The organism is Kineosporia sp. NBRC 101731 (assembly GCF_030269305.1).
GTDB lineage: Bacteria > Actinomycetota > Actinomycetes > Actinomycetales > Kineosporiaceae > Kineosporia.
Genome location: NZ_BSTC01000006.1, coordinates 57672 through 173014, shown reverse-complemented (window position 1 = coordinate 173014; position 115343 = coordinate 57672). Strand labels below are relative to the sequence as shown.

Here is a 115343-nt window from a genome sequence, read left to right as displayed (position 1 = left end):
ACCTGGTGACCCGCCCCATCTTCGAGGCGCTCTTCGCGGAATACAGTTTCACCGACACGAACCCTGTGGCGCAGACCATGGAGACGATGCTCACCGTTCTTGACGAACACAACCTAGAGAGCGAAAACGAAACTCTGGAGGCATTTTACGGTGCGGTTCGCCGCCGCGTCACCGGTGTGGACAACGCCGAGGGCAAGCAGCGGATCCTGATCGAACTGTACGACAAGTTCTTCTCTGTCGCCTTCAAAAAGACCGTCGACAAGCTCGGGATCGTCTACACGCCCATCGAGATCGTAGATTTCATCCTGCGCTCCACCGACGACGTGCTGCGACACGAGTTCGGGCAGGGACTTACTGATGAAGACGTCCACGTCCTGGACGGTTTCACGGGTACTGGCACGTTCGTGGTGCGGCTGCTGACCTCGGGCCTGATTCGACCCGAGGATCTGGCCCGCAAGTACGCCAACGAACTGCACGCGAACGAGATCTTGTTGCTGGCTTACTACATTGCCGCCGTCAACATCGAGGCGACCTTTCAGGACCTCACGAACACTGCCGAGTCCTTCCCGGGGCTCATCCTCACCGACACCTTCCAGTCGTGGGAACCGGACGATCGACCGGACCTCAACGTCTTTCCGGAGAACAATCAGCGCCTCGAAAGACTCAAGGCCCTGCCGATCACCGCAATTGTCGGTAACCCGCCCTACTCGTCAGGCCAGGACTCGGCCAACGACGACAATGCCAACGAGAAGTATCCGGCGCTGGACGGGGAGATTCGCCGAACCTACGCCGACCGTTCGACCGCGACCAACAAAAACTCGCTCTATGACTCGTACATCCGGGCCCTCAAGTGGGCCAGCCTGCGCATTCAGGACCGCGGTGTGATTGCCTACGTCAGCAACGGCGGATGGCTGGATTCGAATACGGCCGATGGAATGAGACTCACTCTGGCCGAGGAGTTCTCGAAGATCTACGTCTACAACCTCCGCGGCAACCAGCGGACCGCTGGCGAGCAGTCCCGGCGGGAGGGTGGAAAGGTTTTCGGCGGTGGCAGTCGCGCTACCGTCGCGGTCACGCTCTTAGTCAAGAACCCGAAGCACTCGGGCCCGGCGGAAGTTCACTATGCTGAGGTCGCGGACTACCTGACGACCGAACAGAAGCTGGCGCTGGTCGCAAAGGCCCCGAATGTTCGCAACCTCGAATCAACCAAGATTATCCCGAACGACCACGGGGACTGGCTGAACCAACGGCGTGACGACTTCGAAACGTTCATCCCAATCGCCGAGGTCTTCACTACCTACTCGGGTGGGTTGAAGACCAACCGGGACGCTTGGTGCTACTCCTTCAGCGAGAAAGCGCTGCAGGAGAACATGGTTCGCTTGATCGAGACCTACCAGACGGATCTTGAGCAGGGACGTACCTCGAGCACTGCGACCCGCAACGACTCGTTGATCAGCTGGAACCGGAGCCTCCTCGCCGATCTGGATCGTGGACGGGCTCGAACTTTTGACGAGGATCGCATGACGACGAGCATCTACCGTCCGTTCATGCGACAGCATGCCTACTTCAGTCGAGAACTGAACGACATGGTGTACCGACTGCCTTCGCTGTATCCTGTCCCGGCGATTGAAAATTTCGGCATCTATCAGGTGGGCGCGGGTTCAGCGGTGCCCTTCTCGGTGATCAGCCTGGACTCTCTCCCGGACCTTCACGTAACGGGCGCGGGCAGCGGCGGCCAGTTCTTTGCCCGCTGGCGCTACGAGCCAGTCGACCCGGATGGCATGCTGGGCCTCGATGTGGAAGGCGACGTGATCGACGACTTCCGCAGAATCGACAACATCACTGACCTGGCCCTCCGCAGGTTCTCCGCGGCCTACAAGGGCGAAAACATCTCGAAGGACGAGATTTTTGCCTACGTGTACGGTCTGCTGCACTCACAGGAGTATCGGGCTACCTATGCCGCCGATCTGAAGCGCGTCCTGCCCCATATCCCAATCATGGCAACAGTCGACGACTTTCGTGCCTTCGCTGAAGCTGGCTCAGCGTTGATGAACCTGCACATGACCTACGAATCAGCGCCTCGCTATCCGCTCGGTGGACTGGATGTTCTCGCGTCGGCCGACGACTACGACTTCTTCTCGGTCAGCGACAAGAAGATGAGGTTCGGCGGAACTGCTAAGGCCAGAGACCGCAGCATCATTCGCTACAACGACCGAATCACCTTGACCGGCATTCCTGAGGATGCCCATAGGTACATGCTTGGGAGCCGATCGGCGATCGAATGGATCATCGATCGTTACTACGTCAAGACTGACAAGGCGTCGGGCATCGTCAACGACCCCAACGATTGGTCCAAGCAGGTCGGCGATCCGCGCTACATCGTGGACCTGATCGCCCGTATCGTCACGGTCTCGGTGGAGACGATGAAGATCGTCGACAACCTACCCTCGCTCGAAATTCACAGTCCGACGGCTGAATAGCATGCCTGGGCGGCCTGCACGGTGGGGGAGCAGGCCGCCCAGGCGCTCTACAGGCGAACCCGCCAGAACCTGAGGATCTCATTCGATGCGCTGCGTTTGCTGACGTCAGCGTCAAACTCGGCCATCGCTGGCTGGGGCCTGACTCAGATTTCTTCTTGAGCACGCCGGCCTTCGATCGGGTGGCCATGGTTCTCCACCTATCTCATAGCCGGCAGTTGCACCTCGTCCTTCGGGAACGCGGACACACCTCCAGAACCACTCGGCTTCGCACAGCCGTTCTCGGTCGCCGCCCTCCCCCAGGCCTTCGCACTCCTCGCAGTCGCTCTCGCGCTCATCGCGGTGTTCGCGACACCCGACAGGCTCGGTCCACGTCCGCTCTCCCTCAGCCCAGAGGTAGCCCGGCGGCCGTCTGTCGGAGTGGAGCGTCAGCGGCTCCCGCGCAATCGCTGCCTTCTTGCGAGAATGCCGAAGTTCCAGGCCATCAACCTGTTCGAAACCTTCAGGAGAGCTTGGTCGGCGTATCGACGCAGACCGCTGAGCGGTATCCGAGTGTCCGGCTGAAGGATTACTCGCTTTCCGAGGTCGTCCGCCACCGGGCTGGCCATGATCAGAAGTGCGCCAGCCCGGAGTACGAGTGCCGCGTACTCCGGCACCGGATCGATCACGGCTCCGTGGGCGACGTCGTTACGCATGTTCACGCCGATCGGACCGAGAAGAAGCCATCTTAGGAACCATGCCCAGTCTTCATCGAAGGCAAGGCGCTCAAGTTCGGTCAATAGCCCGTACAAGCCGGGGAACTCGCCCTGCCCTTGGTCCTTTTGGACCCGATAGATGCCTTCGTCCAGCTCGATGAGCAGCCGCCGAGCGGCCGCCTCGATCTTCGGCATCACGACGGCGACTGCACTCTCGTTATCCCCGGACCAGAAATGGATCATCCCTTTGGCCAGGCTCCGGGCAAGTCGCGGATCGCCTGCACCGAGCCTGACGATAACGCTTGTCAGTTCTTCGATCGTGGGCGTGCCGTACTTGGCCGCCATTCGGCGTAGACCCTCAACCCACAGCCGAGAGTGGTTCTCAGCGAGCGTGCGCCCCATAAAAGCCATTTCGTGGCGGTCCTTCTCGGACTCCTCGGTAAGCGTCGCGCGAGGAAGACCACCTTCACCCAGGATCGTGGTGCTGAACAACCTCCGAAATGCGCTCTCTTGGGCCGTCTGGGCCGCGTAGTCACGCAAGCCGGCCACGGGCCCACTCGGAGGAGCCTCCTGAGTTATGAAGTATTCAAGCCCGGGTCGCCAATCGGCTCCGCGTGTGAACGAACTGAGGTAGGCCTCGACATCCAGGCGGGGAACTTCAGCGGTCGTGCTGACAGTTTGAAGGCCGAGTTCCTCGGCCGGAATGGCTTGCATCCTCGCAGTAATGGTCCTGGCTTCAGCGGTGAGCCCTCGCTCGGTGGCGATCCGAGCTGCCGCCTCAAGGCGGTGTAGGAGCACAGCCGGGCTTGTTGAGGCATCGGCGTCCCTCACCAAGCCGGCTACCTCATCGTGCGCGACAGCCGCGAGATCGGCAGGCGTACCCGCACTACCGAGAAGCTTACGGCGCATCGTGGCCACCCAGAGAACCAGGTCATCCCTTGAGTATCGGGATGCAAGATTCTCAAGGAGTTGGCGAGAGTACGCACGTAGAGGGGGGATACGAGACTTGTCCTTTGGCTTCTCGAGAAGTACTTCGATCAGTGGGTGGAAGACACCCGGGATCGTCGTCCCCTTCCCATCCCGGAGACCCTCCACACGGATCTGGATGGTATCCAGCGCCTTTCCCTCGAGCTCACGATCGCCAATCAGACGGCTGAGCGTCCATGCGCGCACGAGGTAGGTCGTCGTCTCGAGGCTGTCCTCCTCGTTCCCCACCGCCTGGAGGTACGCGTGGACGGCCCGTCGGGCGTAGTCTCCCACGCGCCCGTACTTGCGTAAGAAGAGCAAGTCACTCAGTCGGGCCACGGCGGCCGGCCGTGTGACCACGTCAACCAGTCGAGCCCACAGTTCGACCTCGCCGGGATCGACGTTCTTGATCTCGGGCAGTCCGCTATCGCCTTGGTTCTCCAGATCGGCTCGCACTTTGCCCAGCCGATCAAGCTGCAGCGGACGTGCGGCAATTCGAATCAGTGCATGAGCGCAGGCCTCGGTCGGAGGATCGGTCAGGTTCTTCAAGGCGCTTTGGACGGCCGACTCACCGAAGTAGTCGTAGACGAGTACTGCGAACGCCGCGTCCAGAACCTGGACGCCGTGTAGGACATCATGCTTGTCGAACGTGAAGTCGGTCATCGTGCCACTGCTGGCGACATCCGGGCTTGACGTTGATCCCGTGGCCTCTCCCGTCCGAGTCGCTTCCTGTTCTCCAGGCAAGGCCAGGGGGCGCGCCTTGGGATCCGAGGCGTCTGCTCTGCTCACCGTTCAATAATGTCAGTTCGGGTTAAAGACTTTCGCCTGATTTTGGCAGGCCAGGGCGGCAGCAGACGACGAGCGAGGAGCACGCCCCACCAGTGCCGCTGACGCAGGAGCTCGTCCAAGACAAGCACCTGGTCGCGGTCGGCCGCGCCTCCTGCTATTCCTGCACCCTGGTGCGCGGTCAACAGTCATTGATCGGGTGTGGGCCGGATCCTTCGAGCAAAGCCGTGAACGGGCGACGCCCCTCAACTTGAGTGACGTTGCTGAATCGCGGCAGACCGCCACCTCGGCTCCGAGCGACCGGCCCTGGGCAGCACGATGATGCCCCACCTTCTTGATGTGGCGAAGGACACAATTCCTTGGGGTTCGCCCAAGTGCGGTTGGGTCCGGCATCGTCTGCCCCCAATTTGCCCCCAATAGGCAAGAGGCTTGGCTCCCATTTCTGGGAACCGAGCCTCTGACCTGCATCTTTCGAGTGGGCGATACTGGGTTCGAACCAGTGACCCCTGCCGTGTGAAGGCAGTGCTCTACCACTGAGCTAATCGCCCGTACTCGTTCCGATCCGCCGCGAGCGGCTGACCGAACGAGAGAACTGTACCGAACCTTCCCCCGAACATCCCAATCGACTCCCCGCCGGGCCGGCCCGCCGAGGCGAACGGGCCGGCGTTCGCCGGCAGTCGGCAGCCAGTCGGCAGTCAGTCGGCCGCCAGTGGGCAGTCAGTGGGCAGTCAGCGGGTCAGACGAGCCCGGTCCACGCGGGCACCCAATCCCCGGGAATCCATCCGGGAAGACCGATGATCAGAAATGCGACCCAGAAGAAGGCGGCAACGAGCAAAGCCGTCCCCAAACCGACCAATGCACGGATATAGATCGGTTGGGTCATCAGCCACGCAGTCCAGGCAGATACCTGTTTCCGGGCGAATTGCTCCAATCGGGCAGCCCAGGTGAATTCGGTCGCCAGAACGGCTAAACCGACGAAGACGATCAACCAGCCCGGGCCGGGCAGAGGCACCAGGACGAGCCCGCCGACAACAATTGCCCCTCCGACGAGGCCCACCACGATCCGGTACACACGGTTAGTGGAGGACCGGCTCCTGACGGACTCCCGCCAGGCCCTCAAACGTCGCACCCAGACCCGCGGATCGAGATCCGCCTCGTCATCTTCTTGCTGGTCATGTCGGACTTCATCGGCTTCCCGGGCCGGCTTCAGCGGTCCGTCACCAGATCGGTTCACGAGTCCTGTTCCCCTGACGTAGAACGCAGCGTTGATTGCAGAGGGTGAGCAAAGCACCCGGTGGTATCAAGATCAACGAACACTAATTGAGATCACCACTCGGTTGGCGGGTTTCAGTTGGGGCCCGGCAGGGAAAGATGCCGTCGTAAGCCACCTGTGTGCCCCCCGAAACGGTGACGCGTAACCAAAGGTTCCGCGAATCATGAAGGGGCGAAGATGAGGGAGATCGATGCAGCCGCAAGTAGACGTTGAGGCGTCCGTTCAGCTGCGTCTTGTGGTCGCAGACGCCGATGCCGTGCCCCTGCCGGTGAGCCTGCGCTACGGCGCGTCCGACCCGTACGCAGTGCGGGCCGTGTTCTCCGGTGACGGCATGGAGGTCGAATGGGTCTTCGCCCGCGACCTGCTCCGCACCGGTCTCACCACGCCGATCGGCGACGGTGACGTTCATGTCTGGCCCTCCTGGGGTACCGGGCGTGAACTGGTCATGATCAGCCTGACCTCACCCGACGGTCAGGCCGTCCTGGAGGCCAGCGCGGACGATGTCCGCACCTTCCTCGACCGCACGGCAGCTGTTGTGCCGGACGGCGAGGAGAGCCTCTACCTGGATCTCGACGCCGCCGTCGCCCGGCTGCTGACCTGATCCACCCTCGGTACCTCCCCGCTCCACCTTCGCTCCAGCTGCTTCATCGGGCTCCACCCCCATGAACGTTGAACCGCGTTGGCCTGATCCGCACCCCGGCCGGCGATCCGGTGACCTCTCCCCCGTTGAGGTCGCCGGATCGCTCCGCGGGTTCGGTCCCGTCGGTCGGATGTCCGGTTTGCGTCCGAAAATGGTGGACGCAGAACACCTCCGATGTTGTGCACCGGCTTCCTGAGCACCTCGACGCCGGTCTGTTCACGGCCCGGACGCATCCGGTTGGACTTCGGGGATGCGTTTCGGCTAACTTACTCATGCACCGAACGGAACGGGACGGCCCGAAAGGCCAGAACGAACCGCCCGGGGCATGCGGACGTAGCTCAGTTGGTAGAGCATCACCTTGCCAAGGTGAGGGTCGCGAGTTCGAATCTCGTCGTCCGCTCGGAGGTTCACCAAGCCTCGCACGGTGGAGTGGCCGAGAGGCGAGGCAACGGACTGCAAATCCGTGTACACGGGTTCAAATCCCGTCTCCACCTCAAGCGCCTCGAAATCGCGCGCGAGGGCGATTAGCTCAGTGGGAGAGCGCTTCCTTGACACGGAAGAGGTCACTGGTTCAATCCCAGTATCGCCCACCATGTAATGCCAGGTCGGACTTCGGTCCGGACCTGGCATTCTGGTTTTGTGGGCCCCTGACCACGCGGCCGTCCTGACCACTCGACTGCACTGACCACCCGGTGCAGTGGCCACGCCTTCAGCGTGACGGTGCCGCACTCGCACCGCACCCTTCAATCTTTCGTGATCAGGCAATCGCTCAAGCCTCCGACCGGGGATGCGCTCTCACTCCCCCGGCGTTCCAGAACTCTCCCCCGAAGGACACCGCGGGCTGGGGACACTTTTCCTGATCACGAACAGGACGCCGGCCCTACCCGACCGGCGGACACACGGTCGCTCCCCCTGCCCGACCGGTGCGCGTGGCCCATGACCTCCTCGTCCGCGTCCCGGACGGCCGCGCCGGCGGACTGCTCGAACACCTATCGATCCACCGACAGCCCCGGAGACACCCGCGGCCCCGGCCACCCGGCCCGACGGCGCCCGGGGGGACACGACCCCACCGGTGGGCCCAGGCCGGCCGGGAACGAAGGGGAGCCGGCGGTGTGGGGCCGAACGGAGCCGGCCACGTCAGCGGGACCACCGACCGCACCACCATCAACCGGATCTTGACCTCGGTCCCGTAGGCCGGTGCGCTCCCACGGACGGCCGGGAACCCGCACATCCCCGATAAGCCCCTCTGCGCCCCACCTCCGGGCGTTCGGAGCACCCCTCGAAGTCTGCTAAGTTTATGGGGCACCGAACGGAGCGGGACGGCCCAACAGGCCGGAACGAACCGCCCGGGGCATGCGGACGTAGCTCAGTTGGTAGAGCATCACCTTGCCAAGGTGAGGGTCGCGAGTTCGAATCTCGTCGTCCGCTCGGAAAGTTCAGCAAACCTCACGGTGGAGTGGCCGAGAGGCGAGGCAACGGACTGCAAATCCGTGTACACGGGTTCAAATCCCGTCTCCACCTCCAGCACTTCTTGTACGTGCCTGAGGGCGATTAGCTCAGTGGGAGAGCGCTTCCTTGACACGGAAGAGGTCACTGGTTCAATCCCAGTATCGCCCACCATTTTTCATCAGAACGACCTCCTCCAGATCAGAAGCTCCCAGCTGATCTGGCTTTTTTGTTTTGCCCAGCCGAACAACCGCGTCCCCACTGCGCTTTCGAATCCGGCAGATCACCACCTGATCATTCACCCCGGGTCACCGATGCCCGATGGTCGCCGGGATCTGCCTTTTCGCGGCAAACCGGCCGGTCCTAGACTTATGGGGTGAGCGACGAGGTCCTGACCTGGCTGCCGCGGCAGGCCGAAGACGTCCGGCTGGGTCTGCGCGAGCGCAAGAAGCGCCAGATGCGCGCCCAGTTGTCCTCCGCCGCCACCCGCCTCTTCCTGGAACGGGGGTTCGACGAGGTCCGGGTGACCGAGATCGCCACCGCGTGCGGAGTTTCCGAGAAGACGGTGTTCAACTACTTCCCCAGCAAGGAAGCCCTGCTGCTCGAGCGGTTCGAGAGCACCCGCACCGCCCTGCGAACAGCGCTCGCCGACCCCGAGAACCCTCCGCTGGAATCGGCTCTGAGCGTGCTCGCCGCCGAACTGCAGGCCCTCACCGACTGGCTGGCCCAGCAGCCCGACCCACGCAGCGCGGTCGAGACCGTGCACCGGTTCCACGAACTCATCCGCAGTACCGCCGGTCTACGGGCCTACGAACTGGAGCGTGTCGAGCAACTCACCACCCTCACCACCGCGATCCTGGCGGACCGGGCCGGCCACTCCCCCGGGTCCCCGGAGGACGAGATCTGCGCAGTGGCCCTGACCGGCCTGTGGCGGGTGCACGCGACCAGCCGCACCCGCTGGCTGGCCGCGGGCGCGTCCCCGGGGCAGATCCAGCAGGGCGTCAGCGACGATGTGGCTCGGGCCGCCGCTGCGGTCCGGCCTGTTCTGGAACCGTTCACCTCTGATCGGTGAGGCTTCCGGGGGCAGACGACGGCCCGCCCCCGGAAGCAGAGGTCAGGAACCGATGTTCGCCTGCGGCCCGGCGTACTTCTTGACCAGTGAGGGCACGTCGGCCGCCGCGTCGAGGGTGTACTTGTAGTAGTCGGACGGCTTGAAGGTGGTGCCGACCGTCTGCTGCTTGCCCGTGCAGCTCACGCAGACGCTGCCGCTCTGGCTCACGGACGCGGTCGTGTCACCGGCGAAGTACGGGTCTTTCACCTTCTCGAAGTAGCTGTTCTCCACCACCATCTTCGTGGCGCCGCGGGCGTTGTTGCCGTACGAGGTCACGTTCTGCAGGTAGTTGTTGTAGAGGTGGGCCCGGGCCACGTTGTCGACGCTGGGGTTGCGCTGGTTCGAGGTGAAGATCCAGTTGTGGTGGATCGTGATCTTCGCCGTCGCGTTGTCGGTCCAGCCGATGCCGAACGTCTTGTTGTGGTCACCCATCGTGTTCCACGACACGGTCAGGTTGGTCGTGTCCTTACGGCTGTCGATCATGCCGTCGTTGATCTTCGTGAACGTGTTGTGGTCGATCCAGATGTGGTCGGCGGTGTCCATCTGGATGCCGTCGTAGTCGAACTCCTTGTCGTCCGGGTCGTCCGAGGTCATCTCGGTCTCACCGATCGTCAGGTTCCGCACGATCACGTTGTGGACGCCGGCCTTCAGGATGATGCCGCCATTGAGGATCTTCCCCGAGGTACCCACTCCCAGAAGGGTCTTGTTCGAGGTGACCGGGATCTCGTAGCCGTAGGTCGGGACCTTGATCGAGGCCGCGATCTTCACCACGTAGGGCGAGGTCGAGGTGCTGTACTTCACCAGGTCGTCGTACGTCTTCACGGTCACCGTGGTGCCCGCGGCGCCACCGGTGGTGCCGCCGTCGGTCGAGGCGAAGCCGTCAGCGGTGTTCGACCAGGTCTTCGCAGCAGAGGACGAGGTGGTCGCCGCCGCCGTCGTGGTGGACGTCGCGGTGGTGGTCACCGGGTTCCAGCTGTCCGATCCGGCCAGGTACTTCGCCGGCGTGTACTCGGCCGCCTGTGTGGCCGTCAGCTGCGGGCGGTTGCTGTTGGTCGTGGCCCCCGCTCCGGTGTTCCTGTACTCGAAGAAACGCGCGTTCTCCCAGGTGTTCCCGGACATGTCCGTCCACGGCTCGGCGGTCTTGACCGCGGCCGACAGGGTGGACTCCCGCACGACGACCTGGCCGTCGGCACCCCAAGGGCGCCCGAACTGCGTGGTGTTGTTCGTGGCCCCGGTGATGCTGGTCCGGTAGAGCAGGAAGCCGTACTTGTTCGCGGCGTCCGTCTTGGCCGCCGTCAGCGGGCCACCGGTGGAACGCTTCTCGTAGATGCTCGTGGAGTCGAACACGGCTGTGCCACCGCCGAAGATGAAGTCGACGGTGCCCTCGACGTACCCGCCCTTGAAGTAGGTGCGGCCCGAGTTGATCAGCAGGGTGTCCTGGTCACCGAGCACCCGCACGTTCGTGAACACGGCCCGGTCGGCATTCACGTTGAGCGCGACGGCCTGCTGCCCGCTGGTGCTGCTGCTCTCGTCGAAGTCGTTGGAGAACGTCAGGTTCGAGGCGGCGAAATCGGCGCCGTTGACGAACACCGTCGAGCTGCCGCTGGTGCCGTACGCACCGGCCGAGTGGTTGTTGACGATCAGCACGTCCTTGGCGGCCGAGCCGGTGCCCGTCAGGGTGATGTACGGCTTGGTCTTGGGCACCGTGACGATCTCGCGGTAGGTACCGGGCTTGATCGTGATGGTGACGCGGCTCTTGTTGCCCTCGCCCACCGCGTCGATCGCGGCCTGCACGGTCTTGTAGGTGCCGGTCCCGTCGGCGGCGACAGTGTTCTTGGCAGAGGACGAGGTGGTCGTCGTGGGTGCCGGGGTCGCCCCGGAACCGGAACCGGTGGTGGCGAGCGTCCACTGCATGCGGTTGTTCGTCGTGCAGGTGTCCTGCACGATCGCCGCGGCGGAGCTGGTGGAGCCGTCCTTCACGCTGACGCACAGCCCGGAGTTGACGTTCACCAGCTGGTGCCCGCTACCGCTGGTCTTCAGGGTCCACAGCTGGTTCGCCTGACCGGCCGAGCAGCCCCACTGCTGCAGCCGGGTACCGGCGGTCTTCGCGCCGCTGGGCACATCGACGCACTGGCTGCTGTTGGCGTTCTGGAGCCAGTACTGGCTCGAGCCCCGGTCGACGAGCTTGAACTGCTGCCAGGTGTCGCCGGTGCATCCCCACTGCTGCAGCTGGGCGCCGGCCGCCTTGGAGGCGCTCGGCACGTCGACGCACAGCGAACTCTTCGCGTTCACCAGCTCGTACGTGGTGCCGGCCACCGGGTTGGCGGCGTTGGACGGGAGCATCTGGCTGCCGATGATCACGGCGACCGCGGCCACGACCAGGCCACCGGTCAGGGCGGTATGGCGTTTCCTCAACAGGCGTAGCGGGTTGCGCGACGTTGCGGGCATGACAGGGATTTCCTCTCAGCGATGTGACGGGCTGACCGTTGTGACCGCCCCGGGCGGGCCGGCCTCAGGGGTAGTCGCCCGGGCGGAGGGCAGATAACACAAAGCGCGGTGAATACTTTGCGCGATCATCTCGTTACGGCCGTGTTTGCAGCCTTTACGAGTGCTGTGCCAGGATCAGCCGCCCCGAGGGGGCCCGGTGAAAGGCACACGATGACGAGCACAGGCTCCGGCGCCGGCACCGCCACCACCGATCTGGTGCTGCTGGCCCAGGCCGGCGACCGGGCGGCGCTCGACGAGCTCGTCACCACCCACCTGCCGCTGATCTACAACGTGGTCGGCCGGGCGCTGAACGGCGACAGTGATGTCGACGACCTGGTGCAGGACACCATGATGGGCATCATCCGGGGCCTGCCCGAGCTGCGGGAGCCCGGACGGTTCCGGTCCTGGGCCGTGACCATCGCCTACCGGCGTATGCAGGAGCACTACCGGCAGCGGTACCGGACGAGCTACCGCACCGTGTTCCGGCGGGTCGAGACCGACATCCCCGATCCGCAGGCCGACTTCGCCGAGCGCACCGTCTCCGAGCTGGCTCTGCAGGGCCAGCGCCGCGAGCTCGCCCAGGCCGCGCGCTGGCTGGAGACGGCCGACCGGCACCTGTTCTCGCTCTGGTGGCAGGAAGGTGCGGGTGAGCTGACCCGCGCCGAGCTGGCCCGGGCGATCGACGCCACACCCCAGCACACCGCTGTCCGGCTGCAACGGATGCGGCAGCGCCTCGACGGCACCCGGGGTCTGCTGCGGGCACTGAACGCCCGCCCGCGCTGTGCGGATCTCGATGACCTGGTGAAGACCTGGGACGGGCGCGCCGATTCCCGCTGGCGCAAGCGGCTGACCCGGCACACCCGCGACTGTGCGCAGTGCCGGCCGTACGCGCGCGATCTGGTGTCCGGCGAGTCGCTGCTGCAGGGAATCGGCCTGGTCGCCGTGCCGGCCCTGCTGCTGACGAAGCTCCCGGGCGCGGCGGCCGTGAACGTGGTTGCGGTGGGAAAGGTCTCGGCGCTGTTCAACAGTGTCGCGGGCAAGAGCGCGGCGGCGGTGGGTGCGGCGGTGATCACGCTGGGCGGGGTGACCTATCCGCTCTGGACCGGGCCCTCGTCACCCGCGCCGGTCGCGCCCGGCCTCTCCTCCCCCGCACCGAGCGCCACCGCACCGGCAACCGCTGTGCCGACAACGTCCATCATTCAAAGCCCGACCCCGACCCCGACGAGCACCCGCACCTACGCCGGGGTGAGCACCGCCGATCTGTATGTCGCGCCGAACGGTGACGACGCCGCGCGGGGTTCGCTGGCGCAGCCGTTCGCCACCCTGGAGAAGGCCGTGTCGGTGGTGCGACCGGGCCAGACGATCGCGCTGCGCCGGGGTGTCTACCGTTCGTCGCAGACGCTGCACATCGACACCTCCGGCACGTCGGAACGCCGGATCGTGCTCAGCGGGTACCGCGACGAACGACCGGTGCTCGATCTGTCAGGGCTGCCCCAGGACCAGTGGGGCATCGTGCAGACCGGGGACTTCTGGACGGTCCAGGGCCTGGAGATCACGAACGCCCCCAGTCACGCCTACATGTGCGAGTCCTGCCACGACAATGTCTTCCGGCGTCTGGACAGTCACGGCAACGGGGCGTCCGGGCTGATGTTGCGGGGCGCGGGCACATCCGGCAACAGCATCGTGAACAGCGATCTCCACGACAACCACGACGGTCTGGGGATCATGTACGGCGCTGGGACGGGCAACCGGATCTCGGGCGTGCGCACCTACCGCAACCAGGTGGAGGGCATCGATCTGGGCGGGTTCACCGGCCCGGTGTCGGTGCGGGGCACCTGGTCGTTCGGCAACGGCAACGGGTTCACGCTGGGCGGTGGAGGTACCGTCGTCGACGTCGCGCACGTGCTCACCGACAATGCGGCCTGGGACAACCGCGGGCTCGGGTTCAATGAGGAGGGCAACACCGGGGCGCTCGAACTCACGCGGAACACCGCCTACCGCAACGGGGTCGCGGGGTTCTGGCTGCCGGGATCCCCGGCCGTGCTGACCCGGAACCTGGCCGCGAAGAACCCGGACGACGCGTTCTCCGCAAGCGCCCGGCAGGTGGACAACGACTGGACGGCTACTGGTTTCGCGTCCCTGGACCCGGCGGGTGCGGAGGCGGGCCGCCGCCGTGACGGTTCGCTGCCCCGCACCCGTTTCCTGGTTCCCTCCGTCGCGCGGGGCGCCCGGATGAACTACTGAATATTTTCGGAAAGCACCCACTGAAGGGCGTCTTCCAGGATGTCGACGCCCCGGTGCAGGTCGTCCTCGGCGATCGTCAGCGGTGGCGCGATCCGAAAGATCCCGCCCATGCCCGGTAGCTGCACGATGTTCATGTGCAGCCCCCGATCCAGGCAGGCGGTGGTCACGGCCGCGCCGAGCCGGTCGGCGGGGGCCTTGCTCTGCCGGTCGGTGACCAGCTCGATGCCCTGCAGCAGGCCCCGGCCGCGCACGTCGCCGATCACTCCGTATTTCTCGCGGAGCGCGGAAAGTCTCTCACCCAGCGCGTTCCCGAGCGTTGCGGCCCGTTCCACCAGACCGTCGCGCTCGATCACGTCGATCACCGTCAGCGCCACCGTGGCAGCCAGCGGGTCGGAGACGTGAGTGGTGAAGAAGAGGAACCCCTTGTCGTGGCAGACCTCTTCGATCTGGGTGGAGGTCATCACCACGGCCACCGGCAGGCCCGCTCCCAGGGTCTTCGACAGGGTGAGAAGGTCGGGCACGACGGCGTCTCGCTGAAAGGCGTACATGGTGCCGGTCCGGCCCAGGCCGGTCTGTGCCTCGTCGAGGATCAGCAGCATCCCGCGCGCCCGGCAGTGCTGCTTCAGGCGGGCCAGGTAGCCGGGCGGCAGTTCGATGATGCCGCCCGAGGAGAGGATCGGCTCGACCAGGCAGGCCGCCAGACTGCCGGCCGACTGCTGGTCGATCAGCTGGAAACCGTAGTCCAGCTCGGCTTCCCAGTCGTACGAACCGTCGGGGTGACGGAATGGCGAGCGGTAGGCGTTCGGCGTCGGCAGCACCAGGTTGCCCGGCACCGGCGGCCCGTACCCGTGGCGCCCGGCCGAGAAGGTGGCCGACGCCGCGCCCGAGGTCATGCCGTGCCACGAGCGGTCGAAGGAGACGATCTCGTACCGGCCCGTGAACAGCTTGGCCATCTTGATCGCGGCCTCGTTCGACTCCGCGCCGGTGGTCAGCAGCAGCATGCGGTCCAGATCGGTGGGCAGGGATCCGGCCAGGCGGGCGCCGAGCTCGACCACCGGCCGGCTCAGCATGCCCGAGTAGAGGTGGGTGAGCGTGCCGGCGGCCTCGCGGATCGCCGCCACCACGTCCGGATGGGCATGACCGAGCACGGCACTCATCTGCCCGGAGGTGAAGTCGAGAATCGCCCGGCCCTGCGCGTCGTACACGCACGACCCGGCGGCGGACTCGATGATTCGCGGGGTGAAACTGCCGCCGTAGCGGATGAGGTGGTTCTCGGCCAGCTTCCAGAACTGATCGTCGTCCATGCGGATACATGGAATCAGAGGGGGGCGTGTTCGCCCAGGGCCTGACGCATCTGGGCGCGGCACCGGGCGTAGGTCCCGAGGAGGTCGACGGGACGGCCGGCCTCCACCGAGTCGGCCCAGGTGTCCAGGGCGATGCGGACCGAGACCGCGGCGACCTCGGTGAGGACCCGGGCGCGGATCCCGTCGGGTTCACCCGTCAGCCGGGTCAGGCGCGCGATCAGGTCGTGCTGCCGTTCCTCGTCGAGGCTGGCCGCGGACATCCGCAGGGTGGGCTCGGTGCGCATGAGCCGGCGGACCCGCAGGAGCTGACGACCGGGTTCGCTGTCCCCGTCCTCGAAGGCCTTCAGTACCTCACCCCAGAGGGCCTCTAGCTGTGGCAGCAGGGGCTCCTCCCCCCGCATGGTGGAAAGCATCCCGTCGACCCGGTCCTCCAGGTCACGGTGCGGTACGAGCGCCGCCCGCTCCTTGGTGGCGAAGTACCGGAAGAAGGTGCGTGGTGAGACCCCGGCCAGACGCGCGATCTCGTCGACCGTCGTGTGATCGATGCCCTGCTTCTCGAAGAGCGTGAGCGCGACCTCACCGATCTCCCGCTCGGTCTGGGCTCGCCGCCGATCGCGGAGTGGTGCCTGATCCCCGTTGTGCACAGAACCACTGTAGAGGAATGCATTCACTTGGTGCCGCGTTGGCAGTCGCTGCCATACTGGCTGACAGTTGCACGGGGGACCGCAGCACGAATCGAAAGGCATCGGACGTGAGCACCGAGTCAACGATCGACACCACGGGCCCCGGCGAGGTGAGCGACGGTCCCGGCGTCCGCACCGGCCCCCTCATCGCGCTCCTGGTCTGCGCGGCCTTCGTCGTGATCCTGAACGAGACGATCATGGGTGTCGCCCTGCCCGACCTGATGATCGAGTTCTCCGTCCCGGCCACCACCGCCCAGTGGCTCACGACGGCCTTCCTGCTGACCATGGCCATCGTCATCCCGATCAGCGGCTGGCTACTGACCCGGCTGCCGTTGCGCACCGTCTTCGTCATCGCCATGGGCAGTTTCGCTGTGGGGACGCTCCTGGCGGGTCTCGCCCCGGTGTTCGGTGTGCTGGTGGTGGCCCGGGTGGTGCAGGCCGTCGGCACCGCCCTGATGATGCCCCTGCTGATGACGACCATCCTCAACGTGGTGCCCGCCGAGCGCCGCGGCCGGATGATGGGCATCGTCTCCATCGTCATCTCGGTGGCCCCGGCCATCGGCCCGACCATCTCCGGCGTGGTGCTCGACCAGCTGAGCTGGCGCTGGATGTTCTGGCTGGTGCTCCCGATCGCACTCATCGCCCTGGTCGCCGGCGCGATCAAGGTGCGGAACGTGACCGAGCCGACCCAGGCACCGCTCGACGTGATCTCGGTGGTGCTGTCCGCCTTCGCCTTCGGCGGCCTCATCTACGGTCTGAGCAGTATCGGCGAGTCGGCCACCGGCCACACCCCGGTACCGCCCTGGATACCGCTCGTCGTGGGCACTCTCGCGCTCGCGACGTTCATCTGGCGCCAGCTCGGCCTGGGGTCGCGAGCGCTGCTCGACCTGCGGGCCTTCTCCACCCCGACCTTCTCGGTGGCCGTGCTGCTCGTCGCCGTCAGCATGATGGCGCTGTTCGGCACGCTCATCCTGCTGCCGATCTACCTGCAGACCGCGCTGGGCCTCTCCACCCTGGCCACCGGCCTGATGCTGCTGCCCGGAGGTCTGGTCATGGGTCTGCTCGCACCGGTCGTGGGTGGACTGTTCGACCGGCTGGGCCCGCGGCCGCTGGTCGCCCCCGGTGCCTTCGCGACCTGCCTGGCCCTGTGGGGCATGACCACGTTCGGCACCGGCACCGGACAGGGCACCGTGATCGCCGCCCACGTGCTGCTCAGCGCCGGGCTGGCCTTCATGTTCACGCCGCTGCTGACCAGCGCCCTGGGATCGCTGCCGCACGAGCTCTACTCGCACGGCAGCGCGATCGTCGGCACCGTGCAGCAGGTGGCCGGGGCCGCCGGCACGGCCCTGTTCGTCACGGTGATGACCCGCACCTCCGCCGCCTCGGCGAAGGACGGCGCCGAGGAGATGACCAGCGTGGCCGACGGCGTGCACGCGGCGCTGATGTGGGGCGGCATCATCTCCGCCACCGCCGTGGTGCTGGCATTGTTCGTGCGCCGGCCCCGTCCGGTGGTGGTGCCGGAAGCGCTCTGATCCCTTCCGACGCGCCCGTACCACCCGCGGATGGTGGACGGGCGCGTCGGCGTTTTGCACACTTGCGCGCATGACGCGTTCAGGACCGGCCCAGGGTTTCTCGCTGTGCAACCCGGACAACGACCGGCCGTCCGACCTACCGCGGCTGTTGCGGCGACTGGCCGACCGCCTCGACGACCTCGACCTGGACCCGGTGGAGATCCTCGACATGACCGTGCACCAGGAGACCACCGGTGACGGCCCGCGCTGGTGGGCGACCGTCTACTTCTCCACCGAGGGCCCCGACTCCGTCGACCTCACCTCCGCCGATCTCACCGAAACGGCCGACCTCTTCAGCAGCGCCGAGCTGCGCGAGCACACCGACCGGGCCGACCAAGCCGACCAGGCCGACCCCATAGCCCGGGCCGGCCGGCCGGTGCGGGCCGCCCAGCCCGTGACCGACCGGATCAGCTGACCCATGCCTCCCACCAACCCCGTGTTCACACCCCACCCCCCGACCACACCTGACCCCCCGACCACACCCGGTCCCCTGGCTACGACCGACGGCTTGGCCACGACCGACGACCTGCGCGCCGCGATCAACCGCATCCGGCTCGTCGATCATCATGTGCACAGCGTGGTGGGCGAGAACCTCACCGAGGATGAGCTCGAGGTCGCCCTCACCGAGGCCTATCTGCCCCCGGCCCGCCCCGCCACGGTGTTCGACTCGCAGCTGGGTTTCGCCGTGCGCAACTGGTGCGCCCCGCTGCTCGACCTGCCCGCGTTCGCCTCCCCCGCCGCCTACGTCGCCCGCCGTACCGAGCTCGGCCCGGACGAGGTGAACCGGCGTTTCCTGACCGCCGCCGGGGCGAGCGACCTGCTGGTCGACATCGGATACACCGGCGATCGCCTGATTCCCGACGCCGAGCTGGCCCGGCTGAGTGATACCCGCGTACGGACGTTGTTGCGCCTGGAGTCGGTCGCTGAACGCTGGGTCTCCTCGGACCTGGAAGGGCTGGCCTCGCTGGACGCCCTTCTGCGGGAATCAGCCTCGTCCGCCGTGGGATTCAAGAGTGTGGCGGCCTACCGGGGCGGACTGCGACTTCCCGCCGAACCGCCGGCCGCGCAGGATGTCGAGACCGCCCTGCGAGACTGGCGGGACATCGTCCGCACGCAGGACACCCCACCCCGCCTGACCGACCGGACGATTCAGCGGCACCTCATCTGGTGGGCCCTGCGCGACGGCCGGCCCCTGCAGTTCCACACCGGTTTCGGCGATCCCGACCTGCTGCTGCGCGACAGCGATCCGCTGGCGTTGCAAGACCTTCTGGTGCGGGCGGCCGACCTCGGTGGCCCGGTCGTGCTGCTGCACACCTATCCGTTCGTGCGGCAGGCCGGCTATCTCGCGGCCGTGCTCCCTCACGTCTACTTCGATGTCGGGCTGACCTCGAACCACATCGGCACCTCGGCCGTCACCGCCGTGCGGGAGGCCTTGGAACTGGCCCCCTTCGGCAAGCTCCTCTACTCCAGCGACGGCATCGGTCTACCAGAACTGACCTTCCTCGGGGCCCGGCAGTGGCGCACGGCCACGACCGCCGTACTGACCGAGAACATGCGCGAGCACGGCTGGCCGGCCGGGGAATGCCTGCGCGTCGCCGAGCTCATCGGGCACGGCAACGCCCGGGCGATCTACGGACTGGACTGACGACCGGACCCTGAACTCCCTCAAACTACCTGACGTGCCGCCCACCTAGAATGATGACGTCGTTCTGGGGGTTGAGACGAATGCCCTGCTGGCAGAGGCCGGGTACGGGGTGAGCAGGTGCGTCCCAGACGATCCGCCCTGCCCGGGATGCCCTGCAAGGCTAAGAACTGATCTTGCCCGGAGGAACCGGCCGTGCGGCGGTTGGGCGGAACCTTTCGATGCCCCGTGAGAAGCGGTCCCAGCCGAACGCCCCGGCCCGCCGACGCTCAGCTCAGGACCGGGACGTTCGGCGGATCTGCTCTCAGGCCGCCGCCCGGGCCTCCCACAGGCTCGTGAACGCCTCGGCCTCGGAGCGCACATAGGCGTTCAGCATGCGCACGTCACGTGTGCGGCTGAGGGCGAAACCCGTGGTACCCGAACGCACGTCGATAATGCGGGGGGTGGCGTCACAGCCGATCGCACGCAGGGCATCGCCCATGATGACCAAGGCGCCGTCGGCCGTGGACTGAGTCAGGCGATTGGCCTTGAGGTGCAGGAACCAGGCCTCCAGCAAACCGTTACGACGTTCGACCAGGAGGTGCGGTGACACGGTGACCCGTAGGTCGCCGTGCCGCCAGGCGCCGGTCGGGGCCACGAAGACGTTCACCGGGCCCACCCGGCGGCGCACCTTGAGCATGCCCTCCTGGATCTCGGCGTAGTGCGTGGCCTGCCCCCGGCACCGCCGGTCGGTCTCGGAGCGGTCCTGCGCGCGGGTGACGGCGACGTCAAGCTCGTAGCGCAGCCGGTCACGCCGCAGGCCGGTGGCGATCGCCGTGACGATCGGGTCGTAGTAGCGCCACGGATGGCGCGTCGGGTCTTCGTACATGGCCCGCAGTTGCGCGGGCACACGCCCGCGCTGGGCCCCCGGTGTACTGATGAACGCAATGATTGACGGAAGCGACGTCTTGATCTCGGACATCCCCAGGCCCCTGTCTCCCAGTCCTTCAAACTACGTCCATCTTACCGCAAAATCGAACATTTGTTCGAAGAATTTCCCCCCAAAGCCGCCGGAAACGTCATCAGTCGGGCCCCTGACCTGCATAATTCACAGCCAGTTCCACCACGGACACCTTGAGTCGCAGCTACCCTCGAACAGCCGATCGTTTACCTGGCCGAACTGCCGAAGGTGACACCAGAGAGTCATCTCGCAGCCGGACCCTGTTCTGGATCGGCTGGTGTTTCCGCACCACGGAACCGCAACCGCGCTCCACCAGCCCCGACCGCGACGGCCGGAAGGAAGAGGAATACGTGTCCAACATCGACACCATTCTGAAGGAAGCCATGCAGATCGACGGGGCCATCGGCGTCGCTCTCGTGGACCACACCAGCGGCATGACACTCGGTCAGGCCGGGGGCAACACCCTGAACCTCGAAGTGGCGGCGGCCGGTAACACCGAAGTCGTGCGGGCCAAGCTGCGCACCATGGACGCCCTGCGCCTGCGCGAGAACATCGAGGACATCCTGATCACGCTGGACACCCAGTACCACCTGATCCGCCTGATCACCGACAAGTCCGGCGCCGGCCTGTTCCTCTACCTGGCCCTGGACAAGCAGCGCTCGAACCTGGCGATGGCCCGGCACAAGCTGGCCAACCTCGAGCGCACCATCGAGATCTGAGCTCCCCCCGACATCTGAGCTCCCCACGACACAGCGAACCGGCCGGGGTGTACCCCGGCCGGTTCGCTGTGGGTGCCGCGTCGATCAGATCTTGCGCAACAGCGGCACGACGTCCTGGGTGAACTGGGTGAGGAAGCGCTCCTGGTCGTGGCCGGGGGCGTGGAACACCAGGTGGGTGAACCCGGCGTCGGTGTAGTTCTTCACCGCGGCCACCACCTCGTTCGGGTCGGAGGCCACGATCCAGCGCTTGGCCACCTGCTCGATCGGTAGTTCGTCAGCCAGGCGGGCCATCTCGACCGGGTCGTGCACCGACGCCTTCTGATCCGCAGAGAGCGACAGCGGCGCCCAGAACCGGGTGTTCTCCAGGGCCTGGGCCGGGTCCTCGTCGAAGCTCAGCTTGATCTCGATGGTCTTGTCGATGGCCTCGAAAGGCCGCTGCGACGCCTCCAGCCCCTCCTTCAGGGCCGGCAGCAAGGTCTCCTCGTAGAGACCCATGCCCTTGCCCGAGGTGCAGATGTACCCGTCGCCCGCGCGCCCGGCGTACTTGGTCACACCCGGCCCGCCGCCGGCGATGTAGATCGGCACCGGCTGCTCGGGCCGGTCGTACACGGTGGCGTCGTGCAGGCGGTAGTACTCGCCCTCGAACGTCACGCGTTCTTCCGACCACAACTGCTTGATCAGGCGCACCGCCTCGCGCAGGCGGGCGAAGCGCTCGCGGGTCTCCGGGAAGTTCACCCCTACGGCCGTCTCGTTCAGGGCCTCACCGGTACCGATGCCCAGGATCGCCCGGCCCGGGGCCAGACAGCCCAGGGTGGCGAACGCCTGGGCGATCACGGCCGGGTTGTAGCGCAGGGTGGGCGTGAGCACACTCGTGCCCAGCTGGACCCGCTGCGTCCGGGCCGCCACCCAGGGCAGCCACACCAGGGCCGAGGGAGCATGCCCGTCGACGTGCCGCCACGGCTGGAAGTGGTCGGAGATCCACACCGAGTCCAGGCCCTGGTCCTCGGCCTGCACGGCGAAGTCCGCCAGCTGACCGGGAGCGAACTGCTCTGCCGATGCCTTGTAACCGAGCTTCACGCGTGACCTCACTCTTTCTGTTCAAAGAATCTTCTTCGTCAACCTAGATCGCGCCCCGGGCGCCTTCAACCCGTCGGGCCTGATGCCGATGCCACATCTCGTACGGCAATTCAGTCTGGGGGAACCTGGGGGATCCTGAGGGATCCGCACGATCGGTGACGTGGCGCCGGCGCCGGCCGGTGCGTCCGGGCAACTCGAGCACAGGTCACCGCCCGGGCAGCTCAGGGCCACCCCGGGCCACCCAGACCACCGGGCCACCGGGCCACCGGGCCACCGGGCCTATCCAGCCCATCGAGGACGTCCCGCACCGCGTGTAGACCCTCAAGGTCGATACCGGCGGATCGATCGGTGCCATCAGCAAGGAGGCCGGGACGATCTCGCGCATCATCCAGTGCGGTGGCCACCGACGTTCGCCGACAGTCCTTCATTCGTGGTCATGCAATCCCGCAGCCCCGAGGGAGGCCGGGAGATGCCCCCACTTCGCCGGGGAAGGTTTGCATGATCACGAACGGGAAGGTGCCCAACCTTCGTGGTCACCGCACTGGTCCCGCACCACGATCGCCCTCGCGATCGAGCAGAGTGCCACCATCGCGGGATGAACCGCAGCGTCACCGAGGCCGGCACCGATGAGGTGTCGCGCAATATCCGCGCGGCGGCAATATCGGCGGGTTGACCGAGGCCATGGCCGATCAGGCCGCGGCCAATCAGCCCGCCAACAGTCAGCCCGCCAACAGTCAGCCCGCGATCAGGCCGACCCGGCCCGGATGTGCGCCCACCTCAGCGGATCAGGACCGGGTTTCCGGCGGTGATCCGTGAGGTGCGAACTCAGTCCTTGCGCCGCCACCAGGCGTCTTCGGGCTCCGTCACCGGCACCCGGGAACTACGCGTGCCCTTGGTCAGGCGCGGCTCGCCCGGGGCGAAGATCAGCTGCGAGATCTGCTGGTAGTGCAGGTCGGAGTCGGGAATGTAGTTGATGGTGCTCAGCGCCTGGTCCTGACCGGCGGACTCCATCACGAACTTGCCGTAGCCGAAGACCTGACCCGTCACCGTGCGGTCGTACCGCATGTCGGTGACCTTGCCCATCGGCATGATGTCGACCTTGCGGGTGACGATGCCGTGCACCAGCATCAGCCGCTTGTCGGTCGCCACGACCAGCTCGTACCACCACTCCCAGGCCACCAGGATCAGGCGGGAGAGCAGCAGCAGCCAGCCCACCGTCAGGATGGTCGACACCGGCTCACCGACCAGACCACCCACCACGGCCAGCAGCAGCAGACCGAGCATCGTCGTCAGGAACGGCTCGGCGAGCACCACCCAGTGCCGGCGCAGGAGGAAGACGATCTCCTCGCTCGGAACCAGATAGCGATCCAGTTCCTTGGGCACCCCCGGCCCGTACCTCTCAGAAAACCCAGCCATGTAGCGGACCATAAGTCGTTTTGACGGCTTACACACCCCTTGTTGCCATGCGGGTACATTCTGCTTCCCGCCCGGAGGGCAAGAAGGAGGGACGCGGGTGGGCACCGAACCCTGCGGCCCGCCTATAGTCGCCTGGTTGCTGGTTCGTCGTGCCCGCCAGGTACGCCGTCGTAAGAGGGAACCCGGTGCGATTCCGGGACTGCCCCGCAGCGGTGAGCGGGAACGACCGCCGTCATGAGCACTGGGCGCGAGAGCGTCCGGGAAGCGACGGCCAGTAGGTACGCCGGAAGGCGTGTGCCCGCGAGTCCGAAGACCTGCCAGTGACGCCGTGGGCCGTCGGCCCGCGGGTGACCGGTGGGCCTCGTGGGCGGGCTTCGGCGGACCTCCACCCCGATCAGGGGTGTCGCTCCGTGCTGCCTGGAGAGCCATCGGTCGTGACCGAGCTCGCGAGGAGAGAGCACGTGACCCGTACGAGATTCCCGGGCGGCCCCCTGCCCGCCACCGTCCTCGGCCATCCCCGGATCGGCCGCAACCGCGCGATGAAGAAGGCGATCGAGGCCTACTGGCGCGGTGAGCTGAGCGGCTACAACCTCGAGCGCACCGTGGTGGCGCAGCGCCGGGAGGTCTTCGAGACCCTGCAGGCCGCCGGCCTGACCGACGTCCCCTGCAACGACTTCTCGCTCTACGACCAGGTGCTCGACACCATCTGCCTGGTCGGGGCGGTGCCGGAGCGGCACCGGGCGGTGACCGACGGCCTGGAGCGCTACTTCGCGATGGCCCGGGGCACGGCCGGCGTGGCCCCGCTGGAGATGACGAAGTGGTTCGACACGAACTACCACTACCTGGTGCCGGAACTGCGCCCCGACACCACCTTCACGCTCGACCTGAGCAAGCCGCGCCGCGAGTACCAGCAGGCCCGCACGCTGGGCCTGGACGCCCGGCCGGTACTCGTGGGACCGGTGACCTTTCTGCGGCTGGCCAAGCCGGCACCCGGTGTGGACCCGGACTTCGACCCGATGTCGTTGCTCGAGGAGCTGCTGCCCGTCTACGAACAGGCCCTCACCGAGCTCGCGGCCGAGGGGGTCTCGTGGGTGCAACTGGACGAGCCGGTGCTGGCGCAGGACCAGCCGCCGACGGTGCTCGACGCCCTCGCCACCGCGATCGACCGGCTCGGCACCCTCGAGAACCGGCCGAAGCTGCTGCTGGCTACCTATTTCGGGGTGGTGCGAGAGGCGATGCCGCTGCTGCGGGACGCCCCGGTCGAGGGGATCGCACTGGATCTCACCGGCCCGGGGGCCGCGAACGTCGGGGAACTCGACGCCGTGGGTGGCCTGCCCGGCAAGCGCCTGGTGGCCGGGGTGGTGGACGGCCGCAACGTCTGGGCCGCCGACCTGCGTCGGCAGCTCGGGCTGCTGACCACGCTGTCCGGCCTGGCCGACGAGATCGTGGTCTCGTCGTCCTGCTCCCTCCTGCACGTCCCCCTCGACGTGAGCCTCGAGACCGATCTGGCGCCCGACGTCCGCAGCTGGTTCGCCTTCGCCCGCCAGAAGCTCGACGAAGTGGTGCTGCTGGCCCGCGGCATCACGGCCGGCCCGGCGACGATCGCGGACGAGCTGGACCGCAACCAGCAGGTTCTCGAGAACCGCCGGGCCTCGGCGATGACGAACGACCCCCGGGTGCGCGAGCGCGCCGCGCAGGTGTCGGCCGCCGACGCGCAACGGGCCCACCCTTACCCGGAACGGGCTGCCCGGCAGGCGGAACGGCTGAACCTGCCGGATCTGCCCACCACCACGATCGGCTCGTTCCCGCAGACCCGGGCGCTGCGCCGGGCCCGGGCCAACTGGCGTCGCGGCGAACTGTCCCGCCCGGACTACGAGCAGCGGATGCGCGCCGAGGTCGAGCACGTCATCCGCCTGCAGGAGACGCTGGGTCTGGACGTGCTGGTGCACGGTGAGCCCGAGCGCAACGACATGGTGCAGTACTTCGCCGAGCAGCTGGCGGGTTTCGTGTCCACCCGGCACGGGTGGGTGCAGTCGTACGGGACCCGCTACGTGCGTCCGCCGGTGATCGTGGGTGACGTCTCGCGCCCGGAACCGATGACGGTGGCCTGGACCTCGTACGCCCAGTCGCTCACCGACCGGCCGGTGAAGGGCATGCTGACCGGGCCGGTGACGATGTTGCGCTGGTCGTTCGTGCGCGACGACCTGCCCCCGGCGCAGACCGCCCGGCAGGTGGCCCTGGCCCTGCGCGACGAGGTCGCCGATCTGGAGGCCGCCGGCACCGCCGTGATCCAGGTGGACGAGCCGGCCCTGCGGGAAGGACTGCCCTTGCGGGCGTCCGAGCGGGACGACTACCTGCGCTGGGCCACGGAGGCGTTCCGGCTGGCGACGGGCGGGGTGCGCGACGACACCCAGGTGCACACCCACATGTGCTACGCCGAGTTCGGCGAGATCCTCGCGGCCGTGATGGATCTCGACACCGACGTGATCAGCGTGGAAGCCGCCCGGTCGCACATGTCGATCGCCGCGGACCTGTCCGGCGCCGGCTACCCCTCGGGGGTCGGGCCGGGGGTGTACGACATCCACTCGCCGCGGGTGCCCGGCCGTGAGGAGATCACCGGGTTGCTGCTCCGGGCGCTGGATCACGTGCCGGCCGGCCGCCTGTGGGTGAACCCGGACTGCGGCCTCAAGACCCGCGACGAGACGGAGGTGAAGGCATCGCTGGCCCATCTGGTGGCAGCGGCGAAGAGCCTGCGGTGAAACCGGTTCGGGTGAGAGCGGTCAGCTGAGAGCCGTCACCAGCAGCATGGTCCCGCCGGTCGCCGCGATGATCAGGGTGATCCATCGCACCACGGCCGGCGGGACCCGGTGCACGAACGGCAGGGACGCAGCTGTACCCACCCCCAGACCCACTGCCGACCAGGCCATCTCGCCCAGGTCGGCGGTACCGGGCAGGCCCAGGGCGATCAGGGTGAGCAGGTTGAGAGGCAGGGAGTAGGCCTGGAGGGTGGCGCTGGTCTGTGCGGGAGGCCAGCGCCGCGCCGCCGCGAACAGCGCCACCGGCGGCCCCGCCGCCCCCGCGAGCACGTTGAGTGACCCGCTGAGACCACCGGCGACGACCGGGCCGGAGCGGCCATCGAAGAAGGGCAGGCGCCGCCCCGCCGCGGTCACGGCGGTGGCGGCCAGGATCGCCAGGCCCGCCACGACATTGAGCGCCGGGCCGCTGAGCTGTCCCTTCACCGCGATCATCAGCGGGATCGCGAGCGCGGCCGGAATCAGCAGGAGAAGGGCGTCTTTCGGCCGGACCTGACCCGGCATCCGGAGCAACACGGCGAGGTTCAGCACCACCGACAGGATCAGCACGGTGCGCACCCCCGGATCATGACCGAGCGTCACGATCACCAACGGCGACACGACGAGGGCGAAGCCGACGCCGGAGAGCACCTGGCAGACCGAACCGGCCGCGACGACGAGCGCGACCACCAGCCCGGTGCCGGAGATGGACAGCATCGCAACAGCATTCCGCATCCGCTCCGAGGAAGGGGATCCGGGGTTGAGGTGGACCGGATTTCCCGATTCCGGCCACAGCGCGTTCACCGCCGGGCCATGCTTCGGACATGTCACGGAAGACTGGATTTCGACCACTGGGGATCGCCGGCCTCACCGCCGCGCTGGCGATCGGCACGGCCGCGGCGGCTCCCGCCGCCTTCGCCGCCCCCATCACCTGCGGCGAGGAAGACCGGGCGTTCTCCTGGGGAGACGTCGACGGCGACGGCTCCTCGGACGTCCTGATCGGCGTGCCGAACGTCGGCGAGGGTTCGGGAGCCGTTGACGTGCGCGGCACGAGCACGCCCTGGCAGCGCCTCACCTCGAGCGCCCTCGGCGGCGACCAGGACGACAACGACCAGGTGGGAACGGCCATCGCGGTCGGCGACCTGGACGATGACGGTTGTGCCGACCTGGTGGTCGGTGCTCCGGGAGAGGGTGGCGGCACGCCCCACCGCTACAGCGGCCAGGTCCACATCGTCTTCGGCAGCCCGAAGGGCATCGACACGTCGACGGCGTTCGTCATCCCGACCACGGCCGCGGGGTTCGACCGGTTCGGGGCCGCGCTCGCGCTGCAGCAGGCCCGGGGCAACGACCACGACCTGTACGTGGGAGCGCCCGAGGCCACGGTCGGCGGGAAGAAGAGTGCCGGTGAGGTCTACCGGTACACGATCACGCCCGGCGGCAGCGGCGGGCGGGTCACGGTGACCGCTCGCGAGGTGCGCAGCCAGAACTCGGCCGGGGTTCCCGGCGCGGCGGAGGCCGGGGACCGGTTCGGCTCGGTGCTCTCCTCGGTCGACAACGGGCTCGGGGCACTCGTCGGCGTTCCCGAGGAGAACGTCGGCACGGCGAAGGACTCCGGTTCGGTGTGGCACCTGCGGGTGAACGCCGCCGGGAACCCGATCTCGTCGTACAGCTGGTCGCAGAACTCACCCGGTGTCGCGGGAACCGCCACCGCCGGAGACCGTTTCGGCGCATCGGTATCGTCCCGGGGCAACGTGGCGGCGATCGGGGTGCCGGGCGAGGACGTGGCTGGGCGCAACAACGCCGGGGCGGTGCAGACCCTGGTGCAGAAGGCGGACGTGTTCACCCCGCAGCGGTTCGTCACCCAGAACACCGCCGGTGTGCCGGGTGGCGCCGAGGCCGGTGACCAGTTCGGCGCCGAGGTCGTGGCGGGCGCCGCCCTGATCTGCCAGGAGGAGACCGACCTGGCGATCGGTTCGCCCGGTGAGGACGTCGGCAGCCGGAAGGACGCCGGCTCGATCACCCTGGTCAACGAGACCCGGCTCGGCGCCTGCGCATCGAAGGTGGTGCGGCAGGGTTCCGGCCTGGCCGGGGCCGCCGAGACCGGTGACCAGGTCGGCTCGGTGCTGGGCATCACCCGGGGGATGGACGGCCTCGACGAGGACTACTCCGACCGGCTGCTGGTCGGAGTGCCCTACGAGGACATCGGGGCGGTGCCGGACGCCGGCCTCGTGCAGCCGTTGAAGGGCGGCATCCGGGTGAACGGCCAGCTGGTCGCCGCCCTCAAGTACCCGACGGGTTACCTGAACGGCAACTTCTACGGCTGGTCGCTGAGCACCTCGTCCGACTGATCCGGCCGAGGTACCCAGCGCCGCAGGGCGGGTTGCCGGTCAGGCCCCTTCGGACCAGGCCGGCAGCTCGCCCTTCTTCACGCGTTTCTCGAGACCGTCCAGCACCCGGCTGAGTTCGGCCCCGGAGAGCCGGTCGACGTAGAGCAGGCCGTTCAGGTGGTCGGTCTCGTGCTGCAGGCAACGTGCGAGTACCCCGTCGCCCCGCACCCGCAGCGGCTTGCCGTCGATGTCCTGCCCCTCGACCTCGGCCACCCCCGGGCGGGCCAGCGGCGCGTACTCGCTGGGCACCGACAGGCAACCCTCCTCGTCCTCGACCGGCGGGGTCAGGGACATGCCGGGCACGGGCACCAGCACCGGGTTGACGACGGCCCCGATCTGGAGGTCGTCGTTCCCGTCCGGGCAGTGGTAGACGAACACCCGGGTACCGGCGCCGATCTGGTTCGCGGCCAGCCCGACGCCGTTCGCGGCCTCCATGCTGACGAACATGTCGGCCACCAGCTGGCGCAGCTCGTCACCGAACTCGGTGACCTGCTCGCAGGGCCGGTGCAGCACCGGGTTACCCCGCATGGTCACCTTGTGCACCGTGCCCCGGGGCAGGCCGGCGCGTTTCATCCAGGCCGCGACGGCCGGGTCCAGCTCAACGTTCTCGCTCACCCGGGCATTGTGCCAGCCGGACCGAGCAACCCGGGCAGTTCATCCATGCTGGTGAAGATGTGGGCGGCACCGGCACCGAGCAGGTGCTCGGGACGGCTGTGCGCCGGGCTGTCCGGAGGGCAGTAACCGTAGACCGTCGCTCCGGCCGCGACCCCGGCGGTGGTGCCGCTGATGGTGTCCTCGATCACGGCGGTGCGGGCCGGGTCGACGCCCAGAGCCGTGGCGGCAGCCAGGTAGACGTCGGGCGCGGGCTTGCTGCGGGGCATCTCCTCGCCGCTGAACACCTTTCCGGCGAAGACGTCGAGCAGGCCGACCCGCTTCAGCTGCATCTCGACCTTGGCCCGGTCGGCCCCGCTGGCGCAGGCGACCCGGCCCCCGAACGCGGCCGACAGGGCCCGGGCGGCGGCCCCGGCCCCCGGGATCTCCTCCAGGCTCTCGGCCAGGGACACGTCACGACGACGGCGGAACTCGCCGAGCCACTCCAGGCCGACCTTCACGCCGGTGTGCTGCTCGATGACCCCGAACTCGTCCTTCAGCGAACGCCCGACGAACCGCTCGAAGCACTCGGTCGCGCCGATCGGCCAGCCGAGTTCGTTCAGCATCAGCCGCAGCACGCCGTTGGTGATCTGCTCGGAGTCGACGAGCACACCGTCACAGTCGAAGAGAACGGCCTGGTGAAGAAGGTTCTGTTGCACGGAAGGAGACGCTAACAGCGGCCACCCCATTCCTCGTTCTTGATCATGCGCCCCCAGCCTTCGGCCGGGAGGTACCCCCACGTCCCGGGAGACCTCTGCCTGATCACGAACATCGGGAGGACAGCCGTAGGATTCCCGCATGATGCCGACGTCGGACCCGGGCTACGGCCCCGATCGCCCCACCGGACTGGGTTTTTCGCTGCACCACGTGCAGCTGGCCATCCCGGTGGGCTCGGAGGACACCGCCCGGGCCTTCTGGGTGGACGTCCTCGGGATGCGGGAGATCTCCAAGCCACCGGAACTAGCCGCGCGGGGCGGTCTCTGGGTGCGGGCCGACGCCCTGGAGATTCATCTCGGCGCCGAGAAGGACTTCACCCCGGCCCACCGCGCCCATCCGGGAATCCTGGTCGACGATCTCGACGCGCTCGCGGCGACACTGGGGGCCAAGGGCATCAAGGTGCGATGGGACGATGCTTTCCCCGGTCACCGGCGCTTCTACACGGCCGACCCGTTCGGCAACCGTCTGGAGTTTCTCAGTCCCGACGGTTCGTCGCCGAGCTGGTGACGCGACCACGCGCCGAGCGGTCGGGCGCCGCGGCCGGGTCCGTGAAAGGCTGCCCTGATGACCGTCGACGAGATCATCGCCTTCGTCCAGTCGCTCGGGGACGTGCACGTGCAGCGTCCGGCCCCGGGGGACGGATCCCCGCAGATCGCCTGGGGTGACGTCTTCGTCTACTACTCACCCGAGGGTGACCTGCCCCGGGCCCAGCCGTTCGTCACCGTGGTGACGAAGGACTATCCCGACGAGCCGCCCGCCGGCCTGAACGCCGCGGGCGCCTTCCGGGTGAACATCGCGGCGGGCGTGGACGAGTTCCGCACCCGCCTCGGCCGCGACCCGAAAGGCCCGGCGCTCGAGAATGAACCGGCACCGGGCACGCCGGCCACCATCACGGCCCATCCCACCTACGCGTTCCTGGGCTGGCTGGCCGTGGTGAACCCGGACGACGGGGACGACGTGCGGGCGCTGATCACCACGGCCCACGGCCTGGCCAGACACCGCTTCGACCGCCGCTCCGCCGTGTGAGCAGCCCTCCAGCGCCGACACCCACGTGCACGGTGCCGGTCTCGGCCGGGGTCCGGTCGAGACCGGGCCACATCTCTCCCTCGGCCGTCCGTGAGAAAGTTGAAGGGCCCGAAGGAGACCAAAGACGATCATGACCTCTCAAACCGCCCGCACCCGGTACCCGAAGGGCGCCGCCCGGCGCGAGGCGATCCTGGTGATCGCCCTGCAGTGCTTCGCCGATCTGGGCTATCACGGCACGTCCATGCGTGAGGTCGCCCGCCGGGCCGACCTCAGCCAGGCCGGGCTCCTGCACTACTTCCCCAGCAAGGAAGACCTGTTCCTGGCGGTGCTGCGTGAACGGCAGCAGATCGATACCCGCGACTACCGTGGCGAGCAGGACGCGGTCGGTTCACTCGTTCAGGCGGTCCGGCGCAACGCGACCATTCCCGGCCTGGTGCGGCTCTACATGCACCTGCTCGACGTCGCCGCCGACAGCGACCCCACCCGTGACTATTTCGAGAAGCGCTACGACCTGGCCCGCTCGCTGATCGGCTCGCACATCCGCGATGCCCAGCGCGAGGGCACGGTGCGTGCCGACCTCGACCCGGTCGTGGCGGCGCAGAGCCTGATCGCGGTGGCCGACGGCATGCAGGTGCAGTGGCTGCTCGACGGCACCCAGGAGATGTCGCAGCCGATCGAGCTGATCTGGCGTCTCATGCAGAACCAGAACTGAGGACGCGGCTGGTCACCTGGTGCCCTGACCGGGTGTCCGGGACGACCACCTCCACGACGATGGAGGACGCCGGTGGCCACCGGCGTCCTCCATCAGGGTTTCTCGATCAGTTGATCGTCGAGGTGTCGATCACGAAGCGGTAGCGCACGTCGGAGGCGAGCACGCGGTCGTAAGCCTCGTTGATCTTCTCGGCCGCAATCACCTCGATCTCCGAGCCGATGTGGTGCTCGGCGCAGAAGTCGAGCATCTCCTGGGTCTCGCGGATGCCACCGATACTTGAGCCGGCCCACGAGCGACGGCCGCCGATGAGCGCGAAAGCATTGACCGGCAGCGGGTCTTCGGGGGCACCGACGTTGACCATGGTGCCGTCGACCTTGAGCAGCCGCAGGTGCGCGCTGATGTCGATCGACGCGCTGACCGTGTTGATGATCAGGTCGAACGAACCGGCGAGCTTCTCGAACGTGGCCGGGTCGCTGGTCGCGTAGTAGTGGTCGGCCCCCAGTTTGAGGCCGTCCTCCTGCTTCTTCAGCGACTGCGACAGCACGGTCACCTCGGCGCCCATGGCGTGCGCCAGCTTGACGCCCATGTGCCCGAGTCCGCCCAGGCCGATCACGGCGACCTTCTTGCCGGGACCCGCGTTCCAGTGCCGCAGCGGCGAGTAGGTGGTGATGCCCGCACACAGCAGCGGTGCGGCCACGTCGAGCTCGATGCCCTCGGGAATGCCCAGCACGAACGACTCGGTGACGACGATCTCCCGCGAGTAACCGCCCTGGGTCACGTTTCCGTCGGCGTCGATGCTGTTGTACGTGCCGGTGTTGCCCTTCAGGCAGTACTGCTCGTCACCGGCGACACAGCTCTCGCACTCGCCGCACGAGTCGACCATGCAGCCGACGCCGACCCGGTCGCCGACGGCGTACTTGGTCACCTCGGAACCGACTTCTGCGACGATCCCGGCGATTTCGTGACCGACCACCACGGGGTAGTTCGACGGACCCCATTCACTGCGCGCGGTGTGGATGTCGGAGTGGCAGATGCCGGCGAACTTGATGTCGATCCGGACATCTTTCGGGCCGACGTCGCGACGCTCGACGGTGAAGGGGGCCAGTGGTTGCGTCGCGGAGGTCGCGGCCCAGGCGGGAACCGAGAAAGTCATGTTCTCCCCAACTCTACGGATTGTTGCTGGTCAGGCGTACCGGGAGAGCCTAACCGGAGTCTCGTCCACTTTCTTCCCGAGGTGTCCGCCCCGGCTCAGACGCCCGCCAGCACCTCGACCTCCAGCTCGACGCCGGGCAGGAACAACGCACTGACCCCGACCGTGGTGCTGGCGGGCGGGATCAGGCCCGCGAAAAAAGCGGTGCGGGCCGCGCCGTACTCGCGCAGGCGGCCCAGGTCGAGTATGAAGGTGCGCAGGTGCACCACGTTCTCCAGGGTCGCGCCGTGCGCCGCGAGCAGGTCGCGAATCTGCTCGAGAATGACTGTGGTCTGAGCACTCACGTCACCGGGAGCGATCACGCCACCATCGGCGTCGACGGCCACCTGACCGGAGAGCACGAGCAGGGCGCTGCCCGGAGGAACGCGGGAGACGTTCGAGAACCCGTTCGTGGTCGGCTCCGCCGCGCACGACCACGACCTGCTCCGCGCCGCGCTGCCCGCCGGGTTCCGTCCGCGCGTCGACATTGTCGCGGCCGAGTGGACCGGCAAATGGGGCTGTGTGGCAGCCGGTCTCGGCGTGGCACTGGTGCCCTCCCTGGCGGTGCGGGGCACTCCCGCCGACATCGCCCTGCTGCGCCTGCACGCCGACGACGCCTCGGTGCGGCAGGTGTTCGCCGCCACCCCGGCCGGGCGTTCTATCCCGCCGGCGGCCGAGGAGTTCGTGAAGGATGGGGAAAACGTGGCCCGAACGCTCCGGCACCGCCGCTGACCGCCCTTCCTCGTCCGCGCCCCCCTTCCTCGTCCGTGATCATGCAAGGTGGGGGGTTACCGCTTGACCGCCGGCCGAGGATGGGGACTACGTCCCGTTCACCACGGGTGCCGGAGATCGGTGATGCCGGGTGGGCGCTCGCAGGGGGTGGAGATCGGGAGGGTTCTGCCTTCCTGGGCCGCGTGCAGCAGGGTCTCCATCACGTCGAGCACGTGCAGGGCCAGGTTTCCGGACACCCGGTGCCGCCCGCCGTCGGCCAGGGCCTGGGCCAGGTCGGCGATGCCGATGCCGCGCCCGCCCTCGACGTATCCGGCCGTGGGCGGAACCGGCTGCCACTGCTGGTCCTGCGCGGTGAAGATCTCCACGTCGCCGTCGAAGTGGTTGGGGTCGGGCACGGAGAGACTGCCGTTCGACCCGTAGACCTCGATGCGGGGCAGCCGTGCGGCCCAGACGTCGAAGCTGATCATCAGGGTGGAGACGGCCCCGGACTCGTGCACGAGTATCCCGGTGACGTGGGTGTCCACCTCGACGCCGAAAGACGTTCCGGCTCGTGGGCCGCTGCCGATCACCCGACTGGACGTGGGTCGGGCGCCGACCCCGGTCACCGTCGCCACCGGTCCGAGCAGGTGCACCAGCGAGGTCAGGTAGTACGGGCCCATGTCGAGCAGGGGCCCGCCGCCCGGGCGGTAGAGGAACTCCGGGTCGGGGTGCCAGCGCTCGTGGCCGGGCGTCGTCATGAAGGCCGTCGCGGCGACCGGGGTGCCGATGCGACCGGCGTCGAGCAGCGATCGGGCCGTCTGGATGCCCGTGCCCAGCACGGTGTCCGGGGCACAGCCGACCCGCAGCCCCTGATCGGCCGCGACCTGCAGCACCTGACGGCCCTCGTCGACCGTCAGGGCCAGAGGCTTCTCGCCGTACACGTGCTTGCCCGCGGCCAGGGCGGCGAGCGCGATCTCACCGTGCACGGCGGGGATGGTCAGGTTCAGCACCAGGTCCACGTCGTCGGCCGCGAGCAGCTGCCCGGCGGTCTCGGTGCGCGCACCCGGGTGGGCGGCGGCGAGGGCCTGGGCCCGTTCGGGGTTCAGGTCGGCGATCGACGTGATCGGCAGGTGCGGCAGCCGGGCGAGGGTGCGGGAGTACTGACCGCTGATGGCACCCGCCCCGATCACGCCGATCCGCAGGTCGTTCAGCGGCTCGCCCACAGCATGCCCCTCTCGACCAGGGTGCGGACCGACGGGACCCGGAGCGTGTCGACGTCGTGGCCGGGGGTCGCGACGAACACCCGCCCGCTCCCCCACTGCCGGGTCCAGACTGCCGGGCTGGTGACCGGACGCGTCCATTCGTTCCAGGGTTGCGCGGCCAGTGTCGTGGTCGCCAGCACGTCGTTGAACTCGTCGGAGAGCACCCAGTACTGCTCGGTGACCAGGTCGAACGAGGGGACGCCGGCGGTCACCGGATGGTCGTCCCGCACCACGTCGACGCGGTAGGGGATGAAGTTGTCGCTCGCGTCACCCACCCGCTCGTCGGGGTGACGGCCCGGGTGACAGGCGAACTGACCGCCGATCAGCTGCAGGTAGTCCGCGCTGTCACGGTAGCTGTCGGCGATGCCGCCGTGCCACCCGGCCAGTCCGCATCCCGCCGCGACGGCCGCTCTCAGGCCTGCCACCTCGTCCCTCTCGATCGACGACATGGTGACGCACTGCACCACCAGGTCGATCGTGCCCATCAGGCCGGCGTCGGCGTAGACCGCGGGTTTCTCCGCGATCGTGACGTCGTAACCGGAGGATTCGAGAAAGGGGATGAAGAGTTCGGTCGCCGCGACGGGCTGATGCCCTTCCCAGCCACCCCGGACGATCAGTGCACGCTTCGTCGCATTCACGCGACGAATTGTGACATTTGCCGGTGTCGCTGGGAAGATGCTTACGGAGTGACCCGGTGCACCTTGTGCTGCGCCGCCTGGGCCCGGGGCCGCAGCACCAGCAGGTCGACGTTCACGTGCCGGGGCCGGGTGACGGCCCAGACCACGGTCTCGGCCACGTCGTCGGCACTCAGCGGGTCGGGTACTCCGGCATACACCGCGTCGGCCCGGGCCTGGTCGCCCCCGAAACGGTTGAGCGAGAACTCTTCCGTGGCAACCATCCCCGGCGCGATCTCGATGACCCGCACCGGCTCACCGCACAGTTCGAGCCGCAGCGTGCCGGCCAGCGCGTGCTCACCGTGCTTGGCCGCGGTGTAACCGCCGCCGCCCTCGTACACGCCGGAGGCCGCTGTCGAGGTGAGCACGACGATCACCGCGTCGTCCGTGTGGCGGAACTTCGGCGCCAGCGCCTGGGTCAGCTGCAGCGGGCCGATCACGTTGACCTCGTACATCTTCCGCCAGTCGGACGGGTCGGCGCTCAGGACCGGGTCGATCCCGATCGCACCACCGGCATTGTTCACGAGCACGTCGCACTGCTCGACGGTCTGCGCGAACTCCCGCACCGCGTCGGCGTCGGTGACGTCGAGACGGTGGTAGCGGGCCTGCCCACCGGCGGCGGCGATCTCGTCGCACACGGCCTTGAGCCGATCCTCCCGGCGAGCCAGCAAAATCACCTCGAACCCGGCGCGGGCCAGACCGCGCGCGGTGGCCGCACCGATTCCGCTACTGGCACCACTGATCACGGCTACTCGCGACATGCTGTTCCACTCTCTCGCATCGGGGTGTCAAAGTACCTTGGACAAGAACGATCTGGTCCGGGGTTGCTGCGGGTTCCTGATCACATCGGCCGGTGTGCCCGTCTCGATGACCGAGCCGCCGTCCATGAACACCACGGTGTCACACACCTCCCGGGCGAAACCGATCTCGTGGGTCACCACCACCATGGTCATCCCGTCGGCGGCCAGCCCTCGCATCACGTCGAGCACATCTCCGACCAGTTCCGGGTCCAGTGCCGACGTCGGCTCGTCGAACAGCATGAGCTTCGGGTCCATCGCCAGGGCCCGGGCAATCGCCACCCGCTGTTGCTGACCGCCGGACAGCTGCGACGGGTAGTAATCGGCCCGGTCGGCCAGGCCCACCCGCTCGAGCAGCTCCTCCGCGCGCTCACGGGCCTGGGCCGGCTTGCGGCGCAGCACCCGCACCGGCGCCTCCATCACGTTCTCCAGAGCGCTCAGGTGCGGGAACAGGTTGAAGCGCTGGAACACCATACCGATACCGCGCCGCTGCACGGCGATCTCGTCCTCCTTGAGCTCGTACAGCTTACCTCCGTGCTCGCGGTAGCCGAGCAGCTCGCCGTCCACCCGGACGATGCCCGAGTCCACCCTCTCCAGGTGGTTCAGGCAACGCAGCAGGGTGGACTTGCCCGAGCCGGACGGCCCGAGCACGCTCATCACCTCCCCGGGCGCCACGGTCAGGTCGATCCCCCGCAGCACCTCGGTGCCGCCGTAGGACTTGTGCACCTCACGCACTTCGACCATCGGGGTGGCACTCATCGCGTCACCTCCTGCATTCTCCGGCCGGGCAACAGGTTCCGCACCAGACGACCCCACCCCGGGCCCTGCGGGGAGCCGGCGTGGCCGCGGGTGTAGCGGCGTTCCAGCACCGTCTGGCCGGCGGTCGCGATCGTGACCAGGGCCAGATACCAGATGCTGGCGACGATCAGCATCTCCATCCGGGTGAAGTCGACCGCGCCGATCGCCTGGGCCTTGGTCAACAGGTCGCCGGCCCCGATCACGGCCACCAGGGACGTGGTCTTCAGCAAGGTGACGAGCTCGTTCCCGGTCGGCGGGATGATCACACGCATGGCCTGCGGCAGCACGATCCGCCGCAGTGCCAGGCTCCGCTTCATCCCCAGTGCCTGAGCCGCCTCGGTCTGGCCCTGGTCAACGGCCTGGATGCCGCCGCGCACGATCTCAGCCATGTACGCGGACTCGTTCAGCGCCAGGGCCAGCAGAGCCGCCCCGAAGGGGGTGATGACCGAGTTGGTGTCCACGCTCAACGCGCCGAACCCGAGCCGGGGGAAGAACAGGGCCAGGTTGAACCAGACCAGGATCTGGACCAGTACCGGAGTCCCGCGGAACAGCCAGATGTACCCCCCGGAGAGCACTCTCAGCACCCGGTTCGACGAGAGCCGGGCCACGGCCAGGCCCACGCCACCGACCACGCCCAGCACCATCGCGGCGATGGTCAGCCAGACCGTCACGCCCAGCCCGCCCAGGATGGCCGAGGCGGTCAGCCGTTCGCCGACGGCATCCCACTGGATGAACTGGTTGCGGCCGATCGCCACCGCCAGCCATGCCAGGAGCGCCACCACGACCACCGCCGCCACCACCTGCCCCGGGTGCCGGACGGGCACGACCGGCAGGCCCTGCGCCCGATCGGTCACTCGGTGCCCCCGTTCACCGTGACCTCGGTGATCGCGCCCGAAGCCAGGTCCGACTTCTTCAGGATCTGGGCGTAGGTGCCGTCGTCCACCAGCGACTGGAAGGCCTCGGCGAAAGCGGCCTCCAGCTCGTCGTCGTCCTTGTTCAGCATGACACCCAGCGGGTTCGGGCGGATCGGCTCGGCGTTGGCGACCTCGAAGGCGTTGCCGCCACCGACCTGCTCGGCGTTGTACCGGGCCACCGGCTCCTGCGCGACATCCGCCACGTATCGCCCCGACTGCACCCCGGTCAGCGCGTCCGTGTCGCTCTGCAGCGACGTCACCTTGATCGGGTCGTCGGCGCACTCCGCGCCGTTGACCTCTTTCAGCAGCGCCTCCTGGGCCGAGGACACCAGCACGGCAACCGGCTGGCCGCACAGGTCGGCCAGCCCACTGATGTTCTCAGGGTTGCCCTTGCGCACCACGATCGCCTGACCGGCCTGGTAGTAGTCGACGAAGTCGAACTTGGCCCGCCGTTCCTCGGTGTCCGACATCGCCGCCATGACCACCCGGTAACGCTTGCTCTCCAGCCCCGGCTGCAGTCCGTCGAACGCGGTGTTCGTGAGCTCGTAGTCGATACCCATCCGCGCGGTCACCGCGTCGAGAAGGTCGATGTCGAGACCGATCACGGTGCTGCCGTCCTCGGCGAGATACTCGTAGGGCGGGTACAGGGCTTCGGTCGCCACCGTGATCGACTTCGACTTCTGAACATCTTCCGGAAGTTTCGCGAAGATGTCGGCATTGCTGCTCACCTCGGGCGCGGAGGTGGCTGCGGTGGCGGTGTCCCCACCGTCCGAGCCGCTGCCACAGGCAGCGAGCAGCGCGATGCAGGTGGCGGGGACCGCGAGGCCGGACAGGATGCGCCGACGGCTACCGAACGGGTTCATGAGGGGGACCTTTCGTATCAGAACGGGGGGTCTCGGATCAGCGCCGGTCCGAGACGGTGACGGGACAGTGACAGGATGATGAGGGACGATGACGGCGTCCGGAGAGGTCCGTCAGTCGGAGACCGGTCGCGGCGTCATGGCACAGATCAGCTCGTAGGCCACCGAGGCGGCCGCCATACCGGTGATCTCGGCATGGTCGTAGGCCGGCGCCACCTCGACGATGTCGGCACCGACCACGTTCACCCCGGCCAGCGAGCGCAGAACGGCGAGCAGTTCGCGACTGGTCAGGCCCCCCGGCTCGGGAGTTCCGGTACCCGGTGCGAAAGCCGGGTCGAGAACGTCGATATCGACGGACACATAGACCGGGCGGTCGCCCAGGCGCGCCTTCACCCGCTCGGCGATACCGCGCCAGCCCAGGTCTTCGGTCTCCTCGGCACCGATGATCTGGAAGCCGAGCACCTGGTCCTCGTACCGGTCCCGATCGCTGTAGACCGGTCCCCGGATACCGACGTGCACACAGCCGGTGCTGTCGATCACGCCTTCCTCGGCGGCCCGGCGGAACGGGGTGCCGTGGGTGTAGGGCTCGTCGAAATAGGTGTCCCAGGTGTCCAGATGCGCATCGAAATGCAGTACCGCGACCGGCCCGTGACGCTCCGCTGCGGCCCGCAGCAGGGGCAGGGCGATAGTGTGATCACCGCCGATCGTCACCAGCCGGGACCCCCCGGAGGTCAGGTCGAGAGCGCGAGAGGTGATGGCCGCCAGTGCACCGGACGTGTCGAAGGGGTTGACCGCCAGGTCACCGGCGTCAACGACCTGCATCACGTCGAAGGGGGCGATCTGCTGTACCGGGTTGTAGGGCCGCAGCAGCCGGGACGACTGCCGCACGTGGGCCGGCCCGAACCGCGCTCCGGGCCGGTAGGTCACCCCGCCGTCGAAGGGCACTCCGAGGACGGCGAGGTCGAAGTTCGTCACCTCGTCCAGACGCGGCAGCCGGGCGAAGGTACTCCAACCCGAGTAGCGGGGAACGACACTCGCGTCAATCGGACCGACTGGATGATTCATGTGCTCACGCTTTCGCCTGGCATCAGAGGGATTACGGACGCGTGTCGCTCGTGTTACATTTACGGTCATCGACTGTGATGCGTGTCGCGATCCTGACCCCACGTCGTAGTTCACTGTGATGCGTTGGTTTTCGGCCCTGCCCGGATGCGGTGGGTCGAGTGTGCCCGCCCCGGACCCTGCCACCTAGAGCCGATCAGTACAGTTCCCTCCAGACCTGCGGTGCGATCCGCACAATGACTCCTGAAGAAGAGGCGGAGTGCTCACCGTCCGGCAACTCGTCGACGAACCCTCCCTACGGCTGTCCGTGGTCGGGGGCCGGGCCGGGCTCGACCGCCCGGTGCGGGCCGCCCACGTGTCCGAGCTCCTGGAACCGGGGCCCTGGCTGCACGGCGGCGACATCTTGATGACCCTCGGCCTCCTGCAGCCCGAAGACCTTGATAATGCAAGGCTTTACGCTCGCCACTGCTTGGACCACGGAGTAGCTGCGGTGATCGTGGGACTGGGGCCGGCCATGCCCTTCCAGACGGCGCCCCTCCCGCTGGTGCAGGCCGGCGACCTGGAGGGCCTGCCGGTCATCGAGGTGCCGGACGGTGTGCCGTTCATCGCGATCACCGAGTGGATCCTGACCTGGCTGGCCGCCCAGGAGCGCCGCTTGCTGCGCCAGGTGGCCACTGCCGGTCGCAATCTCACCGGGACCGCGGTCACGCCCACGCCCCTGCCCGACCTGTTGCACTCCTGGTACGCCGCGACCGGTGAGTCTGCCGTGGTGTTCGACCTGGCCGGTAGCGTGCTGGCCCGGGCGGGCACCGAGGCCCCGGCCCTGGAAGCACTTGGGCCACAGATGACCGAGCACCTGACCAACGACCATCCGCCACAGCTGGGCGACGGACCGGTCCGAACACCGGGTCCGCATCACGCCGGGGCGCTGCCGTACCTTCTCGGCACCCGGCAGATCCACGGGGTACTGCTGATCGGCACCGCCTCACCCCCCATAGGCACCCCCTCACTGCCCAGGGGCGACACCTCACCGGCGCGCGGCTCCTCCTGGGCCTCGGCCGGGAACGGAAAGTCCCCGGCCGACGAGTCCCGCCGGACGCTGCTGCTTCCGGTACTCACAGCGCTGCTCTCCCTGCATCTGGAGCATCAGTTCGTGGCCGATCGACCCGTGCGGGTCCAGCGAGCTCACGTCGTGGCCCAGATGCTGCGTCCGGGGCTGGGCGCTGAGCAGGCGCAGCGCCTCGCCCAGCGGGTCGGTCTGGAGACGGACACCGCGCGGGTGGTCGTGGTCCGCCCCCGCCCCGGTGAGGATCTCGATGTCCTCGGTGTACGCCTCACCGCCACCCTGCCGGGTTCGGTGGCCCGTCCGGGGTCGGCCGGGGTCGAACTGGTCGTCCCGGAGCCGGTGACCCCGGCGCCGTCCAGGCCGTCAAGGTCGTCCGAGCCACCCGGGCCACCCGAACCGCCCGGGCCTCCCCTCAGCTCGGCGCATCACGACCGCGGTACCGGGCTGACCGCGGCCCTGGCCCGTGCGGTCGGCGACCGGCCCACCGGTATCGGTGCGCTGGTCCCGCTGACCGAGCTGGCGTCCTCCGCCCGGCAGGCCCACGCCCTGGTGGAGGTCAGCCGGCAGACGGGGGCACCCGCCCAGCTCGGGCACAACCGTGCTTCGGCACTGCTCCTGCAACTCAGCACTCTGGAGACGCTCACCGCGGTCAGTCGCGCCGTGCTGGCCCCGATCGACGCCCTTCCCGAGGCCGAGCGCCTCGACCTGCTCGACACTCTGCAGGCCTGGCTCTCCGTGAACGGTGTCTGGGAGACCGCCGCCGGGAGACTCGGCATCCACCGCAACACCGTGCGCAACCGGATCGCGAAAATCGCCACCCTGACCGGACGGTCGCTGGACGACGGGGACGGGCGCTACGAACTCTGGCTGGCCCTGCGCGCCCGTGACGCTCTGCTCCGCCGGCGCGGCTGACCCTCGGCGCGGCTGACCCTCGACGCGGCTGGGGCTCGGCGCAACCCATCGGGCCGAGGACCGGTCAGATATGGGTCGGCGCGAACATACGCAGGTGTTGCCTCAGCACCACCACGCGCGGCCCCGGCGCCTCCCAGTCCCGGGCGATCGCCGCCTCCACCCCCGCCGGATCGACCAGTTCCGCCGCCACGCCGAAGGCCTCTGCCAGCCGGACGAAGTCGGGCCGCCCCAGTTCTGTCCCCACGGCTCGGCCGAAGGTGTCGGTCATGTACTCGCGCAGGATGCCGTAGCCGCCGTCGTCCACCACCAGCCAGGTCACCGGAAGGTCGTGCTGACGGGCGACCGCCAGTTCCGCGAGGGAGTACATGGCCCCACCGTCGCCGGAGACCGCGAGGGTGCGCCGACCCGATGCTGCTGCCGCCCCCAGGGCCGCGGCGAAGGCCCAGCCGATGCCGCCGGAGCCCTGCGCGGAATGGAACCCACCCGAACGTGGGTCCCAGCACGACCAGGCCCAGTAGCCGGCGACGGTCATGTCCCAGAAGGTCTCCGCGTCATCCGGCACTCCCGCGCGCACGTCCCGCAACAGGCCCTGCTCCGCTTCCAGATCCTGCCCGGCGATGCGCTTCTGGATCCCGGCACGAAGCTCCTGGACCACGCTCTCGGCCCGTCCGTCGGCCGGCCGGGGGTGCAGGTCCGCCACCAGGGCACGCACGGTCTCCCCCGCGTCGGCCGGCAGGGCCAGGATCTCGCCGAACCGGGCCCGGGTGGAATCCAGGACGATGGGATCGGCGTTCACCGAGATGATCCGGCCCTGGGGGCGGAACGTGAAGTAGTTGGACGTGATCTCGCCGAGGGCCGAGCCGAGTACCAGCAACACATCGGCGGTTTCGAGGAGTTCCGTGGTGAGACGGTCTTCCAGCCAGCTCCCGGCGGCCAGAGGATGATCGGCCCGCAGGACCCCCTTGCCCGAGGCCGTGGTGACGACCGGGGCCCGCAGCATCTCGGCCAGCGCCGGAAGGTCACCGCGGACGGCGGACCGCGCCAGCCCTCCACCGGCGAGAATGACCGGCCGTTCGGCCTGGCGGAGCCAGGAGCAGGCCTGCTCGAGCAGGAGGAGGTCCGGGGGAAGCCCGGTGGCTCCGGCCTGAACGCTCGCCACGACCTCGGTCACGGGCTCGAGCAGCACGTCCTGCGGGATCTCGACCCACACCGGCCCGGCGGGCGCGGTGAGCGCCTGGGTCCAGGCTGCGGCCACCATCGAGGGGATGTCCTGCGCCCGCATGACCCGGCGCGCCGACTTCGTCACCTGGCCCGCCGCGGCGAGCTGCTCGTCCAGCTGGTGCAGGTGACCGCTGCGAGGGTGCTCCAGACCGGAACGGGGAACCTGGCTGCAGACGACGAGCACGGGGACACCGGTGGCCCGGGCCTCCTGAAGACCGGCGAGCGCGGTGAGAGCACCGGGACCGGTGGACAGGAACAACACCGCCGGGAGCCCGCCGGCCCGGGCGAAGCCGTCCGCCGCGAACGCGGCATTGTTCTCGACCCGGTTGCCCACATAGCGCAGCGAACTGCGGCCGAGTGCGTCGAACAGCCCCAGGGCGTGCTGCCCCGGAATACCGAAAACAGTCGTCGCGCCCAGCTCGGTCAGGGTGCGCACCACCAGATCGCCGCCATGCAGTGTTACCGGTGTCAACGGTGTCAGCAGTGTCATGGTGATGACGCTCCCAGCAGACGCCCGACGGTGTCGAGCAGCATCTCCTTCTCGGCGTCGGGGTCGAACTGCGCCGATGCGCAGATCCGGCCGACGTACCCGTCCAGCAGCAGGGCCAGCCAGACGGCCAGGCGCTCCGGCGGCTGGTCCTGCCGTACCTCGCCCCGCTCGGCCGTCGCCCGGATCCAGGGCAAGAGCCCGCGCTGAACCACCGCCTCCTCGCGCGCCAGCGCATCGGCGACCTCCTCGTCCCCCATGACCGCACCGACCGCACGCGTGAATCCCGCCACCCGGGGATCATTCAGCGCGGCGGCCTGGTAGGCGACGTAGTCGACGATCACCTGGAGCGGGTCGGCCCGGTCGCGCTGCCGGTCGAACCACTCGCTGGTCTCGGTGGCGCCCAGGTCGAGCACGGCCAGCAGCACGGCCTGTTTGGTGGGAAAATAGTGGAAGAACGTGCCCGAGCCGATGCCCGCCGTCCGGCAGATAGCCGTGATGGTGGCCCGGTCGAAGCCGTCGTGCGCGAACCGGGTGAGGGCGGCGTCGATGATCTGCAGGCGCCGGGCCTGGTGCCTGGCGGGATCGATGGTGCGCGCCATGGCTCTCCCTGGATTCGCGTGCCGACCTGTCCGGCGTCACCTATATTAATGGAGCAGCTACTCCAACATTGTCTCCGACCACGGATGAGCGCGGACATGTCGAAGGAACCCGAACGCTGGCACCTGACCCACGCCGGTCACGATCACACGGTCGAGATCTCCCTCAAGGCCACGACCTGGATGCTGCGCTGGACGGCCGACGGCTCCGAGGTGGCCCAGAAGAAGACCTCCGACAACACGGTGGTGCTGGACGGCAAGGAGCACGGTGCGATCCGGCTCAAGCTGCCCTCGATGACGGGCCCGGCCCGGCAGGTCACGCTGTACCCGGCGGCGCAGCCGAGCGGGCGGGCGGGCCACAAGGCCCGGAAGGCGGCCGCCGACCCCGCCGACGCACCGGCCGGGGCCGCCGGTCAGGCCCGTCTCGGCATCGGCGGCACCGATTTCGTGCCGGAAGAGGGCACCCGGGCCGCGCAGCGTGAGGCCTGGATCCGGGAGCACCCGCACCAGTACGCCGCGCGCCGCACCGTCGTCGCGGTCGCCAAGGTGGGGGTGCCGCTGGGCATCTTCTGGCTGCTGCACCGGATCACCTGGCGGCCGGACGTCGACCTGCCGGACATCGACCCTCCGAACATCCCCTGGCCGCAGATCCACCTGCCCCGCATCCCCTGGCCCGACCTCCCCTGGCCCCCGGTGAACCTGCCTGACCTGCCCGACCTGCCTGACCTCCCGGGATGGACGCAGTACGTCTGGCCGGTACTGCTGGCCTTCTTCCTGGCCCAGGCCGAACTACGCCGCCGCCGGCAGCAGGACGCCAGACGCCGGGCCGCCTCCCCGGCCCTGGACGGCGCGGAGTCGAAACCGGCCAACGAGAAGCAGCCGATCGCCTCGAAACCCGGTGAGTCCCGGCCGGACGAGAACCAGGCCGAGCAGCCGACCCCGGACGACGCCAAGATCCTGCAGGCCTGCAAGGTCACCCCGGTCGTGCCCGCCGCAGGGAAGAAGCCGAGCTGATACCGAGGTGATCAGGACTCGACCGGCCCGGTTTCATCTATTTGTCACACCTGACCGGCTTGTCCGGGGCAGGCTACTTCCGTGAACCCGACGCCGTCCGACCCGCAGCCCCCGCTGCGCACGGCCGAGAGCGACCGCGCGGGCGAACTCGCCCAGCCCCTGCGACGTGAGGGTTCGCCCGCCGGGCCCGCCCGGCCGACGAAACCGGTCAGACCGGCCGGGCCGCCCGCATCCTCCGCGCCCTCCGCACCCCAGGCCGTCCGGGCCGTCCGGGCCGTCGATGCACCAACCGCAGCCCCACACACCGTCGAAAGCTCCCCGGCCCCCCGCTCCGTCACAGTCCCCCGCGCCGCCGCCGCGCTTCGTGCCGTCAGGGCTTTCGGCGCCGTCCGAGCCACCCCCACGGCCCGGGCCCTCCGCACCGTCCGGGCCCTCGGTACCGGCCGAACCCTCGGTACCGGCCGAACCCTCGGTACCGGCCGAACCCTCCGTACCGGCCGAACCCTCCGTACCGGCCGAACCCTCCGTACCGGCCGGCTCGGCGAAAAACTCACTCCCACAACCGTTCGCCTAACCGTTGCTGCCCTTGCCGCGGCACTCGTGCTGGGTGCCACGTTCGCCGCCGGAAACTGGATCGCCCCGTCCGCACCGACAGCAACCCCTGATGGTGGACGTGCGCCCGTCCCCTCCCCGAGTGGTCCCGTCGAGGCCGGCCCGGCGATCATCTGCGCCGACGGCACGATCAGTCACGCCGCACCGCACCAGGGGGCGTGTTCCTGGCACGGCGGTGGGGCCGGTGCGGTCGTGTCGATCGAGGGCGACACCGTGCCCTGGACGACCGTGGACGCGTCGGTTCCCGATGTCCTGACCACACCCCGGGCACGATCCCGGGACGCGGCCGCCCGGCGGGTGATCAACGTGTACTACCGGGCCCTGTCACGCGGGAACTACCGCACCGCCTTCCGGCAGCTCAGCGCCGGCCAGCGGAAACGCCTGGGCCCGGGGCGGACCTGGTCGCGGAAGCTGACGGGCACCCGGTACCGCCACCTCGACGTGCTCTACCTGGACGACACCGCCACCGGCTACACCGTCACCCTGTCCTACGACCGGACCACCCGGAACGGCACCTGCACCTCCACGGTGCTGCAACGGACCATCACGACCGAACGAGGCCACCAGCGACTGGCCGACCCCACCGTCCTGGCCCAGTCCCCCTGCGCCTGATCCCCAAGACACCCCAAGACACCCCAAGACACCCCAAGCCCTCCACGATCCCTGAGATCCCCCAAGATCCCCTCCGTGATCAGGCAAAGTGTCCCCGGACCGCCGAGTCTGTCCGGGGACACTTTGCCTGATCACGAACGAAGTGGAGGGGGCAGGGGCGGGGGGCGGGGCCGCTGGACGCCTCGCTTCTTGACAGATTCACCGGCCCGAAGCAGGGTTTCCGCATCGGGGTACGGCCGTACCTCTCGGTGCCCTCACCACGGACGACGACGTCGACGGAGGATCTGCGTGCCCCTCGAGACCGAGGAAACGATTTTCACCTGGGGGGCCTCGCCGCTGAAGTTCGGGGCCGGGGCCCTCGACGAGATCGGTTTCGAGGTGAGCCAGTACGACGTCTCGCGCGTACTGATCATCACCGACACCACGATCAACGCCACCGGCATCCCGCAGCGCATCCAGGACCAGCTCGCGAAACACCACATCGGCTCGGAGGTCTTCGACGGCGTGCACGTCGAGCCGACCGACGAGAGCCTCGACCAGGCAATCGGTTACGCCCGCGAGCAGGGTCCCTGGGACGGGTTCATCGCGGTCGGGGGTGGCTCGGCCATCGACACGGCCAAGGCGGTCAACCTGATCACCACCGACGGTGGCGAGCTGATGGACTACCTGAACCGGCCGATCGGGCGCGCGAAAGCACCCAGCCATCAGCTGAAACCACTGATCGCCGTGCCCACGACGGCGGGCACCGGGTCGGAGAGTACGGCGATGTGCGTGCTCGACGTGCTCTCGATGCGGGTGAAGACCGGTATCAGTCACTGGCGGCTGCGGCCCACCCTGGCCGTGATCGACCCGCTGCTGACCATGACGCTGCCGCCGGAGGTCACCGCGTCGGCCGGCATGGACATCGTCTGCCACGCCCTGGAGTCGTACACCGCCCGCTGGTACACCACGTTCGACCGGAAACAGCCCGAGCAGCGGGTCACCTACTGCGGCGCGAACCCGGTCTCGGACCTGTGGTGCGAGAAGTCGCTGAGCCTGATGGCCGGGTCGTTCCGCCGGGCCGTGCACGACGGCGGCAACGACCTGGCGGCCCGCAGCGAGATGATGCTGGCCGCCACCTTCGCCGGGATGGGCTTCGGCAATTCCGGGGTGCACGTTCCGCACGCCAACGCCTATCCGATCGCGGGGATGGTGAAGGACTTCCGGCCGGGCGGGTACCCGCAGGACGAACCCATGGTGCCGCACGGCATGGCGGTCTCGCTGACCGCTCCGCAGTCGTTCCGGTTCACCTTCGACAGCGCACCGCAACGGCATCTTCAGGCAGCACAGTGGCTCTCACCCTCGTCCGGAGAACACCGGGACCCGTGCGAGCAGCTGCCGGGCGTGCTGGTCGACCTGATGCGCGACATCGGCATCCCGAACGGCATCCGTGCCGTCGGGTACTCCGAGGACGACATCGCCGGCCTGGTGCCGGGCACGATGAAACAGCAGCGGCTGCTCACCACCTGCCCGCGCACGCCGGACGAGGACGACATCGCCGCGATCTTCGCCGGATCACTCGAGAACTGGTGACGGGACCCGGACGCCCGAGGCAACAACGACGTCCTCAAGCAGTCAGGAACTCCGAGACCACCGCACCCCACGCCGCGACGTCGGCGGGACGGGACGCGGGCGTGTACAAGGTGGCGCCGGGCAGCAGGGACTCCAGCGCGGTGGCCGTGCTGAGCGGATGCCCGGGATCGTCGGGGAAGGTCAGGATCAGCGCCGGGTGTGGCAGCCCGGCGAGCTTCTCGGGCTCGGGCAGATCGGTCAGCGCCGCAGAGCGCCGTCGACGTCGACCGTGCTGTGGTTGGTGTCCGTCACTGTTCATCCTTTCAGATGCAGAGCTTTCGTGGCCGCCAGCGTACCGAGCAGCCTCAGGGCCTGGGCATCGGCCGAACCCGGTTCGGCGTGATAGATCACCAGATCCTGCCCCGGCGCGGCCCGCACCTCGAAGGTCTGCCCCGTGAGGGTGAGAAGACCCGCTTCAGGATGGTCGAAATGCTTACGCTCCAGGGTTTTCCCGCGCGCATCGTGCTCGCGCCAGAGCCGGGCGAAACGCTCGTCGCACAGATACCGGGCGAGCACCTCACGCACCCGCGGGTCGTCGGGCGCCTGCCCGTGGGCCACCCGGAACCCGGCCACGCAGTTGCGGGCCACGTCGTCCCAGTCGGAGTACAGCGAACCGGCGGAACCGAACACGACGCCCAGCAGGTTGCGTTCGCCCGGCCAGTCGCAGAACAGCGCGTCGGCCAGGGCGTTGGACGCGATCACGTCGTAGGCCCGGTTGTAGACGAGCGCCGGGTTGTCGGGCCAGGCATCCATGAGCTGAGCCAGGCTGGGGTGCACCCGGTCGGCCGGCCCCGGTGATCGCGCCCCGGACGACATCCCGGCGAGCCGGAACAGGTGTTCCCGGGCGTCGTCACCCAGCCGCAGGGCCGCCGCCAGAGCCGCGAGCACCTGGGCGGACGGATGCCGTTCGCGGCCCTGTTCGAGCCGCACGTAGTAGTCCACGCTGACCCCCGACAGCGCCGCGACCTCCTCCCGTCGCAGACCGGGCACCCGGCGCAGGCCGTCGGTGGGCAGGTTCACCGCGGACGGGGTGATGCGGGCGCGGGCACCGGTCAGGTAGTCGCCGAGGTCGGAGCGGGCCATACGGTCGATCGTAGGCAGGCTCGCGCCGACGTGCCTGGCCGTGGCACTCCCAGGCACGGCCCGATGGAGGAAAGACCCACAGAACTGATAGCAACACTCGGAGAAACATGAAGCACGACCCGCACGAACGCAGCCGCGGTGCGACCGAGGTCACTAGCGGTATTGTTAGCGTTCGTCAGACTCCCGGCATCCGATCACGTCCGCGAAGAAGGAGACGAACCGGTGGGAATCAGCCACATCACGCTCATCTCGATCCCGGTGACCGACCAGGACAAGGCGCTCTCGTTCTACGAGAGCCTGGGATTCAGCGTCACGAACGACCACATCATGACCGAGGAGGAGATGCCGCCGGAGCCGGACCTGCGCTGGCTGCAGCTCGGCACCACCACGGGTGACACCACGGTCGTGCTGGCCAACTGGACCGTCGGAGGGCTCGAACCCGGGGTGATGCACATGTCGGTAGCGGCCGACGACGTGAAGGCGCTGCACAAGTCGCTCGCCCTGAAGAATTTTGACCCTTCGCCGATCTTCGACGCGCCGTTCGGCTCGTTCTTCAACGTGAACGACCCGGACGGCAACGGCGTCATGGTGGTCGAGGAGAAGAAGTAGTCCACCGACCGGCGCCCGGGTGCTCACACGGAGCACCCGGGCGCGATCACGGGGCCCAGCGACCGGCCCGCATCACGGCCCACGGATCGGACCCGTCGGCCCGGGCCCGGGACCCAGCCGCGGCCCAGCCGTAGATGCCCTTCGCCATGAACGACGAGGCATCGGCCTCCATCGCGCCGAAGACCTCGGCCCGGGCCCGGTGCACCTGCGGGTCATCGTCAGCCGCCAGGGCCGCCAGTTCCACGAGATGAGCCGCCAATCGGTGATTCCCGCTGTTCAACAGGGCCAATGCGCGTTCCGCCAGTTGGCCGGGCCCACCGGCCAGTTCACTGATCTCGGTGGCGAGTTCGGCACGGGGCGCGGGGCGCAGCGCGGCGGGGTCCCCCTCGTACCAGCCGCCGTAGGCTCGCCAGAGGTTGTGCAGGATGAACTCGGGATCGTCGTAGGTCGGCCGCAAATACGGCCGGGCGAGCAGTTCTTTCACGGTCGGCGTGAGAATGCTCTTCGAGTGCAGGATCTCGTCGAGCGTGGCCCCGGCGTTCATCAGGTCGACGGTGGCGTCGTGCAGATGGGTGAGCACCGTGGCGGCATCGGTCAGGGTGCGGGCCACCTTCGCCGCCCCTCGCACGGGTACCCCGTGACCGGGCAGCAGCAGCTCGGCCCCCAGGCCGGCCATCCACTCCAGCGTCGCGGCCCACTCCGCCACGTGCCGCTGCGCCTTCTGCGGGTTGCCGGCATTCGGCGCGTTCCATGCGTAGAAGTCCCCGCAGAGAAGCACTTTCAGGTCGGGGATCCAGGCGGTCGTGGCATCGTCGGTCTCCCCCCGGGCGTGCCGAAGATGTACCCGCAGACCCCCGTGATCGAGCTGCAGCTCGTCGGTGTAGGTGCGGTCGGGATACCGGTACACCTCCGGCCAGGTGAGGCCCGGCGCACGGAACTGCCGCTGGTTCACCAGGGCGTTGTAACCGGGGGTGAGCCGGTACCGGTCGAACCGGCGGGCAATGTCTACATGGCCGACCACCGTCACCGGACGATCCGGATCAGCGTCGATCACCGTTGCCCCGCAGACATGATCGATGTGACCGTGGGAGTACACCAGCGTCGACACCGGCCGGGCGGTCAGGGCCCGGAGCGCGGCGAGGAACCTCTGCGCGTTCGTGCGGTCACCCGCGTCGAACAGCAGTAGGGCGTCACCCACATCGATCACGTAGACATTGCCGGTGGCCGGCCACATCCAGACGCCGTCGGCGACCCGGTGCAAGCCCTCCCGGTTCAGTTGCCCGGAGTAGTAGGGCCGCAGGTCGGCGTCCCCCGCCCACACCCGATCGGCGTAGGTGAGCAGGTCGTCGGCCATCAGCGGGTCAGGTCGGCGCCCGGCGCGTCAGGAGCCTCCCGGATCGTGCGGCCCGAGCCACCCGGGCTCAGCCCACGAGCCGCCCGGCCGATCATCCGCCGCATTCCCTTCATCACGAAACCACCGCTGCGGCGCTGGAAATCCCACTGATCATTGGCGTGCGGAAAGGTTCGGACGGGAATCCCGATACCGAGGAACTTACACAAGGTGGGCCACCCTTCTTCGACTCTGTACACGAGAAGACGCTCCGCCGGGACAGCCTCGCGCACGGCCGCCAGATGCTTCTCGAAGACCTCGACGGCATAGTCCTCGTCGTGGATCGGGCCGTCGGCGAAATGCCGGCGGAAAATGCCGTCGTAGGTCTCGTTGAACGACCGCAGCCGCCGGTCGGCGAACCGCAGCGGCACCCGGATCAGCCGCACCAGCAGCCGGCTGGGGAGGTCACGGCGGTAGACCAGGAAGATGGTGCGCATGCTGGAGCGGTGCCAGCGCCGAGGGTCACGGACCGTGAGAATCACCTTGGCGTCGGGGTAGTACTCGACGAGCTCGGCCCAGAAGGCCGCTCCCGGCCAGTCCACCGTGGAACGGTATCCCTCGAAGACCCTGTCCCAGTCGCGATCGCCGGCCAGGGCCGCCTCCCAGTGCGCCAGCCGGTCGGGGTCCTGGAAGATCTCCCGGGTGTGGTAGGTGGGGCCGAGGCCGAGAATCTCCAGGGCCTGCTTCAGCGTGGTGGTGCCGGTACGGCCGAAACCCACACCGATGACGTCCATGTCATGCCCTCCCGTCCGGGTCCGGCGTTCTCAGGTGCGGGCCGTGGCCCGTCGGAAGAGCGCTGTCGCCAGCGGCACGAAGACAACGAGCAGTCCGGCCGACCAGAGCAAGGACGCGGTGGCGTCGCCACCCGGGTCGGCTCCCGCGAACAGGTCACGGGCGGTGTTGATCGTGAGGGTGACCGGGCTGTTGTCGCTGAACGGGCGCAACCAGCCCGGCATCGACTCGGACGGTACGAACGCCGAACTGACGAAGCCGAACAGGAAAACCCAGGGCATGGCGGTGGTCTGGGCACCTTCGGCGCTGCTCGCGGTGACGCCGACGACCGCCAGCACCCAGCACACGGCGAAGCCGAAGAACACGAGAACCCCGATACCACCCAGCACCTGGAGGAAACTGCCGTGCAACCGGTAGCCGAAGGCATAGGCCACCGCGCCGGTCACGATCACCGCGACGAAGTTGCGCAGGGCTTCGGCCACGGTGCGGCCGAGCAGCACCGCCGAGGTGTGCATCGGCAGACTACGGAACCGGTCCATCATGCCGTTGCGCATGTCTTCGGCAATGCCCACGCACATGCCGGCGATGCCGCCGAACACCACGATCTGCCCGAACACCCCCGGCAGCACGAACTGCTTGTAGTCGTTGCCGGGCACCGAGATCGCGCCGCCGAAGACGTAGGTGAAGAGGATGAAGAACATCATCGGCTGCAGTACCGCCGCCATCAGCTGATCGGGCCGCCGCACGGTGTGCTTGATCGTGCGCAGCGTCAGCAGGGCCGCATCGCTGAGGAACCAGAGCACGCCACCGGCGGCGGCCCCGGACGGGACCGGTGGACCGGTGGTGATCTCCTCGGGCCGGGTGGTCGACGTCATGGCTGGGCCTCCTCCGGCTCGTCGATCGGGTGGGCGCTCGACCCGGACCGGTCCGGCGGTGGTGCGCCGGGTTTGATGCGCCGGCCGGTCAGAGTGAGAAAGACGTCGTCGAGGGTGGGGCGCCGCACCGAGTGCGTCACCAGGGCGATGCCCGCCGCGTGCAGGGCCCGCAGGTGCTCGTTGACGGAGGTCACGTCACCCACCAGCGGCACCGTGATCTGGGCCAGGATGCGATCGGTCACCGGTTCGTCCACTCCGTCGTGCCGCACCACCGCGACCGCCCGGTCGAGGTCGGCGGGATCGGCCAGGAGGAACTCCACCCGGTCACCACCAATCCGGGTCTTCAGCTGGTCGGGCGTGCCCTGGGCCACCGTGCGCCCGTGATCCAGCACCGTCACCGAGTCGGCCAGATGATCGGCCTCGTCGAGGTACTGCGTGGTCAGCAGGATGGTCGCGCCTCCCCGGGCCAGCCCCTGGATCTCGTCCCACAGGCCGAGGCGGGCCTCCAGGTCGAGCCCGGTGGTCGGTTCGTCGAGGAAGAGCACCCGGGGCCGGATCAGGATGCTCGCGGCCAGGTCGAGACGGCGCCGCATCCCGCCGGAGTAGGTGCGTACCTGCTGACCCGCCACCTCGGACAGCCCGAAACGCTCGATCACCTCACCGGCCCGGCGCCGGGCCTCGGCCCGGCGGATCCGATACAACCGGGCCACCAGCTCGAGGTTCTCCCGCCCGGTGAGGATGGGATCGACCGCGGCGAACTGGCCGGTGAGCCCGATCAGATGGCGCACCCGCGACGGGTCGCGGGCCACATCGACGCCGCAGATCTCGACGGTGCCGGCGTCCGGTTTCAGGAGAGTGCTGAGAACCCGGACGGTGGTGGTCTTCCCGGCCCCGTTAGGACCGAGCAGACCCACCACACTGCCCTCGGCCGCCGAGAGCGACAGGCCGTCCAGCACGTCGGAGCGGCCCAGGCGTTTTCTCAGGCCAGAGACGGAGATCACATCAGCCATGGAACGACCCTAACCTCAATTGGTTCATGTTTCTACAGCGATCTGCGCATCAGTCCGCGAGACGAACGGGGATCGCAGCGAAATCACGTAGCGGGATGGAACGGCGGCGCACCGGCGGTCCCGCCAGAACCAGGCTCGGGAACAGGTGATGCAGACGAGGTAGCAACACCCCCATCTCCACCATGGAAAGCCCGGCTCCGAGGCAGTAATGGATACCCGCGCCGAAACTGAGCGGCCGGGCCGAGGCCACCGTCGGACGGCCCGGGTCAAACGTGTCACCGTTCTCGAACACCTCCCCGTCCCGGTTGGCCGAACCGATGAGCAACCGCACCTGGGCTCCGGCCGGCACTGTTCCCCCGCTCAGCTCCACGTCCTGGGCCGCGAACCGGATACCGGGGGCCACGTGGACCGACGGCTCGTACCGCAGGGTCTCCGTGACGAAACTCGCCGTACTCTGCTCGTTCTCCAACCAGCGGGACCGGGACGGGTCGGCCAGGAGCAGCAGCACGGCGTTGTCGATCGCCGTCGCCGTGGTCTCGAAACCGGCCGACCAGAGTGTGAAGAGCAGGTTGCGCAGTTCCTTGTCGTCCACCCGGCCCGATTCCTCGTCCCGCGCCGCCACCAGCATGGACACCAGGTCGTCGCGGGGGTCGGACCGGCGCCGGGCGATCAGGCCGTCCAGATACTCCCCCAGAGCGCGGAACGCCTCGTCGGCCCGCTGCACCGCCTCGGGCGTGGCCGCCGGGTCGACCACATTCATCATCTCCGGCACCCCTTGGGCCAGCCGCCTCCGGTCGGCCTCCGGAATACCGATCAGGTCCGAGATCATGTGCATGGGGATCGGCATGGAGATCGACTCGTGCAGGTCCACGGTCTCCCCCGAGCGCAGCCGTTCGGCGACGTCGGCCAGCACCTGTTCCGTGCGGTGCTCCAGCCCGTGACGCAGGCCGGCCAGGCGACGGGCGGTGAACCCGTTCCCGATCAGCCCGCGCAACCGGGTGTGCTTCGGCGGGTTGCTCCCCACCAGAGCGGTCACCAGCACCTCGAACGCCTCGTGCTCGACCGCCTGGGGGAACATCTGGTCCATCATCTCCGGGTCTACCCCCGGGAAGAGGTCGGCCCGCTTCAGCACGCGGTCCACGTCCTCGTGGCGACTGATCAGGTAGGCGCCGAACTGGCTTGCGTAGAGCGGGGACTCGTGCCGGAGCCGGGCATAGATCGGGTAGGGGTCGTCCCGTCCCTCCGGCATCAGGAGCTGCATCAGGACGTCGGGCTCGGCCTCGGTTCCGGGATGTGTCCGGGACGTGGTCATCAGTGCCTCCTCAGGCCCAGCCGTGCGGGTGCCCGGGGGTGGGCAGGGGGCCGCACATGTTCTGCGCCCGCACCATGGAGTCGCGCAGGAACGCCGCCACGATCCTCCGTTCGGAGAGCTGGATGTCCGCCGGCAGGTTGTCCCAGTTCTCCAGGAAGACCTGGAACAGCGCGCGGTCCAGTCCGGCGGGCTCGATGTAGAGCTTTCCGCTCAGCTCGGTGGTCCACGACGGGCGCTTCAGCCGGAACTCCAGCCAGGGCAGGTAGGAGGGGAAGGCCTGGTTGGGTTCGACGTGCCGGTCGACGTGCATCTCGACGATGCCGCTGGCGTCGCCCATCACCAGGGTCAGCCGATCTCCCGGGGTGAACGACCCGAACCGGCGCTGGAGCCAGTACCGCAGGGCCTCCGGCCGGGACAGCATCTCCCAAGCGTCGTACGGCGTGGACTCCAGCTCGATCTGTACGTAGGGCCCCATCCGCCGCCAGGGCCAGCGCCAGGTCGTACCCGTGCGCAGGTAGCCCGAGAGCTGGTCGAGAATCCCGGGCCAGCCGTTACCGTTCCAGCCCCGCCAGTCCGAGGGAGGGTTGTAGGCCTCCTCGATGGCGGTCACCCGGGTGCCGCCCTCGACCGGCCGCAGCTCCCAGATCACCCGGGTCGCCGGGCCCACTCCGACCCATCGCCAGTAGTGCTTGAGCACGGCACCGGCGGGGCCGGGCGCCTGCGCCTGGAGCGTGTGGCACTGGAAGAACTCGCCGTCCTCGAAGTCGAGTACGTAGTCGGTCCCGATCTCGGCGACCGGCCCCCGCACCACCGCGAGCCAGTGCCGGATCTCGTCAGGAGTGGTGAGCGCGTCCCAGACCCGTTGCACCGGATGGGGTATCTCGGCCACCGCGACCAGCCGCTCCCAGCGGTCCTGCACGATCGAACGGGCCGCGGCGGCGTTCAACGGCGGGAAGACCGCCCGGGCGCTCGCCGGTTCCAGTTCCCGGAAGTCCGGCCAGGCCTGGTCGGACGGCTCCCCGGCTCCGTTGGACGCGATGGTTTCGTTGATGACGGACACTGTGGCCTCCGGCGTTCGGGGCCGGCAGGAAACCGGCCCGATCGGTCGGGGCCCGACGCCTTCTACTTGAGATACAGCCTCGCGGAAAGCTTCTCGATCGCCTGCCCGATGCGCCGCTCTCTCGTCTGCGCCTGCTTGGCCCCGGTGATCCAGCTGACGTACTCCTTCTTGCGGGAGTAGGAGAGCTGGTCGAAGAAGTCGTGCGCGGCCGGCTCGGCGGCCAGCGCGGTGGTCAGATCGTCGGGCACCTCGACGGTGCGGGTAGCGGCGTCGGGCGAGATGGTCACCGTGACCTCGTCACCGGCCCGGACCCCGGCGGCCGCCCGGACCGCCTGGTTCACCACGATGTAGTGACCGGCCGGACCGCTCATCACCGAGCCGGTGAAGCCGGCCCGTTCGGCGCCGGCCACCTCGCCCCGCACCGGGAGCCGGGACTTCACTCCCAGCCTCCGGGCCACCTCCGGCGGCACCGTCACATAGGTCCACGCGCCGACCTGTTCGCAGACCAGCTCGCCCTGAAAGGTCTCGGACACCTGACTACCTCCGCCCCGTCGGTGGCTGTACGGGTGCCCATGCTACGTCCGGCGGCGTAGGCCCGGGCCCACACCGCCGGACGCAGTCACAGGAGAGGCGGCGCTCAGGCCGGGCTCGTCGCCATCTGCCGCCGCAACGTCGTGGTCGGCCTCCCCTCGGCCATGTCGCACACCCTGACCAGCGTGTCGTACGCGACCAGGGCGCCCCGCAGCGTCTCGTTGTAGAGATCACCGGCGGAGACCGCCAGGTCGCGCATCGGCTGCATGAAGGTCAGGAAGAAGGTGTTGAAGTCGAAGCCGGACAGGATCTCGTGCCCGAAGTCCTCCATCCGCTGCAACAACTGCACCCGCACCCGGAGTTTTCGCAGCAACGCGATCCGTGCCTGCGCCATCCCCTGGAAGCCACCCTCACCGAGTTGCTGAAGTCGCTGCTCGTAGCATTCGTCGCGTCCTTTGCCGAGGGCCAGCGCGGCGTAGGCCTGCAGGTTGTCGTACTGCTTGACCGCCAGGTCGATGTGCTCGACGGTGCCACTGATCGCCTTGAAACAGGCGTCGTAGGTGGCCAGGACCTCCGTCATCTTGCCGGCCACGACCGATCGGTCGAAGGTCCCGTCCGGGGCAACGGCCCCGGCCGAGGCCTCCACCACGCAGCGCACGGTGTCGTCCAGGCTGGCGAGCGCGTCCATGCAGTCACGGACCGAGCGGAGCGTGGCGGCGGTGGCGACGGCGTCGGCGACGAGCCCTTCGGCGATGTCCGACGCATCCTCACCGCCATAGTTGGTCGGAGGACATTCGTTGTGCAGTCCCAGGACGCCCACTGGCTTCTCCCATCATCGGAAAGTCGCTCCCGTACCGATGCTAGGGACCTGGACGAGGAGACTCCTTCTTGGAACTTGCGCAGACCGGCGCAACCTGGGAGAACGCCGGGCCCACGGAAAACCCAATACTGGCGCGGAAGGTTGTCCTAGAAGGGATGGGATCTCTTGCAGCAGACGGGAACCGGGAACCCACCGGAACAGCAGACGACCGCGCACCTGGCCGAGGTCTTCGACCGGGCCGCGCCGTCCTACGACCGCACCGGGGTGGAGTTCTTCTCCCTCATCGGGCAGCGGCTCGTCGCGAGAGTTCCGCTCCGTCCGGGCGATGACGTGCTGGACCTGGGCTGCGGCCGGGGCGCCTGCACCTTCCCGGCGGCCCGGGCGGTGGGCTCCGGCGGGTCGGTGACCGCTATCGACGTCTCCCCGGAGATGGTCGCCCGAACGGCCGCCCTGGCCGCCGGGGCGGGCCTGGGTCAGGTCGCGGTGAGCACCGGTGACGCCTCCGACCCGGCATTCGCACCCGGATCGTTCGACGCGATCACCGCCGGGCTGGTGGTCTTCATGCTGCCCGACCCCGCCGCCGCGATCCGCGTCTACCACGATCTTCTGCGCCCCGGTGGAACTTTCGCGATGAGCCTGTTCGGCGCCGACGATCCGGCGTTCTTCGAGGTGACGGCCGGGGCGCTGCCCTTCCTCGAGGGCGGCCTGCCACCGGTACCGGGCCGCGACTCCAGCCCCTTGCGCAGCCGGGACGGAGCCCAGGACCTGCTGCGCCGGTCGGGTCTGGTCGGGGTCGAGCTCGCGCAGGAGCACCTGGATCTGGTCTTCACCGGCCCGGACCAGTGGTGGGACTGGCTCTGGCAGACGGCGGGACGGGTCGTGCTGGAACAGATTCCGCCGGACCGGCTACCCGCGGCCCGGGCCGAGATGGCCCGCCGGATGGAGGCGGTCCGCGACGAGCGGGGCTCGTTCCTGACCCACTGGGAGGTGTGGTGCGTTCGCGGCACCGCCCCGGGAGGTGACCGGCCATGACCCTCCTGACCGGCAGCCGGACGCCCCCGCTGATCAGCGGGGGCCGGTTCATCGGCAACCTGGGCGAGTTCATGCGTGACCCGGTCGCCCTGATGCGGCGCGGGCAGCGGGAACAGGGTCCGGTGTTCACGGTCCGGATGGGACCCCGGCGGGCGGCGGTGGTGGTCGGGCCGGCCGAGAGCAAGGCTGCGATTGCCCAGCCCGAGACGGTTCTCGCGGTCGCACCGGTCTACCAGTGGCTCCGGCCGATGTTCGGGGCGGTGATGCAGGCCGCCGACCACGAGGTCTACCTGCGGCAGCGGGACGCGCTGATGCCGGCGTTCCGTTCCCACCACCACGACGCCTACCTGACCGCCATGGCCGCGGAGGTCCGTGCCTGGCTGGGCCGGCTGGGCACCGAGGGAACCTTCGACATCGGCACCGAGCTGGACGACGTGTCGATGCGGATCGCAATGCGGATCTTCCTCGGACCGGAGTTCGAGCCGTACCGCCCCCGGTTCCGGCGGCTGTTCACCGACATCGCGGCCGGGATGGAATTCTTCCTCCCGGCGAACGCACCGTTGCCCCGATTGATCCGCCGTAACCGGGCCCGCCGGGAGGCCTTCGAGCTGATGCGGCCCTACCTGGAGCGCGTACGGCAGGATCCGGACCCCGAACGTTACGGCTTCCTGGGCCATCTCGTGCGCAGCACCGCCTCCGAGCCGATGGACGACGAGACTCTCGGTGGCCTGATCATGATTCTCGTGTACGCCGCCTACGAGACGACGTCGGCCCAGACCGGCTGGGCGCTCGTTCTCCTGCTGCAGCATCCGGCGATCGCCCGCCGCGTGCGTGACGAGGTGTGTGATCTCCTGCCCGGCCCGGTGGACGTGGTCGAGGACGACGACCTGGCCCCGCTGCGCCGGGCCGGTGAGCTCTCCCGGTGCCTGCTGGAGGCGCAGCGGCTGCGCCCGGTGACCACGATGCTGACCCGCCAGACGGCCACCGCCTACCGTGTGGGGGACTTCACCGTGCCGGCCGGCTGGCAGACGCTGTTCTGCCCGCCTGTGACCCATCGGGACGAGGATCTCTACCCGGACCCCGACCGGTTCGACCCCGGGCGCTTCGCCCCGGATCGGGACGCCGGCGGTGTGGCCCGGTCGGGTCTGCTCAACCAGGGCGGTGGGCTGCACGCCTGCCTGGGCACACGGTTCGCCGAGCTGGAGATGGGCACGATCCTGGGTCTGCTGACCCGATGCCACGACCTGGAGCTGATGACGCCGGAGCCGGCCGCGGCGCCCGGTCTGGGCATCATGCGGCTGGCTCCCACCACGGTGGGTTACCACCAGCGCTTTTAGCAATAGCGAGATGCTCTACTAACGGTTGCTAAACGGTTTCTTAGCACATATAACGGTCACTCAGCAGAACGGTGCCATCTGGGGGGCCGAGAATGCCGAGCGACGCCGAGACGGCGGTCGAGCGAGTCGTCGACGCCATGCACGAACGCCTGGGCGAACCCTTCACGATCGACGACATGGCCCGGGTCGCCATGTTCAGCAAGTACCACTTCACCCGCGTCTTCCATCAGGTGACCGGGCTGCCTCCGGCGCGCTACCTGAGCGCCGTCCGGATCGCCGAGGCGAAACGGCTCCTGCTCACCACCTCCTTGAACGTGACCGACATCAGCCTCCGGGTGTCGTACGCCAGCCTCGGCACCTTCGGCACCCGCTTCCGGCAGAGCGTCGGCCTCTCGCCCCTGGCCTTCCGCGAGAGCCGGGGCTGGCGGCCGCTGCCGGAGCAGCCCGCGGAGGAGGACCGGTCGTCCGCGCCGTGCGGAGGGTCGGTGCACGGAGTGGTGATTCCACCGCCGGGCGCGGCGGGCCTACTCTTCGTCGGGCTCTTCCCCCGGCCCGCGTTCGAGGGAGATCCGGTGCGTTGCTGCCTGACCGGCGCCGGGCGCTTCGACCTGGACCGGGTACCTCCCGGTCGCTGGCACATGTTCGCCTACCTGACCGTGCCCGGCCGGATCTTTCGCACGCATCCCGCGCCCACCTCACCGTGCCGGGCCATCAGCGGACCGGTCCGGGTATCACCCGGCCGTGCCGCACCACCCCTGCGACTGGGCCTGCGTCCGCACCGGCGGATCGACCCTCCGATGCTCGGCGCGATGTACACGGCCTGACGCGCCCCGCCCGGCCTGGTGATCGCCTGACCGAGGGACGTACCATGGTGACTATCTCTTTGAGGATCGACCTGCCCGGAACCGGTGCGTGCACCGCCCGGCCCGCGAACGGATACCACCATGGCCACCGCTCCCGACAAGCGCATGTACGGGCAGTTCTGCGGCCTCGCCGCTGCGCTGGACGTGATCGGTGAACGCTGGACGCTGCTGATCGTGCGGGAGCTGCTCCTGGGTCCCGCCCGGTTCAACCAGCTGGCCGAGAACCTGCCCGGCCTCGGCCCCAACCTGCTCTCCAGCCGGTTGCAGACCCTGGCCAACGAGGGCCTCGTGGACTCCGCCCCGGTGGAGGGCGACGGCCGGGGCAAGGTCTACCAGCTCACGGCGCTCGGCGCGGGGCTGCGCCAGCCGGTGCTGGCGCTGGCCCGGTGGGGGCTGCAACGTCTGGACGACGACATCGCGGTCAGCGGTTACACGCGTGCTGCCTGGGGTTTCCTCGCCGTCGAGGCGATGGTGGCGGCCGGGCCCCGACCCACGGTCGATGAGACCTACGAGTTCCGGGTCGACGACGAGGCTTTCCACATCGAGGTCCGCGACGGCAAGGCGGTCACCGGTCGGGGCGCCGGACCCGACCCCGCCATCATCTGCTCCACCGACGCCGGCACCTTCATCCGGATCGGGGCCGGCCTCCTCAGCCCCTTCGAGGCCGTCGTCACCGGGCGACTCAACCTCCAGGGCGATTTCGAGGCGATCGAGCGATGCACCCGGTTGATGGGCCTGGCCACCGACGGATGACGGCCGGTACACCCGTCCACCTCCTTCGCGACCTTCCCGCGCAACCGTCGCGGGTGTGGTCCGCCCTCACCGGAACCGATCATCTCAGTCTCTGGTTCACGCCCACCCGCCGTACCCCGGACGGGGTCTACGAACTGACCTTTCACGAGGATGACGGCGAGTACACGAAACGGTTCGTGATCGGTGCCTGCTCCCGCGGGAAGGACCGGGCGCTGAGATCGTTCCACGGGCGGCTCGAAGACCCCGGCTACCCGGACAGCACGGTCTCGTTACGACTGTGGCCGCACGGCTCCGGTACCCGGCTCGAGCTGACGCATCACGATCCACCGCCCTCGCTCGCCGAGGGATACAGCACCGGATGGGCGGAGTACCTGGATGCTCTGGCGCAGCACCTCGACCGCTGACGTTCCCGGGCCGGCTCGGTCCGCGTTCCACCCGGTCCGCGCGCCGCCCGGTCCGCGATCCACCCCGGTCCGCGATCCACCCCGGTCCGCGCGCCGCTCAACCCGCGTTCCGCGCGGATCCGCCGGGCCAGTTCACCGCCCGGGACGTCGTCACCTGCCGCCCACGCACCACCGCACGCGCCACATTGCCTGCCGGGCCACCGGATTCGCCGAGGCCGAGTCGCCGGTGCCTCGCCCCGGACGGCGGTCGGCAGATCCGCACCAGCCGGTCCAGTCGGTCCAGTCGCTGACTGTCCTGACCGGAGCGGTCCGGGCTGCTCGTCCCTCCCGCTCCGACCGACACGCCGCCGGGGCCGTCACCGCCGATCAGCGCGGTACCACCCACTCCCCCGATGCCACAGACCTCCCGGCCCGGACCGGACTGCGGCCCACCCAGGGCGATGTCGGGCGGCACCCGGTTCCGCTCGTCGAGCAACGCGAAGGTCACATCGGCGCCCCAGCCGGCCGGTACGACGGCGAAACCCGCACCCGCGGCCGCCTGGGCACTGGCCGCGGCCATCCCGACCCCCTCCCACAGCGACCACTCGGCCACAACGATCCGTACCCCCGGGAACTCCGGGCGCAACCGGGCCGCCTCCCGTCGCAACAACTCGTTCGTCAATGCATAGGCCCCGAACATCGGGTGGGGACGCCGGGACTCCACCGAGCCGAACGCCACCACCGAGCGAAGCCCTTGAGGGGCCAGCGCCGTCACCCACCGCCGCAGCGCCACGGCCTTCTCGACCGCGCTCTCCTCCAGCACCGCGACATCCAGGTCCAGCACCGGGGTCAGGTCCAGACGGCCGGCCGCCTGCACGAGATGGGTCACGGGCCAGGGCCGTTCGGGAACCCGTGCGGCCACGTCAGCGGTGCTCGAGAGCGCGCCGGCGGGCAGGTGACCGGTGACGGGACGCCGGTCGACCAGCCACACCCGTCCGGTTCCCGGTCCGACCGCACCACCGGGCCCGACCGCACCACCCGAACCGACCGCACCACCCGAACCGACCGCACCACCCGAACCGGCCGCACCATCCGAACCGGCCGCACCATCCGAACCGGCCACACCACCCGAACCGGCCACAATTCCCCGACCGGCCGAACGGAAGGAGCCCGCCGACCGGGCCGCCAGATGCCGGCCGATCCCGCCCAGCCCTCCGGTGATGGCGAGGCCCTCGATGCGCGGCGGTCCGACGGCAATCTCGAGGGGAACGTGACGCCAACCGGGTGAGGGGCCCACTTCCCTCACCCGCAGGCCTGGATGCTCGGCGCGAGCCGCCCACAGCAGACTCCCACCGCCGGCACCCCCGTGCTCCAGCACCAGGGGCACCCCGGCCGCCAGGGCCCACCGCACCCCGTCCAGGAGCAGCCCGGCATCACCGGGCCGCCAGGTCTCACCCAGCTTCACCCGGGCCTCACCCTCCGCCGTCACGAGCACGGAATCGCCGTCGGGACCGGGGCGCTGACCGGAGCCGGTCGGCGCGAAGGTGAGATCTGTCGCGGGCAGAGTCATCAGAACCGCCCCGCCGTCGGAATATTCCGCCCGGGAGCCGACAGAGCAACGTCCGAGTAATCCCACCCGGCTCGCGACCGTAGCGTAACCATTGCCTTTAAAGGCATTTTCAGATCCTTTCCACGTTCTGGAGGACTGCCGGTGACTATGGACATGGACCAACCGATGCAGATGGCGGGCGGACAGGCGTCTCTGTGGGACACCTTGGGCGCCGCCGGACTCGGGCTCTGGGCGATCGTCATGTGGGCTGCTGTCCTGCGCCTGGCCGTCGCCGGGCGACGCCCCGGCCAGCTCTGGGTGTACCGGGCCAGCCTGGCCGTGATCGGAGCCGGCGTGATCGGCCAGCTGGGGCACGTGCAGGAGCACATCGCCCAGGTGGGGTACTGGGCGATGCATCCGGAGGCCAAGCCCTGGATGACGCCGTGGGGTGACGGCCTGGCCCGGGGATTCAGCTCGTTCACCACCGACACACCCGGTTTCGGTATGGAGATCCTGCATTTCGTCGGCAACTCGATCTTCCTCGCCGGTATCGTCGGCGTTGCGCTGATCACGCGGCACACGCTCGGAACCCGGTCGCGCCGGTGGGGTGTGATGGGCACCTGGATGCAGGGCATCCACGGCGTCGAGCACCTGGTGCTGACCCTCTCGGTCGGCCTGGGAGCGGCCCGGCCGATCGGCCTGTCCACCTGGCTGGGCCTGATGCCGCCCGGGCCCGGGCTGTGGACCTACCGGATCTGGTGGCACTTCCTGGCCAACATCGTCGGGACCGCGATCTTCGCCGTTGCCCTCCGACACCTGTGGCGGGAACGGGCCGCGGTGCGGGCCTCCTGGGAGACCGGCACCGCCGGCGCGCTCGCGGCGGAGGATCAGCCCGAGACCGTCCCGGTGCCGGCCGCACTCTGAGCGTTCCGGGCCGGCTGTCCACCGTCGGCCCGGAACCGGTACGGATCAAGAGCCTTCGTGAGCTCGTCCGGTATCCGGACCGGCCTCAGTCCTTCCGCCCCCCGCTCCATGACCGCCACCGACTGGGTACCGCGGGCCAGGAGTATCTCGGGCGCCGGGAGGGTGCGCACGTAGTCGTAGGACATCGTCAGCCGGTGACCGGTCTGCGAGTCCAGACGCATCCGTATCTCCACGACGTCCAGGGCCTGGCCCTCCGCGAAGAACTCGGCCGAGCAGTCGAGCGTGACCAGGGCCAGGCCCGACGCCAGCGCGGCGATCACCCCCGGGGCATGATCGGCCAGGAAGTTCTCCCGGCAATGCCCCTGCCACCGCAGGTAGTGCGCGAAGTAGACGTTACCCACCAGGTTGGTCTCGTCCAGCGTCACCCGGTGCCGGTGCGCGTAGTAGGGATGTGCGCTCATCGTGCGACCTCCACCGTGATCGGTCCCGCGGCCGTATCCAGTCGCAGGGCACCTTCCGGCGAGGTCGCCCCGGTGCCCCGGTGCCAGCTCACCCCCGCGCGAGAGCCGGGGGCGCCGACGAGCCGGAACTGCTCGATCACGCCGGGTTCTCCCGGCCCGGCCGGCACCACCCGGACGTCGTAGCCCTCGTCCCCCGTATTGAGGGCACGGGTCACCAGCGGCCCGACCAGCGGCAGCGCCAGACCGGAACAGTCGAGAGGACCGACCGAGCGCACCCTCAGCCCGCTCCACCGCTCGAGGAGCACACCGGTCACGTCCGAGGCCGTCACGTCGAAGACGAAATCCGTCTCGTCCTGCGACATCTGGACCGCGTGCACGGTGATCTCCCCCTCCGCACGGGCGTGCACGGTGACCCGGTCCACCGACACCGGCAGCACCCGACGGTCGGGGACACAGGCCTGGAGCACATGGATCATCGCGTCCCGGGCGGCCGGATCGCCGAGCACCAGCCGCTGGTCGAGGAACTCACCGAACCACCGGGCCCCCGGATCGGTACCGACCGTCGCCAGCACCTCGTAGGCACCGAGCCGGTACAGCCCGCGCACCCGGGCGAATCTCGGCCCGTGGAAGAACAACGATCCGTACAACCCGGCGGCCGGCATCGGTCGGCCCGGTGGCAGCGTCCGGCCCGGGCCGCTGTCCTTCGCCTCGAGGGCTGTCTGCGTGGCGGCGAAATGATCTGTCGAGAAACCCGTCTCCTCACTGCGCAACACGGCGCGCACGCTGCCGTCGTCACCGGCGAGCACGGCCACCCGAACCGTGCGACTGCCTCGCTCGGGCACGGTCACCGGCGCGGCCAGGCGCAGATCCCGGAAGGTTCCGGGCACCGGTTTGGCCCCTACCTCGACGGCGGCCTGCGCCATCGCCTCCAGCCCGAGCACCGCCGGGAGCAGGACCACGCCATCGACCCGGTGGTCGGCCAGGGCCTGGTCGGTGCCCAGCGACACGGCCGAGTCCGCGATCAGTTCCACCTGGGGTGTGTGGCTGCGCAGGGTCTCCAGGAACCGGCCGCCCGGATCGGCACCGGCCGGGCGGGCCAGTCCCGGCCCGGCTGGCAGCCGACCGCTGACCATGACGTCCGGCGGGAGTCCGGGCGTAGCAAGAAGCCTGAGTAGCCAATCGGTTCCGGTACCGGTCGGGATGGGGGCCACGCCCTGCCGGCGCAGCCGGTCGACCGCTCCCAGGTGCTCTCCCATCCCGGTGCCCTCCCATACCGACCAGCCGACGTTCAGCCACCGCACCCGGGGCCGCGACCGCGTCAGCTCCCGGCAACGCCGGCCCAGCCACTCGTTGGCGATCGCATATTCCGCCTGTCCGGCCAGACCGGTGCGCGCGATCACCGACCCGAAGGTGACGACGAAACGCAACTGGCCGGGATCCACGCAGGCGACCAGGTTCTCGAAGCCCGTGATCTTCGGGGCCAGGGTCTCCCGCAAACCCTCGGTGGTGATGTCCGCGATCAGCGCGGGCACATTGCGGCCGGCTGCGTGGAGAAGCCCTCGCACCGGGCCGATCCGTTCGGCCACCCTCGCCATCACCGTCCGGACGCCGGCGGCATCCGTGACATCCACCTGCTCGTAGACAACGCTTTCCGGCGCGAACCGGGCCAGCCCGCTCCGGACCGTGGCGGCGGTGGCCGGACTGCGACCGAGCAACACCATCCGGGCGCCGGTGGCCGCTCCCAGCGCGAGCGCGCACTCCAGGCCGATGCCGTGGGCCCCGCCCGACACCACGACGACGTCACCACGACCGGCCACCGCCCCTTCCTCCCCGAGCGACGCCCCGGAACCGGCCGGCACCTCGAGCAGCGTGCTCACCGGTCGCATCCGGGAACCCTCGGCGGCGTGGACGATCTCGTGGTGCCCCCGCCAGGCGGTGGCGGCTTCGGCCGCGGCCGCCCGCACCCCGTCCGGGGTCGGCGGTACGTCCAGCACGAGGATGTCAGCGTCCGGGTACTCCGCCGCGAGGCTGCGGCCGATCGCGGCGCCGACGCCTCCGTGATGCAGCACGACCAGGGGCATCCGGTCGGCGGCAGAGGCTTTCAGGACGCGCACCACCGGTTCCGGTGGCAGGTCAGCGCCCGGTGGCAGCGCCAGGAGGCGGGTGGCCTGCCCCTGCCCCTCCTCCTGCCTCGGGGAGGAGAACGCCGTGCCGATCTCCTCGGCCAGGGGATGCCCCTCCAGACCGTCCATCTGCCAGGCCCGCCGGGCCGGCACCGAGGACGGCGCCGAAGCCGGGACGACATGGTGACCGAAGGCTCGCACCCACGGCGAGACACCCTCCACCACATCGGGTTCCGGATCACCGGAACTCAGATCACCGAGCGCGCGGGCGACCTCCCCGACCGTCGCGGTCACCGGAACCAGTTGTCCGGGGGGCGCCGGCAGATCGAGGTCACGCATCAGGTCGCCCGCCAGCTGGGTGATCCGCAGTGAGCTGAGGTGCAGATCGGCCATCAGACCGGTGCTCTCGGCAATCAGCTCCGGCGCCAGCTCGGCCGCGCCGGCGACCCGCTGCCGGACCACCGACAGCAGGTCGGTACCCGCGTCCCTGATCTCGTCGGTGGGCCCGGGTCCGGGCTCGCCGGCCGGGCTCGTCACCGATCCCCCGGACGGCACGGGTACCCGGACGGTGACCTCCACCTGGCAGGGCGAAGTCAGGAAGACCGGCTCCCGGGCCGGATCGAAGGGACGGCAGGGCCGGCGGGCGAACCACGGGTGGACGTCCGGCACGGCTCCGGCGGCGAACAGGGCCGCCGTGGCGGCCGCGAGACCGGCCGCGGAACCCGATCCGATATCCATCGAGACCACCGGACGCCCGGTCGGCCCGGCCAGCCCGGCCAGAACCTGTCCGGGCCCGACCTCGACCAGCAGATCGGCCTGCACCCGGTTCAGGGCTTCGCGCCACCGGACCGGTTCCGTCAGCTGCCGCACCAGCAGGTCACTCACCTCGTCGCCCGGCCCCCACAGCCGGCCGGTGATTGTCGAGACCACGGGCAGCTCCGGTCGGCCGACCGGAGCCGTGCGGGCCAGTTCACTCCTCAGGGGACCGGCCGCGTCCGCCATGGCCGGGGAATGGAAGGCGTGCGCGACCGGAACCCAGGTCGCGGTGAGACCCCGGTCGCGGGCGCGGGCCGCCACGGTCTCCAGGTCGTCCCGCGGACCGGCCACCACGGTCTGGTGCTCGCCGTTGTCGGCCGCGACCACCACCTGTCCGGCCAGCAGTTCGCGGGCGGACTCCACGTCGGTGGACAGACCCAGCATGCCGCCCTTCACCTCGTGACCGGACGCACTCATCGCCCGGCCCCGCACCGCGGTCAGTTCGAGCGCCCCGTCGATGGTGAGGGCACCGGCCCAGACCAGCGCGGCGATCTCGCCCACGCTGTGACCGACGGCCACGTCCACCCCGGCCCCCAGTTCCTCGATCCAGCTCAAACCGGCCAGGCAGGACCGGATGACCGCGGGCTGGGCCAGGGCGGTGTCAGGCACCGTGCCCGGGTCGACCGGCATCGGCGCGCTCAGCCGGGACGGCAGCTCGTGCAGGTCGCCGACCGGTCCCGCTCCCGGGTAACAGGGCGCAGCCTGACCGGGGAACAGCAGGGCCACCCGGGCCGGTGCCCCGGCGCCCAGGAACAACCGGCGCACCGGATCGACGACCACCCGGGTACCGGTCTCGACCAGCCCCGCCGCGTACCCGGCCAGGGCGTGGAGCTCGTCCGGGGTCGCTACCGCCAGCGCGCACCGGGCCTCATCGGTCCCCCGTGAGTGCCGGGCCCGGTCCGCCGCCAGGTCGGTGAGCTCCCCGTGCCCCAGACGGGCGGCCACCCGCTCGATCTCCCGCAGTTGCCGGGCCAGGGCGCCGGAGTCGGAGGCCGAGCAGACCACCACCTCGTAGCCGGGTGGTCGCACTGTCAGCCGGGGGTCGGGCCGGGACGCCCGCCGGGTGCCCCGGGCCCCGGCAGCGCCGAGCACGACATGGGCATTGATCCCACCGAAACCGAAGGCACTGACTCCCGCGTATCTTTCGGCCGACGTCCAGGGTCGGCTCCGGGACAGGACCTCCAGCGACGCGTCCTCCCGGCGCAACAGTTCGTGCGGCTCGTGCACACCGGTCGTGGGCGGCAGCGTGGCGTGGTGCACCGCCAGGGTCGCCTTGATCAACCCGGCGACACCGGCGGCCGCCTTGGTGTGACCGATATTGGCCTTGACGGTGCCCAGTACGGCCCGGGGCGCACCCGGTCCCCGGGCAGCCGTCAGTGCTCGCAGTTCCACCTCGTCACCGACCGCGGTACCGGTACCGTGTCCCTCGATCAACTCAGACGCCGACGGAGCGAGACCGGCCATCTCATGGGCTCTCTCGATGGCCAGGCGCTGCCCCCGCGGCTCCGGGCGGGTGAGGCCGCCGTGACCGTCCGACGACAGCCCCCAGCCGAGCAGGCGCGCATAGACCGGCATCCTGTGTTCCTTCGCGAAACCCGCCCGGCAGAGCACCACCACCCCGCATCCCTCACCGGGGAGGAATCCGGTCGGGGCCGCGTCGTAGACCCGCATCCCGCCCCGGGACAGGGCACCGAGTCGCGCGAATCCCACCATCTCGAAAGGATCGAGGCTCAGGTCGACACCACCGGCCAGCACCACGTCGAGACGACCCGCGGTGATCGCGTCGGCCCCGGTGGCCACCGCCACGAGGGACGATGCACAAGCCCCGTCCACAGTGAAACCAGTTCCGTGGAAATCGAAATGGTTGCACACCCGACCGGCCACGGTGTTCGCCAGGCCACCGGCCAGGGTCTCCTCGGACGGTACCGGGAACGGGCCCTTGACCCGGGCCTCGACCGAGGTCAGCAGAGCTTCACGCGCCTCGGAAGACAGTCCGGCACCACCCTGGTCCAGCAGCGCCTGCTCGATACTGCGACGCAGGTACGGCCAGCGGGTCCGCAGCAGAGCGGCCCGGCTGAACTCCCCCGTGAGCGAGTTGCCCAGCACCACGCCCACCCGGTCGCGATCCAGGCCCTCGCCGTCGGGCAGGCCGGCATCGCGCAGGGCCTCCGAACAGGTCTCGAGCGCCAGCCAGTGGGTGAGGTCGACGGCGCGAAAAATGTCACCGGGAACGCGAAAACGGTGCCGGTCGAATTCCCACCCCTCCAGTACGGCCGCGTGCGTCACGTAGGTGGAGTCGGGCCCCTCCCCGCCGTACTCGTCGAGGGACAGGCGTCCGGGCGGCATCCGCCGGAAGGCGCGACGGGTGCTGAGCACGTTCTCCCAGAGCCGGGCCGGGTCGTCGGCGTCCGGGTACCGGCACGCCATACCGGCGATCACGACGTCGTCGGCGCCGGGTCTCATGCCTGCCCCCCACCCGCGGCGACGGGCCGGCCGTGCTCCGCCGGTACCGCTTCACGCGGCGACACCACCGCGGTCTCCCCCGCCGGTTCCCGCAGCCGGGACCCGGCGATCAGCAGGCCCCGCAGGGCACAGGTGATGACGAGGGCGTAGAACAGGCCGAAGGTCACGTGCGCGGCGACCAGAGCACCGTAGACCAGGGCAGCGGTCACCCCGAAGGCCACCTGCCGGGACGGCGCGGTGGGTGTGGTGCCGGGATCGGTGATCATGTAATTGGTGAACAGCACGAACGCGACGCCGGTGACCACCAGCAGACCCGAGGCCAGGGAATCCCCGAGCAGTAGCCATCGCAACACCGCCTGGAGCACGAAACCTCCTAGCCAGCCTACGATGAGCGGGCCCCGCCGGGTGAGCTTGCCGTTGAGCATCGTTCCGGCCGCGAAGATCGCCGCCGGGATGATCCAGTCGACCGGGCCGAAGGCATACTCGGTGAACTGGTAGGGCGGCGCGATGGCGATCCAGGGAAAGAGCACCAGGGTCAGGCTGATACCGAGGTTGCTGGGGTTGAGCACGTGCCGGTGACCGCGGCCGATCCGCATCCGCACGATGTACTTGCTGCACATCGAGACCGTCACCGCGAAGATCGTCGGCCAGAGACTGGAATTGCCGTACAGCAGCATGGCGCAGGCCAGGCCGGTGATGTGGGCCGGCAGCAGAAAGTCCGGCAGCGTCGTGCCCGGCCCGGCGAACCGCGGGCGCACCCCGCGGGCGGAGGAGTCCACCGTCTCCAGGACGATCTCCAGGAGGTAGGCGGTGAGCACACCCACCACGGGGGTCAGGTAGGCCTGCTCGAACCCCAGCCAGACGTGCCCGAGGACGTTGAAGACAGTGATGGAGAGCGCGAACCGGCGCAACGCCTTGATCCGCACGTCGGCCGGGGGACGGTCGGGCATGATGGGCGACCCTTTCGTGAACGACGGAAGCGGGAGTACGGCGGAGGACCGGCGCTCAGCCGGCGGCCTTCAGGGTGAGGTCGTGCCAGCCCGGCGAGAGCGATTTGAGCACGGTGTGTGAACCGGTCTCGTCCCGCCAGGAGACCTCGACACCGACCGGATCCCGTTCCGTCCCCAGACCGAAGAGCAGTTCCGGCGCGTTCACCCCGGTGTGGCCGTTCGCCGGATAGAGCTGCTGGCGCCGGGTCGTGCCGTCGGGCAGGGTGACGGTGACCCGGGCACCCACGGCGTCCCGGGGCCGACCGTTCGCGCCCCGGGCCGGAAGGGTGAGGTGCAGGCCCAGGTAGGAGCGTTCCGGCCCGGAGTTGTGCAGGTACTCGGACCGGCCCCACTGCTTGGCGATCAGCGCGTCCGGCCGCCCGTCATGATCGGTGTCCCCGATCGCGACTCCCCGGCTGACCGCATCATCCCGCAGACCGATCTGCTCACCGATGTCGGTGAACCGGCCGGAGCCGTCCCGCACCAGGAACTGATCGCGCTGATGACCGGCGATGTCGTCACCCGGTTCGAAGTCGGGCCAGGCTCCCGGGTGCTGCAGCGCCATATCGTTCGTCATGGCCAGTTCCTGCAGATTGGCCCACCGGTTGGTATCGCCCCTGACGAAGCCCAGAGCCTGCACGATCTCGTCACTGCCGTCACCGTCGAAGTCCGCGGCCTTGATGTCCCAGGCCCAGCCGGTGCGGGCCATACCCAGGTTCTGGCTGTCGTCGGTGTACGGCGCCCGACCCTGCTCCAGCGCCGCGTCGTCCGTACTGGTGAAGGCGAAATTGCTCTCCTGAAGGGCAAACTCGGTAGTGATGTTGCTGACCAGAATGTCCGGCCGGGCATCGGCGTTCAGGTCGGTGAAGGCGACGCCCATACTCTTGAACGAGTCGTTACCCAGCACCTTCGACTTCGGGTCCAGCGGGCCCCGGCTTCCCCGGAGCTGGGAGAAACTGATCCGACCGGGCCGTGATTCGTTGTGCAGCAAGAAATCCCGGCCGAAATCATTGGCCAGGTAAAGCTCGGGCAGACCGTCGGCGTCGAGGTCCTGCGCCCCGGTCGCCAGCGTCCAGCCCCGCGACTCCTCAGCATTCAGGGCCGAGGACACGTCCTCGTACACCGGGGCGTCCACGGCACCGGCATCCCGGAGCCCGGTCAGTCGCAGGACCCGATTGACGCCGGCGTTGGAAGCGACCGACATCGACGACTGCATCCGCATCAGCGGGTCGTTGGCGGCCGAGGTGTCCAGCACCCTCGCACCGTCGGGGAAGTAGTTGCCGATCAGCAGGTCCAGGCGACCGTCACCGTCCAGGTCCACCAGGTTGGCCGTGGTGCTGTTCCAGATCCGGCCCGGCTCGTCGACGATGTCCGTGGCCACGAACCCGGCCGCCCCCAGCGGGGTCTCCGGCTCCCTCAGATAGGCCACCGGGGTCCGGCCCCAGAAGTAGACCAGCACGTCGGTCCAGCCGTCCTCGTTCAGGTCGCCGGGCATGCATCCCATCGGCGCGGTGGTGGAGGAGTCGTACTCCAGTCCGACCGGTTCCAGGGAGAACGAGGAATGAGCCCCCGGCGCCCCGGGCACCGAGGCCACGGTCACGGAGTCGTCCCGGGGGTCGACCAGACAACGCTCGTCCGGGAGCCCGTCACCGTCCAGGTCGGCCAGCCCACCTCCCGCCCCGACCGCGGAGATCCACGACCGGATGTGCTCCAGGGCGGGCTGCACCGGCCGGATCGTGCGCGCACCCGCCGGATCGGCATTGGCGTCGCTGACCTCGAAGCCGAACCGGCCGGCCAGGTCGGTCTTCACCCCCGCACTCGCTGCGGGCAGACGGGTCAGCAGGCCGGCCACCACGCAGAGGGCCAGGGCGAGAGCCCCGACCAGCAGCCCGGGACGTCCGGAGAACGGTTTCATGAGGCGACAGCGCCTTTCTCCCAGGGGCGGGTCACCCGGCCCGACGGGCCGGGTGATGACGATCAGCTCACGACGCGGGCGAGGTCCTGCCGGATCCGCCGCCGCCACACCTCGAAGGCCGGCGCACCGGGCTCGTCACCGCCGAGACCGACAAGTGCCTCATCGGTCAGGCCGGCGGCGACCGCCAGCCCACTGCCGGCGAGAACACCTACTGCGTCAACGGTCTCGGGCTGAACCAGGCCGGCCCGCAACCGGGCCTTCGCGGCGAAGGCAGCACCCTGGGCCAGATCGGGGCGGTACTCACCGCTGAGCCCGGCCAGGATCCGCAGGTCACTCACGCCGGCCCCGCCGGCGTACGTGGCCGCCAGGCCGGTTCCGGCCCACAGATCCGCGTGGCGATCGACCGGGAACCGGCCGATCTCGGCCGCGACGGCCCGCACGTCGGCCCCTCGCACGAACCACAGGGCCCGCCCGGTTCCCTGGTCCAGGGCCCGCCGGGCGTAACCCGTCGGGTCCGGCCAGGGGGGCCGCACCAGTCGGCCACCCCGGCGTTGCAGTACTGTCGCGGTGCGGAAATAGGTTTCGTGAAAACCGAATCCGTCCAGCGCGAGCCAACGCAGCACCGGGTCCCGAAGGGTGATGTTCCGCCACCGGAACCTCGGTAGCCGGGCCATGGCCCAGCCCGCACCCACGTACGCCATATAGACGTGCCGCTCCCCCGGACCGGCCTGGAACCGACCGAACAGGTTCCGGTTCCACGGCGTCAGCGCGTCCCCCAGAGCCAGGCCCATCGCCGCCCCCTCGAACGCGAAACCCCTGCGGTCCGTGCCGATCCCCTCAAGAACAGGAATCAGGCCCGTCAGGTCGCGAGCCGCCAGTCCGCGATCCAGACCGGCCAGGAAGGTCTCACCCACCACCTCGAGCCGGCGCCGGGCGGCCGGGTCGGTGGCGGTGAACCCACGGGTGGTGAACCTGACCGCGTCGGGCCCGGGCGTCAGCATCCACGCCCGGACACAGCCCGTCATTGACGTCACGGCCAGTCCCCCTACGGCAAGTTTTACACCGGATCGTGAAATGAGCTTCGGGAGCTACCCTCGCAACTCCCGGGCCCCTGCGCCTCTTCCGAATTGCTCTATGCACCAGCTGCTAAGCGATACCTTGCGGCTTCCGGTACACGTCGGACGACCCGGAACGGGCCCGGTTGACGATGGCCCTCAACACCACCGGTCCGGCCAGCGCCTGAAAGTTCAATCCAGGCGAAAGTTGTTTAACCTGACCTTCGATGGCCAGTAGAGCCATGAACGGATAGATGAAGGTGGCCCGCGAGTAGGCCCGGTGACGGCGCTGGATCATGAAGAAGTCGGTGGCGAACCGGGCGAGGGAGAAGGTCCCGGCCGTCAGACCGGTGTTCGACCTGATCAGCTCTTCCATGTCGGCCCGGAAGCCCGCCTCCTGTTCCGGCCCGACCGGGACGGCACACGCCGCCAGGGCGTGGGTGGCGCAGATCTCCGCATTGGCGGCCGACATCCCGAGGAAGAACTCGGCGAAGTGCGAGCGCATCTCGTCGTCCAGCTCGTAGGCGAACCCGGCGTCGACGATCGCGATCCGCCCGTCCGGCATTTCCCACCAGTTACCCGGATGCAGGTCACAGTGCACCACCCCGGTAATGAAAAGCATCTCGTAGAGCGCCAGGACCAGACGCCGAGCGGTCCGGTCGGGGGTGCTGACGGGCCGGTGCGGGTCCTGCCCCTCGATCCAGGTCATCACCAGCTGCCCGGAGTCGCTGTGCCCCTCCAGCACCCGGGGCAGCACCACCGGCAGCCGGTCCCCCAGACCGCTCAGGCGGTTCAGGGTCTCGGCCTCGGCGCACAGGTCGGTCTGCCGCCGTACGGAGCGGCACATCTCGTCCACGATCTCCGGCAGCGGCACCCGGCTGCGTGGCACCAGCCGCAGGCCGGCCCGCATCAGCCCGCGGACCAGGGCCAGGTCGGTCGCCAGCTGCCGTTCGGCGCCCGGGTGAACGCGCTTCACGGCGACCGGGGTGCCGTCGACGTGGTCGCGGTGCACGGTGGCCACCGACCCGATCTCGACCGCACGGGCACCGGTGGGCGGAAGAGATCCGCCTGCGCCGCCGGATCGGTGGCCCTGTCCCCCGAAGGCCAGACCGGTCCGCAACTCGTCGCACAGGCGTGGCGGCAGCAGGTCCTGACGCGTCGACAGCAACTGGCCGATCTTCACGAAGGCCGGGCCGAGATCCCACAACCGGGCCCCGGCGATCCGGCCGGCCTGCGCCTGGAGCCGCACGCCGTCGTGATGGCCGGCGTAGCGTACGAGCTCCGGCAGGCACTGGACCGTCCCCGTGAGCAGGGCCAGGGCGATCCGGGCCAGCCGGGCCGCGGCGTGCAGACCGGCCGGCAGCTGCGACCGGGCCCGGGACCCGGCGCTCACGCGGCGGTCCCGGGACGGCGCCGGGCGGCGAGAAGCCGCACCGCCGCGGCCGTCACGAGCGGATGGTCGACGGTGCGCCACGGCCGCATGCGGAGCATCAGGCGCAGACCCGGTGGCCCCTCGCGGGCCACCGACGGCGTCCCTACGTGCAGGTCGTCCAGAACGCCGACCGCGATGTCGGTGAGCCGGGAACCGGCCGGCACCGAGAAGGCCAGCGGGGCGTGGCCGCGTTCGGGGCGCTCGATCGCGGCCAGCACCGTGTCGTCCAGGTCCGGCAACAGGGTGAAGGAGGCGGGGACGCCCGTCGGCAGACCTCCGCGGAACGTTCCCACGAAGGTGGCCCGGGGTGGACGGGTCAGGCCGGGCGCGCCCGGCCCGTGCGCCCACGGGCCCAGGGCCACGTCGTCCACCGTCAGGTCGTGCAGTTCGTCGACGAGCTGCCGGAACCGGCCCGGGGAGATGCCCACCAGCCGCCCGAACTGCGTGGTGAAGGTGCCCAGGCTCTCGTAACCGACCAGGCCGCTGATCGTCGTGACGGTCAGGTCGCTCCCGGCCAGCAGCTGTTTGGCCTCCTGCATCCGTAACCCGGCCAGGTACCGGGCGGGAGTGGTGCCCGTGACCTCGCGGAAGACCCGGTGGAAGTGGTACCGGCTGTACATGCCGGCGGCGGCGTGATCATCCAGACGCACGGCCCGGAACAGGGCCGGGCGCATCGCCCGGATGGCCCGGTCAACGGCGGCCTCGTGCTCGGCGAGCAGCTCGGGCACCTGGTGCTGCGTCACCGGGCCGACCCGCAGCCGGCCTGGCTGAGTACTTCCTCCCAGGTGGCCCGGAACACCGTGCGCAGGTACTGCCGGGTCTCGGCATCGGGATCGCTGGTGCGCCATCCCCGGTGCCGGACCTCCATCCACAGTCCCGCGCCGGCTCCTGGGGTGATGGTGACCTCGCCGTGTGTGGGCGGTCCTTCGTGAGCCACGGCGATGTCCAGCTCCAGGCGCTCGTCGTAGTGCAGACGCAGCCCCACGATCGGGAACGGTCTGGCTCCCACCGAGTCCATCGCGTAGAACATGTCAGTCCCTTCCGCCGTGCTTCCGATGGGCAGCCAACGGGTCAGGTTCGCCCGGTGCAGGGGCCGCCAGCCCACCTCCCGCAGGGGGCACCCGGCGACGATCTCGTCCGGTTCCCCGGGTGCCTCACCGGCCAGGACCGACCGCAACCGCTCCAGCCGGAGCGCCCACAGTTCACGGGCCATCCGCAGTCCTGCCGGCGTGGGGTGGTCCGGCCACTCGCGCAGACGCAGCCGGCACTCGCCCGGGCCGGCGGGCCGTAGGTCGATGCGCACCCGGACGGGTTCACCGGAGCCGAGGTAGGACGTGGTGAACTCCAGCCGGCAGGGGGCCTGCACCGCCTCCGGGCGAACCCGGTACTCCGAGCTGGTGCCTGTGCTCAGGACCGCCCCGCGGCCCACCACATCGAGGTCGTGGGCGGTGCGCCCCCACCACAGAGACACCAGACCGGCCCTGGTCAGTGCGTCCCAGACCGCGGTGGTGGGCGCCGGGATCGACAGACTCACCTCGACCGGGACGGCGGTCACGACCTGGCCCCACAGACGTTTCCGGACATCGCCACACCGCTTCGATTCCGAACCATTTTCCCCACCCAGGAAAGATATTCACCATCAAGCGCACCAAAGATCACCACTGGTAACGCCCTTCATCGCACAGTCCGCGTATTCACGTTCGCCCTGTTGTTTACGCGACCCGACGTTCTCCTTACAAAAGTAGACACAAGTTGCGGACAACGGTTCTTCCATCGTGCGAACCTGCTACCGCAAGGCGGGAGAAGCTAATAGAAATGGTAGCGACCTACGCTCATGTCTCAGCCCATCCGTTCCACGAAGGAGGCACGGCATGGCCATCGATCTGGTCAACAAGTCCCCCGAGGCGGCCTCGGAGGCCGCAGCCCATCAGCAGGCCGCCGGGGCGCCTGCGCTCTCCGACCTCTCGGTCGACCAGCGGGACGCCCTGAACTTCGCCTACCGCACCACGCTGAGCATGGACCCCCGCTTCGTCGCCGGTGACCCCGCCGCCTGGGCCAGCGACTTCGGGTACGCCCTGAACAAGGCGGCCGTACGCGTCGACTCCCGCACCGACGAGCAACTACGCCACGATGCCTTCCAGCACCCCGATCCGGTGATGCGCGAGCAGTCCGCCTACGAGTACGCCGACCGGGACCTGCCGGACGCCATCGAGCTACTCAGCGAGGTGGTGCTGAAAGACTCCGACCGTGAGGTGCGATGGGACGTCCTGTGGGCCCTGGAGAAGCTGGGCGGACCGCACGCGGTGGCCGCGCTACGACGGTTCGAGAAGGACAGCGACCCGGAGATCGCCGAGTGGGCGGGACTCTTCGCCAGCGAACTGACGACGGGCGATCCCCGCTTCGACGCCCGGCAGGCGGTCTTCACCCCGGACCGCACCTTCGACGAGACGATCTACCTGCTCATCCACTGCGACCTGTACGTGCGGCTGGACGACACCAACCGGCACTGGGGCAAGCTCTCCCTGGCCCCACAGGGACTGGCCCGGCTCTACGGGCAGGCGCACGCGTGCCCGAACGTGGCCACCCGCGAACGTCAGCTCCTGATGGGCAAGACCATCTCGGGCCTGCATCAGGACGGTTCGAAGCACGTGGACAACTACCTGTTCAAGGGATTCACCGACCGCACCCGCCGGGACCGGGGAAACTTCTTCTTCGAGTCGCAGGTTCCGCGGACCTTCTTCCGCTCGGGCCGCGCCGACGACCCCAGCCAGGGCACGCACGAAACCAGTGTCGGCTTCTCCCGGTTCGGCAACTGGCACCTGGACCCGCGGATCAAGGTCCGGGACGAGGACGCCATCCGCTATGTGCGTGGTCGCTTCCAGGGCTGGGGCTACACCGATGTCAACAACGTCGCCGGCCGGGGCCTGGAAGACATCCTGACCCCGGGCAACGGTGTGCTGTCCACCCTGCACGATCCCGAAATCGGACCGATGACAAATGTTTTCATCCTCGGAACGTTCAAGGGAAAGCTCAACGACTGGGACGGCGACGGCAAGATCGACCTGAACTCACGCGACGTCTACAGCACGGCGGAAGGCGAGCTGGACAGCGACCAGGACGGGATCCCGGACGAGCCGGGCCGCACCTGCTGCGACTACCGCTCGGCCGGAATCTGACGCCCCCACGAACCACCGGACAAGGAGACAGTCGCATGACCACGACCCCCGATACCGAGAAGAAGACGATCTACGGACGCCCGGTCGACCAGAACGTGCCGAACCTGTACAACGGCACCCCGGTCGTGCAGTGGACGCCCCCCGAAGCCGGCATCGACAACCTCGGACTGCACTCCTGGGACACGTTCCAGATCCCCGGGGTAGGCGAGTTCAACGTCGAGTTCGACGGCTACGTGCGGGTGGTCCGCTCACCCGCCACCAACACCGAGTGGGCCGATGCCGAGGTCTACACCAATCTCATCGAGATGAAGATGGTGGCCGAGTCCGAGGAACTCGGCCCGATCACCACCACTCTCAACCCCGAGTGCCTGTCGGCCGGTCAGATCCGCACGCCGTTCGACCCGTACGCCGGTGAGGGCCCCGCCGCCAAGGCCTGCCGGATGGCCGTGGGCTGCCTCTTCGACATCCCCCGCCTGGGCAAGGTGCTGTTCAACCGGGAACCGGTGATCCTGACCATCGACGACGTGCGGTCGATCCCGCCGGCCGGCGCGCCCGGCAAGGGCCAGATCTACCGGATGCTCCCGCTGTACGACACCAAGGACCCGTGGGGCGAGCCGGTCGGCTACCTGACCAGCCTGCGGTTCAACATGGGCGGCTACCTCGCGCCCGAGCAGATCGCCTGACGGTGGTCTGACCGCAGGGCCCCGCACCGGTCACCGCTCCCACCGGCTGCGGGGCCCTGCCGGTCCGTACCCCGTTCCGCCCCGGGAGGGCATCGTGCGCACGTCCCTGCTCCACCGGATCTTTCACGCCCTGGTGCGCGTTCTCGCCGGGCCGGGCTGGATCTGCTGGCCCACCGGGCCGACCTGGACCGTCCTCGACCTCGCCGACCCGGCTGCGGGCACCGGCCCGCCCGGTGTCGTCTCCCGACTGCCCTGCCCCCGGCACCCCGTGGGCGGTCCCTGACCCCTTTCGCCGACCCGGCCCGGCCCGGTGGCCGGAGGCCGGGTTACGGCGTGACCTCCGCGTCCGGACAACCCTCCGTTCGTGATCAAATAGGGCGATGACGACCGCCCAGTCCGTCCCGCTCCCCCGAAGCACCCCTTCCGCCCTAGGGGTCGGCGCCGCCGGTATCACCGCGTTCCTCGACGCGACGGCCACCATGAACGGGGTCGAGCCGCACAGTCTGATCGTGGTGAAGTCAGGTGCCGTGGTCGCCGAGGGATGGTGGGCGCCCTACACCCCGCCGCGCCCGCACCTGATCTACTCCGTGAGCAAGAGCTTCACCTCCACCGCGCTCGGGTTCGCCGTGGCGGAGGGCCTGGTCGACCTGGACGCCACGGTGCTGTCCTACTTCCCCGAGCTCGACGCCGACGTCACGAACCCCCGCTCGCGGTCGATGAAGGTGCGGCACGTCGCGGCCATGGCCAGCGGGCACCAGGAAGAGACGCTGGGCGCCGCCGAGCTCGACGAGACCGGCAACATCATCCGTGGTTTCCTGCGCATCCCGCCGGACGAGGAGCCGGGCTCGATCTTCGCCTACAACCAGCCCTGCACCATGGCGCTGGCCCAGATCATCCAGCGCACCTCCGGCTCGGGCCTGCTCGACTACCTGCGGCCGCGTCTGTTCGAACCGCTCGGCGTGACCGACACCCTGGGATGGCTCACCGACGGCCAGGACCGCGAGATCGGTTACTCCGGCCTGCACGTGCCGACCGAGGTGCTGGCCAAGGTCGGTCAGCTCTACCTGCAGAACGGGGTCTGGGAGGGCAAGCAGCTGCTGCCCGCCGCCTGGATCGACGAGGCCACCCGGTCACACGTCGACACCGTCGACGAAGACGCCGACGAGAAGCCGGACTGGGCGCTGGGCTACGGTTTCCAGTTCTGGCGCTCGCGGCACGGCTACCGGGCCGACGGCGCCTTCGGGCAGTTCATCCTGGTGCTGCCCGAGGCCGACGCGGTCATCGCGATCACTTCGCAGTCGCCGCAGATGCAGTCGCTGCTCAGCGCGGTCTGGGAGTACCTGGTGCAGGCTCTCACGGCGGGTGGCTCGGCGGCGGACGACGAGACGCTGGCCGGGCGCCTGGCCGGGCTCACCCTGCCCGTGGTCACCGAGCGCGGCGCGCCGGAGTTCACCGCCACCAGCTTCGAACCGGTCGACGTGGCCCAGGTGTCGAGCATCTACCCGGTCACCGGGGCCAGTGAGGCCCGGGCCGTGACCGAGGTGGAGATCCGCGAGGGCGGCCCGACCGGCTGGGAGATCGTCATCGGCGACGGCGGCACCGACGTGATCGCGTCGCTGGCCGCGTCCGGCTGGGTGACCACCGGGCACGTCGCCACCCAGTCGACCCCGGGCAAGGATCACGACGGTCTGCGCATCGACGTGGTGTTCCTGGAGACTCCGCACGGCCTGGTGCTGGAGCTCGACCCGGCCGGCCAGAAGTTCGGCGCGGTCTGGGAGACCGAGCCCCTGCACCTGCCCCCGCTGGCCGAGCTGAAGTCCCCTACGTCCTGATCGTGCGGGCGCTCCAGCGCCCGTCCTGGCGCCCCACCCGGATCGGGTGGTCGAACGCGGTGCTGACGTGCTCGCTGGTCAGCACCGCGTCGATCGCGCCGGCCGCCACCAGTCGCCCGTCCCGCAGCAGGGCCGCGTGCGTCGTGCTCGTGGGCAGTTCCTCCAGGTGATGGGTCACCAGCACCGAGGTCAGGTCCGGGTGAGTGGTCTCGAGCAGGTCGATCGTGTCCAGCAGTTGCTCCCGGGCCGCCAGGTCGAGACCGGTGGACGGCTCGTCGAGCAGCAGTAGTTCCGGGTCACCGGCCAGGGCCCGGGCGATCAGGGTGCGGCCGCGCTCACCCTGGGACAGCGTCGGCCAGACGTGATCAGCGCGGTCGGTGAGACCGAGCAGGTCGATCAGCTCGTCCGCACGCTTGATCTGCTCCGGCGCCGGCGCCCAGCGCATCGGCAGTTCGATCGTGCCGGTCAGGCCCGTGATCACGACCTCCCGCACCGTCAGCGCCGACCGCAGGGGGTGACGGGGATTCACATGCCCGATGCGACGCCGCAGGGCCGCCAGCTCCACCCGGCCCAGCTGGTGCCCCAGCACCCTCACCGTGCCCGAGGTGGGGAACGACACAGCGCCGAGAAAGGCCAGTACGGTGGACTTCCCGGCACCGTTCGGCCCGAGCAGGGCCCAGTGCTCCCCCGCCCCGACGCTCAGATCGATGCCGTGCAGGATCTGCTTCGTCCCCCGGCGATAGGTGACGGCGTCCAGTTCAAGAGCCTGCTTCTGATGCGCATCCACGTTCACCCGGAGCAATCTAACCCCCCACCCCTTTCTCCGTGATCAAGGGGTTTTGGCTTTTCGCCCCCACCCCCATGGTGGACGCCCACCCGCCCGCGCGTGCGTGCGTCCACCATTGGTTCGCCCCGGCAATGCCTTTGGGGACGCCGTGGGGCAGCTCACGCTGATCTCGTCGACGGTAACGGCTCATCGGGCCCACCTTCCCGGCCCCCTGGAAACCGCCGGCGGACGAGCCCGCTACGACGTCCGCTGACGCCCGGGCGTGACCCCGAACTCACGGGTGAACGCCACAATGAAGGCGGAGGTGCTGGCGTAGCCGACACGCCGGGCCACCTCGGTCACCGGACTGGTCTCCAGCAGCACCCGGGAGGCGAGCAGCCGCAACCGTGTTCGCCACTGGGTGTACGAGAGACCGAACTCCTTGACGAAGTCGCGCTGCAGTGTCTTCACACTGACGTGGAGGCGCCGGGCCCATTCCTCCAGGCTGGTCGGGTCGCCCGGGTCGTGCGTCAGCGCCTGGGCGACCCTCATCGCGTAACCCGAACCGTTGACCGGGGTTCCGGCCAGCTCCCGGAAGGTCGCACCGATCCCGGCAAGCACGCGGGCCCGGGCCTTCACCGCCCGGGCCGCCGGCACCCCCGACGAACCGAGCGCCCGCAGCAGGGCCACGGCCTCGGGTTCGATACCGGCGGCGCCGACCCGCCGGTGCTTCAGCGCGGACGGCTCCTCGCGCAGGCCGACCCGGTACACGATCTGCTGCCGGCCCGCCGTGACCTCGTGCAGCACCCCGCGCCGGACCCAGAACACCTCGGCCGGGCCGACGAACTGCGACCCGGCGCCCGGCCGGGCGCCGACCAGGCCACCGGGCGAGAAGTACAGCTGATGAAGGACGTTCTGGCGCCCTTCACCGAACTCCAGCGGGCCACTGGAGCGGTACCGCGCCACCAGGATGCCGCCCCGCTCCCCCGGCGCGTATCCGAACTCGTCGCAACTGATCACGTGGCCACCGGACGGCCGGGCATCATCGGGGAGCAGGTGCTCACTCCGAGGCCTGTCCCACATCACCCGCGTCACCTGTGCCGCCTCCCGACCGGTCCAATCGTTATGCAGGTAAGGCTAACCTAACAAGCGTCCGGATGGTCGAACTCTTTCCCGCACATGTGGCGGCAACCCGGCGCCACGCCACGCCTGACCGCCCATCCCGACGTCCACCTCACCCCGGAGACCCACTCCGCCCGGACGTCCACAGCCTCTGCACGCGTACCCCAGAGCCCCCACGGCAAAAGCCTGTTATCGCTACCCCCGAATCGTGTGCATTCCCTGCGCCAGAACCGCACCGCATGCACACGATCCCGAGACGGCACCGTGACGAGTTCGCACCATCGACCCCAAGGCCAGCCAGCACGCCATAGGTAGTGCAACAATCAACTATGCGAGCTCTGCAGAGGCTGGGATTCCTGACGATCGGGTTGTTCGACGAGGCCGACCCGCGGGCCGGTCACGAGTCGACGTTGCGGATCATCGAGCTCGGCGAGCAGCTCGGGTTCGACAGCGCCTGGCTGCGGCACCGGCACCTGCAGTTCGGCATCTCCTCGCCGGTCGCCGTGCTGGCCGCCGCCTCGCAGCGCACCAGCAGGATCGAGCTGGGCACCGCCGTCACGCCGCTGGGCTGGGAGAACCCACTGCGCCTGGCCGAGGACTGGGCCACGGTCGACATCCTCTCCGGCGGCCGGCTGAACCCCGGGCTGAGCGTCGGCCCGCCGATGTCCTACGACACGGTGAAGGACGCGCTCTACCCCGACACCGCCGAGGTGGAAGACTTCTCGTACGAACGGGTGAAGCGGCTGCTCGGGTTCATCCGCGGCGAGAAGGCCTCCGACTTCAGCGGCGCCCGGGCGTTCGAGGAGTTCTCCGACCGCGTCCAGCCGCACGCCGTGGGCCTGGCCGAGCGGCTCTGGTACGGCGGGGCCAGCCTGCGCTCGGCCCAGTGGGCGGGCGAGAACGGCATGAACTTCCTGACCAGCAGCGTGGTGAAGGCCGAGGGCCCCGCACCGGACTTCGCGCAGATCCAGCTGAGCCACGTACAGGCCTTCCGCGCAGCCCACCCACTGGGCGAGAAAGCGCGCGTGTCACAGGGGCTCGTGGTGATCCCGACCGACTCGGCGACGCCGGGGCAGATGGCGAAGTACCAGGCGTACGTGGACAGGCGAACGCCGCGCACGGCCCGGCCGCAGGGTCCGGCCCAGCTCCTGTTCGCCCGCGACCTCATCGGCACGAGCGAGCAGATCGCGGAGCAACTGCGGGCACACGCGGCCTACGCGCAGATCGACGAGGTGGCGTTCGCGCTGCCGTTCAGCTTCGAGCACGACGACTACGTGCAGATCCTCACCGACATGGCCACGAAGCTCGGCCCGGCGCTGGGATGGACCCCCCGGGACTGAGTTTCAGTAGCCACACCCCACCGTGTGGCCGACCGTGGCCTGGTCGGTCACGGTGGCGAGCATCAGGTGCGCCACGTCGGCCCGGGACATCGACAGCCCGCCCCGGACGTTCTGGTCCAGGGCGGTGCGATAGGTCCCGGTGAGCGGGCCGTCCGTGAGACGCGGGGGACGCACCGACGTCCAGTCGAGCCCGCTGTCGCGCAGTTCCTCCTCCATCAGGGCCAGGTCGGCGTAGTACTCGCGCAGGATCCTGCGGATCAGCGGGGCGAGCAGGTACCGGGTCGCCGGACCGTCACCCGGGTCGTGCCGGGGCGGGTGCGGACGGCCCGGGGTGGCGAAGGCGGTGATCGGTGCGGCGCTGACCACGACCAGCCGCCGCGCGCCGGTGGCCTGCAGCGCCCGGATCACCACCCGCGTGCCCCGGGACGCGACCCCGGCGTCCGCCCGGGTGCGGGGACCGAGACCGGAGAGCACCGCGTCCGCACTCCCGACCGCGGCCTCGAGCTGCGGCGTCGGAGCACTCAGGTCGGCCTGCACGACGCGGACTGCCGCGGTCACCTTGCCGGGGTCGCGGACGACAGCGGTGACGTCGTGCCCCGCCGCCACGGCCTGGTTCATCAGGGCCCGGCCCACTCCCCCGGTGGCGCTGACAATCGTGAGCCTCACGGTGCCCCCCCATGCTTCACGGTGGCCCCCTGAAGGTCGGCCGCTTTCTGGTCATCGTGCTCTTTCCCCACCGCATACGGGTGGGGAACTGCGGACTCGTCCGGGACCTGTGGTTTGCCCGACCGCCCCGGGCGCAGGCACAGCCATGGACTTTCGGCCCAGGGGAAGCCGGGCGGCCCAGGTCACAGCCGGGGGCATTCCGCACCTTCTGATCATCCGGTGATCCTTGTACTACTGAGGTGTCGATGATCGCCGATGATCGGATCTGCCTGTGTCTGAAACCCCGCCCCCGCTGCGCATCGGGGTCGTTGCCGAGTCCGCCCCCGGCGAGACCCGGGTCGCCGCCACCCCGAAGACCGTCGAGCAGCTCGTCGTGCTCGGCTACGACGTGCTCCTGGAGACCGGGGCCGGGGCCCTCTCCTCCTTCAGCGACGAGGCCTTCGCCCGGGCCGGGGCCCGGGTGACAGCACGGCCCCAGGCCTGGGACGCCGACCTCGTGCTCAAGGTCAACGCGCCCACCACGCAGGAGATCGCCCGGCTGCACGACGGCGCCACCCTGGTGTCGATGATCGCCCCGGCGCGCCATCCCGAGCTGCTCGAGCAGCTCGCCACCCGGCACCTCACCGTGCTGGCCATGGACGCCGTGCCCCGCATCAGCCGCGCGCAGTCGCTGGACGTGCTCAGCTCGATGGCCAACATCGCCGGGTACCGGGCCGTCATCGAGGCGGCCAACCTGTTCGGCCGGTTCTTCACCGGCCAGGTGACGGCGGCGGGCAAGGTCCCGCCGGCGAAGGTCCTCGTGGCCGGGGCCGGGGTGGCGGGGCTGGCCGCGATCGGCACGGCCAGCAGCCTGGGCGCGGTCGTGCGCGCCACCGACCCGCGACCCGAGGTCGCGGAACAGGTCGGTTCGCTCGGGGGCACCTTTCTGCCGGTTCTGACCGAGGACGCGGACGGTCGCCGTAGTAGCGACGGTTACGCCCGCGCGACCTCCTCCGACTACGACGCCCGGGCCGAGCAGCTCTATGCCGAGCAGGCCGCCGACGTCGACATCGTCATCACGACCGCCCTGATCCCCGGCCGCCCCGCGCCCCGCCTGCTCACCGCCGCGCACGTCGCGTCGATGCGGCCCGGCAGCGTGATCGTGGACATGGCCGCCGCGCAGGGCGGCAACGTGGAGGGAACCCGGGCCGGTGAGGTCGTCGTCACCGAGAACGGCGTCTCCATCGTCGGTTACACCGATCTGGTGGGGCGCCTGCCGACCCAGGCATCACAGCTCTTCGGCACCAACCTCGTCAACCTGATGAAGCTGCTCACCCCCGGGAAAGACGGGCAGCTGGTGCTCGACCTCGACGACGTGGTGCAGCGGTCGATGACCGTGGTGCGCGACGGGACCCTGACCTGGCCACCACCGCCCGTCGAGGTCTCGGCGGCCCCCGTCGCCGCGACCGCGCCGGAACCCGTTGCCGTGGCTGCTCCTTCGCCACGGGGACCGGGCCGGACCTACGCCACCGTCGCTGTGGTGGGCACCCTGCTCTTCCTCCTGGCCGCCTTCTCCCCGGCCCAGCTGATCGGCAACCTCACGGTCTTCGCCCTGGCCGTGGTGATCGGCTACTACGTGATCGGTCAGGTGCACCACGCCCTGCACACCCCGCTGATGTCGGTGACGAACGCGATCTCCGGCATCATCGTGGTCGGCGCCCTGCTCCAGATCGGCCACGACGACCTCCTCGTCACGGCGCTCGCGGCACTCGCCGTTTTCCTGGCCTCCGTCAACATCTTCGGCGGTTTCGCCGTGACCCGGCGCATGCTCGGCATGTTCTCGAAAGGCTGATCCCGATGACCGCCGAAAGCGCGGCCCAGGCCGCATACATCGTTGCCGCCCTGTTGTTCGTCCTCAGTCTGGCCGGTCTCTCCCGGCACGAGACCTCCCGCTCCGGAGCCCTGTCCGGGATCGCCGGGATGGGTCTGGCCCTCGTCGCCACCGCCGGGCTGGCCCTCGACCGCCTGGACCTGAGCTCCGGGAAGGCCGTCACCGGGCTTGTGCTCACGGTCGTGGCGGTGGCCGGCGGCGCCGTGATCGGGCTGTCCCGGGCCCGCCGCGTCGAGATGACGGCCATGCCCGAACTCATCGCCGTGCTGCACAGTTTCGTCGGACTGGCCGCGGTGCTGGTGGGCTGGAACGGCTATCTCCAGGTCGAGCACGCCGGCGCCTCACAGACCGAGGTCGCCTCCGATCTCCTGGCCATCCATCACGCCGAGGTCTTCATCGGGGTCTTCATCGGTGCGGTGACCTTCACCGGGTCGATCGTGGCCTACGGAAAACTGGCCGGGCGGATCAGTTCCGCCCCCCTGACCCTGCCCGGCAAGAATGCCCTGAACATCGGCGCGCTGGTAGCTTTCGGCGCGCTGACGGTGGCGTTCACCGCGTCCCCGCATCTGGCCCTCCTGATCGCCGTCACCGCGATCGCCCTGGCCCTGGGCTGGCACCTGGTGGCCTCGATCGGCGGCGGGGACATGCCGGTCGTGGTGTCGATGCTGAACTCGTACTCCGGCTGGGCCGCCGCCGCCTCGGGGTTCCTGCTGAACAACAACCTGCTGATCGTCACCGGCGCACTCGTCGGATCCTCGGGTGCGTACCTGTCGTACATCATGTGCCAGGCGATGAACCGGTCGTTCCTGTCCGTCATCGCCGGTGGGTTCGGCAGCCAGAGCGCCCTTCCGGACAGCCGCGACTACGGCGAGCACCGCGAGGTCCTCGTCGAGGACGCCGTGCAGCTGCTGAAGGAGGCGCGGTCGGTCATCATCACGCCGGGCTACGGCATGGCGGTGGCCCAGGCCCAGACCGGGGTGGCCGACCTGACCCGGCGGCTGCGGGACCGCGACATCGAGGTGCGGTTCGGCATCCATCCGGTCGCGGGGCGTCTGCCCGGGCACATGAACGTGCTGCTGGCCGACGCCAAGGTGCCGTACGACATCGTTCTCGAGATGGACGAGATCAACGACGACTTTGCTTCCACCTCAGTAGTTCTCGTCATCGGTGCGAACGACACGGTGAACCCGGCGGCCCTGGACGATCCCGGTAGCCCCATCGCCGGCATGCCGGTGCTGAAGGTCTGGGAGGCAGAGAACGTGATCGTGTTCAAGCGTTCCATGGCCGCCGGGTACGCCGGCGTGCAGAACCCGCTGTTCTTCCGGGAGAACACCCAGATGCTCTTCGGCGACGCGCGGCAGCGGGTCGAAGAGATCGTGCGGGCTCTGTGATGTCGAATTAGTCTAGGTTCTCGCAGCATCCCCGACAGGCAGGGAGCATTTGATGGCGATCACCCGCGAAGAGGTCATGCAGGAGCTGCTGGAGGCGATGAACCGCCAGGCCTCCACCCCGAGTTCACTGGGCGGTTCCAACTCCACGGCGGTCAAGACCTTCGCCGAGGCCTACCAGATCCTCCACGCCTGCAAGGACGACTAGAGACGACTAGAGCTGGGTGGCGGCCGGACGAAGGCCCCGGGCCGGTTCGCCGGGCCCGGGGCCGTTGCGGTGCGGGATCCTCGGGCCGAAACCGGCCACCACGTCGACCCGGGGCATCCCCTCCGCCTCGAAACCCAGGACGGCCAGGCTCCCCTGCTTCTGCAGGTCCCGGATGGCCTTCTCGGTGCGGGCCTCGGACCCACCCGGCGGGATGAACGCCCCGAACGGCTGGGGCCAGTCGCCGATACTGTCGAACTCGCGGGCCTTGCTCAGGATGTGATCCTCGATAGTGACCATGACCACACGCTAGTCACGGACACCGCGGTCTCAACCGAAGCCATCCGAACGGGCTAGGGCGCGTTTTGGAAGTCGCTGCCGTAGCGAGGAGGTGCCCGGTGACCGTCTGGGGGGTGCCGAGTGGGGCCCCTCGTAGCGGTGTTCTACGTGGGGCCCCACTCGGTGCCGCCAGGCGGCCACCGGGTGCCCCGCAGTAGGCATGGACTTTCAAAACACGCCCTAGTTCTTGCGCCCCACCCCGGCGATCACGTAGCTGGACGAGGGGTCCACGCCGACCTCGTCGGGCCAGTCCGGGCGCCATTGCGGAACCCAGACCAGGCCCGGGTCGACCATCGGCCAGCCGTCGAAGAGTTCCTGCACCCGGCCGCGGGTGCGCACCGTGATCGGGTTGGCCGACCGGTAGACGCCCAGCACCTCCTGCCCCCTGCCCTCGAGCTTCTCGTCGAGGCTCCCGGCGCCGGGCACCTGGTCGAGGCGGGCGTCGTAGCCGTGGGAGAGCACCAGATGGCTGCCGGGTGCCGCGACGCGGTGGTACTGCGCGATCGCCTCTTCCGGCCGGTCGGACTCGGGGATGAAGTGCAGCACGGCCACCATGAGGAACGCGACCGGCTCGGAGAAATCGATGAGCCCGGTCAGGCGCGGATCGGCCAGCACGTCGTGCGGGTTGCGCAGGTCGGCGTTGATCACCGTGGCGTTGCCGACATCGTGCAGGATCAGCTCGCTGTGGGCGACGGCGATGGGATCGATATCCACATAAACCACACGGGCATCGGGGGCCTCACGCTGGGCGATCTCGTGCACGTTGCCCACCGTCGGGATACCCGATCCGAGGTCGACGAACTGGCGGATGCCCTGCTGCACCAGATGACGCACGGCCCGGTGCAGGAACGCCCGGTTGGCCTGAGCGTTCGTCTCGGCCGAGGGGTGCAGTTCGAGGATGCGCCGGGCCATCTCCCGGTCCGGCGCGAAATTGTGTGCCCCACCGAGGAAATAGTCGTAAACCCGCGCCGCGGAAGGCGTGGTCAGATCGATGTTGCTGGGCGCCCAGTCCGGGTGCTCCTCCATGCCGGCATCTCCCCTGATAGCAGCAATGAATTCCGTCATACAGCCCGAAAAGGACTCTAGCGCGGGTGGGGGACCCGGTCTCGACAACCCGCCGGGACGGGCGCACTCTGCTGGACGAAGGCTGGACGACAACTGGACGAGAGCTTCACCGGGAGGTCACATGAAAGATGTCCGCGAACTTCAGGACCGGCTCGACCACGTGGGCGAGACCATCGCGCAGGCGCAGGAAGCCGCCCAGAAGCTGGCCCGGGCCAAAGCCATAGACCGGCCCCCGATCCCCCGCCCGCGCCGCGGTCCGGACGACGAACTGTTCCGGGACTTCTAGGGCGCGGCCGGTGGGGCCCCCCGTCGTGATGCTTCGTGGGGCCACGCCGGACAACCCGCCATGATCACGAACAAGAAATGAGAAAAGTCATGAGGGGGGAGGAGGGGGACTCACGCAGCTTGCTCGCTGCGCTCCGCCGCCCACGCGCTGCGGTAGGGCGGATAGGTGGCGATCAGCTCGTCGTGCGTGCCCCGGGCCGCGATCGTCCCGTTGTCGATCACCAGCACCTCGTCGGCCAGGGACAGCGGGGTGAGCCGGTGGGTGACGACCACCGCGGTCTGACCGGCCCGTGGCGAGCCCAGGACCTCGGCGACCAGGTCGTCGGCGGTGGCCGGGTCGAGGTGCTCCGCGGGCTCGTCCACCAGCAGCACCGGGGCTCCGCTGACGAACGCCCGGGCCAGGAGCAGGCGGCGCCGGATGCCGCCCGAGAGCAGGTGGGTGCCGGCGCCCTGACCGGGTCCGGCCGGGTCACCGACGACCACGTCCAGCCCCCGCAGGCCCAGATCCGGCAGGCCCAGATCCGGCAGACCCGGCAGATCCGGCACGCCCGGATCCGGCGCCCCGTCGCTGAGCCCTTCGATCCATTCCCCCAGACCGGCCCGGCCCAGGGCTTCGAGGAGGTCGTCGTCGCTCGCGTCCTTGCTGGCCACCCGCAGGTTCTCGCGCACGGTGGTGCCGAAGACGTGAGAGTCGTCCGCCGTCAGGTGCACCAGGGCGCGCAGACTTCGGGTGTGCACGTCGGCCAGGTCGATGCCGTCGCCGACGTCGCTGCCGTCCATCAGCATCTGCCCTTCGGCCGCGGGCAGCAGACCCGCCAGGGTGCGCAGCAGGGTGCTCTTGCCCTGCCCGCTCGGCCCGACCACGGCGATCCGGCGGCCGGGGGCCAGGTCAAGATCCACGCCGCGCACGGCCGGTTCCCGCCCGGGCCAGCCCGCGCCCAGGTTCTGCGCCCGCAGGTGCAGACCGGGCAGCTCCCGCACCACCCGTAGCCCTCGTAGCCCCGGGTGCGCCGGGACACCACCGATCGGCACCGGGCGGGCCTGCACCTCGAGGGTGCGCCGCCCGTCGGGCGTGGGAGCCTCCAGCAAGGGGGCCACCCGGCGCGCCGCCTGCGCGGCCCGCACCAGGCTGACGGCCGCGGCGGGCAGGGCCGCGACCACCTCGGCCAGCGCCAGGGGCACGAAAGTCAGCACAGCGAGGGCGACCTCGCGGATCCGTCCGTCGGCCACGGCCTGCGTGCCGACGATCAGGCAGCCGAGCACGGCCGCCGACATCACGGCCGAGCCGAGTCCCGCGGCCCAGGCGGCGGGACGGGCGGCCCGGTCCAGGCCGGTGGTGAGCCGGTCGTCGCTGCGGGCGATCTGCGCCACCTGCTCGCCGGTGCGGCCGCTGACCGTCAGTTCCGGCAGGTTGTCGAAGAGGGCCAGCACGTTCTCGGACATCTGCGTGCGCGCCTGCGCGGTGTCGACCACGTCGCGCCGGCCACCGATCCCGGCCACGTAGGGCACGGCGACGATCGCGACGAGAGTCATTGCCGCCAGCACCATCCCGGCCTCGGGGAGGATCACCCAGAGGGCCACCACCGAGGCGGACGCCGTGATCAGCGCGGTGAAGAAGGGCAGCACGCCGCGCACGATCACGTCGCCGAGCTCGTCCACGTCGGCGCCGAGGCGGGCCAGCAGGTCGCCGCGCTTCAGGCCGGCGGCGACGGTCTGGTCGGCCGAGGCGAGCCGGGCAAAGAGGATCTCGCGCAGCCGCACCACGCCCCGCAGGGCCACGTCGTGGGAGATCAGCCGCTCGGCGTACCGCAGCACACCGCGGCCGATCCCGAACGCGCGCACCCCGACGATGGCGACCATCAGGAAGAGGATGGGCGGCTGCTGCGCGGCCCGGGTGATCAGCCAGCCCGAGACCCCGAGCAGGGCGATCGAGCAGGAGACGGCGGCCGCTCCGGTCACGGCACCGAGGAGGAGCCGCCACGGGTCGGGACGCATCTGGCCGAGCACCCGCAGGAGCGCGGCGGGGCCGGTCAGCTCCTGGGTCTTCTCGCCGGTCATGCCGGGACTCCCATCTGCGAGCCGGTTTCCAGACCCGGGCTCACGGTGCTACTCACGTCGATCGTGCGGTCGGCCACGGCGATCAGCGTCGGGCGGTGGGCCACCATCACCACGGTGCGCCCGCGCCGGCGCAGCTCGCCGAGCAGGGCGAGGACCGCCTGTTCCGATCCCGCGTCGAGGTGGGCGGTCGGCTCGTCGAGCACGACCAGCGGAGCCTCACTCAGCAGCAACCGGGTGAGGGCCAGGCGCTGACGCTGACCGGCCGACAGGCCGGTGCCCCCCTGACCCACCCGGGACTGCCACCCACCGGGAACGGTGCGCACCACGTCCTCGAAGCCGGTGACCGCCGCGGCCCGGGCCACCTCGGCATCGGTGGCCGAAGGGCGCAACAGGCGGACGTTCTCGTCGAGGGTTCCGGGGACGATCACCGGATGCTGCGGGCACCAGGCGATCTGGCTCCACCAGCTCTCCGGATCGACGTCGGCGAGCCTCAGTGAACCCGGCAGCAGCACGTCACCCGAGGTGGGCGCCCGCAGCCCCAGCAGCACCGCGACGGCGCTGCTCTTGCCGCAGCCGCTGGGGCCGGTGAGCGCGACGACCTCCCCCGGGCGGACCGAGGCCGTGAGGTGGTCGGGGGTGGCGACCGGGACCCCCGGATGCTGCACGGTGACGCCGTCGAACACCAGGGTGGCGCGGGCCAGGTCGGGCGCGGGCGTGGTGCCCCGCTCGGCGACGGGGCGTTCCAGCACGTCGAACGCCTGCTGGGCCGCGGCCAGACCGTCCTGGCTGGCGTGGAACTGGGTGCCGACCGCGCGCAGCGGGGCGTAGACCTCGGGGGCCAGCAGCAGCACGGTCAGGCCGGTCTGCAGGTCGAGTGTGCCGTGCACCAGGCGCAGGCCGATGCCGACCGCGACCAGGGCCACCGACAGGGTCACCAGGATCTCCAGCGCCAGGGCCGAGAGAAAGGCCGTGCGAAGGGTTTTCATGGTGGCTCGACGGTGGGCGTCGCCGGCGGCGCGGACCCGCTCGCGCTGGGCCCCGGCGGTGCCGAGCGCCCGCAGCGTGGGCAGGCCGGCGATCAGGTCGAGCACCTGCGTGCCCAGACGCTGCAGCGAGAGCAGGCTGCGGTCGGAGGCGGCCTGGGTGGCCATCCCGATCAGGGCCATGAAGAACGGGATCAGCGGCAGGGTGAGGAGAATGGTTAGACCGGCGAGCCGGTCCTCCCACCAGACCACGACCAGTACGGCCGGGGTCAGGGTGGAGGCCAGGAGCAGCTGGGGCAGGTAGCGGGTCAGGTAACCGTCGAGGGCGTCCAGACCGCGGGTGGCGAGCAGGGCGAGATCCGCCCCCGCGGCCTCCGGGGTACGGATGGCGTGCCCGATCAGCCGCTCCCGCAGCTGACGCACCACCGCGGTGGCGGCGCGGTGCCCGAAGCGCTCCTGCACCCCGGCGAGCACGGCCCGGAGGGCCAGCACGATCCCCAGCCAGACGACCTGCGGGCGGACGTCGGCAAAGGACAGTCCGTCCGCCGCGACACCGGCGACGGTGTGGGCCAGGAGCAGCGACTGCACCACCAGGAGCCCGGTGGTCGCCACCCCCAGACCGGTGGTCAGGCCGACGTAGAGCCGGGCCGCGCGGGCCTGGCGCAGCAGCCGGGGATCGAGCGGGCGCATCAGACAGCAGCTTCCGTGGTGGTTGCCTTCTTGGCGTCCCAGAGCAGGCCGTGGCCCGGCGGGATCTTCGCGACACCGATGCGGTGCCGGAAGACCCAGTAGGTCCAGGCCTGGTAGAGGATCACGACCGGCGTCATCAGGCAGGCCACCCAGCTCATCACGACCAGCGTGTAGTGCGTGGACGAGGCGTTGTGGATGGTGAGCGAGAACGCGGCGCTGGTGGACGAGGGCATCACGTCGGGGAACAGCGAGCCGAACAGCAGCACGACCGCCGCCACGGTGGCGATGCTGGTGCTCGCGAAACCACGCCCCTCCTGGTGCTTCAGGGCGCAGTACCCGGCGTTGATCAGGGCCAGCGCGGCGATCACGACGAGCGCCCAGGTCCAGGCCTGGCCGTGGGCCAGCTGGGTCCAGACCGCGAACACCGCGGCCACGACGATCGTGGGCAGGGCCAGCTTCGCGCCCAGATCGATCGCCCGGGTGCGAATCTCACCCTCGGTGCGCAGGCCGAGGAACAGCGCGCCGTGGAAGGCGAACAGCAGCAGGGTGGTCAGGCCGCCGAGCAGACCGTACGGGTTGAGCAGGGTGAGAAGACTTCCGGTGAACTGCTTGTCGGCGTCGATCGGCACACCCGCGACGATGTTGGCGAAGGCGACGCCCCACAGCAGGGCGGGCACCACGGAGCCGAAGATGATCGCGCCGTCCCAGGTGCGGCGCCACCTGTCACTCTCGATCGTGCCGCGGTACTCGAACGCGACACCGCGGGCGATGAGACCGGCCAGGATCAGCAGCAGCGGCAGGTAGAAGCCGGAGAACAGGGTGGCGTACCACTCCGGGAAGGCGGCGAAGATGGCGGCACCGGCGGTGATCAGCCAGACCTCGTTGCCGTCCCAGACCGGGGCGATGGTGTTGATCAGGACGCGACGCTCGGTGTCGGTCTTCCCCAGGAAGGGCAGCAGCATGCCGACACCGAAGTCGAATCCCTCGAGGACGAAGTAGACGACCCATAAGACGGTGATGAGGATGAACCAGAAGGTGACGAGATCCACGACAGGACTCCGTTTTTCAGTAGGCGAAGCTGAGCGGGCGGTCGGCGTCGTCGTGGTCGGATCCAGCCTCGACCTCGGGGGCACCCGCCGCGGTGTACCGGCGGATCAGCCCGAACCAGACCACCGCGAGCGACCCGTACAGCAGGGTGAACACGACCAGCGAGACACCGACCGACCAGGGGCCCACCGTGGAGACACCCTCGGAGGTGAGCATCCGGACCGCCGGGTCACCGGTCGGGTTGGGGGCGACCACCCAGGGCTGGCGGCCCATCTCGGTGAACACCCAGCCAGTCAGGTTGGCCAGGAACGGCATCGGGACGGCGATCAGCGCGAACCGGCCGAACCAGCGGCCGGGGGTGCGGCCGCCGCGCGTGGCCCACAGGCCGATGGCGCCGAACGCGGCGGCGATGACGCCGAACAGGATCATGAAGCGGAAGTTCCAGTAGGTGGACGCCAGCACCGGCACGTAGTCGGTTCCGTCGCCGTACTTCTCGGAGTACTCGGCCTGAAGGTCGTTGACCCCCTTGACCTCGGCGTTGAAGTCTCCGGTGGCCATGAACGAGTAGATGTACGGGATCGACACGGTGGTCACGTCGCAGTGCCCGGGACCCGGGTTGCCGATCGCGAACAGGCTGAAGCCGGCGCCGGTCTCGGTGTCGCACAGGCCCTCGGCGGCGGCCATCTTCATGGGCTGCTGCTTGTACATCAGCTTGGCCTGGCCGTCACCGGTGAAGGCGACGCCGACCCCCGCGAGCAGCAGCACCACGCAGGCGAGCCGGAAGACCGGGCGGTACAGCTCGGCCCCCGGGTGCTTCACGCCGGAGTCGTCGGAACCGACCGCCAGATCGGCCCGGGCCTGGAACCGCGCCTTCACCATCCACCAGCCGGCGATGCCCGCGACGAACGTCGCCGCGGTCATGAACGCCGCCGTGATCTGGTGCGGGAAGGCCCACAGCACGGTGCTGTTCGTCAGCAGGTCGCCGATGCTCGTCAGCTCGGCCCGACCGGATTCGGCGTTGAACTCCACGCCGACCGGGTGCTGCATGAACGAGTTGGCGGTGAGGATGAAGAACGCGGAGAGGTTCACACCCAGCGCGGCCAGCCAGATACAGGCCAGGTGGATCTTGCGGGGCAGGCGGTCCCACCCGAAGATCCAGGCCCCGATGAACGTGGACTCGAGGAAGAAGGCGAGCAGGCCCTCCATCGCGAGGGGGGCGCCGAAAACGTCACCGACGAAGCGTGAGTACTCGCTCCAGTTCATGCCGAACTGGAACTCCTGCACGATGCCGGTGACGACGCCGATCGCGAAGTTGATCAGGAAGAGCTTCCCGAAGAACTTGGTCATGCGCAGCCAGCGCTCGTCGTCGGTGCGGACCCACAGGGTCTGCATGATCGCGACCATCGGGGCCAGGCCGATGGTCAGGGGAACGAAGATGAAGTGGTAGACGGTGGTGACACCGAACTGCCATCGGGCCAGGTCGAGGGCGTCCATAGTGCCACCTTGTCCCCCTGTCGAGGGTCGCCTGTAGTGACATAGGTCCTGCACGGGCAGGGCCGGTACTACTCAGTCCATCGGGTCAGGTGGCCGGTCACCGCATCGACGAGGCGTAACGAGGCCAGCGAAAGTCCCGCGAAGAGCAGTGCCAGCACGATCATCTGGTCGACGAGCGAGTAGACCAGGGTCTGGTTCAGGGCCCAGCCCAGGCCGGACTGGATGCCGTACAGCTCGGAGGCCAGCACACAGGCCCAGGCGGTGCCGGCCGCCAGCATCAGAGCTCCCCGCAGCTGCGGCAGGACCGCCGGGAGGATCACCCGGGTCCGCAGCCGGACGGGCCCCAGCCCGAGCGTGCGCGGGTAATCGGTGACGTGGGACGGCAGGTTGGCCACGGCGTTCGAGGTGGCGAGCAGCACCACCCAGAAGGCGCCGAAGGTCACGAAGAGCACGGCGGCCCGGCCGGTCGCCCCGAACCACAGCGTGAACAGCGGTGCCATGGCCAGGAGCGGCAGCATCCGCAGCAGCCCACCCACGCCTCCCACGGCGTGGCGCACCGGCCGGGCGCCGGCCACGAGCAGTCCGGCAGGTAGACCCAGGCCGACGGCGAGCAGGTACCCGGCCCAGAACCGGACCAAGGTCACCAGGCCGTTCTGCCCGACGGCGAGCGCCGCCAGTCCCACCGAGTCGGGCGCGCCCTGGATCGTGGTGGCCGGGCCCAGACCGCCCTGGTAGAAGTGACTCAGCCCGGTGACGCCGCTGGTGAAGATCGTCGGGAGCGGGGGGACGATCTGCGCTCCCTGGGCGGTCACGGCACCGACGATCACGGCGAGGACCTGCCAGAGGACGAGCCCGGCCAGACTTCCGGCGACCAGCGCGCGCCCGCGGGCGCGCGTCCTCAGGCGAACCCCGAAACGCGAGGACCGAACCCCCTCGACCTTGTTGAGGGCGACGTCGGCGACCGCGTCGGATGAGGGACGACGACTCGCCCCTGGCGGGAAGCTCACCTTGCTCATCCGGCCAGGTGCCGGAGGAGGTCTGCGCGCAGGGCGTTCGCTGCCGCGTCCATCCGCAGGTCGGCGGTGCGGGGGCGGGGGAAGGGGACCACGGCGTCGGCCCGTACTCCCCCGCCGGCGATCACCACGACGCGGTCGGCGAGTACGAGGGCCTCGTCGACGTCGTGGGTGACGAACACGATGGTCTTACCGGTCTCCTGCCAGAGGGTCAGGAGGGTCTCGTGCAGGTCCTGACGGGTCAGGTGATCGAGGGAGGAGAACGGCTCGTCCATCAGCAGGATGCCCGGATCGTTGGCGAAAACCGCTGCCACCGCGACCCGTTTGCGCATGCCGCCGGACAGTTCGCGGGGCCAGGCGCGTTCGCGCCCGCGGAGTCCGACGGCCTCGATGAAGTGGTCCACGCGGGGGCGCCACTGGTGCTCGGGCAGCTTGCGGTTGCGGGGGCCGAGCGCGACGTTGTCGGCGACACGCAGCCAGCCGGGAATCGCGTCCTGCTGAAAGACCATGCCCCGGGTGGCGCTCGGGCCGGTGACCGGTTGGCCCAGGGCGGTGACCGTGCCCGAGGTCGGGGCGAGCAGCCCGGCCAGGCAGCGCAGCAGGGTGCTCTTGCCCTGGCCGGAAGGCCCGAGCACGCAGAGGAACTGGTTGCGGGGCACGTCGAGGTCGAGGTCGCGCAGCGGGGTGACGGCCTTCGGGCCGGAGCCGTAGGTGACGGTGAGGCGGCGGACCTCCAGGCCCATGGTGCCCGGCATCTCGCTCATCCCTGCCACCTCAAGACCGGGGCCACCGCGGCGCGGACGGCTGTGTCCAGCAGTACGGCCACCAGGCCGAGGGTGATGGACAGGGACAGTACCTCACCGACGTTGCCCTGCTGGGCCCGTAGCGAGATCAGACGGCCCATGCCGACCCGGGATCCGAGCAGTTCGGCACTGGCCTCCAGACCGATGCCCGTGGCCAGGGCCAGGCGCAGCACGGCCACGATCGCCGGGAAGGCGGCGGGCAGGACCACCGCGCGGAACCGGGCCGGGGCGTCGAGGCCCAGGGTGGCGGCGTACTCCTCCACGGCCGGGGGGAGGTTGAGGGCCGCCGACTGGGCGACGACCGCGACCACGACGAAGCAGAAGAAGGTCACCAGGGTCAGCTTGCCCACCGGCCCGGTGCCCAGCCAGACGAGCAGCAGGGGCGCCACGACGAGCACCGGCACGGCCCCGAAGACGAACAGCACGGGCTCGGTGACGTCGCGCAGCCACTGCCGGCGCGCGGCCCCCAGCCCGGCCACGACGCCCAGCGTGCTCCCGAGCAGCCAGCCCAGGCCCGCGGTGCCGACGGTCCAGGCCAGATTGATGCCGTACGAGGAGTGCTCGATGCCGAGGAACTCCAGGCCCCGGTCCCCGCCGGCGTGCTGCTCGAACTGCCAGAGCACCACGCGGGGGCCCGGGAGCACCGCGTCGTTCGCGACGCCGAGGGCGGCGAGCTCCCAGAGTGCCCAGAGGCCGGCGAACCCGGCCGCCCCCCAGAGGATCGCCGCGAGCCGGGGGCTGCGCGTCGTCCTCAATTCTGGCCGGCCGCCGCTGTCGAGGCGGCCGCGAAGCGGTAGGCGTCGAGGTAGTTGCGGGCGTCGTAGTGGGTCTGGGCCTGCTGCTTCAGGTCGCTGTCGGGGGCGGCGGCCAGGGCCTTGTCGGCCTCCTGGCGGTAGCGCACCAGGGCCGCGTAGACCTTGCCGGCGATGCTGAGTTCGTCGGGGGTGTGGCCCTGACCGATCACGCCCTGCCCGGCCAGCACCGCGAGGTTGGCGGTGGCCACGCTCTCGTAGAAGAACGGGTCACTCTGATCGGTGTAGAACTCGGTGGCCCGGTCGAAATTGCGCAGCGAGTAGATGTCGTCGAAGCTCCCGGCCAGTTCCTTCGCCGTCAGGTCGGTGCCGGTGTAGCTGTTCAGGTAGTCGACGAACTTCGCGGCGGTGGCCTCCGGGTCGGCCTCCATCTCGTCGATCAGCCGGTAGATCACGCTGGTGAAGCGCAGCAGGGTCTCGAAGTTGTCCTGCGCGTAGTCGGTGGTCGTGACCAGGCCGGAGTAGGTGAAGCGCAGGGGCAGGGTCTCCTCGGAGGGCAGGTTGTCGATCACCTGGCGCAGGTCGACCAGCGGTTCCCAGCCCTTCTGCTGCAACTGCACCACGAATCCCGCCGACGACGGGGAGAGGAAGTCGGCCTTGCCCGCGAACCCGGCCTTCACCAGGTCGGGGTTGGCCAGGAACTCGATGTCGACGTCCTGGTCCAGGTCGAGCCCGGCCGCTTCGGCCACGGTGTTGCGGAACAGCGGGCTGCCGCCCTCGACGCAGATCAGCTTCTGGCCCTTGAGCTGTGCCATCACCGTGGTCAGGGCTTCGGTGAAGGTGGCTCCGGCCTTCATCTCCTGGGCGACGGTCCGGTACTTACCGGTCGGCGCGACGATGCGGTACACGTAACTGACGTCGCTGACGGCGAATCCGACCACGTTCTGCACGTTGTCGATCTGGTTCGCGATCGAGGGAACGTACCCCCCGCCCAGCTCGACCTGGCCGTTGATCAGCGGGGTGAGGTTCATCAGCAGATCCTGCTGGGCGCCGTAGGGCTCCGGCGTGATGGTGATACCGACCGCCTGGTAGTAGCCGTCGTCGATGCCCGCCACCCCGAGCAGTTCGTCACCCCACGGCGGGAACGCGGCCTTGACCGAGACCGGTGGAATGGTGCTGCCGGGGGCCGCCAGGTCGGACGACGGGGTGAAGGTCGCCGCCGATCCCGTCGTCGAGGGTGCCTGGGCGCACGCTGCGAGCGCTCCGGCCGTACTGGCGGCGAAGACGGCCAGGACCGCACGGCGGCTGACGATGTTCACTGATCTCCCTGCGTCGGTTACCGGTGCCCACTACAGCACCCGGGCTCCGGCCCCGTCGATGGAGGACGACGACAACGACCGGACGGGGATCTTGTCGGCACACCCGGATGGAGCGGTTCACCCGCGTTCGCGTATCACCCAGCGATGCTCAATCGACACACGGTGATACGCCATACTCACAGTCCATTCACGGCGAAGAATCCTGTTACACACGTTGCGGGCGTGGCCACCGGTCTCGAATCATGTCTCTCGTGACCCCCGACGACGCCACAACGACCACGGACGATTCCCTCCGACTCGTCTGCCCCGAGCCTGATCGCGACCCGATCGCGCAGGACAGTCCGGACGCGAACGACCGCAACCCGCTCTCACCACGCTCCGACGTCTCCGGTGACGCCCTGGAACTGGAGAAGGGGCTGCCGGACGACGTGCCGGGCCTCGTCGTCGTGCCCCGTTCCCCTCGCGCGGCGTCCGCCACGCTCACCGGGACCGAACTGACGCGGCGGCTGCGGGCCATCGGTTTCCGCATCCGCACCACCGGTGAGCGTGACCAGGCGGTGCGCGCGTTCAAGACCGGCTGGTTCCGGCTCGGCCCCTCGCTCATGGAGGGCAGCGTGGCCAACAGCATCATGGGGCCCCGGGCCAGTCAGGCCATCGACGAGTCGTACCAGCGCAGCCTCGACGGACGGCCGACCATGTCGCCGCACTTCTCGTTCACGCAGACCCAGTGTCCGTGCGGGGGTCACTACGCCGACTGCCGTCGGATCTGGCCCACCCGGCAGTCGGTGATCGCTGCCGAGGAACTGCAGGCGACGTGTTTCCCGGACGGCTTGGTGCCGCTGGCGTGGTGCCGCTGCACCGGACACAACCGCGCGGTGGGCGCAGCCGCGTCGTCGAGGCACCTCAGGGGTGACGCCATCGACATCCCGCCCACCGTCTCCCTGAGCCGCATCAAGGATCTGGACACCTACACGGGCATCGGCGTTCACCGCGCCGACGGGAACGTGCAGCACGTGGACCTGCGCCAGGGCAGCCCGGCCGAACCGGCGGTCTGGTACTACGCCTGAACCTCCCGCAACGGCCGGCTCATGAGATCCGGGGATGGGGGGCCGGGATCAGGCATCCCGGCCCTCGCATCCGGCAGGCCTCACATCCGGCAGGCCTCACATCCGGCAGGCCTCACATCCGGCAGGCCTCACATCCGGCAGGCCCACATCCCGTCAGGCTCCCCTTCCCGTCAGGCGCCGGTCTGCTCGGCCCTCGCATCCGTCTGCGTGACGTCCACGACGGGGTCGTCGTCTTCCGGGAGTTCGACGATCACCTCGACCTCCACCTGACCCCACGCGTCGGCCACCACCGCACCGGCCTCGGGACCGAACAGGGTGTTGGCCTGGGCCACGGTGGCCGCGGCGAACTCGGCGAAGGTGGCGGTGGTGCTGAGGTCGGGGCTGGACAGCGCCCCGAACCAGATGTGGCCCGCCTGCTCCCACGCGTATCCGCCGAAACCGATGGCGGCCAGGTAGAACGCCCGGTTCGGGATACCCGAGTTCACGTGCACGCCACCGTTGTCGTCGGTCATCTCGACGAAGTCGGTCATGGTGGCGGGCTGCGGGTCTTTGCCCAGGTCGGGGTCGTCGTAGGCGGTGCCCGGTGCCTTCATCGAGCGCAGGGCGGTGCCCTGCACCCCGGCCGCCAGCAGACCCGCACCGATGAGCCAGTCGGACTCCTCCGCGGTCTGCCCGGCCGCGTACTGCTTGACCAGGCTGCCGAACACGTCGGACATCGACTCGTTGAGCGCTCCCGACTGCCCCTCGTACACCAGATCGCGCACGGCCCCGGTGACACCGTGGGCGAGCTCGTGCCCGATCACGTCGAGCGAGACGGTGAACCGGTTGAACAGGGTGCCGTCGCCGTCACCGAAGACCATCTGCTGCCCGTCCCAGAAGGCATTGTCGTAGTCGCGGCCGTAGTGGACGCTGGCATCGAGCGGCAGCCCGTTGCCGTCGATCGAGTTGCGCCCGAACACATCCCACCAGAACGTGAACGTGGCACCCAGCCCGTCGTAGGCCTCGGTGACGGCGATGTCGGAGACCGGCTGCCCGCCCTCCCGCAGCACCTCGACCCCGGGGAGCTGACGGCGGTTCTTCGCGTCGTAGATGGTGCGGTTCGGCGTGGTGTCGGTCGCCTCGGCGGCATTGCCGAACCGGGCGATGGGCCGGGCGGCCCGGGCGGAACGTAGTTGCCGGTCGACGGCGAGATCGGCACGGGCGGCCTCACGCAGCCGCTCCGGCCCGTGTTCGGCCAGATGTTCCAGCATGTACGGCGGAAGAACGTGGTGCAGGCCAAGACTGGCGACGGCTCGTTCTGACGTGTTCATCTGTGCGCTCCCCCTGAGGCTCTTACGAGTAGGACGACAGCAGATCGATCAACGTGCCCAGCGCCGGGTCTGCGAAGGGCTCGGTGACCTTCACGGTGTGACGGGTATTTCCTTCGTGGACGGTCAGTTCATAGACGAAGCGGTCGCCCGCCCCCGGTGCGGCCGCAGGCTGCCCCGCGAGCTCGGCGACCCGGGCCTCCCGGACCGCCGACTCCACATGATCGGCCTCGTCTTTCGGAAGCGTACTCGTGTCCACCGACACTTCTGGCTGTGTGACGGCTGCGAAACCGCCGCTGCGGTGCAAGCTGAGGATCATCGCGAAACACCCCCTGATTCAGTCGGAACGGACAGTTTTGACGAGCTTTTCAGCTGACGCCGAAGGTGTTGACATCTCCCTCGCCACGATGAGGTACCCCCATGATCCTCGCGATCGGTGCGGAATGCGCACCGATCGCCGTCGTGTGAGTACCCTCCCTGAGCAGTGCACCGGCACCTCGGTCAGCGAAACCCCGTGTCCGGTCGTCGATGAAGCCATGGGCGGGCGAGCCTGAGCGTTGTGTACACATGGTTCACCTGGTACCAGGTGAACCATGTGTACACACGCGGGTGGCTCGCCCCACGGTTCGGCAGAGCCGTGCACCTCGGCAGATTGACTGAGCCGAGCGCCTGAGCCGAGTGGCTGAGCCGAGCGACGCTGTCAACGGCCGCCCACACCGGACGACGCCGAGTGCCCCCACCGGTTCGCCACGTTCCAGAGCACTCGTCCGCCATGAGACCCCGGCGAGCCGGTCGGTCCGCCGACTCCACCTCATGCGCGCGTGTACGCCTGCTCCAGACGGCACGGCTGATTCACGCGACACGGCCGCTCCACACGGCACCAGTACCCCACGCGGCACGGCTGGTTCACACGGCACGGCTGATTCACACGGCACCGCTACTCCACACGGCACCGCTACTCCACACGGCACCGCTACTCCACACGACACCGCTACTCCACACGACACCGCTACTCCACACGACACCGCTACTCCACACGACACCGCTACTCCACACGACACCGCTACTCCACACGACACCGCTACTCCACACGACACGGCGGCTCCACACGACACCGCTACCCCACGCAGCACCGCTACCCCCAAGCGGCGCCCAGCGAGCGTGACGCACCCTTCCGGCTCTTCAGTCTCGGCGGACCACTCCGGACTCGTGCGGGTCGCGAGCCTCCGGTACTCCCGGTGCGCCAGGGCCGGCAGATTCCCCAGAACCGCGCACTACCGGAGCTCCCGTCTCATCGGCCCGGCCCACCGGGCGAGCCTTCGACGCCGACCCGCTGTCCCGGGCCACCCGGGCGTCGGGGGCCGCCTCGTTCCCCGACGTCACCTCGTCCACCTCGCCTGAAACATCTGACCCACGCGAATCCATCGGATCGCGTGCCCCCAGCGAACGCCCCTGCCCCATCGGGTCGTTCGTCGGGATCGGGGCATCAGCAACTCCCGGGCCGCCGGACTCCCTCGACGCGCCAGAGACCTTCGACGCGCCAGGAACCCCCGGACCTTCCGGCTCCGGAAACCCCTGTGCACCTGGTGACTCACGCATCTCCCGCAACGCCGGCGACTCCTGCGTGTCCTGCGCCCGCAATGCCTCCTTGGCCTGCGACCGGGCCAGGCGACGACGACGACGGGCCGTGGCGTTCTGCCCGTCGTTCTCGAAGCCCACGTCGACCCACTCGAAGTCTTTCGTGCGCTGGGCCCGGGCGTAGCTGCGATAGGCCCGTTGGTCGGCCTCGGTCAGGTCCACGTCGTCGGTGAAGGGTGTGAGCAGGGTGCGCGGGTACAGGTGACGGACCCGCACCACGTTGGCCTCGGCACAGATCAGCAGGGACACCACGGCCAGGTAGATCCAGGCGATCAGGCCCAGCACGATGGCGAACACACCGTTCGTCGCATCGGCGTGCCGCACCACGCTACCCACGTAGACCGTTCCGAACTGCTGCAACATCTGCCACACGATGGCTGCGGCGACGGCACCGGGGAGCACGTCGAGGCGGCTGAGCTTGCGTGTGGTGCCCCAGCGGAACAGGAACATGAAGAAGACAGTGATGAGGGTGATGCCGGTCAGCCCGGAGAGCAGGCGCAGCACCTCGTTGAAGTTGATGAAGTCGGCGAACCCGTTGACGTTGGTGCCGATGCCGCCGAGGCTGCCGGTGATGATGAAGGTCAGGCCACCGACAGCCAGCAGGAACAAGCTCCGCAGCCGGGCCGCGATGGGGTTCGGGCGCCGGTTGCGTGGCACCGCCCACATCGTGTTCATCGCGTTCTGGGTCGCGTTGGCGATGCCCAGCGCACCGTAGAGAGAACCGGCCAGACCGATCGCCACCGCCGTGGCGCTGCCCCGCAGCCCTGTCGGGTCACCGAGCTGGTCACCGATGACCGGGAACTGGCGCAGTGCCGAGTCGAGAATCTCCTTCTGGAGCATGGGATTGTCCTGGAGGATGAAACCGAGCACCGACGCGAGCAACAACAACAGCGGGAACACCGACAGGAAGCCGTAGTACGTGATCAGCGCCGCCAGGTAACCGCCCTGGTCGTCGAAGAACTTGTAGATCACGGCCAGCGGGAACCCGATGACGGGATGCTTCTGCTGGAACCGGTCCAGACGGTCGTGCACCCTCTCCGCCTGGCGCCCGGCCTGCTTGGCACCTCTCGTCGCCCGCCGCGTGGCCCGCCTTGTCACCGACACCCGTTCGTCACGCCCCTCCCGATGGGCGCGTGCCGCCCGCTGCCAGGGCTACCAGCATGCCGGTACGCAGGAGCAATGGCACGCCGACGGCGGGGTATGTCGGCTTTTGCCCGGGCCGGCGCAAGCGCCTCGGCCTACTCCATCTCCATGTGCTTGCGAGCCAACTCGTCACCCGCCTCGACCGCGGCCAGCAGCAGGGCCAGTCCTTCCTGCTCACGATGGGTGGCCCGCAGCAGCAGGGCCAGGTTCAGCCGGCAATTCGCGTCGCCCAGGCTCAGGCCCATGCGGTACGCGGCCTCGGCCGCCTCGCAGTTGTCGGCCACCTCGTAGAGCAGGTTGCCCATCGGCAGGAAGCACTCGACCTCCAGGGCCTGCGTGCCCTGCCGCAGCACCGCGAGCGCCTCAGCTGCGCGCCCCTGCTCCAGGTACATCTCGGCCAGCGGCGGGCGGGTCGGCGGATACAGGTTCAGCGCCCGCACGAGCAGCCCCTCGGCCTCCCGCGCCCGCTCCTCCTCCCACAGCCGTACCCCGAGCACCCCGGCCGCCAGGTCGCTGCCCCGCCCGACGGCCGCACGCAGCAGCTCGAACGACTCGATGCGGTTCCCGCGGTCGCCCAGGATCCAGCTGGCGCCGATCGCTCCCTTGGCATCCCCCTCGGACCACGCCTGCTGGTAGGCCTCGAACGCCGCGTCCACCTGGCCCAGGTCTTCCAGCGCCCGCCCCAGGCTGTACGCCGCGCCCGGCTCTCCTGCCGCCCGCGCGGCACCGAACGCCTCCACCGCATCGGACCGGCGACCGAGCTGCATGTACGTGTTGCCCAGATTCAGCTGGGCCGCACCGTCACCGTGGAGCGCGGCGGCACCGAAGAGGCGCAGGGCCTCGCGGATATGACCGCGGTCGGCGGCCGCGCACCCGGCGCGGACGAGGGCTTCGGGCTCAACGGGGTCACCACATTCGCTGGTACTGGCGGACTGAGTCATCGGGGGCTCCTTCGTTACCGTCGTTACCGTGTTCGGCCGGCCGGACCAAAAGACAAGCGTGACCCCTGACACGCTCCGGCAGAACAGCATTCGCGCCAACAAGCAGGACCGAAGTAGTCAGATGCCACACAACCGACCTGATTCGGACCTCCCCGGCACAGGTCATCTTCGTGCCCTCCATCAACTCCTTACCGGTCCCTCCACGCTGAACTCTTCTCTCGCAGCAGCTTTCACTAGCCCGCGAAATTCGGCTCCCCCAGATACTAGGCACCCGACCCGGCAACTCCGCCACTGGAATCACGATCTGTGGATAACTCGCGGACCGTATCGACGCACCCCCGGCGTGTCGGCAAATGGTCGACACCACAAGCTATCTCGACACCGACCAATGCAACTACGGACAATCACCCACTTCCCGTCACCGCTCGCAGGCGATTCCGTCCCGATCCGCGTCGAGTGGCTGATTGGCACCGTAAAGTGCTGTGCTGCGACCGAAGTCAGTCACTGCAGGATAGGCCGAGGTGATCACGACGGCAGGTTCGTCGGGCGGCCCCGACCCGGCCCCGGCACGGCCCTGTGACCGCAGCGGCCCGGGTGCATCGGCGGGGCGCTGCACGTCCCGGTAGGCACCGGGCCGGTCCACGGCGCCGGGCAGCCCCACACCCTGCGGGTATGCGGCGGTGAGCGCGTCGCAGCTGCGATAGCGAGGTGCCGGGGCGGCGGTGGGGGTCACGGTGGCCGAGGACGGTATCGGCACCCACGGCGTCAGCCCTCCGGCCCCACGGCGCGCCGTTGGAGGACCGGGCACCCCGGAGGCGGAGACCCCGGGGGTCGGGACCAGGTCCCCCGCCAGATCGTCCCGCCCCTGCTCTCCGGCACCCGACAACCGGCCGGGCGCCGGGACGCCCTCGGACATCCGTGGCGCCTGCGACATTCGTGGCATCCGTGGCAGCCAGAGGGCAGCGGAGACGACGAGCACGATCGCGGCGGCCGTGCCGACAGTTCCGAGGCCGACAGTTCCGAGCAGGACCGGCCCGGTGCGGTGGGAGGGCGGCGTGGGTACCCAGAGCTGCCATCCCGGCGGCACCGGGCCCCAGTCCCGGTGCGGCAGCCACCCGGCCGGGGGCCTCCAGCCCCGGGGCGGTCTCGGCCAGTGCGGTGGCGGGTTGAAACTCCACCCCTCGACCATGGTGCCCTCCGTCCGTCGGCAGACACCGAACAGCCCTCGGCGCTCCACGCCTCACGCTAGGCACCGGTCGCCCCAGGACGAATACCCCGCCCCAGGAATGGCCTTTTCTCCCGATGGCCCCCATCGCCAAGGGGTCGATGACACCTCAGGACACAGCTGGCCAGAACCCCCCGGTCCCCCCGCGACCGTCACGTCGCGCCATCATCAGGCAGCTTCCCGCCCCTAGCGGCGGGTTTCGGCAAAGCCCGGCGTAATCGGCGCCGCCCAACCCCTTTCGTGATCAGGCAAAGTGTCCCGGGCCGACGCGTCGGTTCGGGGACACTTTGCCTGATCACGAAAGGGTGGGGAGACGCACCCCCGCCCGTGGCACAGGGAGGTCACTGCCCCGGAGGTGGGGCACGCACACCGCCCTCGCACCGGCGGGAAACGGCCGCGGCGGAGGCGCCCACCATCCCCTCGGGAGGACCCGGCCGGGGAGACGCCCATGACCGGGAGGGCGCGGTCCGGGCCGCGCAACGGCTACCAGCGGTCGCCGGCCGGGGGATTCTGATACTGCCGCCGCAGGGACTTGTGCCTCACCTTGCTCGTGCGGACCTCCTCGTGGCGCAGGCGGGCGTCGTGGCGCCGTTCCTGACGGAAGCCCTCGGCCACGAGCTGGCGGTAGGAGTCGAGGCGGTCCGGGTGGAGATCGCCGGCGCCGATCGCGGCGATGACGGCGCAGCCGGGCTCGACGGCGTGGGTGCAGTCGGCGAAGCGGCACCTCCCGGCCAGGGTGGTGAGGTCGGCGAAGGTGTCCTCCAGGCCGGCAGCGGTGGTGATGCCGGCACTGCGCAGTCCGGGCCCGTCGATGACCCAGCCCCCGGCCACGGGGTGAAGTTCGCGGGTGACGGTGGTGTGGCGTCCCTTGCCGTCGCGGCGCAGGGCGTTGACGCGCATGACCTCGTCGCCGGACAGGACATTGACCAGACTCGACTTCCCGGCACCGGAGGCGCCGAGGAGGGCCACGGTGCGACCACCGGCGAACAGGGCGCGCACCTCCTCCAGCCCGGAGCCCTGCTCCGAGGACACGGCATGCACCGGGCAGGCACAGTTCTCCTGAAGTTCGGCGGCCATCCGGGGGGCCTCGGGCTCGAGGTCGGCCTTGGTGAGGATCACCACCGGCTGCGCGCCACCGGCCCGGGCCAGGGCCAGGAGGCGGGCGATGCGATGACGGTCGGGGGCGGGCACCAGGCCCTCGACCACGGCGACGACGTCGATGTTGGCCGCGAGGGTCTGCCGTCGGGCGCTGCCGTCGGCGTCGGCACGGGTGAGCACGGTCGTGCGCGGGTCGACGCTCTCGACGGTGATCCGGTCGTCCGGCCAGAACCGCAGCCGCACGCGGTCACCGGTGGTCGGGGCGGCTTCGGGATCGTGGTGCACGGCAGCCAGCAGGGCACCGCCCCAACTGGACCGCACCGTACGGCCGCCGGGCAACTCGACCGTGGCCACCCCCCGGTCGACGCGAACCACGACACCCTGTCGCAGCTGGAAACTGTTCATACCGGTTTTCGGGCGCGCTGAAGACATGGGTGGTACCTCTCCGATGACGGTGCCCGACCGGTCAGGCGGGCGCGGGAGGAGCGGTGGGAGGGGTGCGCACGCGGATCTGCGTGGGACGTCCCTCCCGAACGGGTGTGGACATCTCGACCTCCTCCCCTGCGCGCGATGGCGCTTCGCTGCGACTCCCGCGCCACGACCGGGTGGGGCCGGTGGTGGCTGGGACAGCTCCCAGGACTTCCCCGGGCGCACTCACCACAGTAAGAACCGCGATGGGGGTTGTCGCCTGATTTACCGGGAGGGTGCAGGCCGATGAGGGACGCCGTCGAAACCCGGTGGGCGGGCGTCAGTAGTCAGAGGGCGGACGTCAGAGGGCGGACGTCAGAGGGGGCGCTCGCCGGGCTCGCCGGCCGGGCCCAGATCGATCAGCGCGGGCCGGTCGCCGGGGTCGGTGCGGCCGGACCGGTCGCCACCGCCGGGCACGCGGGTCAGGTCGGGCCCGTGGATCGGGGTGGGCCCGTGGATCGAGGTGGACCCGTGGATCGAGGTGGACCCATGCGGCAGATCGGGCCCGTCGGTGAGGTCAGGCCGGGGTTCCGGCACGGCCCGCGGCAGGGCCACGCGGTCCGGGTCCAGATCCTCGTCCGTATCCCCGTCCGGATCCATCACGTCGTGACGCGGTGCCAGCGGGGTGAGGGTGCCGGGCTTCTCGTCCGGCGTGACCCCCCGGGCGGCCCGCTGGGCCCGGTCGTCCGCCTGGCGCGCCCGCACCAGGGCCCGGGCCTCGACGCGGGCCTGGATCGGCCAGCGCTCGTCGATGGCGGCGTTCAGCGCGGCCCCGATGAGCAGCGCGATGGCCAGGAAGTAGAGCCAGATCAGGAGGACGATGGGGGTGGCCAGCGGGCCGTAGATCGAGGTGCCGCCGACCGACTCGTTCAGGGTCCAGCGCAGCACGAAACTGGCGACCACCCAGATGATCAGCGCGAGCGCGGCCCCGGGCACGTCCCGGTAGAAGCGCGAGCGGATCGGGGTGGACAGGTGGTAGAGCCCGGTGATGCCGGTGAGGGCGGCGACCGAGACCACGGGCCAGTACACCCAGTCCGAACCGCCGAGATCACCGAGCAGGTCGAAGTGGGCGCCGTACATCACCTTCGACAACCAGCCGGGGCCGATCAGCACCAGCGGGATGAGCACGATGCCGACCACGAGCGCCAGGCAGTAGAGGGAGAAGGAGAGCACCCGGGCCCGCACGATGCCGCGCAGGCCGCCGAGCCCGTACATGATCGAGACGGTGTCCAGGTAGACGTTCAGCACGCGCGAACCCGACCACAGGGAGAGCACGAACCCGATCGAGACGATGTCGGCCCGCCCGGCCCCGATGACCTGGTCGAACGTGGGCAGGATGACCGAGCTGACGCTGTCGGCGGTGAGAAAGGTCAAGGTCAGCTCGCGCAGCCGCTGACGCAGGTCGCCGACCGCCTCGTCCCCCATCAGGTCACCGACGAAACCGAGGCTCCCGACCACCCCCAGCACCAGCGGCGGCAACGAGAGCAGGGCGAAGAAGCCCACCTCGGCCGCCAGGCCGGTCACCCGGTAGCGCAGGCAGATCCGGACCGTCTCGCCCGCCAGCCACCAGACCAGGGCCAGAACCCGGCGGACGCGCCCCCCGGCGGAGGACTGGATCGTCCCCACCGTGGCCGTCTGCCCACCGGTACCCGTCTTCGTGACCACGCCGGTCACCGTACAGACCTTTCTCCCTGCACTCGTAACGGATGGGACGAACACCGCCCGGCCTGGTGATGAGGAACACGAGGCGTGTTCCCAGGGCAACGCGAGGGTGGCACGACGCGCCGCCGACACGGCCCTCGCTACCGGCTTGTCGGGATACACGGGTGGTCATGGGTACGGTGACGTCCGTGGCCGACTCCGACGATGCACTGAATCTGGTGCCCGCCCCGGTCGACCGCGACGTCTTCTCCGAGGACCTGGTGCTCGTCGAGGCGGTCGAGCGGCACGAGGGCAAGCTGCACCTGGCCAAGTTGCGTGACCTGGGCCGGCTGGCCGGGGCGCCGCGATCACTGGGCTGGGCCGAGGCCGTCGACCGGTTCCCGCCGACGCTGCGTACCCACGACCCCTTCGGCCGCCGGGTGGACGAGGTCGACTACCACCCGGCCTGGCACCGCCTGATGCAGACCGGGGTGCGCTCGGGTCTGACCGCCGCGGCCTGGGACACCGATGCCCCGCCGGCCGCGCACACCGCCCGGGCCGCCGCGATGATCATCTGGTCGCAGGTCGAGAGTGGCCACCTGTCCTCGCTGAGCACCAGCTATGCGGCGATCCCCTCGCTGCGTGCCGACGCCCAGCTGGACGGCATCTGGCGTCCCCGCCTGGCCGCCCGCTCGTACGACTCGGCGTTCCGGGCCCCCGGCGAGAAGCTGGGCTGCCTGGCCGGGCTGGCCGTGACCGAGCGGCAGGGCGGTTCCGACCCCAAGGCGGGCACCACGGTCGCCAGCCCGCAGCCCGACCTGACCGGCAACGGCCCGGTCGAGGGCGAGCACATCTACCGGCTGACCGGGCAGAAGTGGTTCGTCTCCTCGCCCATGAGTGATGTGTTCCTGGTGCTGGCCACAGCACCCGGTGGGCTGACAGCGTTCGTCGTGCCCCGCGTCCTGAATGACGGCTCGCGCAACACCTGGCGCCTGCTGCGCCTCAAGAACGCGGTGGGGACCCGCTCCAACCTGCCCGCCGAGGTCGAGCTGGACGGCACCTGGGCCGCCCGGCTCGGCGAGGAGGGCCGGGGCCAGCACACGATCACCGGCATGCTCACCGCCAGCCGGCTCGACGCCGTGCTGCGCTCGGCCGGGCAGATGCGTCAGGCCGTGGCCCGCGCGGTGCACCACTGCCGGCACCGCGAGACGTTCGGCTCGCCGCTGGCCGACAAGCCGCTCATGCAGAACGTCCTGGCCGACCTGGCGCTGGAGAGTGAGGCCGCGACCGTGCTGGCCATGCGGCTCGCGGCGGCGGTGGACGCCGGGGAGACCGAGTTGTTGCGCGCGGCGGTGCCGGTGGCGAAGTTCTGGATCTGCAAGCGCGCGACCGGGGTGGTGGCCGAGGCCCTGGAATGTCTCGGCGGCAACGGGTTCGTCGAGGAGCACGGCCTGGCCCGGGTGTTCCGCGACTCGCTGGTCGGCCCGTTGTGGGAGGGTCCGGGCAACATCAGTGCTCTCGACGTGCTGCGCGCCATGGCGATGCAGCCCCGGTCGATGGAGGTGCTGCTCGCCGAGATCGACCGCGGTCGCGGCGCCGATCCCCGTCTCGACCGGGCGATGGACGAGGTGGCCGGGTTCCTGATGGCCGCCTCCCGCGAGGCCCGCCGCGACCCGGCGGCGGTGGAGGCCGGGGCCCGCTGGATGGTGGAACGGCTCGGTGTCGTGCTCCAGGCGTCCCTGCTGGTGCGCAACGCCCCCGAACCGGTCTCGTCCACCTTCGTCACCACCCGGGTCGCCGGCAGCGGCGGCACCCTCTACGGCACCCTGCCGGTCGGACGTAAGCCCACCCGGATGATCGTCGAGCGCTCACTGCCCGGATAGGCAGAACGACGAACTGTCACGACCCGGCGGATATCCTGGGACGACGGCCATCCACGGGCCGGGACATATCGGCCGCTTCCGGTTCCAACCGGCGCGTCGGCACCCCCTCACTCCGCATCCGGGTGCGGGAGCCGCAACAATGCACGTGTTTCCGGCGCCTCGCGCAGCGTGGCGGGACGTGCCGGATCCGCTCACCTGTTGATCGACGCACCAGACGCAGATTCGGGACGTACATGGAGATCTGGCCAGGCCATCCCTACCCTCTGGGTGCCACCTACGACGGCGCCGGGACCAACTTCGCGCTGTTCAGCGAGGTGGCCGACCGGGTGGAGCTCTGCCTGATCGACGACCACGGCACGCAGTCCCGGATCGAGCTCACCGAGGTCGACGGCTTCGTCTGGCACGGCTATCTGCCCAGCGTCGGGCCGGGTCAGCGCTACGGCTACCGGGTGCACGGCCCCTTCGACCCCGATCGCGGGCACCGCTGCAACCCCTCCAAACTGCTGCTCGACCCGTACGCGAAGGCGATCGAGGGGCAGATCGACGGCGACGAGTCGCTGTTCTCCTACCGCTTCGACGCCAACACCGACGGCACCGGTGAGTTCAACACCGACGACAGCCTCGGCCACACCATGCTCTCGATCGTGGTGAACCCCTACTTCGACTGGGGCAGCGACCGCCCGCCCCGTCGCGAGTACCACGAGACGCTGTTCTACGAGGCGCACGTCAAGGGCCTCACGATGACGCACCCGGGCGTTCCCGAGGAGATCCGCGGCACCTACGCCGCGATCGCCCACCCGGTGATCATCGACCACCTGGTGAAGCTGGGCGTGACCGCGATCGAGCTGATGCCGGTGCACCAGTTCGTGCAGGACACCACGCTCGTCACCAAGGGCCTGTCGAACTACTGGGGCTACAACACCATCGGCTTCTTCGCCCCGCACAACGCCTACTCCGCCGCCGGCCAGCGTGGTCAGCAGGTGCAGGAGTTCAAGGTGATGGTGAAGGCGCTGCACGAGGCCGGCATCGAGGTCATCCTCGATGTCGTCTACAACCACACCGCCGAGGGCAACCACCTCGGGCCGACGATCTGTTTCCGCGGCCTCGACAACAACGCCTACTACCGGCTGGTGGACGACGACCGCTCGCACTACTACGACACCACGGGCACCGGGAACAGCCTGCTCATGCGCAGCCCGCACGTGCTGCAGCTGATCATGGACTCACTGCGGTACTGGGTGCTCGACATGCACGTCGACGGTTTCCGCTTCGACCTGGCGGCCACCCTGGCCCGGCAGTTCCACGAGGTCGACCGGCTCAGCGCGTTCTTCGACGTGGTGCAGCAAGACCCGGTGATCTCGCAGACCAAACTGATCGCCGAGCCCTGGGACCTGGGCGACGGTGGCTACCAGGTCGGCAACTTCCCGCCCCTGTGGACCGAGTGGAACGGCCTGTACCGCGACACCGTGCGCGACTTCTGGCGCAGCGAGCCCTCGACGCTCGGCGAGTTCGCCTCCCGCCTGACCGGCTCGTCCGACCTCTACCAGGACGACGGCCGGCACCCGATCGCGAGCATCAACTTCGTGGTCGCCCACGACGGCTTCACCCTGCGGGACCTGGTGTCCTACAACGAGAAGCACAATGACGCGAACGGTGAGGGCGGCGCCGACGGCGAGAGCCACAACCGGTCCTGGAACTGTGGCGTCGAGGGTGAGACCAACGACGAGAACGTGCAGGCCCTGCGCGCCCGCCAGCAGCGCAACTTCATCCTCACGATGATGCTGTCGCAGGGCGTGCCGATGCTGGCCCACGGCGACGAGTTCGGCCGCACCCAGAACGGCAACAACAACGTCTACTGCCAGGACAACGAACTGGCCTGGATCGACTGGAAGATGGCCGGGCCGGACAACGACCTGCTGACCTTCACCCGGCGAGCGGTGCGACTGCGGCACGAGCACCCGGTGTTCCGCCGCCGCCGGTTCTTCAACGGCGCCGCCTCCCGCGGTGGCCAGAGCGAGGTCGGCGACATCGCCTGGTTCACACCCGCCGGACAGCCGATGGCCGACGACGACTGGCACCAGAGCTACGCCCGGGCCGTCGCCACGTTCCTCAACGGCGAGCGCATCATGGCGCCCGACAAGCGGGGCCGCAAGATCGTCGACGACTCGTTCCTCATCCTCTTCAACGCCCACTACGAAGACCTGCAGTTCACCGTGCCCTCGGTCGAGTACGGCACGTGGTGGACGGTGCTGCTCGACACCGCGGTGGACGACGTGACCGCCGAGGACGGCGGGGATGCCTACGCGCCGGGTGAACTCGTGCACGTGGTGGCCCGGTCGGTGGTGGTGCTGAAGCG

The 115343-nt window shown here is 69.4% G+C and carries 100 protein-coding genes, 7 tRNA genes and 1 riboswitch (2 of these 108 cut by a window edge); of the genes, 44 read left to right on the top strand and 63 right to left on the bottom strand.

From position 1 onward, the window contains the following. Positions 1-2480: the 3' portion of a DEAD/DEAH box helicase gene (locus QSK05_RS18650; RefSeq protein ID WP_352301899.1), read on the top strand. Its footprint begins 2395 nt before the window's first position; only the last 2480 of its 4875 coding nucleotides appear in the window; its start codon lies beyond the left edge, outside the window; it ends in the stop codon at positions 2478-2480. A gap of 425 nt (positions 2481-2905) precedes the next feature. On the opposite strand, the gene QSK05_RS18645 is transcribed toward QSK05_RS18650, so the two are convergent. The 3 genes from QSK05_RS18645 to QSK05_RS18635 form a co-directional block, all read right to left on the bottom strand. Then, positions 2906-4801: a DUF7380 domain-containing protein gene (locus QSK05_RS18645; protein ID WP_285598514.1), complete on the bottom strand. Its 1896-nt coding sequence runs from the start codon at positions 4799-4801 to the stop codon at positions 2906-2908. A gap of 599 nt (positions 4802-5400) precedes the next feature. Then, positions 5401-5472: transfer RNA gene (locus tag QSK05_RS18640), tRNA-Val, on the bottom strand. A gap of 188 nt (positions 5473-5660) precedes the next feature. Further along, entirely contained in the window at positions 5661-6158 is a 498-nt protein-coding gene (locus QSK05_RS18635; protein ID WP_285598513.1) for a TIGR02611 family protein, read from the bottom strand. Between the two features lie 229 nt (positions 6159-6387). Between QSK05_RS18635 and QSK05_RS18630 the strand changes: the two genes are divergently transcribed. From QSK05_RS18630 to QSK05_RS18595, 8 genes are all read left to right on the top strand, one after another. After that, entirely contained in the window at positions 6388-6798 is a 411-nt protein-coding gene (locus tag QSK05_RS18630; protein WP_214155378.1) for an SsgA family sporulation/cell division regulator, read from the top strand. A gap of 366 nt (positions 6799-7164) precedes the next feature. Beyond that, a tRNA-Gly gene (locus QSK05_RS18625) sits at positions 7165-7237 on the top strand. 23 nt (positions 7238-7260) lie between these two features. After that, positions 7261-7331: transfer RNA gene (locus QSK05_RS18620), tRNA-Cys, on the top strand. 24 nt (positions 7332-7355) lie between these two features. Further along, positions 7356-7430, top strand: a tRNA-Val gene (locus tag QSK05_RS18615). A 762-nt stretch (positions 7431-8192) separates the two neighbouring features. Then, positions 8193-8265, top strand: a tRNA-Gly gene (locus QSK05_RS18610). 22 nt (positions 8266-8287) lie between these two features. After that, a tRNA-Cys gene (locus QSK05_RS18605) sits at positions 8288-8361 on the top strand. A 21-nt stretch (positions 8362-8382) separates the two neighbouring features. After that, positions 8383-8457, top strand: a tRNA-Val gene (locus QSK05_RS18600). Between the two features lie 202 nt (positions 8458-8659). Next, positions 8660-9355, top strand: a complete 696-nt coding sequence (locus QSK05_RS18595; RefSeq protein WP_285598512.1) for a TetR/AcrR family transcriptional regulator — start codon at positions 8660-8662, stop codon at positions 9353-9355. Positions 9356-9397: 42 nt separating this feature from the next. Here QSK05_RS18595 and QSK05_RS18590 read toward each other — a convergent pair whose 3' ends face one another. Continuing rightward, a complete protein-coding gene (locus QSK05_RS18590; RefSeq protein WP_285598511.1) occupies positions 9398-11842 on the bottom strand; it encodes a pectinesterase family protein in 2445 nt (814 codons plus the stop codon). A 210-nt stretch (positions 11843-12052) separates the two neighbouring features. Between QSK05_RS18590 and QSK05_RS18585 the strand changes: the two genes are divergently transcribed. Next, positions 12053-14125: a sigma-70 family RNA polymerase sigma factor gene (locus QSK05_RS18585; RefSeq protein ID WP_285598510.1), complete on the top strand. Its 2073-nt coding sequence runs from the start codon at positions 12053-12055 to the stop codon at positions 14123-14125. Here the strand turns inward: QSK05_RS18585 and QSK05_RS18580 are convergent. Together QSK05_RS18580 and QSK05_RS18575 are read right to left on the bottom strand one after the other, a co-directional pair. Continuing rightward, positions 14119-15429, bottom strand: coding sequence for an aspartate aminotransferase family protein (locus QSK05_RS18580; protein ID WP_285598509.1), 1311 nt, complete (start codon positions 15427-15429; stop codon positions 14119-14121). The two genes, QSK05_RS18585 and QSK05_RS18580, sit on opposite strands and share 7 nt — an antisense overlap. 14 nt (positions 15430-15443) lie before the next feature. Continuing rightward, complete coding sequence (locus QSK05_RS18575) at positions 15444-16073, bottom strand: TetR family transcriptional regulator (protein ID WP_285598508.1); 630 nt, start codon at positions 16071-16073, stop codon at positions 15444-15446. 107 nt (positions 16074-16180) lie between these two features. On the opposite strand from QSK05_RS18575, the gene QSK05_RS18570 reads away from it, so the two are divergent. From QSK05_RS18570 to QSK05_RS18560, 3 genes are all read left to right on the top strand, one after another. Then, positions 16181-17644 carry an MDR family MFS transporter gene (locus QSK05_RS18570; protein ID WP_285598507.1) on the top strand — a complete coding sequence of 488 codons (1464 nt, stop codon included), beginning with the start codon at positions 16181-16183 and terminating at the stop codon, positions 17642-17644. 70 nt (positions 17645-17714) lie between these two features. Next, on the top strand, positions 17715-18098 hold the full coding sequence (locus QSK05_RS18565) for a hypothetical protein (RefSeq protein WP_285598506.1): 384 nt from the start codon (positions 17715-17717) through the stop codon (positions 18096-18098). 93 nt (positions 18099-18191) lie between these two features. Further along, positions 18192-19328: an amidohydrolase family protein gene (locus QSK05_RS18560; protein WP_285598505.1), complete on the top strand. Its 1137-nt coding sequence runs from the start codon at positions 18192-18194 to the stop codon at positions 19326-19328. Between the two features lie 301 nt (positions 19329-19629). On the opposite strand, the gene QSK05_RS18555 is transcribed toward QSK05_RS18560, so the two are convergent. Continuing rightward, positions 19630-20286, bottom strand: coding sequence for a hypothetical protein (locus QSK05_RS18555; RefSeq protein ID WP_285598504.1), 657 nt, complete (start codon positions 20284-20286; stop codon positions 19630-19632). Between the two features lie 329 nt (positions 20287-20615). On the opposite strand from QSK05_RS18555, the gene QSK05_RS18550 reads away from it, so the two are divergent. Further along, positions 20616-20984, top strand: a complete 369-nt coding sequence (locus QSK05_RS18550) for a hypothetical protein (RefSeq protein ID WP_285598503.1) — start codon at positions 20616-20618, stop codon at positions 20982-20984. An 84-nt stretch (positions 20985-21068) separates the two neighbouring features. Here the strand turns inward: QSK05_RS18550 and fgd are convergent, their stop codons facing one another. Next, a complete protein-coding gene (gene fgd / locus QSK05_RS18545) occupies positions 21069-22073 on the bottom strand; it encodes a glucose-6-phosphate dehydrogenase (coenzyme-F420) (RefSeq protein WP_352301761.1) in 1005 nt (334 codons plus the stop codon). Positions 22074-22266: 193 nt separating this feature from the next. After that, positions 22267-22446 carry a hypothetical protein gene (locus QSK05_RS18540; RefSeq protein ID WP_285598501.1) on the bottom strand — a complete coding sequence of 60 codons (180 nt, stop codon included), beginning with the start codon at positions 22444-22446 and terminating at the stop codon, positions 22267-22269. 144 nt (positions 22447-22590) lie between these two features. Here QSK05_RS18540 and QSK05_RS18535 point away from each other — a divergent pair, with 144 nt between their 5' ends. Further along, entirely contained in the window at positions 22591-22734 is a 144-nt protein-coding gene (locus QSK05_RS18535; protein ID WP_285598500.1) for a hypothetical protein, read from the top strand. Between the two features lie 152 nt (positions 22735-22886). On the opposite strand, the gene QSK05_RS18530 is transcribed toward QSK05_RS18535, so the two are convergent. Next, a complete protein-coding gene (locus QSK05_RS18530) occupies positions 22887-23477 on the bottom strand; it encodes a PH domain-containing protein (protein WP_285598499.1) in 591 nt (196 codons plus the stop codon). Positions 23478-23600: 123 nt separating this feature from the next. Beyond that, positions 23601-23813, top strand: a riboswitch (cobalamin riboswitch). Between the two features lie 125 nt (positions 23814-23938). Here QSK05_RS18530 and metE point away from each other — a divergent pair. After that, entirely contained in the window at positions 23939-26236 is a 2298-nt protein-coding gene (gene metE / locus QSK05_RS18525; protein ID WP_285598498.1) for a 5-methyltetrahydropteroyltriglutamate--homocysteine S-methyltransferase, read from the top strand. 21 nt (positions 26237-26257) lie between these two features. Here the strand turns inward: metE and QSK05_RS18520 are convergent, their stop codons facing one another. Continuing rightward, the gene (locus QSK05_RS18520) at positions 26258-26986 is read right to left on the bottom strand and encodes a TSUP family transporter (RefSeq protein WP_285598497.1); all 729 of its coding nucleotides are present in this window, start codon (positions 26984-26986) and stop codon (positions 26258-26260) included. 107 nt (positions 26987-27093) lie between these two features. On the opposite strand from QSK05_RS18520, the gene QSK05_RS18515 reads away from it, so the two are divergent. Beyond that, positions 27094-28617 carry an FG-GAP and VCBS repeat-containing protein gene (locus QSK05_RS18515; RefSeq protein ID WP_285598496.1) on the top strand — a complete coding sequence of 508 codons (1524 nt, stop codon included), beginning with the start codon at positions 27094-27096 and terminating at the stop codon, positions 28615-28617. A 39-nt stretch (positions 28618-28656) separates the two neighbouring features. Here QSK05_RS18515 and def read toward each other — a convergent pair whose 3' ends face one another. Both def and QSK05_RS18505 read right to left on the bottom strand, forming a co-directional pair. Then, entirely contained in the window at positions 28657-29271 is a 615-nt protein-coding gene (gene def / locus QSK05_RS18510) for a peptide deformylase (RefSeq protein ID WP_285598495.1), read from the bottom strand. Then, the gene (locus tag QSK05_RS18505; protein WP_285598494.1) at positions 29268-29966 is read right to left on the bottom strand and encodes an HAD family hydrolase; all 699 of its coding nucleotides are present in this window, start codon (positions 29964-29966) and stop codon (positions 29268-29270) included. The genes def and QSK05_RS18505 overlap by 4 nt, the downstream gene beginning before the upstream one ends. 139 nt (positions 29967-30105) lie before the next feature. Here QSK05_RS18505 and QSK05_RS18500 point away from each other — a divergent pair, with 139 nt between their 5' ends. From QSK05_RS18500 to QSK05_RS18490, 3 genes are all read left to right on the top strand, one after another. Beyond that, positions 30106-30531 (top strand): VOC family protein, encoded by a 426-nt coding sequence (locus QSK05_RS18500; RefSeq protein ID WP_285598493.1) that lies wholly within the window; start codon positions 30106-30108, stop codon positions 30529-30531. 57 nt (positions 30532-30588) lie between these two features. Continuing rightward, positions 30589-31050: a DUF6194 family protein gene (locus QSK05_RS18495; RefSeq protein ID WP_285598492.1), complete on the top strand. Its 462-nt coding sequence runs from the start codon at positions 30589-30591 to the stop codon at positions 31048-31050. A gap of 130 nt (positions 31051-31180) precedes the next feature. Continuing rightward, the gene (locus tag QSK05_RS18490; RefSeq protein ID WP_285598491.1) at positions 31181-31762 is read left to right on the top strand and encodes a TetR/AcrR family transcriptional regulator; all 582 of its coding nucleotides are present in this window, start codon (positions 31181-31183) and stop codon (positions 31760-31762) included. 106 nt (positions 31763-31868) lie between these two features. On the opposite strand, the gene QSK05_RS18485 is transcribed toward QSK05_RS18490, so the two are convergent. Both QSK05_RS18485 and QSK05_RS18480 read right to left on the bottom strand, forming a co-directional pair. Continuing rightward, positions 31869-32915 carry an NAD(P)-dependent alcohol dehydrogenase gene (locus QSK05_RS18485; RefSeq protein ID WP_285598490.1) on the bottom strand — a complete coding sequence of 349 codons (1047 nt, stop codon included), beginning with the start codon at positions 32913-32915 and terminating at the stop codon, positions 31869-31871. 95 nt (positions 32916-33010) lie between these two features. Further along, positions 33011-33313 (bottom strand): RidA family protein, encoded by a 303-nt coding sequence (locus QSK05_RS18480; protein WP_285598489.1) that lies wholly within the window; start codon positions 33311-33313, stop codon positions 33011-33013. Between the two features lie 49 nt (positions 33314-33362). Between QSK05_RS18480 and QSK05_RS18475 the strand changes: the two genes are divergently transcribed. Beyond that, entirely contained in the window at positions 33363-33683 is a 321-nt protein-coding gene (locus tag QSK05_RS18475) for a LysR substrate-binding domain-containing protein (RefSeq protein WP_285598488.1), read from the top strand. A gap of 98 nt (positions 33684-33781) precedes the next feature. On the opposite strand, the gene QSK05_RS18470 is transcribed toward QSK05_RS18475, so the two are convergent. The 7 genes from QSK05_RS18470 to speB form a co-directional block, all read right to left on the bottom strand. After that, the gene (locus QSK05_RS18470) at positions 33782-34885 is read right to left on the bottom strand and encodes a Gfo/Idh/MocA family protein (protein WP_285598487.1); all 1104 of its coding nucleotides are present in this window, start codon (positions 34883-34885) and stop codon (positions 33782-33784) included. After that, positions 34870-35562 carry a ThuA domain-containing protein gene (locus tag QSK05_RS18465; protein ID WP_285598486.1) on the bottom strand — a complete coding sequence of 231 codons (693 nt, stop codon included), beginning with the start codon at positions 35560-35562 and terminating at the stop codon, positions 34870-34872. Before QSK05_RS18465 ends, QSK05_RS18470 begins: the two co-directional genes overlap by 16 nt. Before the next feature lie 41 nt (positions 35563-35603). Next, a complete protein-coding gene (locus tag QSK05_RS18460) occupies positions 35604-36359 on the bottom strand; it encodes an SDR family oxidoreductase (protein ID WP_285598485.1) in 756 nt (251 codons plus the stop codon). 27 nt (positions 36360-36386) lie between these two features. Next, positions 36387-37154: an amino acid ABC transporter ATP-binding protein gene (locus QSK05_RS18455; RefSeq protein ID WP_285598484.1), complete on the bottom strand. Its 768-nt coding sequence runs from the start codon at positions 37152-37154 to the stop codon at positions 36387-36389. After that, positions 37151-38047, bottom strand: coding sequence for an amino acid ABC transporter permease (locus tag QSK05_RS18450; RefSeq protein ID WP_285598483.1), 897 nt, complete (start codon positions 38045-38047; stop codon positions 37151-37153). The genes QSK05_RS18455 and QSK05_RS18450 overlap by 4 nt, the downstream gene beginning before the upstream one ends. After that, a complete protein-coding gene (locus tag QSK05_RS18445) occupies positions 38044-38970 on the bottom strand; it encodes an ABC transporter substrate-binding protein (RefSeq protein ID WP_285598482.1) in 927 nt (308 codons plus the stop codon). Before QSK05_RS18445 ends, QSK05_RS18450 begins: the two co-directional genes overlap by 4 nt. Before the next feature lie 111 nt (positions 38971-39081). Beyond that, positions 39082-40032, bottom strand: a complete 951-nt coding sequence (gene speB / locus QSK05_RS18440; protein ID WP_285598481.1) for an agmatinase — start codon at positions 40030-40032, stop codon at positions 39082-39084. 256 nt (positions 40033-40288) lie between these two features. Here speB and QSK05_RS18435 point away from each other — a divergent pair, with 256 nt between their 5' ends. Next, a complete protein-coding gene (locus QSK05_RS18435) occupies positions 40289-42007 on the top strand; it encodes a PucR family transcriptional regulator (RefSeq protein ID WP_285598480.1) in 1719 nt (572 codons plus the stop codon). Between the two features lie 64 nt (positions 42008-42071). Here the strand turns inward: QSK05_RS18435 and QSK05_RS18430 are convergent, their stop codons facing one another. Then, positions 42072-43718, bottom strand: a complete 1647-nt coding sequence (locus QSK05_RS18430) for a thiamine pyrophosphate-binding protein (protein ID WP_285598479.1) — start codon at positions 43716-43718, stop codon at positions 42072-42074. Further along, positions 43715-44317 (bottom strand): TetR/AcrR family transcriptional regulator, encoded by a 603-nt coding sequence (locus QSK05_RS18425; protein WP_285598478.1) that lies wholly within the window; start codon positions 44315-44317, stop codon positions 43715-43717. The genes QSK05_RS18430 and QSK05_RS18425 overlap by 4 nt, the downstream gene beginning before the upstream one ends. Positions 44318-44413: 96 nt before the next feature. Here QSK05_RS18425 and QSK05_RS18420 point away from each other — a divergent pair, with 96 nt between their 5' ends. The 3 genes from QSK05_RS18420 to QSK05_RS18410 all read left to right on the top strand — a co-directional run bounded on the left by QSK05_RS18420 (position 44414) and on the right by QSK05_RS18410 (position 48124). Beyond that, positions 44414-45328, top strand: coding sequence for a hypothetical protein (locus QSK05_RS18420; protein WP_285598477.1), 915 nt, complete (start codon positions 44414-44416; stop codon positions 45326-45328). 81 nt (positions 45329-45409) lie between these two features. Beyond that, positions 45410-46552, top strand: a complete 1143-nt coding sequence (locus QSK05_RS18415; RefSeq protein ID WP_285598476.1) for a DUF3761 domain-containing protein — start codon at positions 45410-45412, stop codon at positions 46550-46552. 288 nt (positions 46553-46840) lie between these two features. Further along, positions 46841-48124 carry a hydroxyacid-oxoacid transhydrogenase gene (locus QSK05_RS18410; RefSeq protein ID WP_285598475.1) on the top strand — a complete coding sequence of 428 codons (1284 nt, stop codon included), beginning with the start codon at positions 46841-46843 and terminating at the stop codon, positions 48122-48124. 34 nt (positions 48125-48158) lie between these two features. Here QSK05_RS18410 and QSK05_RS18405 read toward each other — a convergent pair whose 3' ends face one another. Beyond that, the gene (locus tag QSK05_RS18405; protein WP_285598474.1) at positions 48159-48422 is read right to left on the bottom strand and encodes an alpha/beta fold hydrolase; all 264 of its coding nucleotides are present in this window, start codon (positions 48420-48422) and stop codon (positions 48159-48161) included. Beyond that, on the bottom strand, positions 48419-49246 hold the full coding sequence (locus QSK05_RS18400; protein ID WP_285598473.1) for a helix-turn-helix domain-containing protein: 828 nt from the start codon (positions 49244-49246) through the stop codon (positions 48419-48421). The genes QSK05_RS18405 and QSK05_RS18400 overlap by 4 nt, the downstream gene beginning before the upstream one ends. 222 nt (positions 49247-49468) lie before the next feature. Here QSK05_RS18400 and QSK05_RS18395 point away from each other — a divergent pair, with 222 nt between their 5' ends. Beyond that, positions 49469-49855, top strand: coding sequence for a VOC family protein (locus QSK05_RS18395; protein WP_285598472.1), 387 nt, complete (start codon positions 49469-49471; stop codon positions 49853-49855). A gap of 46 nt (positions 49856-49901) precedes the next feature. Here QSK05_RS18395 and QSK05_RS18390 read toward each other — a convergent pair whose 3' ends face one another. From QSK05_RS18390 to QSK05_RS18355, 8 genes are all read right to left on the bottom strand, one after another. Next, on the bottom strand, positions 49902-51209 hold the full coding sequence (locus tag QSK05_RS18390; RefSeq protein WP_285598471.1) for an alkyl sulfatase dimerization domain-containing protein: 1308 nt from the start codon (positions 51207-51209) through the stop codon (positions 49902-49904). Beyond that, positions 51209-51979 (bottom strand): sulfotransferase family protein, encoded by a 771-nt coding sequence (locus tag QSK05_RS18385; RefSeq protein ID WP_285598470.1) that lies wholly within the window; start codon positions 51977-51979, stop codon positions 51209-51211. The genes QSK05_RS18390 and QSK05_RS18385 overlap by 1 nt, the downstream gene beginning before the upstream one ends. 30 nt (positions 51980-52009) lie before the next feature. Next, entirely contained in the window at positions 52010-52852 is an 843-nt protein-coding gene (locus QSK05_RS18380; protein ID WP_285598469.1) for an ABC transporter permease, read from the bottom strand. Next, on the bottom strand, positions 52849-53862 hold the full coding sequence (locus tag QSK05_RS18375) for an ATP-binding cassette domain-containing protein (RefSeq protein WP_285598468.1): 1014 nt from the start codon (positions 53860-53862) through the stop codon (positions 52849-52851). The genes QSK05_RS18380 and QSK05_RS18375 overlap by 4 nt, the downstream gene beginning before the upstream one ends. Before the next feature lie 49 nt (positions 53863-53911). Next, entirely contained in the window at positions 53912-55174 is a 1263-nt protein-coding gene (locus QSK05_RS18370) for a cytochrome P450 (RefSeq protein WP_285598467.1), read from the bottom strand. A 10-nt stretch (positions 55175-55184) separates the two neighbouring features. Beyond that, positions 55185-56234, bottom strand: a complete 1050-nt coding sequence (locus QSK05_RS18365) for an SRPBCC family protein (protein ID WP_285598466.1) — start codon at positions 56232-56234, stop codon at positions 55185-55187. 62 nt (positions 56235-56296) lie between these two features. Next, positions 56297-56767 carry a YdeI/OmpD-associated family protein gene (locus QSK05_RS18360; protein ID WP_285598465.1) on the bottom strand — a complete coding sequence of 157 codons (471 nt, stop codon included), beginning with the start codon at positions 56765-56767 and terminating at the stop codon, positions 56297-56299. 104 nt (positions 56768-56871) lie between these two features. Further along, positions 56872-57585 carry a hypothetical protein gene (locus tag QSK05_RS18355; protein WP_285598464.1) on the bottom strand — a complete coding sequence of 238 codons (714 nt, stop codon included), beginning with the start codon at positions 57583-57585 and terminating at the stop codon, positions 56872-56874. Between the two features lie 165 nt (positions 57586-57750). Here QSK05_RS18355 and QSK05_RS18350 point away from each other — a divergent pair, with 165 nt between their 5' ends. The 5 genes from QSK05_RS18350 (at position 57751) to QSK05_RS18330 (ending at position 61974) form a co-directional block, all read left to right on the top strand. Further along, the gene (locus QSK05_RS18350; protein WP_285598463.1) at positions 57751-58617 is read left to right on the top strand and encodes a class I SAM-dependent methyltransferase; all 867 of its coding nucleotides are present in this window, start codon (positions 57751-57753) and stop codon (positions 58615-58617) included. Continuing rightward, complete coding sequence (locus QSK05_RS18345; protein ID WP_285598462.1) at positions 58614-59954, top strand: cytochrome P450; 1341 nt, start codon at positions 58614-58616, stop codon at positions 59952-59954. The genes QSK05_RS18350 and QSK05_RS18345 overlap by 4 nt, the downstream gene beginning before the upstream one ends. 92 nt (positions 59955-60046) lie before the next feature. Continuing rightward, positions 60047-60778, top strand: coding sequence for a helix-turn-helix domain-containing protein (locus tag QSK05_RS18340; RefSeq protein WP_285598461.1), 732 nt, complete (start codon positions 60047-60049; stop codon positions 60776-60778). Positions 60779-60898: 120 nt separating this feature from the next. Continuing rightward, complete coding sequence (locus QSK05_RS18335) at positions 60899-61570, top strand: winged helix-turn-helix transcriptional regulator (protein WP_285598460.1); 672 nt, start codon at positions 60899-60901, stop codon at positions 61568-61570. Then, positions 61567-61974, top strand: coding sequence for an SRPBCC family protein (locus tag QSK05_RS18330; RefSeq protein ID WP_285598459.1), 408 nt, complete (start codon positions 61567-61569; stop codon positions 61972-61974). The genes QSK05_RS18335 and QSK05_RS18330 overlap by 4 nt, the downstream gene beginning before the upstream one ends. A gap of 97 nt (positions 61975-62071) precedes the next feature. On the opposite strand, the gene QSK05_RS18325 is transcribed toward QSK05_RS18330, so the two are convergent. After that, on the bottom strand, positions 62072-63523 hold the full coding sequence (locus tag QSK05_RS18325) for a Rossmann-fold NAD(P)-binding domain-containing protein (protein WP_285598458.1): 1452 nt from the start codon (positions 63521-63523) through the stop codon (positions 62072-62074). 147 nt (positions 63524-63670) lie between these two features. Between QSK05_RS18325 and QSK05_RS18320 the strand changes: the two genes are divergently transcribed. Then, a complete protein-coding gene (locus tag QSK05_RS18320; protein WP_502879788.1) occupies positions 63671-64426 on the top strand; it encodes a DUF6008 family protein in 756 nt (251 codons plus the stop codon). On the opposite strand, the gene QSK05_RS18315 is transcribed toward QSK05_RS18320, so the two are convergent. The 8 genes from QSK05_RS18315 to QSK05_RS18280 form a co-directional block, all read right to left on the bottom strand. Continuing rightward, on the bottom strand, positions 64390-64887 hold the full coding sequence (locus QSK05_RS18315) for an acyl-CoA thioesterase (protein WP_285598456.1): 498 nt from the start codon (positions 64885-64887) through the stop codon (positions 64390-64392). The genes QSK05_RS18320 and QSK05_RS18315 overlap by 37 nt on opposite strands. Continuing rightward, positions 64884-70289: a type I polyketide synthase gene (locus QSK05_RS18310; protein ID WP_285598455.1), complete on the bottom strand. Its 5406-nt coding sequence runs from the start codon at positions 70287-70289 to the stop codon at positions 64884-64886. Before QSK05_RS18310 ends, QSK05_RS18315 begins: the two co-directional genes overlap by 4 nt. Further along, entirely contained in the window at positions 70286-71239 is a 954-nt protein-coding gene (locus tag QSK05_RS18305; protein ID WP_285598454.1) for a hypothetical protein, read from the bottom strand. Before QSK05_RS18305 ends, QSK05_RS18310 begins: the two co-directional genes overlap by 4 nt. Positions 71240-71294: 55 nt before the next feature. Beyond that, entirely contained in the window at positions 71295-73193 is a 1899-nt protein-coding gene (locus QSK05_RS18300; RefSeq protein ID WP_285598453.1) for a CRTAC1 family protein, read from the bottom strand. 62 nt (positions 73194-73255) lie between these two features. After that, positions 73256-74218: a DUF1702 family protein gene (locus tag QSK05_RS18295; RefSeq protein ID WP_285598783.1), complete on the bottom strand. Its 963-nt coding sequence runs from the start codon at positions 74216-74218 to the stop codon at positions 73256-73258. Between the two features lie 121 nt (positions 74219-74339). Next, on the bottom strand, positions 74340-75641 hold the full coding sequence (locus tag QSK05_RS18290; RefSeq protein WP_285598452.1) for an AarF/UbiB family protein: 1302 nt from the start codon (positions 75639-75641) through the stop codon (positions 74340-74342). Then, positions 75638-76423, bottom strand: coding sequence for a helix-turn-helix domain-containing protein (locus tag QSK05_RS18285; RefSeq protein WP_285598451.1), 786 nt, complete (start codon positions 76421-76423; stop codon positions 75638-75640). Before QSK05_RS18285 ends, QSK05_RS18290 begins: the two co-directional genes overlap by 4 nt. Further along, on the bottom strand, positions 76420-77235 hold the full coding sequence (locus QSK05_RS18280; protein WP_285598450.1) for an SRPBCC family protein: 816 nt from the start codon (positions 77233-77235) through the stop codon (positions 76420-76422). The genes QSK05_RS18285 and QSK05_RS18280 overlap by 4 nt, the downstream gene beginning before the upstream one ends. Positions 77236-77551: 316 nt before the next feature. Here QSK05_RS18280 and QSK05_RS18275 point away from each other — a divergent pair, with 316 nt between their 5' ends. The 4 genes from QSK05_RS18275 (at position 77552) to QSK05_RS18260 (ending at position 81371) form a co-directional block, all read left to right on the top strand. Then, the gene (locus tag QSK05_RS18275) at positions 77552-78856 is read left to right on the top strand and encodes a HEAT repeat domain-containing protein (protein WP_285598449.1); all 1305 of its coding nucleotides are present in this window, start codon (positions 77552-77554) and stop codon (positions 78854-78856) included. 35 nt (positions 78857-78891) lie between these two features. Then, entirely contained in the window at positions 78892-79539 is a 648-nt protein-coding gene (locus QSK05_RS18270) for a DUF6073 family protein (RefSeq protein WP_285598448.1), read from the top strand. A 94-nt stretch (positions 79540-79633) separates the two neighbouring features. Beyond that, entirely contained in the window at positions 79634-79822 is a 189-nt protein-coding gene (locus QSK05_RS18265) for a hypothetical protein (protein WP_285598447.1), read from the top strand. Positions 79823-79919: 97 nt separating this feature from the next. Then, positions 79920-81371, top strand: a complete 1452-nt coding sequence (locus tag QSK05_RS18260) for a serine hydrolase domain-containing protein (RefSeq protein WP_285598446.1) — start codon at positions 79920-79922, stop codon at positions 81369-81371. On the opposite strand, the gene QSK05_RS18255 is transcribed toward QSK05_RS18260, so the two are convergent. After that, on the bottom strand, positions 81361-82164 hold the full coding sequence (locus QSK05_RS18255) for an ABC transporter ATP-binding protein (RefSeq protein WP_285598445.1): 804 nt from the start codon (positions 82162-82164) through the stop codon (positions 81361-81363). The genes QSK05_RS18260 and QSK05_RS18255 overlap by 11 nt on opposite strands. 231 nt (positions 82165-82395) lie before the next feature. Next, positions 82396-83232 (bottom strand): helix-turn-helix transcriptional regulator, encoded by an 837-nt coding sequence (locus tag QSK05_RS18250; RefSeq protein ID WP_285598444.1) that lies wholly within the window; start codon positions 83230-83232, stop codon positions 82396-82398. A 356-nt stretch (positions 83233-83588) separates the two neighbouring features. Between QSK05_RS18250 and QSK05_RS18245 the strand changes: the two genes are divergently transcribed. Continuing rightward, positions 83589-84599, top strand: coding sequence for an LLM class flavin-dependent oxidoreductase (locus tag QSK05_RS18245; protein WP_285598443.1), 1011 nt, complete (start codon positions 83589-83591; stop codon positions 84597-84599). Between the two features lie 3 nt (positions 84600-84602). Here QSK05_RS18245 and QSK05_RS18240 read toward each other — a convergent pair whose 3' ends face one another. Then, complete coding sequence (locus QSK05_RS18240; protein WP_285598442.1) at positions 84603-85265, bottom strand: NAD(P)-dependent oxidoreductase; 663 nt, start codon at positions 85263-85265, stop codon at positions 84603-84605. A gap of 271 nt (positions 85266-85536) precedes the next feature. Here QSK05_RS18240 and QSK05_RS18235 point away from each other — a divergent pair, with 271 nt between their 5' ends. The 3 genes from QSK05_RS18235 to QSK05_RS18225 are packed head-to-tail and all read left to right on the top strand — an operon-like array spanning position 85537 to position 88731. Further along, positions 85537-87096 carry a Re/Si-specific NAD(P)(+) transhydrogenase subunit alpha gene (locus QSK05_RS18235; protein WP_285598441.1) on the top strand — a complete coding sequence of 520 codons (1560 nt, stop codon included), beginning with the start codon at positions 85537-85539 and terminating at the stop codon, positions 87094-87096. 5 nt (positions 87097-87101) lie between these two features. Further along, complete coding sequence (gene pntB, locus QSK05_RS18230; RefSeq protein WP_285598440.1) at positions 87102-88526, top strand: Re/Si-specific NAD(P)(+) transhydrogenase subunit beta; 1425 nt, start codon at positions 87102-87104, stop codon at positions 88524-88526. A gap of 52 nt (positions 88527-88578) precedes the next feature. Then, complete coding sequence (locus tag QSK05_RS18225; RefSeq protein WP_231489411.1) at positions 88579-88731, top strand: hypothetical protein; 153 nt, start codon at positions 88579-88581, stop codon at positions 88729-88731. A 6-nt stretch (positions 88732-88737) separates the two neighbouring features. On the opposite strand, the gene QSK05_RS18220 is transcribed toward QSK05_RS18225, so the two are convergent. Together QSK05_RS18220 and QSK05_RS18215 are read right to left on the bottom strand one after the other, a co-directional pair. Then, positions 88738-89028 (bottom strand): hypothetical protein, encoded by a 291-nt coding sequence (locus tag QSK05_RS18220; RefSeq protein ID WP_285598439.1) that lies wholly within the window; start codon positions 89026-89028, stop codon positions 88738-88740. Between the two features lie 219 nt (positions 89029-89247). Continuing rightward, complete coding sequence (locus tag QSK05_RS18215) at positions 89248-90093, bottom strand: SAM-dependent methyltransferase (protein WP_285598438.1); 846 nt, start codon at positions 90091-90093, stop codon at positions 89248-89250. 160 nt (positions 90094-90253) lie between these two features. Between QSK05_RS18215 and QSK05_RS18210 the strand changes: the two genes are divergently transcribed. Continuing rightward, positions 90254-90418, top strand: coding sequence for a hypothetical protein (locus tag QSK05_RS18210; RefSeq protein ID WP_285598437.1), 165 nt, complete (start codon positions 90254-90256; stop codon positions 90416-90418). A gap of 110 nt (positions 90419-90528) precedes the next feature. Here QSK05_RS18210 and cydC read toward each other — a convergent pair whose 3' ends face one another. The 8 genes from cydC to QSK05_RS18170 all read right to left on the bottom strand — a co-directional run bounded on the left by cydC (position 90529) and on the right by QSK05_RS18170 (position 100576). Next, on the bottom strand, positions 90529-92475 hold the full coding sequence (gene cydC, locus QSK05_RS18205) for a thiol reductant ABC exporter subunit CydC (RefSeq protein ID WP_285598436.1): 1947 nt from the start codon (positions 92473-92475) through the stop codon (positions 90529-90531). Next, positions 92472-94148, bottom strand: coding sequence for a thiol reductant ABC exporter subunit CydD (cydD, locus tag QSK05_RS18200; protein WP_285598435.1), 1677 nt, complete (start codon positions 94146-94148; stop codon positions 92472-92474). Before cydD ends, cydC begins: the two co-directional genes overlap by 4 nt. Next, positions 94148-95197 carry a cytochrome d ubiquinol oxidase subunit II gene (gene cydB / locus QSK05_RS18195; protein WP_285598434.1) on the bottom strand — a complete coding sequence of 350 codons (1050 nt, stop codon included), beginning with the start codon at positions 95195-95197 and terminating at the stop codon, positions 94148-94150. The genes cydD and cydB overlap by 1 nt, the downstream gene beginning before the upstream one ends. A gap of 16 nt (positions 95198-95213) precedes the next feature. Beyond that, the gene (locus QSK05_RS18190; protein ID WP_285598433.1) at positions 95214-96689 is read right to left on the bottom strand and encodes a cytochrome ubiquinol oxidase subunit I; all 1476 of its coding nucleotides are present in this window, start codon (positions 96687-96689) and stop codon (positions 95214-95216) included. Positions 96690-96757: 68 nt separating this feature from the next. Next, positions 96758-97705 (bottom strand): ABC transporter permease, encoded by a 948-nt coding sequence (locus tag QSK05_RS18185; protein WP_285598432.1) that lies wholly within the window; start codon positions 97703-97705, stop codon positions 96758-96760. After that, a complete protein-coding gene (locus QSK05_RS18180; RefSeq protein WP_285598431.1) occupies positions 97702-98466 on the bottom strand; it encodes an ABC transporter ATP-binding protein in 765 nt (254 codons plus the stop codon). The genes QSK05_RS18185 and QSK05_RS18180 overlap by 4 nt, the downstream gene beginning before the upstream one ends. Continuing rightward, a complete protein-coding gene (locus tag QSK05_RS18175) occupies positions 98463-99260 on the bottom strand; it encodes an ABC transporter permease (RefSeq protein WP_285598430.1) in 798 nt (265 codons plus the stop codon). The genes QSK05_RS18180 and QSK05_RS18175 overlap by 4 nt, the downstream gene beginning before the upstream one ends. Beyond that, a complete protein-coding gene (locus tag QSK05_RS18170) occupies positions 99257-100576 on the bottom strand; it encodes an ABC transporter substrate-binding protein (protein ID WP_285598429.1) in 1320 nt (439 codons plus the stop codon). Before QSK05_RS18170 ends, QSK05_RS18175 begins: the two co-directional genes overlap by 4 nt. 251 nt (positions 100577-100827) lie before the next feature. Between QSK05_RS18170 and QSK05_RS18165 the strand changes: the two genes are divergently transcribed. Then, positions 100828-101643, top strand: coding sequence for a D-Ala-D-Ala carboxypeptidase family metallohydrolase (locus tag QSK05_RS18165; RefSeq protein WP_285598428.1), 816 nt, complete (start codon positions 100828-100830; stop codon positions 101641-101643). Between the two features lie 170 nt (positions 101644-101813). Here the strand turns inward: QSK05_RS18165 and QSK05_RS18160 are convergent, their stop codons facing one another. From QSK05_RS18160 to QSK05_RS18130, 7 genes are all read right to left on the bottom strand, one after another. After that, complete coding sequence (locus QSK05_RS18160) at positions 101814-102953, bottom strand: M4 family metallopeptidase (RefSeq protein ID WP_285598427.1); 1140 nt, start codon at positions 102951-102953, stop codon at positions 101814-101816. A gap of 22 nt (positions 102954-102975) precedes the next feature. Next, the gene (locus tag QSK05_RS18155; protein ID WP_352301729.1) at positions 102976-103269 is read right to left on the bottom strand and encodes a protealysin inhibitor emfourin; all 294 of its coding nucleotides are present in this window, start codon (positions 103267-103269) and stop codon (positions 102976-102978) included. Between the two features lie 863 nt (positions 103270-104132). Further along, positions 104133-105620, bottom strand: a complete 1488-nt coding sequence (locus tag QSK05_RS18150) for a YihY/virulence factor BrkB family protein (RefSeq protein ID WP_285598425.1) — start codon at positions 105618-105620, stop codon at positions 104133-104135. A gap of 206 nt (positions 105621-105826) precedes the next feature. Further along, entirely contained in the window at positions 105827-106672 is an 846-nt protein-coding gene (locus tag QSK05_RS18145; RefSeq protein WP_285598424.1) for a tetratricopeptide repeat protein, read from the bottom strand. A gap of 418 nt (positions 106673-107090) precedes the next feature. Then, a complete protein-coding gene (locus QSK05_RS18140; RefSeq protein WP_285598423.1) occupies positions 107091-107861 on the bottom strand; it encodes an excalibur calcium-binding domain-containing protein in 771 nt (256 codons plus the stop codon). Positions 107862-108380: 519 nt separating this feature from the next. Further along, a complete protein-coding gene (gene rsgA, locus QSK05_RS18135) occupies positions 108381-109427 on the bottom strand; it encodes a ribosome small subunit-dependent GTPase A (RefSeq protein ID WP_285598422.1) in 1047 nt (348 codons plus the stop codon). Between the two features lie 351 nt (positions 109428-109778). Then, positions 109779-111128, bottom strand: a complete 1350-nt coding sequence (locus QSK05_RS18130; protein ID WP_285598421.1) for a YihY/virulence factor BrkB family protein — start codon at positions 111126-111128, stop codon at positions 109779-109781. 185 nt (positions 111129-111313) lie between these two features. Here QSK05_RS18130 and QSK05_RS18125 point away from each other — a divergent pair, with 185 nt between their 5' ends. Beyond that, positions 111314-112987, top strand: a complete 1674-nt coding sequence (locus QSK05_RS18125; protein ID WP_285598420.1) for an acyl-CoA dehydrogenase family protein — start codon at positions 111314-111316, stop codon at positions 112985-112987. Positions 112988-113220: 233 nt separating this feature from the next. Next, positions 113221-115343 carry the 5' portion of a glycogen debranching protein GlgX gene (gene glgX, locus QSK05_RS18120; protein WP_285598419.1) on the top strand. Its footprint extends 187 nt past the window's final position, so the window shows 2123 of its 2310 coding nt (coding positions 1-2123); it begins with the start codon at positions 113221-113223; its stop codon lies beyond the right edge, outside the window.

Bases quoted from the DNA above. Each gene is read 5' to 3' on its own strand.
- QSK05_RS18645 (WP_285598514.1), bottom strand. From the start codon at position 4,801: ATGACCGACTTCACGTTCGACAAGCATGATGTCCTACACGGCGTCCAG.
- QSK05_RS18630 (WP_214155378.1), top strand. From the start codon at position 6,388: ATGCAGCCGCAAGTAGACGTTGAGGCGTCCGTTCAGCTGCGTCTTGTG.
- QSK05_RS18590 (WP_285598511.1), bottom strand. From the start codon at position 11,842: ATGCCCGCAACGTCGCGCAACCCGCTACGCCTGTTGAGGAAACGCCAT.
- QSK05_RS18585 (WP_285598510.1), top strand. From the start codon at position 12,053: ATGACGAGCACAGGCTCCGGCGCCGGCACCGCCACCACCGATCTGGTG.
- QSK05_RS18580 (WP_285598509.1), bottom strand. From the start codon at position 15,429: ATGGACGACGATCAGTTCTGGAAGCTGGCCGAGAACCACCTCATCCGC.
- QSK05_RS18565 (WP_285598506.1), top strand. From the start codon at position 17,715: ATGACGCGTTCAGGACCGGCCCAGGGTTTCTCGCTGTGCAACCCGGAC.
- QSK05_RS18555 (WP_285598504.1), bottom strand. From the start codon at position 20,286: ATGTCCGAGATCAAGACGTCGCTTCCGTCAATCATTGCGTTCATCAGT.
- QSK05_RS18540 (WP_285598501.1), bottom strand. From the start codon at position 22,446: ATGCGCGAGATCGTCCCGGCCTCCTTGCTGATGGCACCGATCGATCCG.
- QSK05_RS18530 (WP_285598499.1), bottom strand. From the start codon at position 23,477: ATGGCTGGGTTTTCTGAGAGGTACGGGCCGGGGGTGCCCAAGGAACTG.
- QSK05_RS18520 (WP_285598497.1), bottom strand. From the start codon at position 26,986: ATGCTGTCCATCTCCGGCACCGGGCTGGTGGTCGCGCTCGTCGTCGCG.
- QSK05_RS18515 (WP_285598496.1), top strand. From the start codon at position 27,094: ATGTCACGGAAGACTGGATTTCGACCACTGGGGATCGCCGGCCTCACC.
- QSK05_RS18500 (WP_285598493.1), top strand. From the start codon at position 30,106: ATGATGCCGACGTCGGACCCGGGCTACGGCCCCGATCGCCCCACCGGA.
- QSK05_RS18495 (WP_285598492.1), top strand. From the start codon at position 30,589: ATGACCGTCGACGAGATCATCGCCTTCGTCCAGTCGCTCGGGGACGTG.
- QSK05_RS18490 (WP_285598491.1), top strand. From the start codon at position 31,181: ATGACCTCTCAAACCGCCCGCACCCGGTACCCGAAGGGCGCCGCCCGG.
- QSK05_RS18485 (WP_285598490.1), bottom strand. From the start codon at position 32,915: ATGACTTTCTCGGTTCCCGCCTGGGCCGCGACCTCCGCGACGCAACCA.
- QSK05_RS18460 (WP_285598485.1), bottom strand. From the start codon at position 36,359: ATGTCGCGAGTAGCCGTGATCAGTGGTGCCAGTAGCGGAATCGGTGCG.
- QSK05_RS18455 (WP_285598484.1), bottom strand. From the start codon at position 37,154: ATGAGTGCCACCCCGATGGTCGAAGTGCGTGAGGTGCACAAGTCCTAC.
- QSK05_RS18445 (WP_285598482.1), bottom strand. From the start codon at position 38,970: ATGAACCCGTTCGGTAGCCGTCGGCGCATCCTGTCCGGCCTCGCGGTC.
- speB (WP_285598481.1), bottom strand. From the start codon at position 40,032: ATGAATCATCCAGTCGGTCCGATTGACGCGAGTGTCGTTCCCCGCTAC.
- QSK05_RS18430 (WP_285598479.1), bottom strand. From the start codon at position 43,718: ATGACACTGCTGACACCGTTGACACCGGTAACACTGCATGGCGGCGAT.
- QSK05_RS18425 (WP_285598478.1), bottom strand. From the start codon at position 44,317: ATGGCGCGCACCATCGATCCCGCCAGGCACCAGGCCCGGCGCCTGCAG.
- QSK05_RS18420 (WP_285598477.1), top strand. From the start codon at position 44,414: ATGTCGAAGGAACCCGAACGCTGGCACCTGACCCACGCCGGTCACGAT.
- QSK05_RS18405 (WP_285598474.1), bottom strand. From the start codon at position 48,422: ATGAACAGTGACGGACACCAACCACAGCACGGTCGACGTCGACGGCGC.
- QSK05_RS18400 (WP_285598473.1), bottom strand. From the start codon at position 49,246: ATGGCCCGCTCCGACCTCGGCGACTACCTGACCGGTGCCCGCGCCCGC.
- QSK05_RS18390 (WP_285598471.1), bottom strand. From the start codon at position 51,209: ATGGCCGACGACCTGCTCACCTACGCCGATCGGGTGTGGGCGGGGGAC.
- QSK05_RS18385 (WP_285598470.1), bottom strand. From the start codon at position 51,979: ATGGACGTCATCGGTGTGGGTTTCGGCCGTACCGGCACCACCACGCTG.
- QSK05_RS18380 (WP_285598469.1), bottom strand. From the start codon at position 52,852: ATGACGTCGACCACCCGGCCCGAGGAGATCACCACCGGTCCACCGGTC.
- QSK05_RS18375 (WP_285598468.1), bottom strand. From the start codon at position 53,862: ATGGCTGATGTGATCTCCGTCTCTGGCCTGAGAAAACGCCTGGGCCGC.
- QSK05_RS18370 (WP_285598467.1), bottom strand. From the start codon at position 55,174: ATGACCACGTCCCGGACACATCCCGGAACCGAGGCCGAGCCCGACGTC.
- QSK05_RS18345 (WP_285598462.1), top strand. From the start codon at position 58,614: ATGACCCTCCTGACCGGCAGCCGGACGCCCCCGCTGATCAGCGGGGGC.
- QSK05_RS18340 (WP_285598461.1), top strand. From the start codon at position 60,047: ATGCCGAGCGACGCCGAGACGGCGGTCGAGCGAGTCGTCGACGCCATG.
- QSK05_RS18335 (WP_285598460.1), top strand. From the start codon at position 60,899: ATGGCCACCGCTCCCGACAAGCGCATGTACGGGCAGTTCTGCGGCCTC.
- QSK05_RS18330 (WP_285598459.1), top strand. From the start codon at position 61,567: ATGACGGCCGGTACACCCGTCCACCTCCTTCGCGACCTTCCCGCGCAA.
- QSK05_RS18325 (WP_285598458.1), bottom strand. From the start codon at position 63,523: ATGACTCTGCCCGCGACAGATCTCACCTTCGCGCCGACCGGCTCCGGT.
- QSK05_RS18320 (WP_502879788.1), top strand. From the start codon at position 63,671: ATGGACATGGACCAACCGATGCAGATGGCGGGCGGACAGGCGTCTCTG.
- QSK05_RS18315 (WP_285598456.1), bottom strand. From the start codon at position 64,887: ATGAGCGCACATCCCTACTACGCGCACCGGCACCGGGTGACGCTGGAC.
- QSK05_RS18310 (WP_285598455.1), bottom strand. From the start codon at position 70,289: ATGAGACCCGGCGCCGACGACGTCGTGATCGCCGGTATGGCGTGCCGG.
- QSK05_RS18305 (WP_285598454.1), bottom strand. From the start codon at position 71,239: ATGCCCGACCGTCCCCCGGCCGACGTGCGGATCAAGGCGTTGCGCCGG.
- QSK05_RS18300 (WP_285598453.1), bottom strand. From the start codon at position 73,193: ATGAAACCGTTCTCCGGACGTCCCGGGCTGCTGGTCGGGGCTCTCGCC.
- QSK05_RS18295 (WP_285598783.1), bottom strand. From the start codon at position 74,218: ATGACGGGCTGTGTCCGGGCGTGGATGCTGACGCCCGGGCCCGACGCG.
- QSK05_RS18275 (WP_285598449.1), top strand. From the start codon at position 77,552: ATGGCCATCGATCTGGTCAACAAGTCCCCCGAGGCGGCCTCGGAGGCC.
- QSK05_RS18270 (WP_285598448.1), top strand. From the start codon at position 78,892: ATGACCACGACCCCCGATACCGAGAAGAAGACGATCTACGGACGCCCG.
- QSK05_RS18260 (WP_285598446.1), top strand. From the start codon at position 79,920: ATGACGACCGCCCAGTCCGTCCCGCTCCCCCGAAGCACCCCTTCCGCC.
- QSK05_RS18245 (WP_285598443.1), top strand. From the start codon at position 83,589: ATGCGAGCTCTGCAGAGGCTGGGATTCCTGACGATCGGGTTGTTCGAC.
- pntB (WP_285598440.1), top strand. From the start codon at position 87,102: ATGACCGCCGAAAGCGCGGCCCAGGCCGCATACATCGTTGCCGCCCTG.
- QSK05_RS18225 (WP_231489411.1), top strand. From the start codon at position 88,579: ATGGCGATCACCCGCGAAGAGGTCATGCAGGAGCTGCTGGAGGCGATG.
- QSK05_RS18220 (WP_285598439.1), bottom strand. From the start codon at position 89,028: ATGGTCACTATCGAGGATCACATCCTGAGCAAGGCCCGCGAGTTCGAC.
- QSK05_RS18215 (WP_285598438.1), bottom strand. From the start codon at position 90,093: ATGGAGGAGCACCCGGACTGGGCGCCCAGCAACATCGATCTGACCACG.
- QSK05_RS18210 (WP_285598437.1), top strand. From the start codon at position 90,254: ATGAAAGATGTCCGCGAACTTCAGGACCGGCTCGACCACGTGGGCGAG.
- cydC (WP_285598436.1), bottom strand. From the start codon at position 92,475: ATGACCGGCGAGAAGACCCAGGAGCTGACCGGCCCCGCCGCGCTCCTG.
- cydD (WP_285598435.1), bottom strand. From the start codon at position 94,148: ATGCGCCCGCTCGATCCCCGGCTGCTGCGCCAGGCCCGCGCGGCCCGG.
- QSK05_RS18190 (WP_285598433.1), bottom strand. From the start codon at position 96,689: ATGGACGCCCTCGACCTGGCCCGATGGCAGTTCGGTGTCACCACCGTC.
- QSK05_RS18185 (WP_285598432.1), bottom strand. From the start codon at position 97,705: ATGAGCAAGGTGAGCTTCCCGCCAGGGGCGAGTCGTCGTCCCTCATCC.
- QSK05_RS18180 (WP_285598431.1), bottom strand. From the start codon at position 98,466: ATGAGCGAGATGCCGGGCACCATGGGCCTGGAGGTCCGCCGCCTCACC.
- QSK05_RS18160 (WP_285598427.1), bottom strand. From the start codon at position 102,953: ATGAACACGTCAGAACGAGCCGTCGCCAGTCTTGGCCTGCACCACGTT.
- QSK05_RS18155 (WP_352301729.1), bottom strand. From the start codon at position 103,269: ATGATCCTCAGCTTGCACCGCAGCGGCGGTTTCGCAGCCGTCACACAG.
- QSK05_RS18145 (WP_285598424.1), bottom strand. From the start codon at position 106,672: ATGACTCAGTCCGCCAGTACCAGCGAATGTGGTGACCCCGTTGAGCCC.
- QSK05_RS18140 (WP_285598423.1), bottom strand. From the start codon at position 107,861: ATGGTCGAGGGGTGGAGTTTCAACCCGCCACCGCACTGGCCGAGACCG.
- rsgA (WP_285598422.1), bottom strand. From the start codon at position 109,427: ATGTCTTCAGCGCGCCCGAAAACCGGTATGAACAGTTTCCAGCTGCGA.